This is a genomic window from Actinopolyspora mzabensis (assembly GCF_900101095.1).
Classification (GTDB): Bacteria; Actinomycetota; Actinomycetes; order Mycobacteriales; family Pseudonocardiaceae; genus Actinopolyspora; species Actinopolyspora mzabensis.
Genome location: NZ_FNFM01000004.1, coordinates 57,672 through 173,014, shown reverse-complemented (window position 1 = coordinate 173,014; position 115,343 = coordinate 57,672). Strand labels below are relative to the sequence as shown.

Here is a 115,343-nt window from a genome sequence, read left to right as displayed (position 1 = left end):
GCAGTCCTTCGGCACCGTTGCACACCTCGATCCACCCACCGTGACGTCGCACGCTTCGCCCCACCAGCGCGAGTCCGATTCCTCTCCGCTCGTCCTTGCCGGAGTGCCCGTGGCGGAACAGGTTCCGCGTCTCCTCGACATCGACGCCCGAACCGTTGTCGGCCACGCGCAGCAACAACGAGTCCCGGTCGGCGCGAACGGTCACCGCCACCACGGGTGCCCGGTTCTCGGCCAGGAGCACCGCCTCCACCGCGTTGTCGATCAGATTGCCCAGAATGGTGACCAGATCGCGGGAACCCACACACGGCGCCGAGTCGACGCGGGTGTCCTCGGTGATCCTGACCTCCACCCCGCGCTCGCGCGCCTGGGCCGACTTGCCCAGCAACAGGGCGGTGAGCACCGGCTCGTCGACCGTGCCGACCACTCGATCCGTGAGCTGCTGTGCGGTGCGCAGTTCCGAGGTCGCGAACTCCACCGCCTGTTCGGTACGCCCGAGTTCGACCAGCGAAACTATGGTGTGCAGCCGGTTCGCCGACTCGTGTGCCCGCGAGCGCAGGGATTCCGAGAATCCGCGCAGGGTCTCCAATTCGCGGTTCAGCGTGCGCAGCTCGGTATGGTCCCGCAGGGTGGCGACGTTGCCCAGCGCCCGGTCCGAGTGGGCGGCCTCGACGGTCACCAGCAGAACCCGGTCCTCCACGAGATGCGGTTCGTCCCGCACCGGCGCACCGTTCGACAGCACTCCGATCAACGCTCCGGGCAGCCCGAGGGACTCGACACGGCGTCCCGCCACGTGTTCGGTTCCGAGCCCCAGCAGCGTCGCCGCACCGTCGTTGCACAAGGTCACGACCCCGTCAGGCGAGATCAGCAGCAGTCCTTCGCCGACCGTGTGCAGGACGGCTTCGTGGTATTCGTACATACCGCTCAACTCCGCGGGAGTGAGCCCGTGGGTGTGGCCGCGCATGCGCACGCTGACCGCGTAGGTCGCCAGCCCACCGAACAGCAGGGCGCCGCAGGCCACCAGCAGCAGGGCACGCAGCTGGTCCCGCAGCCTGCGGCTCAGTGCGCGAACCCTGATCCCCACGCTGACCAGCGCCCGCACCTCACCCTTCCTCCCCATCACGGGAGCCACCGCCCGCACCGAGGGGCCCAGCGTGCCGGTGTAGGTCTCGGTGAACGTGTTCCCACGCAGTGCCGGCCCGATGTGTCCCCAGAACCGCTCCCCGATCCGCTCCGGCTCGGGATGGGTGTAGCGGATGCCGCGGGTGTTCATGATCGTCACGAAGTCCACACCGGCACGGGAGGTGACTCGGCGCGCCACCGGCTGTAATCGGGCGCTGGGATCGGCGGAGTCCAACGCCGAACCGACCAGAGGGGTGGTCGCCAACGTCTCGGCCACGGCCCGCACCTCGTCCCTCGCGGCCTGCTGGTTCCTCGCCCGCGCGCTGTACCAGGCCAGGCAGGCTCCGGACAGCACCACGACGAGCACGATCACGATCTGCAACACGAACAGTCGACGAGCCAGACTCCAGCGCGTACCGCGATCGGCACGGTCACGAACACGCTTCCGGGGGTCGGCGATCACTGCGGCTCTCCTGTCGGGACTGCGGTTGTCGTGGCCGCCGAAGCCCCGGTTCGGCGGCTGCGGCGTGGGTGCTTCGGCCACGGCCGTCCGAGCTTGCGGCCCGTCCGAATCGCGAGCGGCCCGCTGAACGAAATGAACACAACGCTGACACCGCGTGGACATCGACCGATGGTTCCGAAACGACATTGCCAACCGCAACACGGTGTTAACCGTCGCGACCATGGAAGGCTGGACAGTTGAACGAATCGCTGATTCTGTTGCACACCGGGGTGGCGATCGCGGGCACGATTCTGCTGATCCTCGCGCTTCGGCTCGAACCGCTGATCGCGCTGCTGTGCGGCTCGCTCTATCTCGGGCTCGCCACCGGGCTGGGGTTCGGTGGCACCACCGAGGCGATCACCGGCGGATTCGGCGGGATCATGACCGACATCGGCCTGTTGATCACCTTTGGCGTCCTACTCGGCTCGTTGCTTTCGGTCACCGGCGCGTTACGCCGGCTGACCGAGGGACTACTGCGGATATTCGGCGCCGAACGGTCCCCGTACGTGTTCGGCACCGCGATGAGCAGCATTTTTCCGGCCATCTACACCGACGTGCTGCTCGTGCTGACGGCACCGCTGGGACGTTCCATCGCGCCACGGATCAGCCGGGACGGCAGGGCCGCCATGGGGGCCGCGCTGATCCTGGGCTCGGAGCTGGGGCTGGTGCTGGTGGTCCCCGGCGCGGGGGCGTTGGCCGTGGCCGGTCTGCTGCACGTCTCACTGGGCAGGATGCTGCTGTTCGGTCTGCTGGTGACGGTGCCCACGGCGCTCGTGACGATCTACCTCTACCGGCTGCTGCTGCGCGGCGGGCTGTGGAACGGTGACAAGGACGAACTGATCGACGAGGAGCCCGCCGAGACATCGGTCGAGGAGTCCGCCGGCACCACGGAAGAGGCCGCCACGAGCCCGGCCGGGCAGGAACGGCGGCTACCCGGACTGGGGGTGTCGCTGGCACCACTGTTCATCGCGATCCTGCTCATCGCGGGGGGCGGTATCGCGAAGGTGGCGGGTGTCACCTCCGGACCGCTTGCCTTCCTCGGTAGTCCACTGGTGGCGCTGTTCCTCGGAGTCGTCCTCGCGTACTCGTTGGCCTGGGGCAGCGTTTCCCGGCAGGTCGCGAGTTCGGCTGTGGGGAACGGCCTGCGAGAGTGTGGCCCCATTCTGATCATCACCGGTATCGGCGGTTCACTGGGCGGAGTGATCTCGGCCACCGGGCTGGAGGACATCCTGGCGGGCTACTTCTCCTCGAACGCCCTGTCGCCACTGCTGCTGGCCTGGTTCATAGCGGTGGTACTGCACGTGACGATCGGATCCACCTCGGTAGCGGCGATCACGGCGGGCAGCGTGCTGGCACCGGCGCTCGGCAGTACCGACATCGCGCCGCTGCTGATCGCCCTGGCAGCCGGTTCCGGAGCACTGTTCGCGGTGCACGTCAACAGCAACTTCTTCTGGATGTTCCAGCGGCTGTTCGGGCTGACCACCCGGGGAACGCTGAAGACCTGCACCCTGGTGACGACGCTGGCCTCCGTGGTCTCGCTGGGATTCGTCCTGCTGCTGAGCACGGTGATCTGATCACGAGCCACCTCGGTCGCCCCGGTCGCCCGAGACGTGCTCCTGCCACGTCGCGGGCCCGGGGTCACCACGACATCCAGAGGATCCCGCCCGCGAGCGCCAGCACCGCTCCCGCCGCGAGTACCACCGCGGGCCCCCGGGCGGTCTTCCACATCGAATAGGCACCGCCGGCCAGGAAGCCCGCGACCGCGAGCAGAATGATCGGCAGAAAGTCACGCACGGCGGGGCACACCTCTCGTGGCGGTCTCGGCGGGCAGTCGTGGGCACGGAAGTGCCGACCACCCGCGGCAGGAGCCTAGCAGTGGTGCTTCACTAGTTCCGCGCACGAGGGCCGGGCCATCACACCACCGTTCGGGCGGGTTCCAATCGAACCACCACGGCCTTGGAGACCGGTGTGTTGGAGTACTCCGCCACCGAGTCCAGCGGAACCAGCGGATTGGCCTCCGGATAGTAGGCCGCCACGCAGCCACGCGGGGTCGCGTAGCCGACCACCCGGAACGACTCGGCCCTGCGTTCCTCGATGCCGCCGGAACCGTCCGCCCATTCCGAGACGAGGTCCACGATCTGCCCGTCGGCGAGGTCGAGTTCGGCGATGTCGACGGGATTGACCAGCACGACGCGTCGCGCGTTCTCCACACCCCGGTAACGGTCCGAGAGCCCGTAGATCGTGGTGTTGTACTGATCGTGACTGCGCAGGCTCTGCAGCAGCAGCCTGCCCTCCGGGACGTGGATCATGTCCGGCACGTTGTCCGTGAAATTGGCCTTCCCGGTGGCGGTCGGAAACGTCCTGCTGTCTCGCGGGGGGTGCGGCAGCACGAATCCGTCGGGTTCGCGTACCCGGTCGTTGTAGTCGGCGCAGCCGGGAACCACTCGGGCGATGCTCTCGCGGACGCGGTCGTAGTCGTTCTCGAACTCCCGCCACGGAACCGGATGGTCCTCACCGAGCAACGTCCGTGCCAGTTCGGCCACGATGGCGACCTCGGAGAGCAGATCGGGCGAAGCGGGCTCCAGCCGCCCACGGGAACCGTGCACCACCGACATCGAGTCCTCGACGGTGACGAACTGCTCCCCACCGACCTGGCGATCGCGTTCGGTGCGACCGAGCGTGGGCAGGATGAGCGCGGTGCGTCCCGGAACCACGTGCGAACGGTTGAGCTTGGTGGAGACCTGCACGGTGAGTTCGCAGGCGCGCAGCGCCGCCTCGGTGGCGGCGCTGTCCGGCGTGGCCGCGGCGAAGTTACCGCCGAGCCCGAAGAACGCGGTACAGCTGCCGTCGTGCATGGCACGCAGCGTCTCCACCGTGTCCCGACCGGGCGCGCGGGGAACCGAGAGCCCGAACTCCTCGTCCAGCGCGGCCAGGAAGGAGTCCGGCATGCGTTCCCAGATTCCCATGGTGCGGTCGCCCTGCACATTGGAGTGCCCCCGCACGGGGCACAGCCCCGCCCCGGGTTTGCCGATCATGCCCCGCAGCAGCTGTACGTTGACGATCTCGCGGATGGTGGGGACGGCCTGCCGGTGTTGGGTGAGCCCCATCGCCCAACAGACCACGGTCGAGCGGGAGTCGGCGAGCATCCGGGCGATCCGCTCGATCTGCTGCTGCTCCAGGCCGGTCAGCCGCTCGACCTCCTGCCAGTCGATGTCCCGCCCGCGCGCGGCGAACTCGGTGAACCCGTACGTGTGCTCCTCGATGAACCCGCGGTCCAGCACGGTACCGGGTGACTCGTCCTCGAACCGCAGCAGCAGGGCACCGAGTGCCTTGAACAGCGCCAGGTCACCGCCGATGCGGATCTGGGCGAACTCGTCGGCGAGCGGGGTCCCGGAGCCGGCCACTCCCCGAATGTTCTGGGGGTTGCTGAATCGCATCAGTCCGGTTTCCGGTAGCGGATTGATCGCCAGGATCCGGCCACCGTTGTGCTTGGTGCGCTCCAGCGAGCTCAGCATGCGCGGATGGTTGGTTCCCGGATTCTGCCCCATGACCACGACGAGGTCGGCGTGTTCGATGTCGGAGAGGGTGACCGAGCCCTTGCCCACGCCGATGGTCTCGCTCAGGGCGGCGCCGGAGGACTCGTGGCACATGTTCGAGCAGTCGGGCAGGTTGTTGGTCCCGAACGAGCGCGCCAGCAGTTGGTAGCAGAAGGCCGCCTCGTTGCTCGCCCGCCCCGAGGTGTAGAACGAGGTGCGCTCCGGCCCGATCTCGCGGAGCTTGTCCGCTATGACCTCGAAGGCTCGCTGCCAGTCGATCGGCCGGTAGTGGGTGTCCCCTTCGCGCCGGATCACCGGCTGGGTCAGGCGCCCCTGTTGCCCCAGCCAGTAGTCGGTTCGTTCGGCGAGGTCGTCGATCGAGTGGTTGTCGAAGAACTCGGGACCGACGGTGCGGGTGGTGGCCTCCTCTGCAACTGCCTTGGCGCCGTTCTCGCAGAATTCCGCCCATTTGCGGGAATCGCCGTCGGCCTCCCTCGGTTCGGGCCACGCGCAGCCGGGACAGTCGAATCCACTGCGTTGATTCAGCAACGGCAGGGTCTTGGCGGTACGTACCGGCCCCATCTGCTGCAGGCTCCGGGCGAGTGAAACCACCACTCCCCGTACCCCGGCAGCGGATCGCTCGCGGCCGTGCACTTCGAGTTCCGATTCGTCGATGTCCTTCTCGGGGCCACGCCGAGTCACGTGATCCACCCCGCCTTTCGCCGCGAATTCACTGGTCGAACAGCTACATCATCGCGCTGTCACGCCGTAAACGCCAGCACGACCCGTGTGGAGCACCCGAAGCGGGGCGTCCCACAAACCATGCTCAAAAACGGCACCCTCTACCGACCCAGAACCCACGCATCGCTCGAAAACCGTAGCGGCGCCCCGGTAACAGGGGCTCCCCGGTGCGTGAGTCGGATGCATCGCGAGGCCGGGCCGCTCGCCGCGTAGGTCGCTACTCGAGAGCGGCCCAACATCCCAAGGCGCCGACTCACGTGCCTGCTAGCCGACCACGCGGGCAACGGGTGTTGTGATTCTCAGGTGAAATGTTCGGTGAGGTACTTTTCCCCCTCGTCGGCGAGGAAGGTCACGATCTCCCCCAACTCCGGTCTGGTGTGCCGCAGCCGTTTGGCTGCGAGCAGATGCGCCCCCGAGGAGGGTCCCACGAACAAGCCGTATCGTCTTCCGAGTTCGCGGGACTGCTCGATGGCCTCGGCGCTGTCCACGGCCATGATCTCGTCCACCTCGTGGCGATGCCTGTCGAAGACTCCCGGCACGAAACCGTCCGAGATCCCCTCGATCAGATGCTTGTCGATCTCACCGCACGCCAGGGTGCACGATTCGTTGGGTTCCACGGCCACGACCCGACATCCCGGGTTGACAGCGCGGAACGCCTGCCCCACCCCGACGATCGTTCCGCCGGTACCGACACCGCCGACCACCGCGTCGGGCAGGACTCCGGGAGGCAGCTGCCGCAGGATCTCCGGACCGAGCCAGCTGCGGTTCTCGTCGACGTTCCACTCGCTGTCGAACTGCTGCGGTGCGAAATAGCCGGGTTGCGCGCCGAGCTCGCGTGCGGTGCGCAGCGCGTCGTTGACGTGGAAGTCGCCGGTGGTACGGACCTCGGCACCGAAAGCACGTGAGATGGCAGCACGTTCGGTGCTGACGTTGCGCGGCATCACCACCAACATCGGATATCCCTTGACCGCGGCCACCATGCTCATGGCGTTGCCGGTGTTACCGCTGCTGGCTTCCACGATGGTGTCGCCGGGACGCAGCAGTTCCTCCCGTTCGGCTCGCTCGATCATGTAGGTGGCGATACGCGCCTTGATCGAACCCGACGGGTTGAGGAACTCGAGCTTGACCCGGATGCCCTCGATACGCAGCAACGGAGTATCGCCGACCGCTTCCAGCACGGAACCGACGTCGACGGGGGTCTCGGGAACGGCCGGTGGCCTCGCCCCGGCCAGCGGTGATCCGGTCATGCGGTCTCCCTTGACACCATTGTCAAAGCGGCAACACTGCTGTTGCGTAATGCACACAATGTTGCTTAATAAGCGACAATGCGGCCGTATTGCGCCGTTGTCAAGTGAGTCACCCAGCGATTCCACCCGCTCGTGTGACGCCTGGGCACTGGGAAACCGGGGCGCGAGGGAACCGACACTCGGTCGGGGCGAAGCCGGTGCGGTTCGAAGCCGGCTACAGCGTCCCCTTGGTGGAGGGAACCGTGGCGGCGAACCGGGGATCCGGCTCGACAGCGGCGCGCAGTGCGCGGGCGATCGCCTTGTACTGCGCCTCGGTGATGTGATGCGGATCCCTGCCGTGAATCACCCGAGCGTGCAAGTTGATCCCGGCGTGGAAGGCCAACGACTCGAAGACGTGCCGGTTGAGCACGAAGGGATAGTTGTTTCCCACGCTGAACGTGTTGTACTGCTCGGGTTCCCCCGTCAGCACGCAGTAGGGCCGCCCGGAAACATCCACGGCCGCGTGCGCCAGCGTCTCGTCCATCGGTATCCAGGCATCCCCGAAGCGGCGGATCCCCGTCTTGTCCCCGAGAGCCTGGCGCAGCGCCTGTCCCAGCACGATCGCGGTGTCCTCGACGGTGTGGTGCGCGTCGATGTGGATGTCCCCACTGGCGCGCACGGTCATGTCGAACGCGGCGTGCGTGCCGAGCGAGTGCAGCATGTGATCGTAGAACGGCACGGTGGTGTCGACCTCGACCCGACCGCTGCCGTCGAGATCCAGCTCGACCGAGACCGTTGATTCCTTGGTGGTACGTTCCACCCGTCCGGTACGGGATACCGTGTCGTTCACCGGGAGAGCTCCTCACGGACTCGCTCACTGGCCGCGAGGAAGGCATCGTTGTCCCGCGGCGATCCTATGGTGACCCTGAGATGGCCATCGATACCCACGTCCCGGATCAGCACCCCGGAGTCGAGGTAGCGCTGCCAGGCGCGGTGGGCGTCGTCGAACATGCCGAACAGCACGAAGTTGGCGTCGCTGTCGACCGGGGTGAATCCGAGTTCGCGCAACCCTCCGGTCACCCTGGCACGCTCGTCCACCAGCTGCTTGACCCCGCCGAGTGTGGCATCGGCGTGGCGCAACGCCGCCCGCGCGGCCGCCTGGGTGACGGTGGACAGGTGGTACGGCAATCGCACCAGCAGCAACGCCTCGATGACGGCGGGAGAAGCGGCAAGGTAGCCGAGACGTCCGCCCGCGAACGCGAAAGCCTTGCTCATGGTCCGGCTGACGACGAGCTTGCCGGGGAACTCGGCCAGCAGCGAGATCGCGCTGTGCCGCGGTGAGAACTCCACGTACGCCTCGTCCACGACGACGAGGCCGGGGGCCGCACGCAGCAGGGCACGCAGGTCCTCGGGATCGATCGACTGCCCGGTGGGGTTGTTCGGGCTGGTCACGAAAACCACGTCCGGCCGGCGTTCGGTCACCGCCCGCGCCGCCTCGGCACCGTCCAGTGTGAAGTCGGAACGACGGGGTTCGGGCAGCCAGTCCGTGCGAGTGCCCGCGGCGAGTACGGGATGCATCGAATAGGACGGCTCGAAGCCCAGCGCGGTGCGTCCGGGCCCTCCGAACGCCTGCAGGAGCTGTTGCAGGATCTCGTTGGATCCGTTGGCCGCCCACACGTTGTCGGACGAGACCGACACTCCGGTGGCACCGGCCAGGTAGGCCGCCAGGTCCTCGCGCAGGGACACCGCGTCGCGGTCGGGATAGCGATTCAGACCGGCCGCGGTCTCGCCGACGGTGGCGACAATGTCGTCGACCAACTGTTCGGGAGGCGGGAACGGATTCTCGTTGGTGTTCAGCAACACCGGAACGTCCAGCTGCGGCGCCCCGTACGGGCTGCGGCCGCGCAGGTCCTCCCGCAGGGGCAAATCGGCCAGCGTCGTCTCGCCGCCGATCACGTCGCTCATCGATTCCACCAATTCGTCGTTGTTCGCGGGGCGTCCGGACCCCGGGGCGTCCACCGGTTCATTCGAACCGTGCCGTCACGGCTTCACCGTGCGCGGGAAGGTCCTCGGCATCGGCCAGCGCCACCACCTGCTCTGTGACCTCGCGCAGCGCCCGCTCGCTGTAGTCGACCACGTGGATGCCGCGCAGGAAGCTCTGCACGCTCAGCCCGGAGGAGTGCCTGGCGCACCCGCCCGTGGGAAGCACGTGGTTCGAGCCCGCGCAGTAGTCGCCGAGCGATACCGGCGCGTACGGACCGACGAAGATCGCACCCGCGTTGCGCACCTCGGCAGCCACCCGGGCGGCCTCGGCGGTCTGGATCTCCAGGTGCTCGGCGGCGTAGGCGTCGACGACCCGGATACCGTCGGCGATCGAGGAGGTCAGCACACAACCGGACTGCTCCCCGGTCAACGCGGTGCGGATCCGCTCGGTGTGTTTGGTGGCGGGAACGCGTTCCGCCAACCGTCGGTCGACCGCGTCGGCGAGTTCTTCGGAGGTGGTCACCAACACGCTGGCGGCCAGCGTGTCGTGCTCTGCCTGACTGATCAGATCGGTGGCGACGTGTACCGGATCGGCCGTTTCGTCGGCCAGTACGGCGATCTCGGTCGGCCCGGCCTCGGCATCGATGCCGATGATGTTCCGCAGCTGCCGCTTCGCCGCCGTGACGTAGACGTTACCCGGTCCGGTGACCATGTCCACCGGAAGCAGTTCTCGCCCGTCGGTGTCGGAACCGCCGTAGGCGAGCAGCCCCACCGCCTGGGCACCACCGACGGCCCACACCTCGTCGACGTCGAGCAACGCCGCGGCGGCGAGGATGGTCGGATGCGGCCTGCCGCCGAACTCCGGCTGGGGCGGTGAGCACACCACCAGCGACTCCACCCCCGCTGCCTGGGCAGGAACCACGTTCATCACGACGCTGGAGGGATACACCGCCAGGCCACCCGGGGCGTAGAGCCCGACCCTGGAGACCGGCACCCAGCGTTCGGTCACCGTGCCGCCGTCGGCGACCTCGGTGGTGACGTCGGCCCGCCGCTGCTCGGCGTGCACCTTCCTGGCTCGCCGCACGGATTCCTCGAGCGCGTCGCGGACGGAGGAATCCAGTCCCTCCAGAGCCGCACGCAGCTCCGTGTCGGGGATCCGTACTCGCTCGGGCCGCACGGAGTCGAACCGCTCGGTGTGGTCCAGGGCGGCGGCGGCACCGCGCTCGGCGATGTCGTCGAGCAGCGGCCGCACGGCGGGCAGCGCGTGTTCCACGTCCATACCGGCACGTGGCAGTCGACTGCGTAGCTCACCGACGGACGGTTCCCGACCGCGCAGGTCGATACGGCTGAGCATGGGACTTCCCTCCGCGAAACGTTGCTGGGAACCAGGGTATCCGTAGTCCCGACCGGTTCCGTCGGCAGCTCCGCCCGGCTCGACACACCGTACTGCCCACTCCCGAACGAGCGTGCTTATCGCATCCCCCGCGAAATCATTTCGCGACCGTGCCCCGGTTCGGGTGTTCGGCCCGCGCGGGCGAGCAAGCCGTACCGGCGAGGTCTCCTAATACGAAAAACGGTTCCACCCTCATACGTGGGCATGTTGTGACGAAGGGTAATCACGGCGAATCTCGGTGGGGCACCGCATCCGTGATCGATCGGAGGAACATGCGCACGCTACGACGACGGACAACCGTGGCGTTGTCGGTCACCGCTCTCCTGCTCTCGCTGCCTGCCACCCAGTCGGCGTTCGCGAGAGGAAGCGATCACGCCGGCGAAGACACCACCAGGGCCGTCTACCGGGTCCCGAACACGGACACCGCTTCTCGTACCGCTGTCAATCGGACCGGTGCGCTGGTGCTTTCGGTAACCGGGAAGACCGCCTTCGTCGAGGCCACTCCGGCACAGGCCGAGCGACTGCGCGCTCGGGGGCTGAGCCCGCGACGTCTCCCCACCACTAGCGACGCCCCCACGCGCGCAGAGGCCTTGCCCGCCGATTTCCCGCCGGAGGACAGCGACTACCACACCTACTCCGAAACGATCTCGGAGATCGAGGAAGCGGCGGCCCAACACTCGGAAATCGTCGACAGCACGAGCGCGGGCCGTTCGGCGCAGGGCAGGGACATCCCGGTGGTCAAGATCAGTGACAACGCGGGGACGGACGAGAACGAGCCGGAAGTGCTGTTCACGTGCAACCAGCACGCCAGGGAACACCTCACCACCGAGATGTGCCTGCACATCCTGCGGCGTTACACCGACAACCACGGCTCCGACCCCGAAATCACGAACGCGGTCGACAACCGGGAGATCTGGATCATTCCGATGGTCAACCCGGACGGCGCGACCTACGACGTGTCGGGCGACGGCTATCGCGGCTGGCGCCGCAACCGGGAGAGCGAACCGGTGGATCTGAACCGCAACTGGGGCTACAAGTGGGGCTGCTGCGGCGGATCCAGCGGAGACCCGAGTCAACCGACCTACCGTGGCCCGGCCCCCTTCTCCGCACCGGAAACCGCTTCGATAAAAGATTTCGTCGAATCACGGGAGCTGGGAGGACAGCAGCGGATAACCGCGCACATCGATTTCCACAGCTTCTCGGAGCTGGTGCTCTGGCCGTACGGCTACACCACCGCGGAGACGGCACCGGGCATGACGCGAGAGCAGTACCGCAGGTTCGCCGAACTGGGCAACGCGATGGCGGGCAGCAACGGATACACACCGATGCAGTCGAGTGACCTCTACGTCACCGACGGCAGTGTGAACGACTGGATGTGGGCCGAACACGGCATCCTCTCGTTCACGTTCGAGATGTATCCGAGCAGCGGAGGAATCGACGGCTTCTATCCACCGGACGAAGTCATCCAGCGGGAAACCGCTCGCAACGACGAAGCGGTGGCGATGCTGCTGAACGAAGCGGGCGCCTGACCGAGTTCGCGGGTGGGGCGTCGCGCGCGACGCCCCACCTCGAACGCTCAGAGGAGCAGCAGCACAGCGGCCCCCAGCACGATCCCGAGCACCACGACCACTCCGGCTGTGATCAGCAGCCAGCGCAGCTGCGGGTGTTCGTCACGGATCTCGGTTTTGGCTCGTTCACGCCATTGCATGAACGTGGTCTGTTCACTCATCAGTGCTCTCCACAACCAATCGAGCGCCTACGGCCACCACGACACGTGGCGACCGTGCACCGGACAACCACCTCACCCTGCCACACTCCCCCGCCCTACCACCGGATGACGTCGTTACCGGCCCAGGCACGCAACAGCGACTCGTCGTGACTGATGGCCAGCACACCCAGGCCCTCCTCCGTCACCCGGTCGATCACGACGCGGACGAGCGCGGCAGTGGTGGAGGCGTCCAGCATCCCGGTCATCTCGTCGCAGATCAGGTAACGAGGACGCGGGGCGAGCGCACGTGCCAGGCAGGCCCGCTGCAACTGGCCGTCGCTGACCTCGTGCGGCATCCTGCCGAGCAGCTCCGCGTCGAGACCGGTCACCTCGGCCAACTCTTCCACGCCGCTCCGGAGTTGCCGAACACCACGGACACGCAGCGGCTCCGAGACGATTTCGCACAGCGTCATACGCGGGTCCACGGCGGGGCGGGGCTGCTGGAAAACGATCCCCACCGAGGTGCGCGCCTCACGGGGAACCGAGTAGCGGGCGCCCCGGATCTCGCGGCCGTCCAGCTCGACAGTGCCCGACCACGGACGCTGCAGCAGCGCCAGCACCCTGGCCAGCGTGGATTTGCCGCAACCGCTCGGTCCGGCGAGCCCGCGCACCGAACCCCGGGGAACGCTCACGTCCACTCCGTCGAGTACGGCGGGGCCGCGGGCGTATCCCGCGACCACTCCCCTGGCGCTCAGCACGGCGGGTGCGCCGCGACGGACCTGCGACCGTGCTCGACGAGCTCCGGCTCACCGTTGCAAGGCGCCACACCGGGTGTTTCGGGGCAACGCAGGCAGAACACGCAGCCCCATTCGCGTTCGAGCTCGGTCAACTCCGTCAGTGCCGGCGGATGACCGGGGACGGGCTGAAACCCCCCTTCCGGCAGAGCCGCCAGCAACCGTTTCGTGTAGGGGTGCCAGGGCTCGCCGAACACTTCGGCCGCGGGCCCGCTCTCCACCACCCGACTGGCGTACATCACCGCCACGTGGGTGGCCACCCGCGCGGCGGCGTCCAGGTCATGAGTGATCAACAGCACTCCTCTTTCGCGATCGGCGAGTTCGCCGAGCAGATCCGTGACACGCTCGACCAACGGTCGGTCCAGCCCCGTGGTGGGCTCGTCCGCGATGACCACCGGGGGGTCGGCCACCAGCGCCGAGGCGACGGCGACGCGTTGCGCCATCCCGCCGGACAGCTCGTGCGGATAGTGATCGAGGTCGTGCGGATCCAACCCGACCCGTCGGGCCAGCGCGTCCACCTCGGCACGGTCGACACGACCACGCAGCTCACGGAACGCCTCGGAGAGTTGGGCACGTGCGGTACGCACCGGGGTGAGGTGGGTCGCGGCGGACTGGGGGACGAGACCGACTCGCCTCCCCCGGACGCCACGCGCGAGCACGCTCTCGGGGGCCGCGAGCAACTCGACGTCCTCGTCCGTTCCGGAACTCAGCAGGGCGCGCCCACGTGACCACGCGTTGGCGGGCAGCAGCCCGAGCAGTGCGGAGGCGAGTACGGACTTGCCGCAGCCGGACTCACCCACCAGCGCCAGCACCTGACCGGGAAACAGTCGTAGCCTGGCGTCGGTGACGGCGTACACGGGCTCGGAACCACGGCTTTGCCCCAGTTCGAAACGCACCGACATGTCGTCCAACCAGAGCAGTGGCGACTGCTGCACCGATGATCACTCCGTCCGGCTCGGTTCGCGGGGCGTTCAAAGCGTCAGTTCGGAACGCCGAGTGGGAATCGTCCGGTCCCGCCAGGCGGCGGCGATCCCGGACACCGAAAGCGTGGTGGCCACGAGCAGCCCGGCCGGGAACGCCACGATCCACCAGGCACCGAGCAGCACCCCCTCCCTGCCGTCGGAGAGGATGTTTCCGATGCTGGCCAGATGCGGGGGCAGTCCCAGCCCGAGGAAGCTCAGCGCGGTCTCGTGGAACACCGCGTGCGGCACGAGCAGCACCGCGGACAGTGCGGCTTGAGGCACGATCGCAGGCAGCAGATGGTTGCGCAGCACCCACCACCGACCGGCACCGGCCGAAACGGCCGCGTCCACGTAGGGCCGGTTACGCAGCCCGAGCACTTCGGAACGCACCACACGCGCGACCGTGGCCCAGTGGGTCAGGCCGATGGACAGCACCACCGCGAGCACCGTTCCCTGGTAGAGCGCGACGATCACGATGCCCAGCAACAGGTGCGGTACGGCGTTGACCGCGTCCACCAAGCGCATCAGCAGACGGTCCACCCATCCGCCGGACGCGCCGGAGAGCGCCCCCACCACGGTGCCGAGCACTGTGGACACCACCGTGCTGACCACCGCCACGAGCAGTGACACCCGCAGGCCCGCCAGCGAGCGCACGAACAGGTCGCGTCCCGAGGTGTCCGTGCCGAACGGATGTCCCGGCCCCGGGGGAAGTCGTATGGCCTGGTAGTCCACGGTGCCGGGCGCCGCGGACAGGACGGGAACCGACAACGCGGCCAGGGTGAGCACGCACAGCACGGTTACCGCCGTCACGAGCCGGAGCCGTGCGCGCACTGCTCCGGCCGCACCCCGGCCGGAGCCGGCACGGGCACGAGTGGCGCTTCGCCAGGGGCGGGGTCGAGCCACGGTGGCACTGTCGGGTTCGAGCTCAACCATCAGCGGAGACTCTCGGATCGAGTAGTACGGCTGCCACGTCGGCCAGGAGGGAGCCGAGCAGCACGGCGGCCGTGGCGAGCAGGGTCAGGATCGCCAGCAGCGGATAGTCCGCCGCTTTCGCCGCGGTGACCACGGCGGAGGCCACACCCGGCCAGGAGAAGACCTCCTCCACCAGCACGGCGCCGGTCACGAGCTCGGGGATACGGGCACCGATCAGTGTCACGAACGGCAGCAGCGCGGTGGGCAACGCGTGTCGCGCGACCACGACACGTTCGCGGAGGCCTCGGGCTCGAGCACCGGTGACGTGATCCTCGGTGAACGCTGCCAGCAGCGACTGTCGTACGTGCAGTACCAGCCAGGGGGCCTGCGAGAGCCCCAGTACCGCGGCGGGGAGCACCAGGTGCTCGAGGACCTGCCCGGGGCCGAGCGAACTGCCCGCGTCCGTGAGACCGGCGACCGGCAGCCACCCGAGGCCGAGCGAGAACAGGGCGATGGCCAACAACGCCACCACGAAGGGCGGAATTCCCTCCAGGGCGTGGCCGAGGGCCGTGATCAGCCGGTCCGTCCAGCCACCCTGCCGCCAAGCGGCAACGGTTCCGATCACCAGTGAGAAGACCACGGCGAGAGCCAGGCCGCAGCACGTGAGCAGCAGCGTCCACGGCAGACGCCTCGCCAGCACGTCCGCGACCGGTGCGCGCATCGAGCGGGACGTGCCGAGGTCACCGGACAGGATTCCGCTCAACCAGTCCCAGAACCGCACGAGCACCGGGCGGTCGAGATCGAGCTGTTGTCGTACCCGGGCCACGTCCGCGGCCGAGGCGTCGAAGATCTGCACCCCGTAGTACTGGTGGATCGGGTCGAACGGCGAGGCCGCGGCGAGCAGGAACACCGCGAACGAGACGAGCAGCAGCACCGGCACGGCGAGTACGAGCCTGCGGACGACGAGTCCGGCGACCGCGCGGGTTCGCGCCCGGCCCGCGGGCGCTCTCGAGCGTGTTCTCACTTCTGCGGCGTCCAGTCCTCGACGTTCCACCACGGCCCCCATGTGGTGCCGTGCGTGTGCGGTTCCACGACGGGTTCGTAACCCTCCCAGACCCCGGTGCGGACGACGTAGCTGTGCTGGATGAACGCCAGATAGACCAGGCCGGGGTCCGCGACGTAGGCACGCTGCGCCGCCTTGTAGTGCCTGGCCCGCTCGGCCGGTTCGACGGTGCGCCTCCCGGCGTCCAGCGCCGAGTCCACTCGCTCGTTGCGGTACTTGGCCGGGTTCCGGTACGTACCGGTGCCGATCATCGAGGAGTGCAGACCGGAATACATCTGCAGGTCCGGATCCAGCGGGCTGCCGCCACCGAGCACTATCGCGTCGGTACCGATTCGTTCGGCGGCTTCGGCGCGGTCCACTCCTGCCAGTTCGACCCGTACTCCCACCTTCCCGGCGTCCGAGGCGAACGCCTGGGCGAACTTCTTGCGGAGGGTGTCATCGGCGAAGTACATCACGGTGAAACTCGCCCGCGTGCCCTCCTTGGTGCGAATCCCGTCCGAACCAGCACGCCAGCCCGCCTCGTCGAGGATCCGACGGGCGCGCCGCTGGTCGAACTCCAACTTCGCGTCGGGCTCGTGGAAGCGCCCCATGGACTCCGGGATGGGAGTGTAGGCGGGTTCGCCGTGCCCGCCGAGCAGGCTGTCCACCATCTCGGAACGATTCGCCGCCAGGTTGAGCGCCATCCGCACGGCGAGGTCACCCGTGACGGGTTGGTCGGCAGGCAGCGTGATGGCCCGGTAGTCGGCGGTGTCGTGGTGCACGGTGCGGTAGGAACCGTTGCCCACCCGCTCGGCCAGCAGCGGGGGAAGTACGGTGCCGTCGAACTCTCCGGCCTGCACGCGCTGCGCCCTGGTGTTGTCGTCGGTGGCGAAAACGACGGTGATCTCGGAAATCCGCGGCGTACCGCCCCAGTAGTTCTCGTTGGCACGCCAGAGCATTCGCTCGCCGCGCCGCCACTCGGCGAGTCGGTAGGGGCCGGTGCCCACCGGCTGCGTGTTGATCGGGGACTCACTCTGTGGCACGGCTTCGGCCAGCGCGGACTCGGGCAGGATTCCCATGACCATACGGGCGGGCCAGGCCGCGTAGGGGATGTTGAGCCGGAAGCGCACGGTGTGCTCGTCCACGGCTTCCACGTCCTCGAGCATCGACAGCCCGGAACTGATCGTGGCCGCGTACGCGGGATCGATGGCGGCGCGGTAGGTGGCCACCACGTCACGTGCGCGGAAAGGACTGCCGTCGTGGAACCGGACGTCGCGGCGCAGTCGCACGGTCCAGGTACGCGCGCCGTCCGCGGGGCTGGGCTGTTCCGCCGCCAGTGCCGGATGCAGTTGCCCGTTGCCGTCGAAGGCGAGCAAACCGTCGTAGAACTTGGCCGCCCCGGAACGCGCATAGCCCAGCAGTGGGTTGAGGCTGCTCGGTTCGTACCCGTCGGCCAGCAGCATGGCCCGGGGATCGCCGCCGCTTCCCTCCGGAGCCGCGCAGGAGGTCCCCGCCACGGCGAAGGCGGCCAAGGAGGAAGTGATCAGTGTACGCCGGTTCAGCACGGAACAACCCTAGAAACTACTGCAAGAGAATGGCAACAGGATGAGACGTTGCCTACCCGGACGCACGCTCGTCGACGGCAGTGAGCGCATGGGAGAATGTCGAGTGTAGCCCGGCCACAACGGGAGGAGCCCAAGTGCGCGTCGCGCTGTGCCAGATCGCGTCCACACCGGACCCGGACGCCAACCTGGAGCTCGTGGCGGGAGGAGTGCGTCGTGCCGCCGAGGCCGGTGCGGAACTCGCGGTCTTTCCGGAAGCCACCATGGCCTGCTTCGGAATCCCGCTGGCACCGCTGGCGGAACCGCTGGACGGCCCGTGGGCCGGTGAGGTCGGCAGGCTGGCCGCTGACGCGGGCATCACCGTGACCGCGGGAATGTTCACCCCCACCGAGGACGGCCGAGTGACCAACACACTGCTGGTGACCGGACCGGGCATGCGGGCACGCTACGACAAGATCCACCTCTACGACGCGTTCGGCTTCACCGAGTCGCGCAACGTGGCCGAGGGGGAGCAACCGCTGACAGTGCGGCTGCCCGGCGCCACCGTGGGTTTCACGACCTGCTACGACATTCGTTTCCCCGGGCTTTTCACCACACTGGCGGAACTTGGCGCCTCGGTGACGGTCACGGCGGCTTCCTGGGGCGCGGGAACGGGCAAGCGAGAGCAGTGGGAACTGTTGGCACGGGCCAGGGCGCTGGACTCCACCTCCTGGATACTGGCCTGCGGACAGGCGGATCCACGCAGCATCGGCCGCGAACCGGCGGCCAAGGCCCCCACCGGAATCGGCTACAGCACCGTGGTCACCCCCTATGGGGTGATACACGACCAGCTCGAGGCCGAACCCGACGTGCTGATCACCGACATCGCTCCGGAGCGCGCCGAGCAGGCGCGGGAGGAGATTCCGGTACTCGCCAACCGGAAGTTCTGATCACCGGGGCGGTTCCTTCTCGGGCCGGGGCTCCCGTGCCGGAACTCCGGTGCGGGGACGCCGTGCCCCGGAGGTGTACGTTCGCGGCGGTTCCTACCGCGTTCGATGTGGGGTGTCGTCCCTAGGCGGAGAATCTGGGACGCCTGTGTTTCCTCGTTCGAACAGGAGTGACCGATGTCCATCCGCCGCGCCATGCCCGACATCCGATCGGAAGCCATGGAGGAGAGCCGAGAGTTCTACGGTCTGATGGGGTTCGAGGAGGTCATGAACCTCGGTTGGGTGATGACACTCGCCTCGCCCAGCAATCCCACGGCCCAGGTCACCTTCATGACCCACGACGAGACGGCCCCGGTCGTACCGGACATGAGCGTCGAGGTGGAAGATGTCGACGCCGTCCACGCGCGGATGGTGGAGAACGGTGCGGAGATCGTGCACCCGCTGCGGAACGAGGAGTGGGGAGTGCGCCGGTTCTTCGTCCGCGACCCCAACGGCCGGGTGGTCAACGTGGTCAGCCACAAGTAAGGGTGGGTCGCACTTTCGTCGCGGCTCGAGTTGCACCGCTCGGGGATCACGGTACACAAGAATGCCCCGAGCAAGACGGCTTGAGCGGAAGGCTACGGCGGGACCGGGTTCGATAGGAGCACCGACCGAACCCGGTGTCGGAGCCGGTTCACATGTCCAATCCGATGTCCAGCACGCCCGCCGAATGGGTCAACGCTCCGACCGCCAGGTAGTGCACTCCGGTGGCGGCGTAGGTCGGTGCGAGGTCGAGGGTGAGCCCCCCGGAAGCCTCCAGCCCGGTTCGGGGGGAAAGTTCCGCGGCACGTCGGACCGCTTCGGCGCAGTCCCGCGGCGTGAAGTTGTCCAGCAGCACCAACGCCGGGTTCTCGGGCAGCACCTCGTCGAGTTCGTCGAGACCGGACACCTCGACCTCGAGCTCCAGTTCGGGCGCGTACTCCCGGCACGCCCGCAGTGCGGCGGTCACGGAACCGGCGGCTGCCACGTGGTTGTCCTTGACGAGCATGGCGTCGCCGAGCCCGAGCCGATGGTTGCTGCCACCGCCGCAACGCACCGCGTACTTCTGCGGCAGTCTGATTCCGGGCACGGTCTTGCGACTGTCCCGGATCACGCAGTCCGAGTCGCGCACCGCCGCGACCCAGGCCGCCGTAGCCGTCGCCACACCGGAGAGGTGGCACAGCAGGTTCAACGCCGTCCGTTCGGCGGTGAGCAGACCGCCCACCGGCGCGCGAACCGCGAGCACGCACTCGTCCGCGGCGACTTCCCCGCCGTCGGAGACCGCCGAGAGCACCTGGTAGCCGTCCGGCCCGATCGTCTCGTCCAGCACGGCCAGTACGAACGGCAGCCCGGCCACCACACCGGCTTCTCGGGTGTTGAACGCGGCCGAGGCCACTGCCTCCGCGGGCACGGTGGCCCCCGTGGTGAGGTCGGGGCCGTAGCGTAGATCCTCGGCCAGCGCCGCACGCACCAGAGCTGAGCTCTCCGCGGGATCCAGTCCGGCGGTACGCAGGTTTCGGACGGTGTCCTCGGAGAGATTCAAGCCACTTTCCTCGATTCCTCCGGAGTGGAACGGATCAACCAGCCGGACACGTCCAGCCGCAACGGATTGGGGCGCCCCCACCGCAGATCATCGGTTTCGGGGTGATCGTAGCGCCGGTGGCAGCCACGGGACTCGGTCCGGTCCGCCGCCGCGGCGAGCAGCGCGTGGGCCGTGAGCCCGAGAGCGGCGTCCTCGACTTCCGCACGAGTCCGCAACGGTCGCACCACGGCCGCGGCGTCCAGCCCGGACTCGGCCTGTCGCAGCCCGTCGGCGTGCCGTCCGATACCGGCGTATCCGCTCATGAGCTGTTGCAGCCGGGAGCGCTCGACCACGGCGGCGGCGGGCGGGCGTTCGGTGAGCACCGAACCCCGGCGCAGCGAACCCGACCGGAGATCGCGCAGCGCGGCGTCGGCGGAACGGGTACCGAGTACCAGTCCTTCCAACAGGCTGTTGGAGGCTAGCCTGTTGGCACCGTGCAGCCCGGTACGGGCGACCTCACCCGCGACGTACAGGCCCGTCACCCCGGTTCTGCCGTCGACATCACACATGATCCCGCCGCAGGAGTAGTGCGCGGCCGTGGTGACCGGAATGGGGTCGACCAACGGATCGATCCCGGCGTCCCGACACGCCGCGTACACGGTCGGGAAACGCGCGACGAATCCGTCGCCGAGCCCGGTCGCGTCGAGGTAGACCGATTCCGAGCCGGTCTCGGCGAGTTTCTCGTTGATCGCGGCGGAAACGACGTCGCGGGGAGCCAGATCCCCCATCGGGTGCCTGCCCGCCATCACCGGTTCACCTCGGGAATCCAGTAGCACGGCTCCCTCGCCCCGAACCGCCTCGGTGATCAACGGTCGGCTCCCACGCTCGGGGGCGGAGGTGTGCAGCACGGTCGGGTGGAACTGGACGAACTCCAGGTCCGAGACCGCGGCCCCGGCGCGCAGCCCGAGCGCCACACCGTCCCCGGTCGCGACCTCCGGATTGGTCGTCGCCCGGTACAGCTGACCGAGCCCACCGGTGGCCAGCAACACGGCGGGCGCCTGTACGAGACCGGGTCTGCCCGCGTGGTCGAGTACGAGCGCGCCACCGACCGCTCCCCACTCGGTGTGCGAGAGCTCGACCACGCAGTGGTTCTCCAGAATCGGGATTCCCGCCTCGGTGCCTGCCTCGACCAGGGCACGCTGCACCTCGGCACCGGTCGCGTCACCACCGGCGTGAATCACGCGGAACGCGCTGTGTCCGCCCTCGCGCGTACGCGAGAGCGCCCCGGATGCCGCACCGTCGAACCGCGCGCCCGCGGCGCACAGCCGACGCACCGCGTCCGCTCCGTCCCCGAGTATCGTGCGCACCGCCGAGGTGGAACAGAGCCCGGCACCTGCCTCGAGGGTGTCCCGCACGTGCTGTCGAACGCTGTCGGAGGGATCGCACTCCTCCGACCTGACCACGGCGATACCGCCCTGTGCCCATTCGGTGTTCCCGACACCGGCGGCTTCCTTGGACACCACCAGCACGCGCAGACCGCACTCCCGGGCGCGCAGCGCGGCGGTCAACCCGGCGACACCGGTTCCGACGATCAGCAGGTCCGCACCCGCGTGCCAGGTCATTCGCCACCACCGGGCCGGCCGATGCTGATCATCCGCTCCACGGCCGAGCGAGCACGCCGCGCCGTTTCGGTATCGACGTTGACCTCGTCGGCCTGCTCGGTCAGGCAGCGCAACAGCGCGGCAGGAGTGATCATCTTCATGTACTTGCAGGAGGCCCGGTCGTTCACCGGGCGGAAGTCCACCTCCGGAGCAGCCGTGCGCAGCTGGTGCAGCATCCCGACCTCGGTGGCGACCAGCACCGAGGACGCACCGGTTCGGTGCGCCGCGTCGAGCATCCCACCGGTCGACAGGATCCTGACCCGCTCGGAGTCCACGGTCCCGTCCCCGGCCAGGTAAAGCGCCGAGGTGGCACAACCGCACTCCGGGTGGATGAACAACTCGGACTCCGGCTCGGCGGCGGCACGCTCGGCGAGTTCGGCACCGTTGATTCCGGCGTGCACGTGGCACTCGCCCGCCCAGACGTGCAGGTTCGGCCTACCGGTCTCCCGCTGCACGTGCGCGCCGAGGAACTGATCCGGACAGAACAGCACCGGACGTTCCTCCGGAATCGAGCGCACTACCTCGACCGCGTTCGAGGAGGTGCAGCATACATCGGTTTCGGCCTTGACCTCGGCCGTGGTGTTGACGTATGAGACCACCACCGGCTCGGGCTCACCCGCTCGCACGAAGTCGGCCTTCCAGGCACGAAGATCGTCGGCGGTGATCGAGTCCGCCAGTGAGCACCCCGCCCGCTCGTCGGGAATCAGCACTGTCTTGTCCGGGCTGAGGATCTTGGCGGTCTCGGCCATGAAGTGCACGCCGCAGAAGACGATCGTGCTCGCCGCGCTCTCGGCGGCGATCCTGCTGAGCGCCAACGAATCGCCGGTGTGGTCGGCGACGTCCTGGATCTCGGGCAGCTGGTAGTTGTGCGCGAGCAGTACGGCGTCCAGCTGCTCGGCCAGCCGACGGACCTCGGCCGCCCACGCCGCGTTACCGGGAACACCCGTGTAACCGTCTTCGGTGCGCCGCAGCTCTGCGGTGTCGAGTTCGGCCGGGTTGCCGTAACCACCGGCGGTGGCTGCTGTCGCGGCCATGTCCTCCTCCTCACCGACACGAGTGGTCGAACCACCGCGCCGATTCCCCGCGGGCCCGGTTGATCACCGGGTTGTCGAACTCCTGATTTCGCCACCAGGGTTTTCGTCTTAGGATCGAAAACGTGTCCAATACTAACACGCCGCCGGGGCATCGGAAGCGCGATACGAGCCAAATCACGGGCCACGAGGTACTGGCGGGAGTCGTGCAGGTACGGCAGGGCTCCCTGAAGGCACTGTTGTGGCAACGCGCCCGACCACCCCATCCGAACCGTTGGGCACTTCCGGGCGGCAGGCTCGGCCCCGACGAAACGGTGGAATCCTCCATCCGCAGACAGCTCGCCGAAAAGGTCGACGTGCGCGAGCTCACACACGTGGAGCAGCTGGCGGTGTTCAGTTCCCCCGGCAGAGTCCCGGACAAGCGCATCGTGGTCACCGCGTTCCTCGGGTTGATCCCCTGCGACACGGATCCGGAGCTGCCGGACGACACCGCCTGGCACCCCGTCGAAGCACTACCGGAAACGGCGTTCGACCACGAGGAGATCCTGCTGGCGGGGCGGGAACGCCTGCGCTCCAAACTGTCCTACACCAACATCGGCTTCGCGCTGGCTCCGCCGAAATTCACCGTCTCCGAACTGCGTGACCTCTACTCGGCCGCCCTGGGATACCGGGTATCGGCCACTAACCTGCAACGTGTGCTGTCCCGACGGGGCGCGTTGGAGACGACGGGGGAGACCGTGGCAGCGGGCCCGTCGGGGGGTCGACCACCGGCGCTTTTCCGGTTCACCTCGCGCGACCTGCAGATCACGGACAGGTTCGCGGTGCTGCGCCCGCCCGGATGACCCCGGAGTGCCGCTGGAGCGGCTCTGCTGGTCAGCGCGACGACAGTACAAGTAGGTTGGTGGTGTGACTGAAACGCTTCCGTTGTTTCCGCTGGGTAACGTGCTGTTGCCGGGCGGTTCCCTACCGCTGCACATCTTCGAGGCACGCTACCGGCAACTCGTGATGGATCTGGTCAACGAAGTCGTACCCGGCCGCAGGTTCGGTGTGATCGGCATCCGCCAGGGCTGGGAGGTCGGCGAGGACAACGTCGACGCGATGTACGAGGTCGGGTGCTCCGCGCACCTCGACGAGGTGCAGCAGCTCCCCGAGGGGCGCTACGACATCACCACCACCGGTCGGGACCGCTTCCGACTGTTGCAACTGGACACCGAGGCGGCCCCCTATCTGATGGCCCGCGTGGAGTGGTTGCCGGACAGCACTCCGCAGCAGGACTCCGAACAGCTCAGGGAGAGGCTGTCGGCCTCGGCCCGAGCCGCCCAGGAGCGCTACCTGGCGACCGGACTCCGGGTGGAGGGCACCACCACCCCCGACGAGAGCACCGAGTTCGCGGCACTCTCCTACGCGCTGGCGGAGAACTGCGTTCTCGCACCGGACGACCGCCAGGACCTGCTCGCCGAGACCGACCCGGTGGCACGGATGCGCGAGATCCGCTCGCTGATCAACCGGGAGACCGAGTTCGTGCGGAGGCTGCGCGCCGTTCCCGCCCAGCTGTCCGAATTCGCCGAACACGCGGGAACCAACTGATTCCCGACGCGATCACGCGAGGACCCGACACGCGATGCGCGGTACTCGCTAGGATCACGAACCATGTCGTTACCTGGCGGGTCCAACAGTTGGACGGGACCGGACGGCGGCGCGCAGCGCTACTACGATCCGCTGACCGGGCAACCCGTCCCCAGGGACGGGTCCCCCGCCGCCGAACAACCCCCGTACGGTCACTCCCGGCACGGCGCCTCGTCCGCAGCGCCGCAGGCGGCGTCGAACCGGTACGGCACGCCGTCATGGCCTCTGCCCCGGGGGGAATCGGCGGCTCCGCCCGAACGGAGCCGTGGCCCGACCATCGCCGTGGTCTCGACCGCGATAGCCAGCGTGGTCATCATCATCACCACACTGGTACTGGTCAACCTCGATGACGAGGGTGACGGAAACGGATCCGTCGCGGCTGGCTCCACGAGCACCACCGCCGACTCGCGGCGGTCCGTCCCCGCGGCGATTCCCGGTTGGCAGTCCGTCCCGGTTCGGGAGACCGGTGTGGCATACGACGTTCCCAGCGACTGGACGCCGCACCCCGACGCGGTCAACCGGCTGGGAAACTCCTCGGCCGAGACGGTCACCCTGAGCGGATACTCGCTGTACATGGAGGGCTTCTGCGACCGGGCACCGCAATCGTTCCGCGCCCTGATCGGTCTGACCTCCTCGACGATGGCCGACAACGCCAAAGCAGGCAGAAAGACCATCGACAAGCTCGGGAACATGCTCTGGACCACCAGTGACGGGACGCCGCCACGGCTGAAACAGCAAGAACCACGGCAGGTGACACTCGACGACGGAAAGCTGACAGCCACCTTCGTCAGTGCGGAGATCGTTCCGGCAACCACGGAAACGTGCATCACCGAGTCCGCCTACATCGGCGCGATGGCCCTGCCGTACCAGCAGGGCACCGCGATTCTGGTGGGCATGGCGGACCAGGAGTTCGACGGGGCCGAGACACCGGACACGATGGAACGCGCACTGCGTTCGCTGCGACTGCTACCGGGCTGACGGAGCGCCTGCTACCGGGCCGACGTGGCGAGGTCTCCGCTCCGGAATCACCTGCTTCGCCCGGGCAAGGACCTCGGGAACAGAGGTGCTGTCAACCCGATCAACCTCGTCTCCTGCCGAGATCGTCCAGGCCGTTCCACGAAACGAGGAGCCCGTAGGTCAGCGCGCCGGTCAGGGGTTGCCCCAACAAGGCGACCCACGTGCCCAACCGGGGCGCCACAGTCACCAGATCCCCGGGACGCAGCGTGTCCGGCACCGGGTACATACCGGCGGCGAACGAAGTGCCGAGCCGCATTCCCAGCCAGGCCGACAACAACGAACCCAGCGCCGTCGCCACGAGCAGCACGGGCCCCCTGCGACCACGCAGCTGCCAGACCGCCGCGGCGACGAGCACGCCACAGGCAGAACTCAGCAGCAGGAAAACCGCCAGCCCGTCGAATCCGTGGTAGCTCTCGACAAGCACCGGAACCAGCTCACCATCTCGGGTCATGGTGCTTTCCTGTGGCGGTGCCAGGCGGGCCCAGATCCAGCCGAGCGGAAATCCCAGCAAGGTCACCAGCGACAACACGCTCAGGGCGGGCAACAGATCCGCACCGAACACCACCCCGGGGCGCGGCAGCCGTGTTCGTAGCTGTCGCCGCGCGACCGCATCACGTTCGGCCGCGTACCCCTCCTCCGGTCCCTCGACCGGTTGTTCCGACACCGAGCCTCCTCCGAACGAACCGGTGAATCGGCCACGGACAACTACTGTCCGGGGTCACGAGAGCACAGACGTTCAACTGTCGTTATTGTGCGTGACATCCATCATCGAATTCTCAGGACCGGGAGTGGCACCTTGCCGAGTTCCAGCTCGATCGGAACGGACAACACGGAGCGGAGCTTCCCGGACTCGATGCCGAGACTTTCCGGCGGTCGCACGGTCCTCGAACTTTTGCTGGGCACGGGAATCACGGTCGTGCTCAGTGTATTGCTGCAGTTCGTCATCGTTCAGCCGGGAATCTCCGAACCCGGTAACGCCCCCGAAGCCCTTGCCGTTCTCGGTTCCACCGTACTTCTGCTGCTGCTCCTGGTGCCGCCGGCTCTCGGGAGAAGGATCGGAAACGGGAGGTTGCGCCTCCTCGGGCTCTGGACCGCCCTCACCGCGCTGACCACGCTGCTGCTTGCCACGCCGCTGCAACGCACCCGGCTCTACTACGGGGGCTCCTCGGTGGACAACGGGTTCCGGTTGCAGTACTTGAACCGGATGGCGGAGAACCTGGTGCCCGCGGACATGAACTACGCGGACATCGTCCCCTACTACCCCTGGGGCTGGTTCTGGCTCGGTGGACGATTCGCGAACCTGATCGGCTGGGAGGGCTGGGCCGCGTACAAACCCTACGCGCTGACGTGGCTGGCCGTGGTCGTGGTGGTGGCCTTCACGCTGTGGAGCCTGGTACTACCTCGTGAGCAGGCGCTGCTGGCCGCGCTGGTGACGATGCTGGCCGGTATGCGGCACGGCGTGATGGAACCGTACGCTTGGCCCTCAGCCGCCTTGCTGGCTCCGATGGCTGTGCTGGCCTGGTACGCCCTCTCCGAACGAGAACGCGCGCCCCGAGGTGTGTTGCTCGGTGTGGGGATCTTCGTCGGTTTCGCGGCGATGACCTACACGCTGAACTTCGGATTCGCGGTACTGGTGACCGTGGTTATGGCCCTCGTCCTCGGGGCGACACGAGTCGCGGGCGGCGCTCCACCCGGGCGCACGGCGTGGGAACTGTTCCTACGGCTGCTTCCCATCGGAGTGGTCAGCGGCCTGTTGGCTCTGGTGGTGTGGGCTCCGTTCCTGCTCGCGGGCGGACTCTCCGAGAGCGGCGCGGCCCAGCACTACTTACCGGCGGGAAGCGCCTACCTGCCGTTGCCGTTCGCCGAGTTCTCCCCGTTCGGGGTGCTGTGCCTGTGCGGTCTCGTGTGGTTGATACTTCGCGCGACGAGCAGTCGGCTCGCGGCGGCGTTGCTGACGGTGACGGTCACCGTTTACGTGTGGTTCGGGTTGTCCACACTGGCGCTGGTCGCCGAGACCACGCTGCTGGCGTTCCGTCTCCGCGTAACCCTGGAGTGCGTCCTGGTCGTGGCCGGCGTGCTCGGACTGGTCGAGCTGCTCCACTGGCTGCGGGGAAGACTTCCGGGGAGGTATCTACCGCAGCTGACTGCGCTGTCGGTGGTGCTGGCCATGACCGGCTCGCTCTCGGTGGCGCAGTACCAGCTCAACACCGGGTTGGAGTCCCGCGTCCAGGAGGCGTACGAGGACTACTACCCCACCGGCCACAATGCCCTCGGCGCGCGGAACCCGAACGAACCCAACTCCTGGCTGGACGAACTCATCTCGACCATATCCGGGATGACCGGCCGAAATCCGCAGCAGAACGTCGTGCTGAGCACGAACTACAAGCTGGGCTCGTTCGAACCGTACTGGATGTTCCAGCAGGAAACGCCACACTACGCCAATCCGCTGGGTGAGTACGAAAAGCGCGCCGCGGAAATAGCACGCTGGGCCGACGCCACGGACAGCGCCGAGCTGGCACAGTTGCTACGCGACAGTCCGTTCCGCTCTCCGGACGTGTTCGTACTCCGGCATCGCTCGGAGTCCGGGGTGCCCCGCGAGGGCGAGGACACGGCAGTGGATTCGAACCCACCGGTGGGGCAGCTCTCGCTGACGCTGAAACGCGACGTTTTCCCCGCCCAGCCGAACGTGCTTAACCACCGGGTGCTGTTCGACGCGGCGCTGTTCCGAGGTCCGGAGTTCACCACCAGGGAAGTTGGACCGTACACCGTGATCGTCGTGCGGTGACGAACCGGATTACCCGTTCGGGCCGAAGGGCCGCGGTCGGTCTACCGGCCCGAACGGGTTTCGGCCCGCCACCGGAAACGACAACGGAGGACGGCCGGTCGGTCGAGCGAGCCGAGAACCCGAGCGAAAAACTTCGATCAGGAAAGCCGGACGGGCAACCGTTCCAGTCCACGCATCAACGTGCTGGGGCGGTAAGCCAGCTGTTCCTCCGGCACGGCCAGCTCCATGGTGGGAAAGCGCTCCGTGAGCCGTCGCAGCGCTATCTGCCCTTCCAGGCGTGCCAACGGGGCTCCGACACAGAAATGAATACCGTGCCCGAAAGCCAGGTGGCCGCTGGTGGCTCGGTCCTGGTCGAACCGATCGGGCGTTTCGAACTTGTCCGAGTCCCGGTTGGCAGACCCCAGCGCTACCAGCACCAGCTCTTCCGCGGGGATCTCCACGTCTCCGACCATCACCGGTTCCGTGGTGTACCGGAAGGTCGCCAGATTCACGGGGCCGTCGAACCGCAACGTCTCCTCGACCACCGAAGCGGCCCGTTCCGGTTCGTCACGCAGCAGCCGGTACTGCTCCGGATCGCGCAGCAATGCCAGTACCCCGTTGCCGATGAGGTTGACCGTGGTCTCGTGTCCGGCGATCAGCAGCAGGAACACCATGGCGATCAGCTCCTCGCCGCTGAGCCGATCCGCGTCGTCACTGGCTTCGATCAGCGCCGTGAGCAGATCGTCCATCGGGTTCCGCCGTTTCTCCTCGACCAGCTCGAGCAGGTAGTCCGCCATGGCCGCGGCAGCCTGTTCCGCGGCCTGCGGCTCCTGTCCGGAAACCACCGTGTTGGACCACTCGCGGAACTCGTCCCTGCGGTCCTCGGGGATGCCCAGCAGTTCGCAGATCACACGGATGGGAAGGGGGAAGGCGAACTCGTCCAGCAGATCGATACCGAAGTCACCGGCATGCTCGTTCGCCGCCATCTCGTCGAGCAGTTCGCCCGTTATCTGCTCGATCCTGGGGCGCAACGCCTCGACACGACGGGCGGTGAACGCCTTGACCACCAACTTGCGCAGTCGTGTGTGATCGGGCGGATCCATGTTGAGCATGTGAGCCTGGACGGATTCCGAGATGTCGGCCCGCTGGGCGCCCCGTTCGACCTCGCGCTCCGTTATCCGCCCCATCCCGCGGTAGTCCTTGCTGAGCCTGGGGTCGGTCAGTGCTGCTTTGGCATCGGCGTAGCGAGTCACCAGCCATACCGGCATCCCGGTCACGGTGACCACTCTCCTGGTGGGATCGGATTCCCGCAGCCACGCGTAATGCACGTGTGGATCCTGCAGGAACTCGTTGTCGAGCACCGAGACGGAGTCACGTGGACACTGCTGGGACGAAGTCATGACAGCCCTTCGCGGTAGACACCGGTCCACCCACAGTTAACACCGTTAATAATTGATCTGTCACTACCACGCCCGGCAGGTCCGAACGATTTTCACCGACAAGAGGTAATCCGCTCGACGGGTCCCCACGGGTGATCCCTCCGAGCGGACCACCCGATCAGCTCAGGCACCCGATCAGCTCAGGGACTCGAAACACCCGGCGCCCAACAACCCCTTGAGCTCACCCTGCAAGCCGTTGTCGGTGTTGACGAAGAACTCACTGGAAAGCGCCAGTCGCATCTCGCCCCGACTGCCCTGCAACTTGACCTGGACCGGCACCTCACCGGAATGGGCGCGCAACGTGCGCTTGAGCTCGTGGACCATGCCTCGATCCACCCTGGAGGCGTTGAGCCGCAACACGAACGGAGGGCTGCTGCCGGGGTCGGTCTCGGCCGCGGAGATGTCCACCGGAACAGCGTCCGAGGCGAACACGCTGATGGCACCCTCCCGCTCGTTGATACGCCCCTTGACCGCTATCGCGGTGTCCTCGACGAGGGTATCGGCGAACATCTCGTACGCCTTGGGGAAGAACAGCACCTCCACGCTGGCGTCCATGTCCTCCATCGTCACGATGGCCCACGGTTGACCGTTCTTGTTGAGCCTGCGCTGGATGCCGGAGATCATCCCCGCGATCCGCACCTGATCCTTGCCGTCCCTCCCCCCGGACGAGGAACGTTCCCCACCGATCAGCTCGGCTATGCCGGTGTCCTGGTAGGGAGCGAGGAGTTTCTCGGCACCGTCCAGCGGATGCGCCGAGACGTACAGCCCCAGCATCTCGCGTTCGTAGGCCAGCAGCTGTTTGCGGGGCCATTCCTCGGAGGAGAACGTCAGATGGGCCAGCGGGGAGCTCTCCGAGGCCGCGTCATCGCTCGAAGCGGGACCGAACAGGTCGAACTGTCCGGCAGCCTGCTGCCGTTTCAACCCGACGACCGCGTCGACAGCGGATTCGTGCTGTTCGGTCAGCCCCATTCGCGTGTGCCCCAGCGAATCGAAGGCGCCGGCCTTGATCAGCGACTCCACGACACGTTTGTTGCAGGCCACCGTCTCGGACTTGTCCAAGAAGTCCCGGAAGGAGACGTATCTTCCCTGTTCGTCACGAACCCGACATATCGAGCCGACCACGTTGCCACCGACGTTGCGGACCGCGCTGAGCCCGAACCGGACGTCGGAGCCGACGGCGGTGAACGTGTCCCTGGAGTCGTTGACGTCCGGGGAGAGCACCCGGACCTGCATCCGACGGCACTCCGAGAGATAGACCGCCATCTTGTCCTTGTTGTCGCCGTTGGCGGTCAGCAGTGCCGCCATGTACTCGGCCGGGTAGTTCGCCTTCAGATAGGCGGTCCAGTAGGCCACCAGGGCGTACCCGGCGGCGTGGGACTTGTTGAACGCGTAACCGGCGAAGGGCAGCACCGTGGTCCACAGGGCGTTGATCGCCTCCTCGCTGTAGCCGTTCTCGGACATGCCGGCGTGGAAGCGAACGAACTCCTCGTCGAGGACCTCCTTCTTCTTCTTGCCCATGGCCCGCCGCAGGATGTCGGCTTGTCCGAGGGTGTAGTTGGCCACCCGCTGCGCGATCGCCATGATCTGCTCCTGGTAGACGATCAGGCCGTAGGTCTCGGCCAGCACGTCGCGCAGCGGTTCCTCCAGCTCGGGGTGGATGGGCTCGATCGGTTTGCGGCCGTTCTTGCGATCGGCGTAGTCCAGGTGAGCGTTGACTTCCATGGGGCCGGGCCGGTAAAGGGCGTTGGCCGCCACGATGTCGGTGAACTCCGTGGGACGCAGCCGCTTGAGCAGCTCGCGCATCCCACCGCCTTCGAGCTGGAAGACCCCCAGGCTCTCGCCGCGAGCGAGCAGCTCGTAGGTGTTGGCATCGTCGAGCGCCAGGGTGGACAGATCGATGTCCAACCCGTGGTTGTCGCGCACCGCCTGCAGGGCGTCACCGAGGATGGTCAGGTTGGACAGCCCCAGAAAGTCCATCTTGAGCAGGCCGATGGCCTCACAGCTGGGATAGTCCCACCCGGTGATGATGGAACCGTCGTCGCGCATCCACAGCGGAACCGTGCCCATCAGCGGTTGCGAGGACAGGATCACCGCGCAGGCGTGCACTCCCGCGTTGCGGATCAGCCCTTCCAGACCACGTGCGGTGGAGAAGATCTGCGAGACGGACTGGTCGTTCTCGATGAGCCCGCGTACCTCGGCGGCCTCGGCGTAGCGTTCGTGCTCCGGATCGACGATGCCTTCCAGCGGGATGTCCTTGGCGGCTATGGGAGCGGGAAGCGCCTTGGAGATCTTGTCCGCTATGGCGAAGCCGGGCTGACCGTGGTGCACCCGCGCGGCGTCCTTGATGGCGGCCTTGGTCTTGATCTTGCCGAAGGTGATGACCTGGGCGACCTTGTCCCGACCGTACTTGTCGATCGCGTACTGCAACACCTCGTCGCGCCTGCGGTCGTCGAAGTCGAGGTCGATGTCCGGTGGGGAGTCCCGTTCCGGGTTCAGGAAGCGCTCGAAAATCAGGCCGTGGGCTATCGGGTCGAGATCGGTGATGTGCAGGATGTAGGCCAGCAACGATCCGGCTGCCGAGCCACGGCCGGGGCCGACGTGGATGTTCTCCGACTTCGCCCAACGGGTGACGTCACCGACCACTAGGAAGTACGCGCAGTACCCCTTGGTGTCCAGCACGTCGATCTCGCGTTCGATCCGCTCCCGGTACTCCTCGCCGATGCCGTCCGGAAAACGCGTGGGCAGGTAGTACTCCACCTCGGCGGCCAGCGCGTCCCGTTCCGTTCGCCCCGCCTCCACGGTGACACGCGGCATCCGGTCCTCATAGGTCCAGACCTGCTCGTAGGACTCCACCAGGTCGCTGACCACGAGCGTGTTGTCGGCGGCACCGGGCACCTCGGAGTCCCAGTACTCGCGCATCTCCTCGGCGGACTTGAGGTAGTAACCGTCGCCGTTGAACTGGAATCGGTTCTCGTCGTTGAGGGTCTTGCCCGACTGCACGCACAGCAACGCCCCGTGCGACTCGGCCTGGTCGACTGTGACGTAGTGGCTGTCGTTGGTGGCCAGCGGACGGAGCCCCAGTTCCTTGGAGATCTTGAGCAGGTTCTCGCGGACGGAACGTTCGATGACCAGCCCGTGGTCCATCAGCTCGAGGAAGTAGTTCTCGGCGCCGAAGATGTCGCGGTAGTCCGAGGCCGCCTGCAGGGCTTCACGGTACTGCCCCAGCCGCAGCCGGGTCTGCACCTCGCCGGAGGGACAGCCGGTCGTGGCGATGATCCCCTCCGCGTGCTCCGCGATCAACTCGCGGTCCATGCGGGGTTTGCGGTACTGCCCTTCGAAGGAGGCACGGCTGGACAGGGTGAACAGGTTGCGCAGTCCGGTCGAGTTCCGCGCGAGCATGGTCATGTGGGTGTAGGCCCCGGCACCCGACACGTCACCACCTTCACCGAACTCGTCGGTGCTGCGCTGCTTGGCTTCCCCCCAGAAGACCGGTTTCTTGTGGTAACGGCTCTGCGGCGCGACATAGGCCTCGATACCGATGATCGGTTTGATGCCCGCCTTCTTGGCCTGCTGATAGAACTCGTCGGCACCGTACATGTTGCCGTGGTCGGTCATCGCGACCGCGGGCATCCCGAGTCGTTTCGCCTCGGAGAACAGGGCCCCCATCTTCGCCGCGCCGTCCAACATCGAATACTCGGTGTGCACGTGCAGATGAACGAACGAATCGGTAGGCACGGCGGCTTTCCCTCCCGTGGAGCAACACGGCGCAATTCAATACTGTGACCAGCAGCGACGTTTCGCATGGTCGATTCTGAGTCCGGTGCGGTCGACGTCCTTCGCGTTACGACGAAAGGGGGACCAGGCCCGGCTCCCCAACCCTAATCCAGTCCGTTCCGCAGTCGTCGGACCATCCCCGGCGTGCTCGTGGACGGCCCAGCGGCACGGGGGAAACCAGGGATCCGGCCGAACGACACCCCGGAAGTGGATCGACACCACGAAACACGACGCTCACCGGAGCGGGTAGCGTGACAAGACGTGGCTGCCCCAGATCCCGTGGACGTCCGTCTGCTCAACGCCGTCGCCGAGACAGGTCGCGCCGCAGTTCACGAACTCGCCGCCTACCTGAACATGGACGTGCGTGAGGTGGCCGCGAGGCTGGCCACGCTGTCCACCACCGGCTTGCCACTGGTGGTCGGTGTGGAGTGCGACCCGAACGGGATCCGCAACGCGCTCGCCTCAGTCGGAGTCCAACCGAGCCACCCCGGCGGCGGCCACCAGGCGCCTCCCTCCGGAACCGGTGCGCCACCGCCTCCGCAGCACTCGGGACCGCACAGTGGGGGCTATGCGGTCCCCGGTGGCATGAGCGGCCCCTACCAACCGCACGGGCCGTACCCGCCGATGGCTCCGCACTCGCCCCCCTCCCCCGGCCAGGGACCACCGCCGCCGCAACAACAGCCGGGGCAGGGGCCACCGCAGCCCTCCCCCACGCCACCGGCACCACAACCCGCCTCGGCGCCCAACACGTGGGGCCCTCCCGGTTCCGGTGCATGGCCCCGGAGCGAGCAGAGCGCTACGGGCGGTCCGACACCACGCCCACCCGCTGTTCCCAGAGCGGGCAAGGTCGGCAGCAAGCTGGACACCGTCGGCCCCAACGGCGAACCGGTCGGCGTGCTGCTGGTCGAAGTGGTCGATCCCGCCGATTTCCTGTTCAGCGCCGCAGGGCACACCCTGGAGGAAGGACAGCGGGCGATCGTGGTGCACGTCGAGCTGACCAACCGCGGCACCACCGTGTTCGACTCGCCACCGGACCAGCACTTGCTGCTGGTGGCCAGGGACGGCTCGACCGTGTCCAAGTCCTCGGTGACGCTTTCCTCCCGGCCGCCGCACAGCTCCGGCGTCTCGCCCGGGGAAACGGGGGGTGGGCACAGCGTGTTCGTGCTGCCGGAGGAAACCGAACTGCGAAGCGTCGAGTGGTCACCGCACGCTGATCCGGGACCCCACTCGCTGGTCTGGGACATCAGCGACCTCTGAGCGGCGGAGGGCGCCCCCGCCCCACCGCCTCGGTCTGTACCGGACGGGAACGCGTGGCTACCGCCCGGGTTGAGCTCAGTGGTCCTGTTCCCGCAGTTGCTCCAACGCTTCACTCAGGTCCGCCGGGTAGTCACTGTCGAAAGTCACCCGATCGCCGTAACCGGGGTGCTCGAAGGACAGCGAGTACGCGTGCAACCACTGTCTGGTGAGGCCGAGCCGCCGTGCGAGCGTCGGATCGGCACCGTAGGTCAGATCACCGACGCAGGGATGGCGCACTGCCGAGAAGTGCACCCTTATCTGATGGGTGCGGCCGGTCTCGAGCTTCACGTCCACCAGCGAAGCGGCCCGGAACGCCTCCACCGTCTCGTAGTGGGTGACGCTGGGCTTGCCGTCGGTGACCACGGCGAACTTGTGATCGACCCTGGGATGGCGGTCTATGGGCGCGTCGATCGTCCCCCGACTCGGATCGGGGTGGCCCTGCACCAGAGCGTGGTAGTGCTTGTCCACCGTGCGTTCCTTGAACGCACGCTTCAACGCGGAGTAGGCACGCTCCGACTTCGCCAGCACCATGACCCCCGTGGTGCCCGCATCGAGGCGGTGCACCACTCCCTGGCGTTCCGGGGGGCCGGAAACGGCGAGGTTGATGCCCGCCGCGGCCAGCCCGCCCAGCACCGTCGGCCCCTCCCAGCCGGGGCTGGGGTGAACCGCCACACCTATGGGCTTGTTGACCACCACGATGTCGTCGTCCTCGTGCACGATCGTCAGGCCTGCCACGGGCACCGCGACGACCTCGGGGGACGTCTCCTCGCCGGGAAGCCGCACCTCGAGCCACGAGCCGGCCAGCAACCGATCCGACTTACCGGCGGGCGCGCCGTCCAATTCGACGTCTCCGGAGGTGGTCAGCGCCGCGACGGTGTTGCGCGAGACGCCCAGCAGCTTGGCCAACCCGGAGTCCACCCGCATCCCGTCGAGCCCGTCGGGCACGGGCAGTGTGCGCAACTCACTCACGAGCTTTCCTCACCGTCCTCGCGTCGCTGTTCCTCGACCGAACCCGACGAAGTCGTCCCCCCTTCGGAAGGATTACCGTCCGCGGCCTCACGTCGCCCGCCTCCGGCGGTGGGACCGTCGCGGTGGCCGCTGCCAGTGCCCTGTTCCGCTCCTCGCCGATGCACGGTTCCGTCGTAGTCGTAGCCCAGCAGTGCCAGCAGCACGATCAGCACACCACCACACACGATCCCGGAATCGGCCAGGTTGAACACCGGCCAGACACTTCCGTCCGGTGCGAGCACGGACAGGAAGTCGATCACGTGACCGCGCAGCGGAGCGGGTTCCCGGAATATCCGGTCGACGAGATTGCCGCAGGCACCCCCCAGCACCAGGCCGATCCCCACCGCCCAACCGGTGGAACGGAGCTTCGGGGCGAACCAGATTATGACACCGATCACCACGATCGCCAGTAGCGCCAGCAGCCAGGTCAACCCGGTTCCGATGTTGAACGCGGCTCCCGGGTTGCGGAAGAGCACCAGGTACAGGGCCCCACCGAACAGCTTGACCGGCTCTCGGTCATCCAGCTCGGCCACCGCCAACGACTTGGTGATCGTGTCCGCACCGATCAGGACCACGGCGATCCCGAACAGCAGCACCAACAATCGGGGGCGCGGCGGACCGCGACGTTCGGTGGCCGATCCGGGCGCCGGGCGGGCGGGGCCGGAGGGGTCGCTCGGGTGGTGCTCATCGCTCACTCCCCCATTGTCCCCGACCGGACGGGAAGGGGTTCAGCCAGGCCGGGACAGCGGTGGGCTCCGTCCCCGCCCCGAAGCGACGGTGCGTCGAACACCGCGCTGCGAAAACCACGGCGGTGCGCTAGGCATGCCGTTGGAACACGGGGACAACTGATGATGTTGCCCGAGCGGACACCCCGGTTCGCGTCGCGGATCGGGACATCGGATCGGAGCACAGATGAGCGACAAGGCGAACATCGGGGTTACGGGCCTGGCCGTCATGGGTAGGAACCTGGCCCGCAATCTCGCCCGCAACGGGCAGCGGGTGGCCGTGCACAATCGGCATCGGGAACGCACCGACGAGCTGATCAACAGGTTCGGGAATGAGGGAAATTTCCTGGCCACCGGGTCGCTGCGGGAACTCGTGGACACGTTGGAACGCCCCCGACGCCTGGTGATCATGGTCAAGGCCGGAGACCCCACCGACGCGGTGATCGACGAACTCTTGCCGATGCTGGACACGGGAGACATCCTCGTCGACGCCGGGAACGCCAACTTCGCCGACACCCGACGTCGGGAAGCGGCACTGGCCGACCGGGGAGTGCATTTCGTCGGGGCCGGAGTTTCCGGGGGTGAGGAGGGGGCGCTGCACGGTCCCAGCATCATGCCGGGAGGCTCGCCCGAGGCCTACCGTGAACTGGAGCCCATTCTGCGCTCGATCGCCGCGAACGTGGACGGCACACCGTGCGTCACCCATGTGGGGACGGACGGGGCCGGTCACTTCGTCAAGATGGTGCACAACGGCATCGAGTACGCCGACATGCAGCTCATCGCGGAGACCTACGACCTGCTGCGCAGGGTTCTGGGGCTAGGACCCGGCGAGATCGCCGAAACCTTCCGCCGGTTCAACACCGGCCGGTTGAACTCCTATCTGATCGAGATCACCGCCGAGGTGCTCGGTCACGTGGACAGCCGTACCTCCCTGCCGTTCGTCGACGTGGTGCTGGACCAGGCCGAGCAGAAGGGCACCGGCCGCTGGACCGTCCAGAACGCCCTGGAACTGGCCAGCCCGGTGACCGGGATCGCCGAAGCGGTGTTCGCGCGCTCGATCTCGGGACAACCACGCCTGCGCGAGGAGGCGTCCGGGCTTCCCGGTCCTTCGACGGAGCCCGTGGTCGACGATCCCGAACGGTTCGTCGACGACGTGGAACGCGCCCTTTACGCCTCCAAGATCATCGCTTACGCCCAGGGTTTCGATCAGATCCAGGCGGGCAGCGAGACCTACGAGTGGGACATCGACCTCGGTGCGATCGCCACGATCTGGCGGGGCGGCTGCATCATCAGGGCGGAGTTCTTGGATCGCATCCGAGCTGCCTACGACCAGACCTCCGGCCGGGCCGGCCTGCTGGCCGACGACGACTTCCGCGAGGCGCTCGGCGAGGCCCAGGACTCGTGGCGACGTGTGGTCGCCATCGCCACTGCGGCCGGAGTACCGGTACCCGGGATCTCGACGTCGTTGGCCTACTACGACACCGTTCGCGCCCAGCGGTTGCCCGCCGCCCTGATCCAGGGGCAGCGGGACTACTTCGGAGCGCACACCTACCGCCGAACCGATCTCGACGGGGTTTTCCACACCGAGTGGTCGGTCGATCGCTCCGAGCACGAGGCCTGATCGATGAACCCACCGAGTGGCGGGGCCTTCGGGAGGTCCCGCCACTCCGCTCCGAACCACCGGCCGCCGGGAGCGCGATCTCCGGATCGACGAGCGGAACGGCCTGTCCGCTCAGGACTTGACCACCGAAACCGCGATCTCGGTATCGGCGTCGCCGACCGTGCCGACCAGCGCCCCGTCACCCGCCGTATCGGCGGACTCGATCTCGTCGGCCAACGTCTCACCCGCGACGAACGAGTGGTGTTCCGCCACGGCCGCACGGACCGGCTCCGGGGCGGCGATCGTTGCCACGATCCGGTCCGAGACGACCAAACCGGCCTCACGCCTGGCCTGCTGAACCACCCTGACGACGTCACGGGCCAATCCCTCGGTGGCGAGCTGGGTCGTCACCTCGGTGTCCAGTACCACCAGTCCGTCACCGCTCGGCAACGCGGTGGCCGCACCGGGGTCGGTCGACACCAGGTGTTCGGAGAACTCCTCCGGGCGGAGTTCGATCCCCGCTGCCAGCACGCCACCCTGCGAGGTGCGAGTCCACTCACCCGATTTGACCGCCTTGATCGCCTTCTGCACATCGCCCCCGAGTCGTGGACCCGCCACCCGAGCGTTGACCGAGACCTCGAAGTGCCCATGCGCGGCGACATCCGAGGTCAACTCGACATTCTTGACGTTGACCTCGTCCCGCACGAGCTCGAGGAAGGGGAGCAGCGACTCCGAGCGCGGCAACGCCACGACCAACCGGCGCAACGGCAGCCGGACGCGAAGTTTGTTCGACTTGCGCAGCCCGAGCGCGGCCGAGCACACCTGCCGGACGCTGTCCATGGCGGAGACCAACTCGGTGTCGGCGGGCAGTTCCTCGGCCTCCGGCCAGTCCGCCAGGTGCACCGAACGCCCGCCGGTCAGGCCGCGCCAGACCGCCTCGGCGGTCAACGGCAACAGCGGTGCGACCACTCGGCAGGTGATCTCGAGAACGGTGTGCAACGTGTCGATGGCGTCCTGATCACCCGCCCAGAAACGATCACGTGACCGCCGGACGTACCAGTTGGTCAGCACCTCCAGGAAGTCCCGCACGGCCGCGCACGCTCCGGAGAGGTCGAAGGCGTCCATCGCCTCCCTGGTGTCGTCGACGAGCTCGCGCGTCTTGGCGAGTACGTAGCGGTCGAGCACGTGCCCGCTGTCGGTGCGCCGGGTTCCCGCCACGTTCTCCGCGTTGGCGTAGAGCGCGAGGAAGTACCAGGAGTTCCACAGCGGCAGCACAGCCTGTCGGACCGCGTCCCGGATCCCCTTCTCGGTGACGACGAGATCCCCGCCACGCAGGATCGGGCTGGACATCAGGAACCATCGCATCGCGTCGGATCCGTCACGCTCGAAGACCTCGCGCACGTCCGGGTAGTTGCGCTTGGACTTGGACATCTTGAGCCCGTCGTGGCCGAGCACGATCCCGTGCGCGAGCACGTGTGCGAACGCGGGCCTGTCGAACAACGCGGTGGCGAGCACGTGCAGGGTGTAGAACCACCCGCGGGTCTGCCCGCTGTACTCCACGATGAAATCGCCCGGGTAGTGGTGTTCGAACCATTCGGCGTTCTCGAACGGATAGTGCACCTGCGCGAAGGGCATGGCCCCCGACTCGAACCAGCAGTCCAGCACGTCCGGTACCCGGCGCATGGTGGCCCTGCCGGTGGGGTCGTCCGGGTTCGGACGGGTCAACAGGTCGATGTTCGGGCGGTGGAGATCGGTGGGACGCACGCCGAAGTCGGCCGCCAGCTCGTCGAGCGAGCCGTACACGTCCGTACGGGGGTACTCCGGGTCGTCGGAGACCCACACGGGGATCGGGGAGCCCCAGTAGCGGTTACGGGAGATGTTCCAGTCCCGCGCGTTCTCCAACCACTTGCCGAACTGGCCGTCCCTGATGTGCTCGGGCACCCAGTCGATTTGCCGGTTGAGCTCCACCATCCGGTCGCGGAACCGGCTTACTTCGACGAACCAGGAGGACACCGCACGCTGGATCAGCGCGTTGTCACAGCGCCAGCAGTGCGGATAGGGGTGGTCGTAGGTCTCGTGGCGCAGCAACGAGCCCGCTGCCTTGAGATCCCTGATGATCGCCTTGTTCGCCTCGAATACCTGCTGCCCCTCGTAGGGAGCGACCTCCGAGGTGAACCTGCCGTGCTCGTCCACCGGCACGACGGGTTCGATCCCGGCGGCATCGGTGACCGCCTTGTCCTCCTCACCGAATGCGGGGGCGATGTGCACCAGCCCGGTACCGTCATCGGTGGTGACGTAGTCGGCGGCCAGGACGCGGTGCGCGTTCTGCCTGCCCGTGAAGAAGTCGAACGGCGGGTCGTACCGGCTTCCCAGCAGCTCACTACCGCTGAACCGGGCGACGACATGCTCGGCGGCGTCCTCACCGAGCTCCCTGGTGTAGGCATCCAGCCGGTCGGCGGCCAGAACATAGGAGCGCTCGCCGTCGGCGGGCCGCACCAGGACGTACTCGATCTCGGGATGCACCGCGGCGGCGAGGTTGGAGGGCAGCGTCCAGGGGGTCGTGGTCCAGACCAGAGCCAACGCCCCGTCAAAGACGGCACCCGGGGCGTCCAGCCGCATTCCGACGGTGACCGCGGGGTCCTGCCGCTGCCGGTAGACGTCGTCCATCCGCGTCTCGGTGTTGGACAGCGGCGTCTCGCAGCGCCAGCAGTACCAGAGCACCCGGAAACCGCTGTAGACCAACCCCTTGTCCCAGAGGGTCCGGAAGGCCCACATGACGCTTTCCATGTAGTCGAGATCCAGCGTCTTGTAGTCGTTGGCGAAGTCCACCCAACGCGCCTGCCGAGTGACGTAGTCCTGCCACTCGTCGGTGTAGTTCAGTACCGAACTACGACAGGCTTCGTTGAACTCGGCGACACCCATCGACTCGATCTCGGACTTGGCGCTGATGCCGAGCTGCTTCTCGGCCTCGACCTCGGCGGGCAGACCGTGGCAGTCCCAGCCGAATCTGCGTTCGACGCGGTAGCCCCGCATGGTCTTGTACCGAGGCACCACGTCCTTGGCATAACCGGTGAGCAGGTGCCCGTAGTGCGGCAGACCGTTCGCGAACGGCGGCCCGTCGTAGAAGACGAACTCGTTCGAACCGTTGTGCCCGGACGGACGGTTGGCGACGCTGGCGCGGAAGGTGTCGTCCCGTTTCCAGAAGTCCAGGACCTCGTGCTCGATCGTGGGAAAGGACGGCTGCGCGGCCACCGCGTCGGTGGAGCGCGCGGCTTCGGAACTCTCGGAACCCGCGCCGTTGAACGGTACCTTCGGATAAGCCATCGCGGATGCGCTCCTCGCGAGTGTGTCGTGTGGTTACGCCGCACGAGCATCGGACGGAGATGCTCGGGCAGGGACGACACTGCGAGCTCGCTGCGGGACAACGCACACTCGCGTACCGCGGTACCACCCCGCTTGCCACGTGACCGGAAAACGACACGTGACCTCTCGTTCACGGCTGTGACGGGCCTACCCGTCCGGTTCTACTGGGAAACGAACACCACGGGCTCGCATCCGTTCTTCCGGAGGCTCCCCGGTGATGGCCGGATCAACGCCGTTGGGTTCAGCATAGCGGTTCGACGCCACCCGATCAGCGCAGGGCGCGGTGCGCACTCGGTTACCGGTTCCCGGAAGCGTTTCGGCGGGAGCGCGGCGCGGTACCGGCCTCCGGCTGCCTCCCGAGCACGGTGCGGGCCGCGAGGAGCCATCGGTTCAGGCGCTCGACCGTTCCAGTCGGGCCACCGCCGTGTCAGGGCAGCACACCGCGCAGGGGGTGAAGCCGAGCTCACGCGCCTCCCCCGCGGGCAGCGGCAGAGTGGCTCGCTGACCGACCCACGAGCAGTCGTCGAGGTGGTAGCGAGGTCGCTCGTCGATCACGAACACCTCGGCGCCCGACTCGCAGACCAGCAGTACGTCAGCGGCGTCGGTTCGCTGCTCGGACGGCTCGGTGTCGGGATCCGGCTCGACGGCTTCCGCGGGTGGGCCGGTCGTGTCGCCCCCGAGCGTGGTGCCGGACTCGTCCGGCTCGGGTTCGGACTCGACCACCGGACCGGATGCGGTGTCGTCCGCGACGGCGTGTGCCGAGTGGCGGGGCACGGCGGGGCCCCGTTTCCGGTCGCGAGCACGGGACCAGAACAACAGGACGGCCGCCACGGCGCACAGCAGCACCGAAAGCCAGGCCCACTGGGCCGAACCCGCGGCCACCGCGAACACCAGGACACCGGCTGCCGCCAGAAGGAGAAGCAGCACTGTCAACAGCACGAGTACTCACGCTTTCAGCTGGATCCGAGGACCGTACGTCCTGGATCAACGAGCCGGGTGACACGTCGAAACGCGCCACCCGCTCCGAAAAACCTCAGCCCGCTTCCGCGGCACGTGCTCCGAAGTTGTAACTGCCACTCTGCTGCCCCGAGGAGTTCGACCTGCTGTTGCCGGAGCTCTCCGCCGGAGCGGCCGAACCACGATCCTGCAGCTCACGTAGCTGCGACTCCAGATAGGTCTGCAACCGGGAGCGGTACTCCCGTTCGAAGGTGCGTAGCGTTTCGATCTTCTTCTCGAGTGCGTTCTTCTCCTGCGTGATGTTGCCCATCACTTCGGCGTGCTTGTGCTGCGCGTCCCGTTCCAGACCCGCTGCCTTCTCACGCGCCTGGCGTTCCAGGGTCTCGGCTCGGCTGCGCGCATCGTTGAGCATCGTTTCGGCTCGGCTGCGCGCGTCGTTGACCATGCTGTCGGCCTTGGTCCGTGCGTCCGAGAGCAACTGTTCGGACTTGGTACGCGCCTCGGAGAGCATCCCGTCGGACTCGGTCTTGGCCTCACCGGTCAGCCGGTCGGCCATCTCCTGCGCCAGGCCGAGCACCTTGGCAGCCTGCACGTGCTGGTCGCCGCCCGGCGAGGTCTGCTCGGAAGCGGCAGTGGGCGGGGGAACGGGTTGCAGTCTACGGGGCTCCTCGGAAGCAGCCGCGGAGCTCGACGGACCAGCGGCACCCGAATCGGCCGAGGCGGGCTGACTCCGCGCCTCGTCGAGATCGGACTGGGCCGACTGCAGCTGGGACTCCAACTGCTCGACCTGGTTCCGCAAGTCCCCGTTTTCCTCCACGAGCCGAGCGAGCTCGGCCTCGACGAGATCGAGGAAGGCATCCACCTCGTCCTCGTTGTAGCCCCGTTTTCCGATGGGAGGTTTGCTGAACGCCACGTTATGGACGTCGGCGGGGGTCAAACCCACAAGATCACCTCACGCACTCCTCGGCTGCGAGTCACCGGGTTCCCCGTTACCCGGGTTGAACCAGTCGCATCAAGATGTACACGACCAGCAGCAGCACCATAATGGACAAGTCCAGCCCGACGTTGCCGATTCGGACCGTCGGGATCACCCGACGCAGCAAGCGTACGGGTGGATCGGTCACTGTGTAGATGGTCTCCAGTGCGATCGCAACCCCGCCACCGGGTCTCCAGTCGCGGGCGAACGCACGAACGAGCTCCACCACGATACGCGCTATGAGCAGCAGCCAGAAGAAGAACAGCAGATAGTAAAGAACGATCAGGGCCGGTTCCACAACTCAACTCTGCCACCACTCACCCGTAATTGAAAAAGGCCCCCTCGGCGAGGCGGCGTTTGTCCTCTGCCGCCACGTCGACGTTGGGGGGCGAGAGCAGGAACACACGACTGGTGACCTTCTCGATGGAGCCACGCATCGCGAAGGCCAGACCAGCGGCGAAGTCGACCAGCCGCTTGGCGTCGGCCTCGTCCATCTCGGTCAGGTTCATGATCACCGGCGTGCCGTCGCGGTACTGCTCCCCGATGGTCCGCGCCTCACTGTAGCTACGCGGATGCAAGGTTGTGATCTTGCTCAAATTGTAGTGGCTGCCCGTGTCGGTCACCGCCCGCAACCGTGGAGTCTGTTCCAGGTTGGGATCCACTGCCAGCGAACCGCGCACCGGACTCTCGACCCCCCACTGCCTCCGAGTACGCGCGATGCGCGAGCGTGGCTCACTGGCATGGTCATCCTCTTGATCGTCCTCCTGGCCGCCACCGCGCGTGCCGAGGTGTCGGCGCGAAGCGAGCGCCCTGTCCTCCGACGAGTCGTACTCGTCGTAGTCCGGGGCGTATCCGTCGGGCACTTCGTCGTACTCGTCGACTTCTTCGGCCGGGACCATGCCGAAGTACGCCTTAAGCTTGTGTAGCTTACTCATCGGCAAGCCCCTTCCTCCGCGAAAAGTACAGCGACGGCAGGCCTTCGATCCGCTTGGCGGCTCACGGCGAGACTAACGGGCGCCCCCCGAGCAACGCCGTTCCGACACGCACTCGGGTCGAACCGTGGGCTATCGCACTCTCCAGATCACCACTCATTCCTGCCGACACCTCCCGAGCTTCGGAGTAATCCCGTCGAAGCCGCTCGGAAATTTCCGAAAGGGTGGCAAACGCCACATCCGGATCCTCGTTCAGCGGGGCGACAGCCATAACACCGCAGAGTCGAATCTCACACATCCGTGTAATCATCTCCGCCAGCTCAGGGACCTCCTCCGGTGAACAACCACCCCGATCCGCACGCTGCTCCAGGTCGACCTGAAGCAGTGCGTCCAACGGCTCGGAACGCTCACCCGATTCGAGAGCACCGCCCACGGCCCGTTGCAACGCCTCGACCAGACGACGACTGTCCACCGACTCGACCACGTCGGCCCAACGCACCACCGATCGCGCCTTGTTGCGTTGCAACTGACCGACCATATGCCAACGCACGGGAGCTCGGGGGCGCAACCGGCGGAACTCGCGGACCTTCGGCGCGGCCTCCTGGTCCCGATTCTCCGCGAGATCGGTCACGCCGAGATCGGCCAACAGTGCCGCGTCGGAGGCCGGAAACGTCTTGGTGACCGCGGACAGCCCGACTTCCCCGGCGGACCTTCCCGCGTTCCCGCAGGCCCGCTCGATGCGTTCCCCGACCCTGGCCAGCGAGTCCGCTATTTCGGCCTTACGGGCGGGGGCGGTCGTCTCGTCGTTCACTGCTGCTCCTCCGGCTCGGACCAGACCACCGCGGCGATCCTTCCAGTGCTTCCCGAATCACGCCGGTGGCTGAACAGCTCCGGACTCTCCAGTGTGCAACGCGGGTCCTGTCCGATCCGCGCGATGCCCGCGGCGGCGAGTTGCTCCCAGAGGCCGGCTCGCAGGTCCAGTGCGGGAGTGCCGCCCCGGGTCTTGGTGGCACTGCCGGGCAATTGCCGTTCCACCTCGTCACGCATCTCGGCGGGAACCTCGTAGCACCCACCGCACGCGGCGGGGCCGAGCAGCGCCTCGACCCGGTCGATCCGTGCTCCGGTCTCGACCATCCGCCGCAGCGCGCTGACGAGCACACCGACCCGTGCTCCCACACGCCCGGCGTGTACCGCGGCCACGACACCGCTGACCGGATCACCGAGCAGCACGGGGACGCAGTCGGCGGTCAGCACGACCAACGGCAGCCGCGGAACGGCGGTGATCAACGCGTCGGCCCCCTCCACGGGTTCCGCGCGTGGGGCGTCCACCACGACCGCGGTCCTGCCGTGGATCTGTTCCATCCAGACGAAACGTTGTTCGGCTATCCCGATGCCGGCGGCGAGCTTTCCCCGGTTCGCGGCCAGGTGCTCCGGATCGTCGCCGACACGTCCCCCCAGGTTGAACGAGTCGAACGGCGGTTTCGAGTAACCACCTTCACGAGTCGTGACAACACGACGGATCCGCACGATGCGCCCTCCCGCGAGTGCTTGCGAACATGCCACGGCGCGTCCCGTTCGACAACGCCGACACCGTGCATTGTCCCGCACTCCCCGAACGGGCGAACGGGTCGTGTCACCTACGCATGAACGGCGGAATATCCACCTCGTCGTCGTTGTCGTCGTCGTTCTGGTTCCTGGAACGTCCCAGCAGCGAACCGCCGAACCCGCTCCCGGAACCGGGATAGCCACCAGCGGGCCTGGCGGGCACAGTGCCGGAGTGCTGCTCACCTCCGATGGTCGAACCGTCCGTACCGACGGCACCGCCAGCACCCTGCTGTGGCTGACGCTGTTCCCCGGCTTCGTGGCTGGGATTCCTACCCGGCTCGGAGGAGCCCGCTTCCGGGGACGAGGCCGCGGCGGGGGCGTTCGAGCTCTCCGGATCGGGCTGTTGGGAGGACGACTCGTTTCTGATCGGTGTGGTGCCAGCGTTCCCCTCGGGCGGGCCGGTCGAGTAGGGCGCCGAGGCGCTGGGCGCGCTCTCGGCGGCGACCGGTGTTTCACGGCTGGCGGGTTCGGCCTGCCCCTCGACCACCTGGCCGGCCGTCACGGGCGCCTCGGGGTCGCCCTCATCGGTGGAACCCACCTTGTCGGGATCCAGCTTCTTGTGGGTCGGTGCCCCGGCGTCGAAACCGGCCGCGATCACGGTGACCCGCACCTCGTCGCCCAGGGAATCGTCGATGACCGTACCGAAGATGATGTTGGCCTCGGGGTGGGCGGACTCCTGCACCAGCGAAGCCGATTCGTTGATCTCGAACAGTCCGAGATCCGAACCACCGGCTATGGCGAGCAGTACCCCGTGCGCGCCTTCCATGCTGGCTTCCAGCAACGGTGAGTTGATCGCCTTCTGTGCCGCTTCCACCGCTCTGCCCTCACCGCGTGCGGAGCCGATGCCCATCAGCGCACTTCCCGCCCCGGACATGACGCTTTTGACGTCTGCGAAGTCGAGGTTGATCAGCCCCGGGGTGGTGATCAGATCGGTGATTCCCTGCACACCGGAGAGCAGCACCTCGTCAGCCGAGCGGAAGGCGTCCATCAGGCTCACGCCGATGTCGCCGAGCTGCAACAACCGATCGTTCGGAATGACGATCAGGGTGTCGCACTCGTCGCGCAGATCCTTTATACCCTGTTCGGCCTGACTGGCCCTGCGCTTGCCCTCGAACGAGAAGGGCCTGGTGACGACACCGATGGTCAACGCCCCCAGCTTGCGGGCCACCGAAGCGATCACCGGTGCGCCGCCGGTACCGGTGCCCCCTCCCTCGCCCGCGGTGACGAAGACCATGTCGGCGCCCTTGAGCACCTCCTCGATCTCGTCCTTGTGGTCGTCGGCCGCCTGATACCCGACATCGGGAGCGGCTCCCGCTCCCAAACCGCGCGTCAGCTCACGGCCGATGTCGAGCTTGACGTCGGCATCCGACATCAGGAGGGCCTGCGCGTCGGTGTTCACCGCGATGAACTCGACACCCTTGAGCCCGACCTCGATCATCCGATTCACGGCGTTTACACCGCCGCCACCGATGCCGACGACTTTAATCACCGCTAGGTAGTTGTGCGGGGGCGTCATCGTCATCCGCCTTCCTGGTCGTGGCTGAAGCGCTCGCTGTGGGTGGACCGTGACAGGTCTCGGGTCGTGGACGCCGTCGGGCGTCCGGTGTGGTGTGCGACTACGTGGCCGACTCGTCGTCAACCCGCAGTGATCGGACGTTATGCACCGTGGACGGCAGGAGTCCAGCAGCCACGCCGATTACCGCCGCACGTGTGTCATCGACTCACCGGCCGTGACCACGGACGCCCGCACGACGCCCGGAAAGCTCCGCGCCCCACACCACGAAACCTCGAGTACACCCGACCCGTCGGCTTGTCACGATCACAGTCCACACCGTACCGCGAACGCATCCGCGAGTCGTGGTGTCCATGGCGGCTGATCCGGGATGCACACGGACCTTCGAACGGTGGACCTCGTCAACGATATTGTGTGCTGCCGGATGAGGAAAAGCGGGGCGGGGCAACAGATGCCGACACCCGCACGGTCGCCGAGCCGCGCCGAGCGCCGAAACAGCGCGGAGTCGACGCACCCGACGAAAGGTGTGGGACAGGTGTCGGTCGAACGAGTGGCCACGGTGGATTCGCCCCGGGGCGAGGTGGTGTTGCTGCGGCGCGCGGACGGCACGCTCGAGCTACGGGTCAACGGGGTGTTCGTGATGGACACCGCCCACACCGAGAGCGAGCGCTTGCTGGCACGCACGGCGCTGGACTCGTTGCCCGTCCCGGAGGCCGAGGGGAATCGGCACGGGGCGCGGGTGCTGATCGGCGGGCTCGGACTCGGGTACACCCTGCACGAGGTACTGGCCGAACCGCTCGTGCGCGAGGTTGCCGTCGCGGAACTGGAACCGGCGGTCATCGAATGGTATCGGAGCGGTCTGGTTCCCGAACTGGCCGACGACCGTTCGGATGAACGGGTGTACCTGTTCGCCTCGGATATCACCGCGGTCCTGGCCGAACGCACGAGCGGTTCCCTGGAACTGATACTGCTCGATGTGGACAACGGACCCGGTTATCTCGTGCACGAGGCCAACGAGACGGTGTACGAACCGGCCTTCCTGACCGACTGCCGCAGCAGACTCGCGGCGGGCGGGGTGGTGGCGATCTGGTCCGCGGCGCACTCCCTCGAGCTGGAAACGACCATGCGGGAGGTCTTCGGCACGGTACGGCGGCACACGATTCCGGTCACGCTGGGCTCGTTGCGCACGGAGTACCACCTCTACTTGGGAACCCGTTGAGAAGCACCCGGTGCGCGGGAACGAGTCCGGTGGTCTCGTCACTGCTCCGCCTCCCGGGGTGATCACCACCCGAACGGGGGATACCACCCGGGAGACGGCTGCCACCGCATCACCGGCCGTGACGGTTCTCGGTTCAAGAAACGGTGGGCAACTCCGGACTGGTTACGTCGTAGACCTCACCAGCGCGGGTGAGCAGCACGGGCAGAATCGCCGCCTTTCGTTCGGACTCGCCCGGTCCGCCCCATTCGACGGCGCGTCCCCGCGGCAGCGACATACGCACCCGCGGGGCTCCCGTTCCGGTCTCGACACGTACGACTCTCACCTGGTCCAGTGTCTTTCCGTCCAGAGCGGTCACGGCGGTCACAGCCGCCATCCGCACGCGCTTCGTCCGCTGTTCCGAGCCCAGCCGGAGCTCGGGCAGTTCGCTCGGCCGCTCGGTGACCGTGGCGAAACCGACCCCCTCGTCATCGACCAGCCGGAACCCCTTCGAGGTCCCGGTGTACATCACCGCCCGACGTTCCTCGACGCCGATGACCACCGTGGCGGGCAGTGACAACCGGACGGTGGCCGAATCGATCCTGGAAATACCGTTCAGCCGCCGCCGCACCCCGGAACGGTCCACCCGCACCATCGGGGTACCGCGCTCGATCGCCGCCACCTGCCGCACGCGGGAGGAGTCGAGCACCCTGGTTCCCTCGATCCGCACGGAGCGCACTCCCAGCACCGGCGTGAAAAAGAGCACCACCGCACCGATGGTCAACAGGGCGAGCGAACCCAGCGTTATCCATCCTCGAACCCCTACACCGGAGGACTCGGTACCGGCTGCACGCCCTCGCCGAGCTCTCGAGGCTGCGCGACCGCGCTGACGTGTCCGTGTCGTTCCGGAATCCGCCATGACGACTCCACGATCTTCGTCCGATGGTGCTTCGTTCGGAATCCACAGCGGAACTCGCCCGCGTACTCGGGTACCGTCCCGCGCACGCCGATCGACCGGGCGAGGTGGGGTCGCCGGGGATTCGGTGGAACTCTGTTGACGCGGTTCTCCTGTCCCCCGCTCGGCGGAACCTCTCGCCGGTTCCCGGCAGGCAGCGGGCTGTGTTCGTTCGGGGAGACGCGCCTACCGTGAACGCGCGAACCGCCGGTTCCCGGGCTCGCCCGGCCCGGGAACCGGGTGTGCCGGTCAGCGGTCTCGGGTCTCCGCCGCGGCAGGCTCGGCGGCACCGCCCCGACTGTCGATCTCGGTCAGAATCTCCGCTCCCAGCATGGTGACGTCACCCGCACCCATGGTCAGCACGATGTCACCGGGACGTGCCAACTCCGCCGTTCGCGGCGCGACCTCGGTGATCGAAGGCTCGTAGTGCACCCTTTCGGGGGGCAACGGCACCACATCCGCGATCAGTCGGCCGGACACCCCCGGCTGCGGTTGCTCACGCGCGCCGTAGACGTCGAGCACCACCACTTCGTCGGCCTCGGCCAGCGCCGCACCGAACTCCTCGGCGAACGCGGCGGTGCGGGAGAACAGGTGCGGCTGGAAGGCGACGACGATCCTGCCGGAATCCACTTCGGTACGAGCGGCGCGCAGCTGAGCCCGCACCTCGGTGGGGTGGTGCGCGTAGTCGTCGTAAACACGCACCCCGTCGGCTCTTCCCTTGAACTCGAAACGACGCCGAACACCGCCGAACGCGGCCAGGCCCTCCAGCAACTCGCCGGTCTCGGCCCCGAGCTCGATCCCCGCCAGCAGCGCGGCGACCGCGTTCGCCGCCATGTGCTCACCGGGGACCGACACGTAGAGTTCCACGGAACCACTGCCGCCCACGATCAGCTGCGTCGTCCCCCCACCGTGCCGTGGCGCGTAGGAGACGATGCGAGCGTCGTCCGGCCCCTCCACGGCAGTGCCGTAGCGGCGTACCCGTATCCCCGCGCGCTCGGCCCGGTCGGCCAGCGCGGCGGCGCCGGAATCGTCGGTTCCGGCGATGAGCACTCCACCCGGCTCGATCCGCTCCACGAACTTCTCGAACACCTCGACGTAGGCCTCGGTAGTGCCGTGGTGGTCGAGATGGTCCGGCTCCACGTTGGTGACCACCGCCACCGAGGGAGAGAACACCAGGAAGGAACCGTCGCTCTCGTCCGCCTCGGCGACGAACAGCCCGCCCTCCCCGTGATGCGCGTTCGCCCCGGAATCGTTGAGATCACCGCCGATGGCGAAGGACGGATCGAGTCTGCAGTGCTGCAGCGCCACCGTGAGCATGGAGGTGGTGGAGGTCTTGCCGTGCGTGCCGGTGACACATGCCACCCGGTGGTCCCGCATCAGCGCGGCCAGCGCCTCGGCACGGCCGAGTACCGGAACGCCCCGGCGACGTGCCTCGGCCAGCTCCGGGTTCTCGGCCTCGATGGCCGTGGAGATCACCACGGCGCTCGGCCCCGATTCGAGTTGGTCCAGGTTCGGCCCGTCGTGTCCGATCGCGACGGCGGCCCCCTGGGTACGCAAGGCGAGCACGGTTCTCGAATCACGGGCGTCCGACCCCGACACCCTCCTCCCCCGGGCCAGCAGGATGCGGGCGATACCACTCATCCCCGCCCCACCGATGCCGATCAGATGCACCCGGGACAGCAGATCGTCGGTGATGGCGGGAGAACCCTCCGAAAGTGTCTCCCGCGACTGCCTGCCATCCTGATCGTCGTTCACGCCCCGGCCACCTCCAGCGTGGTCTCTGCCAGCACCCGATCCGCCTCGCGATGCCCGGTTCCCAGCGTCGCGCGGTTCATTCGTGCCAGCACGTCGGAATCACCTGCCAACGGCAGTATCTCATCGATGACGCGCTGCGGTGTCAGTTCCGCGTCGGAAATCAGTTTCGCACCTCCCGCGGTGACCACGGGTTGCGCGTTGAGGGCCTGTTCACCGTTGCCGTGCGGCAGCGGCACGAACACCGCGGGGAGTCCCACCGCGGACACCTCGGCCACCGTCATCGCACCCGAGCGGCAAACCACCAGATCGGCCGCCGCGTATGCCAGATCCATCCGCTCCAGGTAGGGCACCGGCACGTAGGGCGGAGCTCCGGGAAGCTCCCGCACCGCCACCGTGTTCTTGGGCCCGTGTGCGTGCAGCACGCCGATACCGGCCCTGCCCAACTCGTCGGAGGCTCCCGAGAACGCGGTGTTCAGTGTCTGCGCACCCTGCGAACCGCCGAAGACCAGGACGGTCGGCGCGTCGGGACGCAGCCCGTAGTGCGCGCGAGCCTGCGCACGCAGCGAGGCACGGTCCAACGTGGTTATCGACTCGCGCAGCGGTATTCCGATGGTACGTGCCCCGGGTAACCCGCTGTCCGGCACGGCCGCCAGTACTTCCCGCGCGAACCGGGCTCCCACCTTGTTGGACAGCCCGGCTCGCGCGTTCGCCTCGTGCACGACGATCGGAACTCGACCACGGGCCCCCAGATACGCGGAGAGGGAGACATAGCCGCCGAAGCCGACGACCACGTCGGCCCCCACCCGTTCCAGCACCTCACGGGTACGGCGTACCGAATCGCGGACCTTCGAGGGCATCCTGAGCAGCTCGGGGCTGGCCTTGCGCGGCATCGGCACCGGGGGGACCAGTTCCAGCGGGTAGCCGCGTGCGGGCACGATGTCGGTCTCCAGTCCCCGTTCCGTCCCGAGAGCCACCACACTTGCGTCCGGACGCAGCCTGCGGACGGCATCGGCCAACGCCATCGCGGGTTCGATGTGGCCTGCTGTGCCACCACCCGCCACGACGACCGTGGGTCCCCGACGTCGCGGCGAACCGGCGCCAGCCTCCCCCGCGGGGGACGGTGCTCCAACTCGACCGCTCGGGTCACCCGGTTGCTGCGTGTTCAACGAAGTCCTCCTTGGTTTTTCGATCGCGCACCGCTGGACCGGGTGGCGATTCGGGATGATCGGTGGCGGCGGTCCGGTGACTCACAGCACCGGATCCGTTTCACGCGAGCTTGTCATGCCCGTCGAACGGGATCCCGGCTCCCGTCGGTGGAAACCGCTCGTTCCGACGGTTTCCGGCTCATCGTGGGGCACCGGAACGTCGTTGTCCGCTCGGCGCCCGCCGTTTTGCGGAATTCGACCCCTCGGAACGGTTCTTCTTGCCGGACGGCTTGGCGGCCTGGGGTCTGCGCGGGTTGGCCGCCCCGGCGGGACGACGCGAGGCGGGAGGCCGGTAGGGCGAGGGAGTGGGCAACCGGAGCAACCTGCCGATCCTGCCCGGGCCGAGGGAGCGCAGCGCCGCGATGGCCTCGGGTTCGTGCCTGGCGAAGTTGGCCAGCAGCCCGAAAACGACCATGGTGATCACCACCGAACTTCCCCCCGAGGAGATCAGCGGTAGCGGCAGTCCGGTGACCGGCAGCAGTCCCACCACGTAACCGATGTTGATCGCGGCCTGTCCCACCAGCCACATGGTGAGCGTGGCCGAGACCAGCTTGATCCACGGATCGGTGTTGCGAGCGGCGATCCGCATCCCCACGTAGGCGACGGTACCGAACAACAGCAGCACCGAGGCGCACCCCACGAATCCCAGTTCCTCACCCAGCACGGCGAAGATGAAGTCGTTGTCCGCTTCGGGCAGGTACTGCCACTTGGACCACCCGCGCCCGATTCCCTCACCGAACATGCCGCCGTCGGCGAGCGCCAACCGCGCCTGGGTCGCCTGGAAACTCTTGTCTTCGTTGCCGCTTCCGGAACCGAAGAACGAGGTCACCCGGCTTATCTGGTAGCGGAAGAGGAAAATCAGGGCGAGCATACCGGTGACGGCACCGAGCACCAGCGCGCTGAACAACCGCAACGGTGCACCCGCGAACCACAGCAGCGCCAGCAGCACGATGCCGAGAGTCACCGTGGAGCCGAAATCGGGCTGCATCATCACCAGGGCGAACATCAACAGCGCCGCGGGAAGTACCGGTACCAGCAGATGCCGGTACTGGCCGAGCAGGGCCCGCTTGGTGACGAGTACGTGAGCGCCCCAGAGCGCGAGCGCGATCTTGGCGGGCTCCACCGGTTGGAACGAGACCGGCCCCAGCCGGAACCAGCTCTGCGCACCGTTGTTGGCGAAGCCCAACCTGGTCAGCACCAAGGACAGCAGCACCAGGCACACCAACAGGAACACGTGGCTGAACCGGCGCAGCATCCACACCGGCATTCGCATGGCCACGTAACAGCAAACCGCCCCGACGAGGCAGTGCAGCAGGTGCTTCAGGAAGACGCTGTAGGAGGAGCCCTGGCGGCTGAAGGACTCCACGCTGGAGGCCGACAGCACCATCACCAGCCCGAAAGCCGTCAGCAGCCCGAACACCACGAGTAACAGGTGGAACGAGGCCAGTGGTCTGGTCAACCAGGAAGTCAGCGCGGAACTGAGCCCGCGCAGACCGTCCGCGACCCCCTGTGTGCCTCGTCCACGAGTCCCACTCGTGTTCCGGGCTGCCACAGCTGCCTCACCCCCTGGGATATTCGGCCGGTTCCGCCTGGACGGCACGTACCGCGGCCGCGAATTCCCGCCCACGATGGGCGTAGTCGGTGTACATGTCCATGGACGCCGCGGCCGGTGCCAGCACGACCGCGGTTCCCGACGTCGCGTGGTCGTTGGCCAACCGCACCGCCTCGGACATGGCAGCTTCCCGTCGCGGAGGTATACCGACGACCGGCACATCCGGGGCGTGACGGCGTAGCGCCTCGGCTATCGGCTCCTGATCAGTACCGATCAGCACCGCAGCACGCAACCGGTGGGCGTGCTGCCGGACCAGCTCGTCGACCTCGGCACCCTTCAGGAGTCCACCCGCGATCCATACCACGTCCCGGTGCGCACCGAGCGCGGCCGAGGCGGCGTGTGGGTTCGTCGCCTTGGAATCGTCGACGTAGACAATTCCCCCCGATCGGGCGACCACGACGGAACGATGCTCTCCGGGAGCGAAGTCGCGGAGCCCTTCGGCACAGGCGGTCGCGGCCACCCCGCAAGACCTGGCCAACGCGCAGGCGGCGAGTGCGTTGGCGAGATTGTGCTCACCCACCTGCCGGACATCGGCCACCGTGGCCAGCGACACCGGTGCGGCTTCGGCCGATGCGGGAACCCCGTCCGGCCCGAACGCGCGGTCGAGCAGTTCCTCGTCCCGCACTCCCAGTTGACCGGCTTCGGGCTCACGCAGCGTGATCCCGACCCGTCGCGCCACGGAGTGCTCGTTGACGAGTTCACGGGAGGCGGGGTCGTCCCCGTTGTAGACCGAAACCGAGTTCCCGCCGTACACCTTGCCCTTGGCAGCGCCGTAGGCTTGCAGCGAGCCGTGCCAGTCCAGGTGATCCTCGGCGAGGTTGAGGATGACCCCGGTCTCGGGTGCGAAGGTGTTCGACCAGTGCAGTTGAAAACTCGACAGCTCCACGGCCAGCACCCGATGACCCGCTCGGACGGCATCCACGGCGGGCAACCCGACGTTGCCGCAGGCCACAGCATCCATGCCCGCCGCACGCAGCACCGACTCCAGCATTCCGACGGTGGTGGTCTTGCCGTTGGTCCCCGTAACGGCAAGCCAGCGGGCGGGTCGGCCGGAGGCCCGGTCGAGACGCCAGGCGAGCTCGATCTCGCTGATCACCTCGATTCCGGCGGCCGCAGCTGCCGTCAGCAGCGGTGAATCGGGGCGCCAGCCGGGACTGGTGACCACGAGGTCGGTATCGCTCGGGGGCTCGGTGAGTCCGGGGAGGAGTTCGGCGCCCCGCATCCGTGGTCCGGCCAGCTCGGCAAGCCGCTCCTCCGAGGCGTCCGTCACGATGACAGTCGCCCCCTCGGCCAGCAGCGCCTCGGCGGCCGAGCTGCCGGAAACCCCCGCTCCGGCGACCAGAACCCGCGTCCCCACCTTGCTCATGACCTCACCAAAGCTCTTCGTGGACTGCCGTGTCGTTCATCGGCCCGCCGGGACGTACCCCGGAGCACGGCGGTTGCTCGCTCCGGAGGAACGTCTCTCGGCGGGCACATCGGGCATCAGCTCGGTACCAGTGCCAACCAGTCGGCGTAGAACAGCCCGACACCGAACAGGCAGCTGATCGCTGCCAGTATCCAGAACCGAATGATAACCGTGGTCTCCGCCCACCCGGCGAGTTCGAAGTGGTGATGGAAGGGGGCCATCCGGAACAGTCTGCGCCGCGAGGTGCGGAAGACCACGATCTGCAGCACGACGGAGAGCGCCTCCACCACGAACAGACCGCCGATGACGATCATCAGCAGTTCCGTTCGGGTCGTCATGGAGAGCCCGGCCACGAGTCCACCGATCGCGAGCGAGCCGGTGTCTCCCATGAAGATCTTGGCAGGAGCGGCGTTCCACCAGAGGAACCCCACACAGGCTCCCATCGCGGCGGCGGCCACCACCGCGACGTCGAGCGGGTCACGCACCTGGTAGCAGGCCGGACCCGGGTCGTCCAACAGCGCACAGGAGTTGCGGAACTGCCAGAACCCGATCAGCACGTAGCTGGCCAGCACCATCGCCGCGGTACCACCCGCGAGTCCGTCCATACCGTCGGTGAAGTTCACCGCGTTGGACCAACCGCTGATCGCGACGTAGGCGAAGATGACGAAGCCGATGACACCGAACGAGACCACGCTGATGTCGCGGATGAACGACAGGTGCGCGGAGGCGGGTGTGATGCCGCTCTGGTCCCTGAACTGCAGGGCCAGGATCGCGAACAGCACCGAGGCGACCATCTGCCCCACGAGCTTGGCCGTTTTGTTGAGTCCGAGATTGCGGCGCTTGCGGATCTTGATGAAGTCGTCCAGGAAACCGACGAAACCCAGCACGGTTGTCAGGCCGAGCACCAGCAGGGCCGTGACGCTGGGAAGCGCTTCGGAGACGGTGAGATGCGTGGCCAGATAGCCCGCCCACATGGCGACGAGGATCGCCATCCCACCCATGGTGGGTGTTCCCCGCTTCGCCGAGTGGGACTTCTGCACCTCCTCGCGGATCTCCTGACCGAACCCCTGCTTGGAAAAGACCCGGATTAGGTACGGGGTGAACAGAATCGAGACGACCAGCCCGACGGCGGCCGCGATCAGAATGTGCTTCACGCCGTACCACCGTCCCGTCCGGTGGAGCCCTCCTGCGAACCGGGCACCGCGGGAGCCAGCTCCTCGGCGACCCGCCACAGCGCCGCGGCGTTCGAGGCCTTGACCAGCACGACGTCATCGGGCCGCAGCTGCTCGCGCAGCAACGCGAGGGCAGCGTCCACATCGGGCACCAGAACCGATTCCTCTCCCCAGGAGCCTTCCAGCGCGGCTCCCTGATGCATGGCGCGTGCCTGGTCACCCACCACCACCAGGCGATCGATGTTCAGCCGCACGGCCAGGCGTCCTATCTCGTCGTGTTCCTCGGGGCTCGTATCGCCCAGTTCACCGAGCGCGCCGAGTACCGCCCATCCCCTGCCGGGACGGTCGTGCGTCATGGCCGCCAGTGCTTTCAACGCGGCCCGTACGGACTCGGGATTGGCGTTGTAGGCGTCGTTGATCACGGTCACCCCCTCGGGGGTGGTGGTGACCTCCATCCGCTTTCCGGACAGCTGTTCGGTCCCGTTCAGCCACTCGGCGATGTCCTCGGTCGTGGCTCCGAGCTCGAACGCCACGGCAGCCGCGGCCAGCGCGTTGCCGACGTGGTGCTCCCCGTGCAGCGGCAATCGTACGGGGGCGTGGCCTTCGGGAGTGATCAAAGTGAAACGCGGCCGCGCGAGCTCGTCCACCTCCACGTGCTCGGCTCGTACCGAGGCGTGGGGGTGCTGCCCGAAACGCAGCACCCGCGCCCGAGTGCGCTCGGCCATGGCCGAAACGACCGGGTCGTCGGCGTTGAGTACCGCCACTCCGCCTTCGGCAGCGCTCGGCAGGGCCTCGACGAGCTCGCCCTTGGCCTGCGCCACGGCCTCCCTGGAGCCGAACTCGCCGAGGTGAGCACTGCCGACGTTGAGCACCGCCCCGATCCGGGGCGGCGCGGACTCGCAGAGTTCCGCGATGTGCCCCATGCCGCGGGCGGAGAGCTCCAGCGCCAGGTATTCGGTTCGTTCGTCGGCGCGCAGCACCGTCCACGGATGCCCGAGCTCGTTGTTGAACGAACCGGGGGGAGCCACGGTGGGGCCCATCCGCTCGAGCAGTTGCGCGATCAGGTCCTTGGTCGAGGTCTTGCCGGACGAACCGGTCACTCCCACGACCGTGAGTTGCTTCGCGAGTTTGTCCACGACCAAACGGGCGAGCCGGGCCATGGCCACCAGAACCGCGGCTCCGGAGCCGTCCTCGTCGGCCGCGAGCGCCATCGCACGGGACCGCTCGGCCGAACCGACGGCGGGAACGATCACGGCGGGAGCCGCGACCTCCCTGGCGGCCAGTACCGCGACGGCACCGTCGGAGATCGCCTGCTCCGCGAACCGGTGACCATCGACCTGCTCGCCCGGCATCGCCACGAACAGCCCGCCGGGCCGAATCTTCCTGGAATCGAATTCGACGGCCGCGGTGACGACCTCGCTGCCATCGGCGCGGTGCAGCCTGCCACCGACCGCCCCAGCTACCTCGTCGAGGCTGAGCCGGATCACCTTGCCTCCTCGTCACTTCCCCGCTGGTTGTCGGGGATTCGACCAGCGGGGACGGTTTCCGTCCCTTGCAGACTCCCGAGTCGTTCGCCCAGCGCCGCGGCGAGTTCGTCGCGATCGGAGAACGGGTGAACCACACCCGCTACTTCCTGGCCGGTTTCGTGCCCCTTACCGGCGACCACGACGACGTCACCGCCCGCTGCGCGCCGTACCGCTTCCGCGATGGCCGCACGCCGATCACCGATCTCGTGGGATTCGGCACGTTCGGATTTCGCGACCCGAGTGGTTCCCTCGAGCACGGCGGCACGGATCAGCGCGGGATCCTCACTACGGGGGTTGTCATCGGTCACTATCACAACGTCGGCCCGCCGGGCTGCCGTGGCTCCCATGACCGGACGTTTGTCCGTGTCCCTGTCGCCACCACAACCGAGCACGACGATCACCTTCCCCGCCGCCTGGGAGCGTGCGGCCTCCAGAACCGCGCCGACGGCTCCCGGCTTGTGGGAGTAGTCGACCACCGCCGCGAAGTCCTGTCCCAGCGCGACACGCTCCATGCGTCCCGGAACATCCACCTCACCGAGTCCGTTCGCGATGTCGGCGTACTCGACGCCGACGGCTCGCGTCATCGCGGTGGCCAACAGGGCGTTGGCGATGTTGAACGAGCCCGGCAGTCGCAGCTCGGCCCGGGTGCGGGTTCCGTCGGGAGCGTTGAGGGTGAACCGCTGCGCACCGGTGTTGCTGGTGACCACATCGGTGGCCGTCCAGTCCGCGGTGCCCTGTGCGGCCACCGTGACGGTCTCCGAGCCGACCAGCCTCCGGCCCCACTCGGTGTCGGTGCACACCACCTCCCGAGCGCAACGACCGTCGAACAGCATCGCCTTGGCCGCGAAGTAGTCCTCCATGTCGCGGTGGAAGTCCAGGTGTTCGCTGGAAAGGTTGGTGAAGCCGCCCACGGCGAACCCGAGCCCGGCAACCCTGCCCAGCACGAGGGCGTGACTGGACACCTCCATGACCACGTGGGTGACTCCCCCTTCGAGCATCACCGCCAGCAGTGCCTGCAGGTCGGGGGCCTCCGGGGTGGTGAACGCGCTTTCCACCCGGGAGCCGGCCAGCCTGGTCTCCACGGTCCCGATCAGGCCGGTTACCAGCCCGGCCGAGCGCAGCGCCGACTCGATCAGATAACTCGTGGTCGTCTTACCCGAGGTCCCCGTCACGCCGATAACCGACAACCTGTCGGCGGGACGACCGTAGACCTCGGCGGAGAGCTCACCGAGCACACCGCGCGGATCCGGATGAACCAGCAGCACGACCTCACCGCGCGACACAGCAGGGTGCCGCAGCAGCTCGGGGTGAGCGGCACCCTCCTCATCAGTGAGGACCGCCCGGGCGCCCGCGTCCAGCGCGGTGGCCGCGTGCTCGGCACCGTGCGTTCTGGCACCTCGCAACGCGGCGAAGACGTCACCCGGCCGTACGTGCTGGGCACGCAGCGTCACTCCGGTCACCTCGACGGGCGCGGCGGCCCCTGATTCCGGGGTTTCGGCAGGACGAACTACACGGGCACCGATCGAGTCGGCTAACTCCTCGACACGTACCGGCTCGACACGCGAGGGACGTGGCGGAGAACTCGCAACCGGGGAAGGCACGGGAAAAAGGTTACCGGTACCGCTCCACGGAGCAGCTTTACGGTAGGCAGGTGCGTCGCGAGGCGGTCTCGCCTGCTCGAACGGTTTTCACTCGTTCGAGTGAAACGCTGCCCATTCCTCGCGAAGGAGCCCGGCAATCCTCCACCCGGCTCGCGCGCTCCTCCGGTCCGAGCGGCCCGATACGGGACACCGGCGTGGCTATCTCACCCGCAGTGTCATCTCCGGAGCCGGTTCGGCGGACAGCGGGATGTCGTACCGGCGGGTCAGATCAGCCGCGACGTCGTGGAACAGCGGAGCGGCGGTGAGCTGCCCCCTGTCGGGATCGTCGATCATGATTCCGATCACGTACCTCGGATTGTCGGCAGGCAGCATACCCGCGAAGGTCGCCCAGTGCTGCGAGTTGCTGTAACAGTCGCACTCGGGATCGGGCTGCTGCGCCGTCCCCGTCTTACCGGAGACCTGGTAGCCGGCCAGCGCGGCCTGCGGCGCGGTGCCGCGCTGGCCCTGCTCGTCCTGCACGACCGCGCGCAGCATGTTCTTGACCGTGTCCGCGGTTCGCTCGCTGACGACCCGAACCCCCTCCGGATCGGCCCGCTGATGCTCTTGGCCGTTCGCCCCGATGGTCGAGTCGACCACTCGCGGCGGGATACGTACCCCGTCGTTGGCGATGGCCTGGTACATCCCGGCCATCTGCAACACGGTCATGGACAGTCCCTGACCGATCGGCAGATTGGCGAACCGGGTGTCCGACCACTGCTTGCTCGGCGGAACGACCCCGGAACTCTCCCCGGGAAGGGCTATGCCGGTCTCGGCGCCCAGCCCGAACTTCTTCACCAACTCACCGAAACGCTCCTTGCCCAGTTGCTTCGCCGTCATCAGGGTTCCCACGTTGGACGACTTGGCGAGCACTCCGGTGAACGTGAGCGGGATGGTGCCGTGTTGCCAGGCGTCCCTGACCGTGGCACCACCCATCTCGATCTTCGACGGCACGCGCAGTACGCTCTCGGGGCGCATGATCCCGTGTTCGATGGCCCCGGCTGCGGTGATGACCTTGTTCACCGAACCGGGTTCGTAGGGAGTGGTGACCGCCGGATTGCTCAGGTGGCGGGAGGCACGGCTCCCCTGCGAGGGATCGACCGAGGGGTCGGAGTTCGCCAGGGCGCGCACCTCACCGGTACGTGAGTCCAGCACGACCGCACTTCCACCTTCCGCGCTGACCTCCCGAACGTAGGAGTCGAGTTTCCGGTCGAGCACGAACTGCAGGTCGGAGTCGATGGTCAGCCGCACGTCGGAGCCCGGCTCCGCCGGTCGGATGGTGCGTTTGGTGCCGGGAATGACGAGTCCGGTGCTTCCGTGGGCGGTGTGGGAGATCCGGAGACCGTCCTCCCCGGAGAGCGCTCCGTCCAGCGAGCTCTCGAGACCCACGTTTCCCAGGATCTTGTTCTTGCCCTTGCGCCAGGAAGCGGAACCGACGATACCGGCACCCACCGATCCGGCCGGATACTGCCGGACCGCTCTGTACTCGGTACCGATCTGCTGGTACTCGTCGTGGATCTTGCGAGCGACCGCGGGGTCGATCAACGAGCCGAAGTAGAGGAACTGCTCGTCCGAGAACAACGCTCGCAGGGTTTCCCGTTCACTCACCCTGCCGTTGGTCACCTTGCCGATGTAGGCGGCGATCTCCCGCTTCTTCTGCGGCCCGGTCAGCGCTTCGGGATTGTCCGCACGAGCCGCACGCTGCTGCTGATCCAGCAGTTTCGGATTGGCGTAGAGCTTGCGGGACGCGCTGCTGAAGGCGAGCACCCTGCCATCGGAGTCCAGGATGGAACCGCGTTGTGCCGGGATCGTGGTCTTGGTGAGCAACTGGTCGTCGGCCCGTTCGGACAGCGCGCTCGCCTCGAATCCCTGTATCACCACCAGTTTCACCCCGGCGGACACCAGAGCCAGAACCAGCAGCATCCGGCCGATACCGAACCGCCGCCTGTTGGAGGCCACTCCGAGGCGGGATTTGCGCGGACCACGTCGCTTGCCAGCGGAACCACCGCCACGAGCGAGCTTGGCGCCCCCGCTCGCGGCCGTCCCACGCCGCGGCGCCCGCCTCGAACGATTGCCGCCCTGGCGGGGCTTGCCGCCCTGCCGATCACGAGAAGCCATGCCTGTCACCCCACCGACGCTTCGTTCGACGACGACTGCTCGGAACCGCCCGGAGACTCTCCCCGCCGCTGCGGTGGGCTTTGGCCGGAGGAGTCACCGTCACCGGCGCGTTCCCCGCCCCCATTCGACTCGCCACTCTCCCCCTGCTGGGCGGATTCGGGTGCCTCGGCCGGGCGCGGCTCACCGACGACTTCGATCGATCCGTCAGGCCTGCGCACCAGATGCGCGACCTCGGACACCGGAACCATGTTCATCCGCTCGGCGCGGCGTCTGATCTCGGAGATCGAACTCATCCTGCTCACCGACCGCAGCAGATCCTCCTTGCGTTCGGACAGGGCCTGGACCCGCTGCTTGGACTCCTGCATGTGGTACGAGTTGCCCACCGCGGCGATGGAAAGCCACAGCGTTGCCACGATTCCCGTCACGAGCACGACCACCACCGTGCCCACGAACGGAACCCGGGAGGTGGCGATCCGCTCGGTCAAGGACACCAGGGTGTTCCTGCCGGAGCGCAAAAGCCCGGAACCGAGCAGCACCTCTCGTGCGGAGGGCTCGTGCGATTCGGTGGCACCACCGCTCACCGTCGAACGTCGCTGCTTTCCGGCGGAAGGGGTTCGTTCCGAGGAACGGCGGCCACGTTCCTGCTTGCGTTCGTAGGCACGCTCGCCCGAGGAGGACCGGACGTGCGTCCGCCGGTTCGCACGAGTGGTTCCCCTTGAATCGGTACGGTTGTCGGCGCGTTGCCGCCTTCCGCGGTCGTTGCCGCCGGACTGGCCACCGCCCCGTGTGGCTGCCGTCATGGCGTCTCCTCGATCCGCTCGGCCGCGCGCAGCCGCACCGAGCTCGCTCTGGGGTTGTTCGCCGCCTCCGTCTCGTCGGCGAACTCGGCACCACGCGTGAGCAGCCGCAGCTGTGGTCCGTGCCCGGGCAGTTCGACCGGCAGGTCGACCGGGGTACGCGATTTGGCCCGTTCGGCGAAGACCCGTTTGACGGCCCGGTCCTCAAGCGAGTGGTAGGACAGCACCACGATGCGGCCACCGCCGCTGAGCGCGTCGACGGCCTGGGGAAGAGCCCGTCGCAGCACCTCGAGCTCGCCGTTGACCTCGATACGAAGCGCCTGGAACGTCCGTTTGGCGGGGTGGCCGCCGGTTCGCCTGGCCGCGGCGGGAACACAGTCGTAGATCAACCGGACAAACCGCGCGCTGTTGCCGAACGGCTCGACCTCACGAGCCCGCACGACTTCGGACGCGATGCGGGCGGCGAACTTCTCCTCGCCGTACTCCCGAAGTATCCGGATGAGTTCGGCACGCGAAGCGGTGTTCAGCACGTCGGCGGCTGTCCGACCGGTGGTGGTGTCCATGCGCATGTCCAACGGCGCATCCCTGGCGTAGGAGAAACCGCGCTCGGACTCGTCGAGCTGCAACGAGGAGACCCCGAGGTCGAACAGGACTCCGTCGAGTTCGGACACCCCCTGTTCGGTAAGGATTTCCTCCAGTTGATCGTCCACCCCGTGCACCAGCCGAACACGCTCTCCGTAGTCCGCCAAACGCTGCCGAGCCAGCCGGAGGGCCTCGGGGTCACGATCCACGCCGATCACGGTCACCCCGGGAAACGCGCGCAACAGCGCCTCGGTGTGGCCCCCCATCCCGAGCGTGGCATCCAAGACCGTGGTACGGCGCTCCCGCAACGCGGGTTCGAACAACTCCACGGTTCGTTCCAACAGGACGGGAAGATGCCGCTGCTGTGCCGTTTCCGGATCGGGCTTCCCCGCGGCGAATTCCCGCTCGGGCTCGGCAGCGGGTTCGGGGCTGTCTGGCACGCTGGCCTTTCCTTCCTGTTCCGATCGGATCATGCCGGGCGGGGCGGCGAGCTACGATGAACTTTCATGACCCCGGGCGAAGCGATCGCGTCCTCCCCGCCGTCCCCGAGCCGTCCGACTCGATCACCGGAGCAACACACCGGAGACCGCCCGAGGACAGGAACTCACGAGGCGGAACGCGGTGCGGCACCACCGCCGAGTACCGTTCTCCGACGTCTCCGAACCCGTGATCACGACCGACGAGACTCATCGGAAACCACCCCCTGCGGACCGGAACCGGGCCGATTCGCCCGGGAATCCCGGAAGCCACCCCGCACGGAACCACCGGCGCGCATCCCGCACGGCTCGATCGCCCCGCCTGTCCGATTCCGCCGGAACGGCGAAATCGGACTCCCCACTCGGGGCCACATTACCCCACCCCTTTTCGCCGTCAACCGGAAACGCCGGGCCACCCGGCGCTCCGTGCGAGGAGCGGATCGGGGTTCGCCGCTGCCGCGCGGCTCGCCGGCGAGAGCCCTCCGTCGTCACGCGGGCTTCGGGACACGGCGCGGACCTCGTTGGTGCGAGTTGTACGCACACTCACCACTTACATCGGGTCTGAGAGACTTCCGGCAAGGTGCGTGGCAGCACCACCGCGCACGTCCGCAGCCGCCCCGACCGCAGTGGCACAGGTTCACCCGTGGCAGCACGTCCGGCTGTGACGATCCGGGCGCAACGGTATCTGGAGGTTTGTTGACGTCGGAGAGGAACACAGCGAGCGGCGCCGCGCCCACCACGGTCGGCAGCGGGACGACGCGGGGAACGATGGGCGGAAACACGACGGACGTCCCGCACGACCTCCCCATCGAGTGGATGCACGACACGCTGCGGCGCATCACCACCAACGTGGAAAGCGTGCTGGTCGGGAAGCCCGAGGTGGTCCGGCTCGCCATGGTGACAATGCTGGCGCGCGGACATCTGCTCGTGGAGGACGTGCCCGGGGTCGGCAAAACATCGTTGGCCAAGGCACTCGCACGTTCCGTGAACTGCACCGCCAGCAGGATCCAGTTCACCCCGGACCTGCTGCCGAGCGACGTAACCGGGGTCTCGATCTACAACCGAGGCACCGAGAAGTTCGAGTTCCGGGAAGGACCGGTCTTCGCGAACATCGTGGTCGGCGACGAGATCAACCGGGCCTCGCCGAAAACCCAGTCGGCGCTGCTGGAATGCATGGAGGAGAACCAGGTAACCGTGGACGGGCACAGCTACGAGCTGGCGATCCCGTTCATGGTCATAGCCACCCAGAACCCGGTCGAGCTGGAGGGCACCTACACCCTCCCCGAAGCACAGCGTGATCGGTTCACCTGCAAGATCTCCATCGGCTACCCGGATCCCACGGCGGAGTTGGCGATGGTCGACGAACGTGCCTCCTCCGATCCGCTGCACAAGCTGGAGCCCGTCACCGACGCCGCCGAAGTGGCCGAGCTGCTGGCGGCGGTGAGCGAAATCCACGTCGCGGTCGAGGTGCGCCGTTACGCGATCGAGTTGGTGGCGGCCACTCGTGATCTGGCGGAACTGCGGCTGGGAGCCTCCCCCCGAGCCACGCTGCAGCTGATCCACGCCGCGCGGGCCCAGGCCGCCATCGAAGGGCGGGAGTTCGTCGTTCCCGACGACATCCAGGCGGTGGCCGTGCCGGTACTCGCACACCGCCTGGTACTCAGCGGCGAGGCCCGGGCGGCGCGGCAGAGCGGAGCCGATCTGATCGGCCAACTGCTGGATCGAGTACCGGTACCGCACGGCACCGAACAACTCCGGCGACGGTGACCCCGTGTTGTCCGGCTTGACCATCCGCGGCCGGTGCCTATTGGCCGCGGCCGTCGCATCCGCGATCTGTTCGTTGGTTCTCGACGAACGCGACCTGCTCCGAGTGGCGGTGTTTCTCGCAGCCCTGCCGTTGCTCGCCGCTGCCCTCGCGGCACGCGGCGGAACGGGACTCACGGCACGACGTGAGCTGGAACCGTGGCGGACCGAGGTCGACACCCCCACCACCGTGCGGCTGTGGTTGAGCTCCCGCTCCAGCATGCCGGTAGGTGCGACGGAGCTGACCGACGGCGTTCCGAACACCCTGGGCGGTGATGCGTACCGGGTGCTCGACCGTTCTCCGGGACGGAGCGGAACGGTGGTGGAGTACGCGATCCACGCCGAGCTCCGGGGAGTGCACCGTATCGGGCCGTTGCGCTGCCGCTCGGGAGATCCGTTCGGCTTCTCGGCCTTCGACAGGGAACTCCTGACCACGACCCGGTTGACCGTCGTGCCGCGCGTATTCGAACTGACCGGGCTACCTGCCGGATTCGGCACCGGAAGCGGCGATTCCGGTTCCGGCAGCACCCGCACCGGTGGGGAACCCGATGACAGCACCGTGCGGGAGTACCGGCAGGGTGACGACATCCGCAGGGTGCACTGGAAGACGACGGCACGACGCGACGAGCTGATGGTCCGTACCGAGGAGCGCCCGGAACGAGGTGGGACGACCGTGCTGCTCGACCAGCGGGCCGCCGCGCATCGTGGGGTGAACAAACACTCCAGTTTGGAATGGGCGATTTCCGCCGCGGCGAGCATATGCTCCCACCTGTACGACAACAACCGGCGACTACGACTGGTGGGGGCGGGCGGGGAACCGATCCCGGGCGAGGATCGTCGGAGCGGCCGGCTCGAGATCGAAACGGACGAGGCCCTCCTGCTGGAGGCACTTGCGGCGCTGCAACCCTCCGGTAGGCGGGACCTCACCGGTGGTGCGGATCCGGCGCGGGGGCAGGACCTGGTGGCGGTCCTGGGACGCACGAGCCTAACGGGCGCCGATGAGCTGGCCTCACTTCGTCCCGCAGGTGCACGCAGTCTGGCGCTGCTGCTGAACGTGGCGGGTTGGAACACCGACGGGCGGGGGGATGGCCAGTCGGCTGTGGCACGACGACTGCGTGGCGCGGGATGGACGGTCACCACGGTCGACGGACCGACGACTCGGATACCACACGTGTGGGAGAGCCTTTGCGAACAGACCGCTTCCCCGGACATCGCACGGATGGACCGATGAACCGGAGCGAGACCGCCCGTCGCACCACCACCGGTGTACTCGCCCTGCTCGCCGTACTGCTGACCTCGACCTCCTTCGCGGTGGTGCTCGCCGACTGGCGGTGGTTCCCACCCGCCGTGATGACGGCCACGGCCGTGGCCGGAACCGGAATCGCGCTACGTATGAGACGTGAGTCGTGGTGGGGTGTGCCGGTGCAGTTCGCCACGCTGGTCGTGATGCTCACGGCGCTGTTCGGCGAGCACGGTGTTCTCGGGCTGGTTCCCACCGCCACGACCTTCGAGGAGTTCTCGCACCTGCTCGGCGAAGCGGTCGGAGTGGTCCGTACCGGGATACCGCCCGTTCCGGCGGAGAGCGCCATAGTGGCTCTGATCTGTTCGGGGATCGGAGCGGTCACGATCCTGGTTGATCGGATCGCCGTCACCTGCCGCGCGCCGGCCGTGGCCGGACTGGTGCTGCTGTGCATGTTCGCGATACCCGCGTCACTGGCCGACCGGATGTTGCCCTGGTGGGTTTTCGTACTCAGTGCCCTGGGGTTCACCGCCCTGCTCCCGCTCGGGGTGGGACTCCCGCGGGCGGGAACGAAGGACGGGGTTTCCGCTCGGCGGATCTCCGAAGCCGTCACCGTCACGGCCACGGCGTGCGTGGGTGGTTTGCTGGCGGGCGCGGTCTTCACTGGGGTGGGGACGCAGGGCAGGATCCCGGGCGCCGACCGGAACCCGACGGCCCCGGACACCGGCGAGATCGGACTGCGCCCGTTCACCTCGTTGCGCGGGCAACTGACACGCGACGAGGAAGTGGAGCTGTTCCGGGTAGAGGGGTTACCGAGGGAAACCTACCTGCGTGCGATGACGCTGAGTCGCTTCGACCCGGAGCGGGGCTGGCGGCTCGGCAGGCTCCCCGAGGGCGTTCCGGTCCAGGGCCGGCTGCCCATGCCCCCCGGGCCCGAACGGTCGACGGCGACCCCGAAGCCGATCGAGATCGAGCCGGTGGGCTACCGCGATGCCTGGTTACCGGTGTTCGGAGTACCCCGCCGGGTCTCCGGTATAGGCGACGGCTGGCGTTACGATCCCGATTCCGGAATGGTTTTCACTCGGGAAACCGACGATACGGAAAGCTACACCGAGCTGGCCGTCCTCCCCGACCCGAGCAGGGCGGAACTACGGGCCTCGTCGGGAAGCTCCTCGGTCGATCGGGCCTATCTCGCCACCAGTGGTGCCGGGAAGCGGGTGCGCGAGCTGGCACGACGCATAACGGCGAACGCCGACAACCGGTTCGACAAAGCCCTCGCGTTGAACAACTATTTCACCGATCCGACGAACGGTTTCAGCTACGAACTGCGGACCGCGCCCGCTTCCTCGCACAGCGCGCTGGAGGACTTCCTGTTCCGGGGCAAACGGGGGTACTGCGAGCAGTTCGCCTCCGCCATGGCCGTACTGCTGCGGGAGATCGGCGTTCCTTCCCGTGTCGCGGTCGGATTCACCTCGGGGCGGACCAGGGGCGACGAACGCGTGATCACCACCGAGGACGCGCACGCGTGGGTGGAGGCGCACTTTCCCGGCCACGGCTGGGTGACCTTCGATCCGACTCCGCTGTCGGACGGCCGTGGCTCCACACCCTCGTACCTCGATTCCACTGCGCCCCGACAGGAGGACGAAGGGGAGACCACCGCCACGAGTGAGCGAACGACGAACCCGAGTCAGCGGAACGAGGGCACACCACGCCAGGAAGATCCGCGGGCGGATTCGGGTGCTGCGACGGGTTCTGGCATACCGATCGGTATACTGCTGCTCTGCGGCACGACACTGGTGGTACTGGTGGGAAGCACCGGTACGCCCGCCGCGCTACGGGCACTGCGGAGCGGAAGACGAGCGAGCCTGATAGCCGCGGGAGGTATCGGGGCTGCCGAGAATGCCTGGCGGGAATTGCTCGACGAAGCCACGGACCGGGGGGAACTCACCCCACCGGGTGAAACCCCGCGGCGTACCGCCGACCGGATCAGCGGGAAGCACGATATGCCCCCCGAACAGCGGGGAGCCTGGCACGAGCTGGCGAGCGCCGTGGAACGGGAAAGGTACGGCCCGCCGGGACGGCGCGAGACCACATCATCGCTCGAGATCCTGCACCGGGCGAAGGAGGGCCTGCGGGCGGCCAGACCCCTCGGGTTCCGGGAGCGCCTGTTGCCGAAGTCGGTGCTGCGGCTGCCCACACGTCGAAAGCCCAGGGGTCGGGACTGAAAATCGTTCGAACGACGACCGGACACGGAAACGCCCGGATCACGCGGTGATCCGGGCGTACCCAGCTTTGCTCGGGTGAGGCGAACGCCGTCCCCGAATCTCACGTGAGCACTATCTCTCGAAGCGCTTCCGGAAACGGTCCTCCATTCGCTGTGTCAGGGAGTTCCGTTCCCCCGCCTTGCGTTTCGCACCGGAAGAACCGTCACCGCCGTCACCCGACTGCGACTCCGGATCCTCCGCACTACCGCGCATGGCGAACAGAATGATCACTGCTCCGCCGAACATCACGAGGAAGCCGACCACGCTCACAATGGGTATCCCGGCTGCCGTGACCGGAATAACCACGCCGAGCACCAGTAGGATCAACCCCAGCACGAACACGGCGGCGCCCTGTAGGCGGCGCCGTCTGGAGGGTCGATGCAACCGCCCTCCACGCACGTTGGAGGCGAACTTGGGATCCTCGGCGTAGAGCGCGCGCTCGATCTGATCGAGCATTCGCTGCTCGTGCTCGGAGAGTGGCATGGCTCCTCCTCCGGCACACTAGTTCGTGTCACCGGAGCCCCACTCACTTCGTTTCACGAAGCTCCGGTGAACGCTTTTTGGGGGCGTCACACTCGAGGATACGGCCCCAGCGACGAGACGACTACCCGGTCCCGTCCCCGAGGCCATAATAATCACCCAACATCATCCTGTAGGGGTATTCCTCACTGCGCCGCGTGACCGCCGGGAACACGGGCCAACGCGTGCAGCCTGGTGGCTATGTCCCGCAGCGGCGGTTGCGCCGCGGCTGCCATCTCCAGTTCCCGCAGCGCATCGCCGTTCGAATGGGATCCCTCCAGCAGCGAGCCGGGGACGAGGTCGGAAATCACATTCTGGCCCTGCACCAGCTCGACCTCGAGACCGACGGAGACGAGCACGTCCCGTAGCGACTCGGTGTCGAAACGGCGCCGCACCGTCTCACTCACCGGATGGTCGAGACGACCGTTCGGATCGTTGAACAACCGCAGCGCTTCGGGAACCCGCCCGGTCAGAGCTCGCGCGAGCACGGCCGCGTACCTGTTGGCGGCCAGCACGGAGACGGCGGCGCCGGGAGAAACGGTGGCGGCGAGCGCGCGCAGCGACTCGCCGACGTCGTCCACGTACTCCAGCAGGCCGTGCCCCAGGACCAGATCGGCTCCTCCGTCGGGGACGGCTCCGCGCAGTGCGTCGGTGTCCCCCTGGACCGCGGCCACACGCTCACTCACGCCCGCCTCGCCCGCCCTGCGACGCAACGTGGCGAGTGCGTCGGGGCTGGGATCCACCACGGTGACCGAACATCCCGACACCGCCAGTGGTACCGCCCAGACACCGCTACCGCCCCCGATATCCAGCACCTCGGGCACACCGCCACGACGGCGACGTGCGTCGACCAACTCGGCTTCCAGCACCCGGTACACGGCGTCGGACTTCATAGGGGAAGCGTAATCTCGCCGTTCGGCACTACTGCACCGGACCGGTCCGCGACGGATCAGTTCACCCGGACGACTCGCGCGATACGTAGGCTACGGGCGTGCACACGGTGGCGGTACTGAGCCTCAAAGGCGGCGTGGGTAAGACGACAGTGGTGCTGGGGCTGGCTTCGGCGGCCATGCGCAAGGGCGCGCGCACCCTCGTGGTGGATCTCGATCCACAGTGCAACGCGACGGCTTCGCTGGAGCCGGGGCAGACCGAGCGCGGATTGAGCGACGTGTTGGCCGACCCGAGCCCCGAGACGGTGGCTCGCGCGGTGGCACCGAGCGCTTGGGGCGAGGAGGTCGACGTGCTCGTCGGCTCCGAGGACGCCGAGATCCACAACGGTTGGGACGGCAACGAACAACACCTCACTCGACTGACCGAAGCACTCTCGGAGCTGACCGAAGCGGCGGCCGACGGAGAGCTGCCGTACCGACTGATCCTGTTGGACTGTCCACCCTCGCTGGGACGATTGACACGTTCGGCGCTGATAGCCGCGGACCGGGCGCTGCTGGTCACCGAGCCGACCATATTCGCTGTTTCCGGCGTACAACGAGCATTCGAAGCGGTGCAGTCGGAACGAACGGCCAGCAATCCCGACCTGCAACCACTCGGGGTGGTGGTGAATCGGGTTCGTGCCCGCTCGCACGAGCACCAGTTCAGGATCGACGAGTTACGCGAGATATTCGGGCCACTGGTGATGCCGGTAGCACTACCGGACAGACTGGCGGTACAGCAGGCCCAGGGAGCCTGTGTGCCCGTGCACCAATGGGGCACACCGGGGGCCCGGGAGGTGGCCCTGGCGTTCAACCTGCTGCTGGCGCGCACCCTCCGCGCGGGTAGACCGCAACGCGATCCGGAACCGTACGAGGCGGAGGACGACGAGCTCGACGCCGCGGAGGACTGAAGGGCCCCGTTCGCCGCTGCCCGTTCCCGCGGGAACGGGCAACCGTGAGCCGGCGGTCGCTTCCGGGAAGCCGTCCTCCGAACGAGTGCTCGAGGATTCCCGGAACGGGAGGACTCAGGCACGCGGCAGCCCCCGGATCGCGTCGACCAGGGCACGCAGCAAGGGATGGACCAGCACGAGCAGCAATGATCCCCAGACCACGCCACTCAGCCGGAAACCGCCGAGCGAGAGCGTGGGGTTGCTCGCACCGATGAACAGGGTGGCAACCACGATCACCAGGTTGGCCGGATCGGCGAACCGGATGCGAGCACGCAGCCAGATCCGACCACCTATCAGTGTGACCATCCCCAACAACACCATAGTCGCCGCTCCGACGACACCGATCGGCACGGTGTCCAGCAGCGCCACGACCTTCGGCGAGAAGGCCAGCATCACGGCAGCCACAGCCGCGGTCACGCAGGCCGCGGTGGAGAACACCCTGCTGGCGACCATCACTCCGGTGTTCTCGGCGTAGCCGATCAACCCGCTTCCGCCCACGGCCCCGGAAAGCGTCGTGGCCAGACCACCACCGATCAGCGCATCCCCCACGTTGCCGTCGAGATCGCGATCGGTGGAGGCCGCCACGGCCTTGACCACTCCCACCTGCTGCGCGGCGAGGACAACTACCAGGGGTAACACCACCGGGATCACCGAGATGTGCAACCGCGGGGTGATCAGCTCGGGAAGCCCGAACCACGGGGCACTGCGCAGCGCCTCGAGTCGAATCTGGTAGATCCCGCCGACGGCGAACGCGTAGAACCATCCGGCGGCGATCCCGAACAGCACACAACCACGGTTCAACAGTCCACGGCCGAAGACCGCCAACAGCACGATGACCAACGCGGTAACCACGGCAGCCATCGGAACCGGCCGGAAGGACGGGACGCTTCGCGCGGCTTCCCGGAACAACGCCACCGAGTGGGTGGCCATACCGAGTCCCACCAGCACGACGACTCCCCCGGTGACGACGGCGGGCATAACCGTCTCGAGCAGTCGCACTCCCAACGCTTTGACGGAGATCCCGACAGCGGTCACCAACAGCCCCACCACCAGGATGGCCCCCACCATGCCGCCCGGTCCCGCCCCGGAACGCTCAGCAGCTATCCCCAGCGGCATCACGAAGGTCACCGAGGCCCCCAGATAGGCGGGCACGCGGTTCCGGGTCAGCAGCAGGAACAGCAGAGTTCCCACTCCGGAGGCCAGTAACGTCGTCGCCACCGGGAGTCCGGTCAGCCGGGGCACCAGCACAGTCGCGCCGAACATGGCGAACAAGTGCTGCAGCCCGAGCCCCATGGTCCGTGGCCAGCTGAGCCGCTCCTCGGTTGCCACGTCCTCGCCGGCGGGCGGCTGGCGACCGTTGCCGCGCACGGCCCACAAAGCCACATCCTCCTCCAGTTCGGGAATCGTGGGAAACGTGTCCCGAGCCGTGTTGTTCCAACGCGGTGTTCTCCCGGCCGACAGCCCAGTGGGCGGATCGCGACATCACGACGCGGCGCACGAGATCACCTCAACAGCCAACGGTGAAGATTACTATTCGACAACAGTTCGGAAAACCAACTCGGGAGGGCTTCGGGCCACCTGCTTCGGCAGCGGGAGCGGGCCGGCTGTTAGCAGGAATCGGGCAACCGGATTTCACTGCGGGGAATCGCCCCGGGAACGCCGCCCGGGGGGCTGTTCCGGCGGGCCGGAGTCACCGGTGTCCGGGGACTCGTAACCGGAGAGTTCACGCAGGGCCGAGGCCAGCCCCGCGAGTCGGTCCGTGGCATCGCGCAACTGATGCCCGTGCTGCTCGCCCCCACTTGCGGCCACAGCGCGTCCGGCCGCGGCCACCAGAGCCCCGTACCGTTCCACGCCGTCGTCGAGTTCGGCGCGCATCCGACGAACGTCCGCGCGCAGCTGGGTGCGTTCCGCTTCCGGAGCGTGTTCGACCGTGGCCTCCACAGCCACGAGACGCTCGGCCACCGAACGCAACGTCGCCGCCACCCCGGTGGCGGTACCACGCGCCTCGGCCACCGGCTCATCGAGCTGCCCGACGTGATCGGAGAGCCGACTCAACGAGAGATACAGGCTCTGCTCCGCATCGCGTAGTCGCCGCATGGGCTCGTGGGCGGCGGATTCAGGCGCAGGCAGACTGACCGGTTCCGGCGGCGGTTCCGGTAGCGGCGTCCGGTTGAGCCTACGGTAGCGACGTATCGCCCCCACGGTCCCCACCCCGGCGGCCAGCGCCATTCCACCGAGTCCGAGCGAGGTCAGGTCGAGCAGCACGTCCCCGGCGGAGTCGGCCGGAAGCCCGATGGTTTCCGGCGCGTAGGCGAGGTAGGACCCACCTCCGAAGACGCCGGTCGTCACTCCGCTGCCGACAGCGGTTCGCTTCGCCCTGCTCCGTCTCCGGAGCAAGCGTGCCCGCGGATCGCGCCAAGCCGCGATCCTGCGGCGAACACCGGTGAGCACCGGTCCACGCAGCTGCCGGAGCGCGTAGTCGCTCCACTCCCCGAGTCCGTCACCCCTCCCGCGCACGGTGGGTCACGCTTGGCCGGACTGTGGGTTCTGCTGCTGCGACTGCGGCTGCTGCTGCGGGGCGGGGGTCGACTCGCTCCGAGTCGTCCCACCAGTGACCTGCTGCTGATCGCCGGTCCCCATGGACGCCCTGATCTGGGCGAGCCGATTGACGCCCGCCGCGTCCGTGGCCGCCTGCTGAACCTCCATCATCCGCCCCTGCACACTGTTCTGCGCCAGGTCGGCCTCGCCGAGCGCGGTGGTGTAGCGCTGCTCGATCTTGTCCCGCACTTCGTCGAGCGATGGCGTGTTGCCGGGTGCGGCCATGTCGTTCATCTGCCGCAACGAGCCCGCGACCTGCTCCTGCATCTTGGCCTGCTCGAGCTGGCTGAGCAGCTTGGTCCGCTCGGCGATCTTCTGCTGCAGCACCTGGGCGTTACGCTCGACGGCCTGCTTGGCCTGGTCCGCAGCCTGCAGGGACTGATCGTGCAGGCTCTTGAGGTCCTCCACCCCTTGTTCGGCCGTGACGAGTTGGCCCGCCAGCTGCTGGGCGGTCTCCTCGTACTGCTGTGCCTTGGTCTCGTCTCCCTCGGCGCGAGCCTGATCGGCCATGGTCACGGCCTGGCGCGCCGATCCCTGCAGCTTCTCGACCTCGTTCAGCTGCCGGTTGAGCTTCATCTCCAGCTGTCGCTGGTTGCCGATGACCGAGGCGGCCTGCTGCGACAGCGCCTGATGCTGCCGCTGAGCTTCCTCGATGGCCTGCTGGATCTGCACCTTGGGATCGGCGTGCTCGTCGACCTTGGACGAGAACGACGCCATGAGGTACTTCCAGAACTTCACGAAAGGGTTGGCCATCTCCTCCGCCTGCTTTCTGTCCTACCGGTTGCGCCCTGATCGGGCATTCACGCCGATGGGACGCCGCTGCCGGTTGCTCCGCGGAGTCGCTTCACCGCACCGGGGGACCCCACGCACAACAGACCGGAAACGCTTACCGACCTCAGCGTCTACCCCCATAGTGTCAGCTCGGCCGAACGGCTTCCACCAAGACCCGTGGATCTCCGGCAAAAATTCGGAGATCCACGGGTGTTTCGGTCGGTCACGGAGCCTCAAGCGGCCACTACCACCCCGTTGGAAGTGCGTCCCGGTGGGCTGATGCGCTGGCTGAGCACCGGCTGCAGCCGCCAGTCCTGCGACTCGGAGTCCTCGTCCGCGTCGAACGAATCCGAAACACTTTCGGCACCGGCCGGTACGGGTTCGGCCTCCCCGTCGGCCATCTCCGCCTCGGCCAGTTCGGAGTCGATCAGGCTGGAGACCAACCGGTCCCCCTCGATCTCGGCAGGCGTGGCCTGCTCCACGACCGAAGGCGCTACCACGGTCTCCGAGGAGCCCAAGTCACCCGCCACGGTCACGAGCAACTCGGGCAATGGGAGATCGAGCGCGTCGCAGATAGAGCCGAGCAGCTCACTCGACGCTTCCTTGCGACCGCGTTCCACCTCGGACAAATAACCAAGACTCACCCGGGCTGCGCGCGAAACCTCCCGCAGGGTGCGGGACTGAGCAGCCCGCGCGCGGCGCAGTCGCTCTCCGACCGCCTCCCGCAACAACACGGTCATCGCGCGCCTCCATTCCGTCGCCTACATCCTGCGCGACGCGTCAACGCCCCACACTACTCAACGCGACGCCAACGCACGGCTCGCTTACCACGAGTCCGCCGAGGGCGAACGAGTCTCATCCACAAGACGGAGCCAACGACCCCAATGTCCCATGAAGCGAGACAGCGCGCGTGACTGCCGGCGGCAACGTCGAGTTCTCTTCCGATTCAACGCAACAACCCCTCCAAGTGTTCCAGGGCTCGCAGCGCGGCACCGCACCGGATCGAACCACGGTCCCCACTCAACCGCTCCGTCCGGATCACGGACCCTTGTGGCCCGGCGAATCCCAGGTGAACCGTGCCCGGCGGCACCCCGTCCTGCCAGTCGGGCCCCGCCACACCGGTGAGACCGACGCCCCAGTCCGACACGCAGCGTCGCCGAGCTCCACGGGCGAGCTGTTCGGCCACCTCGGGCTGCACCGCGCCGCCATCGGCCAACAGCTCGGAGCTGACGCCCGCGAGCGAACTCTTCAGATCGGTGGCATACACCACGAGGCCGCCCCGCACCACCGAACTGGCACCGCTGACGTCGGTCAGCAGCATGCTCAGCATCCCCGCCGTCAGGGACTCGGCGGTGGCGATCGTGAGATCACGAGCCCGCAGCGATTCCAGAATGCCGCCGACCAGCTCCTCGTGTGCCACCCGCCGCTCCTCCGGGCGGAAAGTCATGCGCGCACTCCACGCGACCGCGGACTCAACGAGCGCAACCGGAACGCGCGCACCGCGTAGTCGGCGCCCGTGATCACCGTGGCCAGCACGGCCGCCCCCATGACCACCCATTTCAGCGGATCGGCGGCGTCACCGAGCGGCAGCAGGTAAAGGCCGATCGCCAGGGCCTGCAAAATCGTCTTGAGCTTGCCACCCGGGCTGGCGGGGATGACACCGTGCCGGATGACCCAGAATCGCAGCAGGGTGACCGAAGCCTCTCGGAAAATGATGATCCCGGTAACCCACCATCCGAGATCACCGAGCACGCTCAGTCCGATCAGCGCGGCTCCGGTCAGCGCCTTGTCCGCGAGCGGATCGGCGATCTTGCCGAAGTCGGTGATGAGCCCGCGGCGGCGAGCCAGGTCGCCGTCGATCCGATCGGTGATCGAGGCGATGGCGAACACCGCCGTGGCCACCCAGCGCCACAGCGAGTCGTGCCCACCCGCCCAGAACAGGACGATCAGGAAGACGGGAACGAGCAGCAACCGGGAAGTGGTCAGCGCGTTGGCGATGTTGATCACCGGAACCGTTCGCTCGGTATCGGCGTCGCCCTGGCCGGACACAGGCCGGTCCGACGCCGCACTGTCCGCTGTCATGGCAACTCCTCGAACCGATCCTGTCCGCTACGGACCTCGTGCGCCGTGCCACCCCCAGGATCTGCGACAACGGTCGCACCGTCCACCGCAGGGGCGGTCGACCGGACGAACTCGCACCGACGGCGGGTGCGGCGCGACGGCCGTGGCTTCAGAGCGGCGGACGAACCGACCGCCACTGGTGGACCAAGCATAGCGTTCGGCCACGAGCCGACGAGTGGGGAAACCCGCCTCCCCGGAGAGTACGGCAACCGGTCGAGATCCCGACGGGCCTCAACCCCGGCTGTCCACCGGAGCGGAAAATCGCAGTAGAATACCTTCATGCATGATTATGCGGAAAATAGGATAACGATTCGCCGTGCTCGTATCGGCGACGTTCGGGAAATCAAACGGCTCGTGGACACGTATGCCGGCCGGGTACTCCTCGAAAAGGATCTGGTCACCCTCTACGAGAGCGTGCAGGAGTTCTGGGTGGCCGAACGCGCGGATCGGGACCCGAAGGACATCGTCGCCTGCGGCGCACTACACGTACTCTGGGAGGATCTGGGAGAGGTGCGCACCGTGGCGGTGGATCCACGTGTTAGGGGCCAGGGAGTGGGACATCGGCTGGTGCACGGTCTCGTCGAACTCGCGGCGGAACTGGGACTGCCGAAGCTGTTCGTGCTCACCTTCGAGACCGAGTTCTTCGCCAAACACGGATTCGAACCGATCACCGGGACACCGGTCAGTCCCGCCGTCTACGCGGAGATGCGCCGTTCCGCGGACAAGGGTGTCGCCGAGTTCCTGGACCTGCCCTACGTCAAGCCGAACACGCTGGGCAATACGCGCATGTTGCTGCGACTGGACGAGCGGAACCAACCGCGACACGCGGAAGGGGCCGACCGGGTCATTCGATAACGCCCGATCGCACGAAGCGCTGGCCCGCCCGAAACGATAGGACTGATTCGACTACAGATCATCCGTCGCTAGGGGACGATCCGTGTTCGAACGGAATACTCGAAACGGGCCGCGAGTACTGGTAATGCTGCTGGCAGCCTGTTTCGCGACACTGCTGACCGGTACCAGCGCGTACGCGGCGATCGGCGACTCGCAACTTCGCCGAACCACCGACCACTATCTCTTCGAAGTCACACTGGGCGATTTCGGACAAATTCGCGCCGAACGCCCCTACCCCGACCAACTCGACTGGTCCTCGGACTCCTGCTCGTACTCACCGGACGCTCCACTCGGCTACGACTTCACCCCGAGCTGCCAACGGCACGACTTCGGGTACCGCAACTACAAGCTCCAGGACCGGTTCACCGAACGGAACAGGGCGATCATCGACGACAACTTCCGCGCGGACATGTACTCCAGCTGCGCGGGTGACGCGCTGTGCGAACGCACGGCCGATGTGTACTACCACGCCGTACGGCAGTTCGGCGCCAGTAGCGCCAACACCGCTGAGGCACTGCGGAAGGCACAGCTCGCGCCACAGTGAGCTCGTTCCGGAACGGAACTCGGAAGCCGGCCGCTCGGCGGCGGAAGGACTCCCGCACCCCACACGGCCGAAGGCCGCAGCGGAAAGCCCCCGGCCGAACGGACCGAGCGGTGGGAGCACACCGTCGGATCCGTTCGACCGGGCCTTCCAAGCACGGGCCCCTCGGCTCCCGGGAACCGCCGGCTTCCTCCGGCGAGTCCCGGAGGGACGGATCGCTAAGGCACCGGTAACGGGGTTGCCACGGCGTATCGGAGCACCGCGGACGGCTCATTCCGTTTCCTCCGGGGGCGGACCACCCCGGATGGAATTCAGCGCACTGTCCAGGTCCTCCGGTTTGACCAACACCTCACGCGCCTTGGAGCCCTCCGAGGGGGCGACGACGCTTCTGGACTCCAGCAGATCCATCAGTCTGCCCGCCTTGGCGAAACCGACCCGCAGCTTCCGTTGCAGCATCGAGGTCGACCCGAACTGGCTGGTGACCACCAGCTCCGCCGCCTGCAGCAATACGTCCAGATCGTCGCCGATATCGGAGTCCACCTCCTTCTGCTGCCCCGCCTTGGCAACCGTGACCCCGTCCGCGTAGTCGGGTTCCGCCTGTTCCTTGGTGTAGCCCACGACGCGGTGTATCTCCTCGTCACTGACGAAGGAGCCCTGCACTCGGCCCGGGCGTGCGCCTCCCATCGGCAGATAGAGACCGTCACCCATACCGATCAGCTTTTCCGCTCCCGGTTGATCGAGGATCACCCGTGAATCGGTGAGCGAGGAGGTGGCGAAAGCCAATCGGGACGGAACATTGGTCTTGATCAGACCGGTGACCACGTCCACAGAGGGACGCTGGGTGGCCAGCACCAGATGGATGCCCGCCGCACGCGCCTTCTGCGTGATCCGAACCACCGCGTCCTCCACGTCGCGGGGTGCGGTCATCATCAGGTCGGCCAGCTCGTCCACGATCGCCAGGATGTACGGGTAGGGACGGTACTCGCGTTCGCTTCCCGGAGGAGTGGTGATCTCACCGGAACGCACCTTGGCGTTGAAGTCGTCGATGTGACGGACCCTGTTGGCCTGCATGTCCTGATACCGCTGCTCCATCTCCTCGACGAGCCACCCGAGGGCGGACGCCGCCTTCTTGGGCTCGGTGATGATGGGGGTGATCAGATGCGGAATCCCCTCGTAGGGAGTCAGCTCCACCATCTTCGGATCGATCAGGATCATCCGGACCTCGTCCGGGGTGGACCTCGCCAACAGCGAGACCAGCATCGAGTTGACGAAGCTCGACTTGCCGGAGCCGGTCGAACCGGCACAGAGCAGATGGGGCATCTTGGACAGATTGGCGGTGACCATCTGCCCCTCGATGTCCTTGCCCAGCCCTATCACCAGTGGATGCGTGTCGTTGGCCGCAGTCGGTGAACGCAGCACGTCGCCGAGCCGCACCATCTCGCGGTCACTGTTGGGGACCTCGATCCCAACCGCGGACTTGCCGGGTATGGGGGCCAACAACCGTACGTTGTCGTTGGCCACCGCGTAGGCGATGTTCCTGGTCAATGCCGTGATCTTCTCGACCTTGACCCCGGGACCCAACTCGACCTCGTAGCGGGTGACCGTGGGACCGCGGACGAATCCGGTCACCTCAGCGTCGATCTTGAACTGACGCAGCACCCCGTTGATCGCCTCGATCATCGCGTCGTTGGCGGTACTGTGCCGTTTCGCTGGATCACCTTCCTGCAGGACGTCGAGCGGCGGAAGGTGGTAATCCCCCTCCACGGTCCGGCTGATGGTGAGTTGCTGCGGCTCCTCCGGAGTCGCCCCGGTCGCCTGGACCGATGCGGCTCCGCCGCCCTCGGCCGCCTTCGACGAGGTGTCGGTGCGCGATTCGGCCCGCGGCTGCTCCGGCGTCGCGGCGGATTGGGCCGTACCGGCCCGCTCGACGGCGTCCTCGGAGTCCTCCCGTGAGGGTGATCCGGTCATGGCGGCCTGCCTGCGCCTGGCCGGTCGACGGAGCTCGGCACTGCCCGCATCGGACGGAGTAAGCTCCTCCTCGGCCGGTTCGGCGGCACCGTGTTCGGGATGGGCGAGCTGACGAAGTCGTTCGGGAACGTCGCGTACCGCGGTTCCGGTCAGCAACAGCACGGCGAACAGCGAGACCAACACGAGAACCGGCACCGCGACGACGCCGGTCATCCCATTGGCCAACGGGCCACCCGCGGCGTATCCGAGCAGCCCACCAGCCTCCGGCCATTCCTCGGCCCGACGGGGCGCCCCGGTCACGATGTGCAGCACACCGAGTCCCGCGAACAGCAGCAGCGCCGTTCCGACCACCATTCGCGGCCGCGCGTCGGGATTGGTCTCGGTACGCATGAGCAGTACCGCCACCGCGAACAGCACGAGGGGAAGCGCGAGTGCCGCCGAACCCACCACCGAACGCAGCAGCCAGTCGAGCCAGTGCCCGACCGGACCGCCCGCCTGCCACCACACGCCCGCCGCGGTGACCACCGCCACGGCCAGCAGGATCAGAGCCACTCCGTCACGCCGGTGCGCGGGTTCGAGCTCCCTGGTGCGCCCCAACGTACGCAACAGGGTTCCGGTCGTCCGGGCAAGACTGCGGCCCAGTTCGGAGCCCCCGCCCCCGCCCCGCGAGTTGCGGGAGTTGGCGCCCTTGGATCCGTTCCCCCGGTTGGTGGTGGAACGCCGTGAGCCGTTCTTGGCGGTGCGCTTGGCGGTGGCGGCATTTCCGGCGGAGGATCGACCGGATCGCGTCCCCCCGCTCCTGGTGCTCTTGGAGCCGGAACCGTTCGATGTGGACTTCCCGGAGCCGTTGGAGGTGGACTTCTTCGTGTTCGCCCCGGAGGAACCACGACGCTCCCCGCCGCCACGCGCGTTCGACCGCCCCTTACCCGTCGTGCCGCTGGCCATACCGAACACGGTATCGGTGCTCCGTCTCTCGTTCGACTTCCTCCCCGGCCTGCGGAGCGGAATTCCTCTCGGGCTCGGGGCCGATGGTTCCTGGTGCGCGGCCGATTGCCTTAGGCAGGATTCTTGCGAACCGACACCGGCTCCACAAGTGTCGCCGGGGACATCCCCCGCAGGCGCTCGAGCAGCGGGCGGGATGTTCCGCACGACGGTGAACCGCTTCCCGCCGAAATCACCCCCTGCCAAAGCCGGTCCCTGCCACGGAAAAACGCTCGGCGCCGCACACGATGTGCGACGCCGAGCGCTCCCCCTCCCCTGGTGTGACTTCGACCCGTACCGGTTCCCGTTCGATCGCTTTCCCGAGCGCGCCCACCCCGACAGCGCCCGTTGGGAAACGTCGCCGGTCCTACTCGTTCGGCTCGGTGTGCCCGACGGCTCCCACTTCACTCGCGCACCCGAAGACCGACTCGCCGGCTACGGGAATCCCGCCACACGTTTCCGCGGCGTGGGCCGGTCCTCGGACACCTCGCCGGGACCGGCCAACCGCTCAGCGAGCCGTGGGGTGGTCCACGATGGGTGCGTTGACGCACTTGCTGTTCTGCGAGGAGCCGATGTTGCCCGCGATGCCGAGCACACCGACGTTGTTCCCGCAGAGCTGGATCGGCAGGACGCTGACGTTGTTGTCGTTGAGGATGTTGATGCCGTCATTGTCTTTGCTGTCGGCCATGGCGGGCGACCCCACGGCCATGAGACCGGCGGCAGCTGCCGACACCGTCAGAAGGCGAAGCGACTTACGCACGATCGGACCCCAATCTGCGATCTACTTTTACTGCGGAGCGAACCGGGCGGACGAAAACACGAAAGTTTCCTCGCAAGCTTTCTGCCGACCGGCTGTTTTCCACATTGGCATCGCAGCCGGGAACGAGCGCGCGCAGTCACACCATCGAGGCAACATGACCACACGAAAGTGATGTTGCAAACAAAATGTGTCCACGATAGCCGGAGACACACCCGGGATTGTCCACCCGAAAGTGTCATCTCAGCAGTCCTGGGCCCACGGTTGTGGAAGGGAACGAAGCCCCCTCCCACGTATCGTCCGGTGGTGTGCTCCCGATCGAGGTGTGGGTTTCCACCGCAACAACCGTCGGGAGGTTCCGCCGAACGAGCAAACCTTGGACCCGAGTGGAAAGCGCGGTTCAGGAACCGACCGGGAGCACGTTGGGCACGATCATCGGACGACGCCGGTAGGTGTCGGCGACCCACTTGCCGACCGTACGCCGCACGGTCTGCGCGATGCGGTGCGTGTCGGTGATGCCCTCGGCCTCGGTTCGGGAGAGTTCCATCTCCACCAGCGGAACCACCTCGTCGAGAGCCTTGGGGTCGTCCGAGAAGCCCCGACCGGAGACCGTAGGAGGCGATACCGCGCGTCCCGTACCTGCTTCCACCGCCACCGTGATGGAGATGAAGCCGCCCTCACCGAGTACCAGACGATCGGACAACGTGGACTCGCCGACGTCTCCGACCGAGAGCCCGTCCACATAGACGTGTCCGACCTCGACGCGCCCCGCGATGCTCGCGACACCGTCGATCAGATCCACCACGACGCCGTCCTCGGCGATGACCACCCGGTCGGCCTGGACCCCGGTGAGTGTGGCCAGCTCGGCATTGGCCCGCAGGTGACGCCACTCCCCGTGCACCGGCATCACGTTGGCAGGCCGCACCGCGTTGTACAGATAGAGCAGTTCGCCCGCCGAGGCATGTCCGGAGACGTGCACCTTGGCGCTCCCCTGATGGACCACCTCGGCCCCCAGCCGGACCAGGCCGTTGACCACGCCGAAGACCGCGGTCTCGTTGCCCGGAATCATCGAGCTCGCAAGGATGACCGTGTCGCCGTGCTGGATGCTGATCTGCTTGTGCTCGCCACGGGCCATCCGTGACAGCGCCGACAGCGGCTCCCCCTGCGACCCGGTGGAGACGAAGACCACGGAGTCGGACGACATCTGCAGCGCCTCGTCCAGATCGACCAGGGCACCCTCCGGAACCCGCAGGATGCCGTGTTCGGCGGCGATCCCCATGTTGCGCACCATGGAACGCCCGACCAGACAGACCTTGCGTCCGTAGGAGGCCGCTACGTCGAGCACCTGCTGCACCCGATGTACGTGACTGGCGAAGCAGGCCACGATCACGCGTTGCGTGGCACGTCCTATCACCGAGTCCAGCACGGGACCGATCTCACGTTCCGGGGTGACGAACCCGGGCACCTCGGCGTTGGTGGAGTCCACCAGGAAGAGGTCGATCCCCTCACTGCCCATCCGGGCGAATCCGGCGAGGTCGGTCAACCGACCGTCCAGCGGCAGCTGGTCCAACTTGATGTCACCGGTGTGCAGCACGGTACCGGCGGGGGTACGGATCGCCACCGCCAGCGCGTCCGGAATCGAGTGGTTGACGGCGAAGAACTCGAGGTCGAACTCGCCGTGCCTGCTGCGCTGCCCCTCCTCGACCTCGACGAGCCGTGGCGTCAACCGGTGCTCCTGGCACTTGGCGGACAGCAGCGCGAGCGTGAAGCCGGAACCGATCACGGGCAGTTCCGGACGTTGCCGCAACAGGAAGGGCAGAGCGCCGATGTGGTCCTCGTGCCCGTGCGTGAGCACGATCGCCTCGATCTCGTCGAGACGGTTCTCGATCGGGCCGAAATCGGGCAGGATCAGATCCACTCCGGGGGAATCGTCCTCCGGGAACAGCACACCGCAATCGACCACCAGCAACCGACCGTCGTACTCGAACACGGTCATGTTCCTGCCGACCTCACCGATACCGCCGAGGGCGACCACCCGTAGCGCCCCCTGCTCCAGCGGAGGCGGGGCCGGGGTCGCCGACGTCGGTGCCAGGGGATGTTTCTCGGTCGACGTTGCGCGTGCTGTCAACGCGATGTCACCTCGGTTGCCGCATCGGGATTGACCAGGACCAGACCAGCATCCCACAGATCGCTGGCGATGATGCGCACCTGTTCGTCCGTGGCCGACGGCAACGGGAGCCGGGGCTGACCCGTCTCGTAGCCACACAGGCGCAGCGCCGTCTTGGAGAAGATCACACCGCCGACGAAGTTCATCGACCGATAAACCGGGAGCAAACCGTAATGGATCTCACGGGCGGTGGCGACATCACCGGACTCGTGCGCGTCCAACATCTGGCGCAGCCGGTCACCGACCACGTGACCAACCACGCTGACGAAACCGACCGCCCCGGTGGACAGCCAGGGCAGGTTCAGCGGATCCTCACCGGAATAGTACACGAGGTCGGAATTGGCGATCACATCGCTGCCCGCGAACAGATCGTGCTTGGAGTCCTTGACCGCCTTGATGCGGGGGTGCTCGGCGAGCCGCTTGAGCGTCTCGGTCTGGATCGGAACCACCGAGCGCGGTGGGATGTCGTAGAGCATCACGGGGAGCTCGGTGGCATCGGCGACCGTGGTGAAGTGCGAGTACAGCCCCTCCTGCGGCGGCTTGGAGTAGTAGGGGGTGACCACGAGCAGCCCGTGGGCCCCGGCCTTCTCGGCCGCGCGTGCCAGTTCCACGGAGTGCGCGGTGTCGTTCGTTCCCGCGCCCGCGACCACGGTGGCACGATCGCCGACGGCCTCGGAGACGGCGCGCAGCAGCCGTTCCTTCTCCTCGTCGGTGGTGGTGGGGCTCTCGCCGGTGGTTCCGTTGACGACCAGGCCGTCGTTACCCAGCCGGTCCACCAGATAACAGGCCAGCTGTTGCGCGAGAGCCGTGTCGAGATTCCCGTCCGTGTCGAACGGGGTAACCATGGCGGTGAGAACGCGCCCGAAAGGACGACCTTCGGTAGCTGTGGGACTGACGGTCATAACTGCTGACGCTACCCTCCGAGGACATCATCGGACGTGCCCGTCTCGGAACTGTGTCCCGGCAACGTCCGGGCGACGGAAACATCACGACGATTCGAACCGCAGCGAGGCGTTGTTCCGCGCCCGGCGCGAACAACACCCGGATTCTTTCACAACCCCGAAAAGTGAGACACGTCACTTCACTGGGTCGTCTCCCGGCCACGGCGGGCCCGACGGGCCCACCGGAGCCACTCGCTCAAACACTGCGGCGAAGATCCTCCACCGCCAACACGTCGGCCTCGTTCCCCTCGAAGGTGACCTGTGCGGGTTTCCTGCCGAAGGCGTGCAGCAGGAGCTCCTCGGACGAACCGAGGATGCGCACCGTCCGCGGCCCGTTCTTCGCGGAAATCTCGTGACCGTCCGGACGACGAAGCACCACGCCCACGGGGCTGCGGCCGTAGAAGTACCTGGCGGTGCGGGAGAGCGCCTTCCAGAGGGCCTCCGCACGCTCCGGGTCCTCCGGTCGCGGCTGCCAACCCGGTTGCGCCCGCCGGACGTCCTCGTGATGCACGTAGTACTCGGCGCTGTTCACGCCCTCGTTGACAGCCCCGATACCGAGCGGGTTCCACTTGGGCGGTCCCTGACGTACCCGGTCGACCAGCTCCTCCCACTGAAGTTGAGCCAGCTCACCCCGAACACGTTCCCCGCGATCGGCCAGCGCCTTCAACAGCTTCCCGCCCGCCGCGTCCGGGCGGTGTTCCCGCACCACCAGGTGAACGGCCAGATCACGCGTCGACCAACCGTGACACAGTGTCGGCGCCTCCGGACCCAGCCGCTCGAACAGATCACACAATTGCTGACGTTCGTCGTTAGCCACACCCATGCCCGCACTCTAGCCTGGACATCCGGGTGAGGTCCGCGCGAGGAGGTGATCCACGGCCCCCAGTGGATCGTCGAAGGCCACGAGGCGTATCAGCCCTCGGTCACGTACGGACTCGAAGCCACCTCGGTCCCATCCCGCAGTTCGGTGATGTCGAAGTCGCCGAAGACGTTGGGGGCCACTCCCCGCAACTGCCTGAGGCACTCCACCGCCAATCCGCGGATCTCCACATCGGCGTGCTCACTGGCGCGCATCGCGACGAAGTGCCGCCAGGCGCGGTAGTTGCCGGTGACGACGATGCGCGTCTCGGTGGCGTTGGGCAGCACGGCGCGGGCCGCCTGCCTGGCCTGCTTGCGGCGCAGCGTCGCCTTGGGCTCGTCGGCGAACTTGTCCTGCAGCGCCTGTTGCAGATCCGCGTAGGCCTCCAGGCCCGCCTTGGTCGCGGCCAGGAACTTCTCGTGCAGCTCGGGGTCCTCGGCGATTATGTCGGGCTCGACCATGCCCGCGTCCCGTTCCGGGACGTAACGCTGCGACAGCTGGGAGTAGGAGAAATGCCGGTGGCGGATCAACTCGTGGGTCAACGAGCGGGAGACGCCGCTGATGTAGAAGGTCACGGTTCCGTGCTCGAGCACGGAGAGATGCCCGACCTCCATGATGTGGTCCAGGTAGCCGGCGTTGGTCGCGGTGGCGGGATTCGGTTTGCTCCAGGACTGGTAGCAGGCACGACCCGCGAACTCCGCCAATGCCTGCCCCCCGTCGGCATCGGTCGACCAGTCCACGTCTTCGGGCGGGAAGAACTCGGTCTTGCCGATCAGCCGTACCTTCGGTGGAACGATCTCGGTCACGGCGGGCGAACCCCTTTCCTGCGTAATACGGCCGGCGCGATGCCACCGGCGATGACTCCCCCGGGAGGCCCGCACCGGCGATCGGCGTGGCCACTTCCCTCGTCGAACACCCTAACGACCCGGGTTCGCCGGTTCGAGGCGCGGTACACGGTGGTGTTCGGGGCCCTCGTGCTCCGCCGCCGACACCCGAACGCCCCACGGAACCGGGATGGCGACACCACGAACCTCTTGCTGTGACATCAAAATGACGTCATGGTGATGTCATGGATCTGAGCTCACACATCAACCAGCTCCGTGAGGACCTGAGCGCGGCAGCCTCGGTGGGTGACGAGAACACCCGGCACGCCGCGACACTGCTGTCCGGGGCGCTGGAGCCCGCGATGCGGCTGACCCTGATGAACGCACTGTCGGATCTGGCCGCGGAGGTGACCACGCAACTGGACGGTCCCGTGGTCGACGTACGCCTAGAGGGCAGGGACGTACGCGCGGTGGTTAGTGGAGCCGGGGAACAGCGGCGGGAACCTCCGGAGGAGGAACCGCCGCAACCACCACCCGGCGCCGACAGCGGTGACATCAGCAGAATCACGCTGCGCCTGCTGGACGAGATCAAGGGCCAGGCCGAGCATGCGGCCTCCACGCAGGGAGTCTCCCTGAACACCTGGGTCGCCAGGGCGGTACAGGGGGCGTTGCACGGAACCCGTCCCCCCGGCACCTGGAGTGGCAGCGGGAGCGAGCAGCCCGGAGACTCCGGGGAATCCCGGCAGGACGAGCCCGCATCCTCCCGACTGAGGGGGTGGGTCAACGGTTAATCCGTCCACCGCGTCCTCCCGTAGGGGCTCACCGAAGGAGAACAACACCTTGAGCGAACATTCGGCACCACCACCCCGGGAACTGCTGCGCACCCACGATTTCCGGGTCACGGGACCGGTAGAACTGGACCTGAGCAACGGAGTCGGACCGGTCGAGATCGTGCTGGAGGAGTCCGAATCGGTGCACGTCGAAGTGAGGCACGAACCGGAGCACGGCTACCCGGACTGGCGTGGCGGACTCAGCGGACTGCTGAACTGGGTCAGCGAGCAGTTCAACGAAACCGGGATCAAACCGGGCAACGGGCGGGGCAACAGCGGTGGCCGCGAGGGCGATCGCGAGCTGAACGCGGCCGCGGAGGCGGTGAATCAGACCCGCGTCGACATGACCAACAGCAGAGTGGCCGTTCATCCGCCGACCACGGTGCCGCTGCGTTCGGTCCCTCTCTCGTTGCTGGTGCACGCACCGAGCGGCTCGCGGATCAACACCCGAACCGGCCCCGGGTCGATCCGGGTCACCGGCGGTGCGGGCCGCATGAGTCTGCAGAGCGGTTCCGGATCGGTGGTCACCGAGGAAGCGAACGGCACCGCCACGGTCCGGACGGGCTCCGGGCTGCTCCGGCTGGGAAACATGCGCGGGGGTGTACAGGCGCGCAGCGGCAGCGGGCGGATCGAGATCTCCTCGACAGCGGCGGCCTCATCAGTGGTGACCGGTAGCGGCAGCGTGTGGCTGGGCAGGGTCGCCGACGACCTGCTGGTGCGTTCCGGCAGCGGCAACATCACGGTGGCCGAGGGCGCGGCGGGGCAAGTGGAACTGATCACCGGCTCCGGCGAGCTGCAGTTCGCCGTGGGGCACGGGGTCACCGCGGAAGTGGATCTCACCTCCTCCACCGGCAGCATCTCCAGCGAGCTGGAAGTGGCCACGGAACCACCGGCGACGCCGCCCCAGCTGAAGCTGTTCGGCCGCACCGGCAGTGGACAAGCGCTGTTGACCTCGGCTGTTTGAGCACCGGTGGGGTTCGTCGACCGCGCTCCGTCGAACTCGCCTCGTACGAGCACCTCCGGTCTCGCCGCGGTGGCCCGACCACGGGCAGCAGTGGGCCACCGACTCCTGCCGGCGTAGCGGCAACGGGCACGGAGCGGACCGTCCGAGGGTCACGCCACGAGGCGCAATCCGGCGGCGAGATCACCACGCTCTCCGACGAGCACCTCGTCCAACCCGAGCCAGTCGGCCATCTCCCGCAGGGCGACGCCCAACTCCGAGGCCACGCGGTCCCTGTCCACCTCCGGTTCGGCGAACGCCCCCGGAACGCGCAACACACCAGCCCGCCGATCCGCCTTGAGATCCACCCGCGCCACGATCCGATCGTCCAGCAGGAACGGAAACACGTAGTACCCGTACTCCCGCTGCTGCCGGGGCACGTAGATCTCGATGCGGTACCGGAAGCCGAACAGTCGCTCGGCCCTGGGACGGAACCAGATCAGCGGATCGAACGGGCAGAGCAGTGCCCGAGCTCCGACCGAACGGGGCGTACGAGCACCGCGATGCAGGTAGGCCGGCTCCGACCACCCCTCGACGGCGACGGGGCGAAGCTCGCCCTGCTCGACGAGTTCGCTCACCGCCGCGCGGGAACGCTCCGGAGACAGCCGGTAGTAGTCCCGCAGATCCGGTTCGGTGGCGATGCCGAACGCACGGGCGGCACGCGAGACCAGCGCGCGCACGGCCTCGTCCTCCGGCGGGTCCTGGGCCAGGATCTCCGGGGGCAGCACGCGCTCGACCAGATCGTAGTGGCGTTGGAAACCGCGTCGGGTGGCCGTGGTCAACTCCCCGGCGGCGAACAGGAGTTCACAGGCGTGTTTGGTGTCCGAACGGTTCCACCAAGTGCCGGTTCCCACCTTGGCTCCGCCGATCTCACGTTCCAACTCCGCCGCGCTGACCGGACCGCTCTCCTTCACGGCGGTACGCACCTCGTCGGTCAGCCCGGGGGCGCGCTGCGACAGCTGACGGTAACGGCGCCGGGAGGTGTCGGCGTACTCCCGCATCCGCCAGCGCAGCAACGGCCAATCGGCCAACGGGAGCAACGAGGCCTCGTGCGCCCAGTACTCCACGAGCATGCGAGGACGCCGGGAGTTCGGATGCCAGGCCGCGGCGTCGAGCACCGACCTGTCGTAACCGCCGATCCTGCTGAACAGGGGCATGTAGTGGGCACGCACCGCCACGTTGACCGAGTCGAGCTGCAGCAGGTTCGTGCGTTTCAGAACGCGACGCAGCAACCCGCGGTCCGAGGTGCCGGTTGCCGGAGGGTCGGAGAATCCCTGGGCCGCCAGCACTGTCCGTCGAGCCTCCGCGATACCGATCGTGCGCATACCGGGCAATCCTGCCAGCGGGCACCGACGCGCCGGGTATCCGTGCGCCGATCGGGTTTCGGCCACCACCACTGACCCCGTCGGGGTGGACACGTTAGGTTTTCGGCATGGCCGACGCCGAGGTACGGACCGCCACAGTCGCGGACGCGGCAGAGATCGCCCGGATTCAGCTCGGCACCTGGCGCAGCGCCTACTCGGAGCTACTGCCGCCCGGTGTGTTGGAGGAGCTCACCCAGGACACCACCGAACAGCAGTGGTCGGAGGCCGTAGCGGAGAACGCGACGACGGTGCTGCTGGCCACGGAGGGAAGCTGGACGGTCGGCTTCTGCGTGGGCGGTACCGCTCCCGCAGCGGAAACGGCCGCGGCGGACGGCTCCGTACCGGAGGACGCGAACCACACCGTGCTCGTGAGCAGCCTGCTCGTGGAGCCGCGTTGGGGACGTCGGGGGCACGGTGGCAGACTGCTCGGCACGCTGGCCCAACGGCTGCGAGAAGCGGGCAACACCCGAGGCATCGCATGGATCCCGGAGGCCGACGAAGCGTCCATGGCCTTCTACCGCGGGGTCGGTTGGGAACCGGACGGAACGGTCCGGACCCTGGACGCGGGGGGCAGACCACTGCGCGAACTTCGCGTCACCGGAACTCTGGAGCTGCGTTTCGAGTGATTCAACGGGGTGCGGTTCACGCGGAATCCCGCCGTTCCAGCTCGATGGCTCTGCGCATCGAACGACGGCCGCGGTTCCGGTCACCCGCCAGATCATAGGCCTGCGCCAGGGCGTACCACGCCCGCCAGTCGTTCGGGGTCCGCTCCAGTTCCGCGCGCTTGGTCTCGAACCACTCGTCGGCGGCCTCGCGCCGCACTCGGCCCGAGGGACGAAGCGGCAGATGCGACACGTCCGGCAGCGTCCCCTCGTCACTCATCCGCTCCGCGAGGTGCTGCGTACGCATCCCGAACCGGATCTGGTCGATAACCAGGAGGGCACCGAGGACCGGCAGCACGAAAACCGCCACGCCGAGCACCGCGAACGCCGGAACACCGCTGAGCAGCATTGTCACCGCCCGCCGTCCCAGCAGCACCAGGTACACCGCGAGCACGAGCGCGAGCAGCAACGCGGCTCCGCGCGCGCCCGGCGACCACGAACGGCGTTTCGCGTCCTCGGACATCACAGCCCCAGCAGGGGATCCAGGCCCACGGTGACTCCCTCGCGGCGGCCGACCTCGCGCACCGCGAGCAACAGCCCCGGCATGAAGGAACGCCGGTCGTAGGAGTCGTGCCGCACCGTCAGCGTCTCCCCCTCGGTGCCGAACAGCACTTCCTGATGCGCGACCAGGCCGGTCATGCGCACCGCGTGCACGTGGACGTCGTCGATCTCCGCACCCCGGGCGCCCCCCGGGTCCCTGGTGGTCGCGTCGGGCATGGGCCCCAGTTCCGCCTCGGCCCTGGCCTGCGAGATCATCCGCGCGGTCCGGGCCGCGGTCCCGGAGGGGGCATCGGCCTTGCGGGGGTGGTGCGATTCGACGATCTCGGCCGAGTCGAAGTACCTCGCCGCGATCTCGGAGAACTTCATGGCCAGCACCGCCCCGATGGCGAAGTTCGGGACCACGAGCACGCCGATCCGCGGCTGTTCACCCAGCCACCCCTGAATTCTGCTCAGCTCCTCGGTACCGACACCGCTCGTGCCGACCACGGCGTGGATACCGTGCTCCACGCAGAACGCCAGGTTGTCCATGACCGAATCCGGATGGGTCAGATCCACCGCCACCTGGACCCCGGCCTCGGACAATCCACGCAGCGAATCCTCCCGATTGATCTCGGTGACCAGTTCGGTGTCGGCTGCCTCCCCGAGGGCCCGAACGGCCTCGGACCCCATTTTCCCGCGCGCACCGAGTACCCCGACCCTGATCGGCTCCACCGGCTCGACTCCTTTCGAAAGCTGCACGATCCCCTGCGGGCACGATATTGCTCGCATCCCCCCGGCCGGCGCACCGTCCCCCGCGAGCGACGAGGAGCGGACGGGGCGTGCAGTGGCCACCGACGAGTGCGGCCCGCCCGGAGAGTTCCGGGCGGGCCGGGTCACGTCGCACGGACCGTCATCATCGACTCGGAACTTTTGACCGAGGTTCGGCCTGTCGGCGTTCCCTGCCGGGAACGCCGGTTCCGAAGGATCTTCACTCCGCCTCTGACGGCTGCTGCACCGAGGCCTCGTCGACGTTGACCGACTCGGACTCCTCGTCGACCGGAACCAGGCTGATCTTGCCCCTGCTGTCGATGTCGGCGATCTCCACCCGGAGCTTGTCGCCGACGTTGACCACGTCCTCGACCTTGCCGATGCGCTTGCCGTTGCCGAGCTTCGAGATGTGGACGAGACCGTCCTTGCCCGGCATCAGGGAGACGAAAGCACCGAACGCGGCGGTCTTCACCACCGTTCCGAGGAAACGCTCACCGATCTTGGGCAGCTGTGGGTTGGCGATCGAGTTGATTCGATCGATGGCCGCCTCCGCGGAGGGGCCGTCCGAAGCGCCGACGTAGATCGTGCCGTCGTCCTCGATGGTGATCTCGGCACCGGTCTCCTCGGTGATCGTATTGATCATCTTGCCCTTCGGGCCGATGACCTCACCGATCTTGTCCACCGGAACGTTGATCGAGGTCACCCGCGGTGCGTGCGGGCTCATCTCGTCCGGAGACCCGATCGCCTCGGCCATGACGCCGAGGATGGCCAACCGGGCGTCCCTGGCCTGTCCCAGCGCCTGCCCGAGCACCTCGGAGGGGATGCCGTCGAGCTTGGTGTCCAGTTGCAGGGCCGTGATGAAGTCCTTGGTGCCCGCGACCTTGAAGTCCATGTCGCCGTAGGCGTCCTCGGCACCGAGGATGTCGGTCAGCGCCACGTAGTGGGTCTGCCCGTCCACCTCGTCGGAGACCAGCCCCATGGCGATGCCCGCCACCGGGGCCTTGAGCGGAACACCGGCGTTCAGCAGCGACAGTGTGGAGGCACAGACCGAACCCATGGAGGTGGAACCGTTGGAGCCCAGCGCCTCGGAAACCTGCCGCAGCGCGTAGGGGAACTCTTCCCTGCCCGGCAGTACCGGGACCAGTGCGCGTTCGGCGAGCGCACCGTGCCCGATCTCACGCCGCTTCGGCGTACCCACTCGACCGGTCTCGCCCGTGGAGTAGGGCGGGAAGTTGTAGTGGTGCATGTAACGCTTGCTGGTGTCCGGTCCGAGGCTGTCGATGGTCTGCTCCAGCCGGAGCATGTTCAGCGTCGACACCCCGAGAATCTGTGTCTCGCCGCGTTCGAACAGCGCCGAGCCGTGTGCCCGGGGAACCACACCCACCTCGGCCGAGAGACCGCGGATGTCGGTCAGGCCACGGCCGTCGATGCGGACCTTGTCCCGAAGGATGCGCTGGCGGACCAGTTTCTTGGTCAACGCCTTCAGCGCGGCACCGAGCTCCTTCTCCCTGCCCGCGAAGGCCTCGCCCTCCTCGACGCCGACCCGCTGCAGCGTGATTTCCTTCAGCTCGTCGAGCCGCTGCTCCCGCTCCTGCTTGCCGCCGATGGCCAGCGCCTCGGCCAGCTCCCCGGAAACGGCCTGCTCCACGGCGGTGTAGGCGTCCTCGGCGTAGGCCGGGTAGACGGGGTACTCCTCGGTGGCATCGCCGGCGGCCTCGGCCAACCGCTGCTGCGCCTCGCAGAGCACCCGGATGAAGGGCTTGGCCGCCTCCAGACCACCCGCGACCACTTCCTCGGTGGGCGCCTGAGCACCTTCGGCGAGCAGCTCGTCGGTCCCCTCGGTGGCCTCGGCCTCGACCATCATGATCGCCACGTCGTCACCGACGATGCGTCCGGCCACGACCATGTTGAACACGGACCGCTTGAGCTGTTCGTGGGTCGGGAAGGCGACCCACTGGCCGTCGATCAGCGACATCCTGGTGCCGCCGACCGGGCCGGAGAAGGGGAGTCCGGACAGCTGGGTGGAGGCCGAGGCCCCGTTGATCGCCAGCACGTCGTAGGAGTCCTCGGGGTTCAGGCTCATGACCGTGACCACGACCTGCACCTCGTTGCGCAGCCCCTCGACGAAGCTCGGGCGAAGTGGGCGGTCGATCAGCCTGCAGGTCAGGACCGCGTCGGTGGAGGGCCTGCCCTCCCTGCGGAAGAAGGAGCCCGGGATACGGCCCGCCGCGTACATCCGCTCCTCGACGTCGACCGTCAACGGGAAGAAGTCGAGGCTGTCCTTGGGTTGTTTGGAGGCGGTGGTGGCGGACAACAGCATGGTGCCGTCGTCCAGGTAAGCGGTGACGCTGCCCGCCGCCAACTTGGCCAACCTGCCGGTCTCGAAACGGACGGTGCGTTGGCCGAATTCACCGTTGTCCAGGACGGCGGTGCTTTCGTACACCCCGTCGTCGTATGACTGCGAGTCTGTCAACTCATGCTCCTAGAAATTGCGGGCTCCTCCGAACGCAGAGACCACAACGACCGCACGCAGCGTGGTCCGACGGGGCCGGTCATCGATCGAAGCCCAGGGGATGTTCATTCCGGCACCCCCTGTGGCCACTACCGAGGACCGGCGAAGGCCTCTGCTTGGCAGCGGTGTGGACTCTGTGTTGGAAACCCTGTGTCGCTTGCCGGTCGTGATCCGGACGTCGCTCGTGGAGTTCCACTCCATACACCAAGGGGAGTGGCAACGCGGCCACTCCCCCGGGCGAACTGTCAGCGGCGCAGTCCCAGTCGCTGAATCAGCGAGCGGTAGCGCGTGATGTCGACCCGCGTCAGATAGTTGAGCATCCGACGGCGACGGCCGACCATCAGCAGCAAGCCACGACGCGAGTGGTGGTCGTGCTTGTGTTCCTTGAGGTGCTCGGTCAGCCCCGAGATCCGGTGGGTCAGCAGGGCGACCTGTGCCTCGGCCGATCCGGTGTCGGATTCGTGCAGGCCGTACTCGGACAGAATCTGCCGCTTGTCGGTAGTGGACAGCGCCACGAGTGAGTCTCCTTGTTTTTCGTGTCCCGTGCCGCCGATACCGTGCTGGGCACGACATCGGATTACGTATCGTCACCGTTCGGTTGAAGCCAAACACTCGAAGCTGGCAATCACCCGTCTGGCTGATCTCCGGCCGCCACGGACCGCAGCCGGAGGCTGCCACCGAGCATAACAGGGAGACCGGCGAAAAGCGGTATACCCGCTGCGAGGCGTGTCACCGAGGATTCAGCGGAACCCGGTACACCGTCCGATAGGTCAGCATTCCCGAGTGCCGCTCACTGGCGACCACGTCGAGCGAGCCCGCCGACCAGGCCGGTCCCACATAGCTGTTCAACCGATCGGTGAGCCGATCGGGCTCCACTCTACCGCCCGACCAGCGAGCGACCGTAACGTGTGGGCGGAAACGCCGCACGTCCGCTCCTGCCAGCAGGGCCACCCTGCGCAGCACGGGTGCGACCCCACCGCTGTCGACCTCGTTCTCCGGCGCGACCCCCACCCAGAGCGCGCCGCGAAACGTGCCGGCCCCGGCCAGGCACAACGGCGGCACGGCGAACTCCGGTTCGCTCTCGTGGAGTTCGGCCACCCCGGCCCGTAAACGGGCGGCCACGGTGTCCGGATCGGCGTCGTCACCGTGAAAGCACAGGGTCATGTGCCACCGGCGGGGCGGGATCGGACGGAACCCGCGCGTCCGCTCCGCTCCACCCGACCACTTACCGCGCCGGTTTTCGTGCAACACGGCGGCAAGGTGGGCGACGGCGGCTTCGGAGGGCCAGAACGCGGTGAACAAACGCATCAGGAATCCTCCCGAGGTCCACCAGCGGGGGTGTCGCGTTCCGCACCGGGACGCGTCCCACGTTCGCCGTCACGGCGTCTCCACGGCGAGTCCCGGGCCGAACCTCGGGCAGTGCCCCACTCGCGGCCACCACTCATGCGGGTCTGCTGTCCTCGGACCTGGTCTCGCCGGAAGCGGCTCTTCGCAACAGCCCGGCCAGGGCGGGATGGTAGCCGTCCAGCAGGTCGGCAGCCCATTCCAGCTCGTGCGGCTGGGCGATCTGCCGCAGGGCGGGCCGCACCGCTTCCTCACCGTTTCCCACCTGCCGAACGGGCATGCTGTCCCTTCCGAGCGCGGGCCGGGAGTCCTTGACGTCCTCGAGTGCCTGTTGCATCGCTTCGGACTCCCCGGCTGCCACCCCCGGGGTGAACACCTTGCGTTCCAGCATGACGAGCCTGGCCAGCACGGAGGGATTACCGATCTTGGCACGCCTGCCGCTCATCACCTGGCTGAGCATCGGTGCGCTGATCCCCAGTACTTCCGCCAACTGAGCCTGTGAAGTGCGGTAGGCGACCACCAGTCGCCGTACCCGATCGCCCAGCGGTTCGCCGTACCACTGACGTTGCAACGCCAGATTCCGCTGGACGACCTCGCGTTCCTGCACGTTGGCTCCCCCCGGCTGCCGTTCGGATCGATGAACCCTCTCGAGTTCCGAATATTGCCAGGCCGACGACATGCACGGGGCCGGAATCCGAAAAATGTTTCATAATGCCTGGTTAGTCAACCGTACGGCGGACCGGATCACCGCGGCATGAGGAGAGCACGTGTCTCGGCCACGTCCTGCGCCATCCGAGCGACCAGTTCTTCGGCCGAGTCGAAGCGAACCATTCCGCGCAACCGCTCCACGAAGTCCAACTCGGCGTACTCGCCGTAGAAATCGCGATCGACATCCAGTACGAACGCCTCCACGGTGCGCTCGGTGCCGGAGAAGGTGGGATTGCTCCCGACCGAGACCGCGGCGGGCAGGGTCTGTTCCGGCTCCGTCGCGCCACGCTGCCGATGTGTGAACCAACAGGCGTAGACCCCGTCGGCAGGTATGGCCGCGAACTCGGGGGTGGACAGATTGGCGGTCGGGTATCCGAGTTCCCTCCCCCCTCGGCCGGTGCCGCGAACGACGATCCCCTCCAGCCGGTGATAGCGCCCCAGCGCGGCGGCAGCGGCGGCCACGTCACCCGCGTCGACACAGGAACGCACGAAGGTCGAGGAGAACGTGACCGGCGGTTCGTGCTGTTCCACCCCGTCGGTGTGGCCGCCCAGCAGTTCGGCGGACTCGGCCTCGAAACCGAACCGCTGCCCGAGCGTGTGCAGCAGGTTTATGTCCCCCGCTGCCTTGTGGCCGAAGGTGAAGTTCTTGCCCACCACGACGACCGCGGCGTGCAGCCGCTCCACGATGATCTCGTGAACGAATTCGTCGGCGGGCATTCGCGACATTTCCGCGGTGAACGGGAGCACGCAGAAAACGTCGACTCCCTGTTTCTCTGCCAGTTCGGCCCTGCGCTGCAGGGTGGTCAGCTGGGCGGGATGACTGCCCGGGCGGACCACCTCCGCCGGATGTGGGTCGAAGGTGACCAGTACGCACGGCAGACCGCGCTGGCGCGCCCGCCGCACCGCCTGCCCGATCAGTTGCTGATGCCCCCGGTGCATCCCGTCGAAAACTCCGATGGTGACCACACACCGGCCCCACCCACTGGGAAGCTGCTCCAAGCCACGCCAACGCTGCACGGCTTTCCACCCTATCTAGCCGTGCGTGCCACACGGGCGGGACCTGGGCGTGTCGCCGCGAAGAGCCTCGTGACGAGCCCGAGCGGGAGCAGCAACACACCGGCGGCCTCCGAGGCGGCGGTTCATCGCCGGAAACGACGAGCTCTCCCGGGACGACGAGGCGTCGCCGCTCGTCACCCGGCCGGACGCAGCACCAACACCGGTTTGGCCGTCGTCCCCTGATTCCGCAACAGCGCGAGGGCGTGCCCCTCGGGGTCGAACGCCGCGTAGGTGCCGGCAATGTCCGCGCCGGCGACGGATTTGCCGTGCGATAGTGCCCGTGCGGTTGCCGCGTCGATCTGATGCCGCGGGAAAGCTGCGGCGACGGCCTGATCGAGGTCCATGGACAGCTCGGGGTGCTGTTCCAGGTACTCGAGACCGTGGGCGGTTACCAGCCCGAACGGACCGACCCGGGTACGGCGAAGTCTGGTCAGATGCCCCCCGACACCCAACCGCTCCCCCAGATCGCGTGCCAGCGCGCGAACGTAGGTCCCGGAGGAGCACTCCACCATCACGTCGAGGTCGAGAGCCTCACCGGCGGAGTGGGTGGCGAGCAGGTCGAACCGCGAGACGGTGACCGGCCGGGCGCTCAGCTCGACCTCCTCGCCGCTGCGGGCGAGCTCGTAGGCACGGCGCCCGTTGATCTTCACCGCACTGACCTTGCTGGGAACCTGCTCGATGTCACCGGTCAACTCGGCCATCGCGGCCGCCGCGGCGGACTCGGTGACCCCGGAAGCGTCGGCGGTGGAGACCTCTTCCCCGTCCGCGTCCTCGGTATCGGTCGCCGAACCGAGTCGGACAGTGGCCAGATAGGCCTTGGTGTCGAGCGCGAGGTGGCCGAGCAGCTTGGTGGCGCGCTCCAAACCGAGCACCAACACACCGGTGGCCATCGGATCGAGCGTTCCGGCGTGCCCGACCTTGCGGGTACCCATGATGCGACGAACGCGGGAAACGACGTCATGCGAGGTCATCCCCGCCGGTTTGTCCACGACCAACAAACCGGCGGGAACTGTCTGCTGCGAAGAGGTACGGGTCTGACGCGGCACGACACCCCATCCTGCCTGATATCGACGACCGGACCGAAACGGGTCTCCCCCGCCGGACACACGCCCCGAGGTGCACCTCTGAAACACGGCTCGCTAACGTGGTGCGCGCGCAGGAGCAGGAGGTTGAGGGTGACGATCAAGCCGATCCGACGGTTCGGCGACCCGGTGCTACGCACGGTGGCGGAACCGGTCACTGTCTTCGACGACAGAATAACTTCACTGGTCACGGACTTGCTGGACACCGTGACCGAACCGGGGCGCGCCGGTGTGGCCGCGCCACAGATCGGGGTGAGCCTGCGGGCGTTCAGCTACAACGTCGACGGTGAGAAGGGCTACGTCCTCAACCCGGAGCTGGTGTCGACCTCGGGGGAGCAGGACGGGGAGGAGGGCTGCTTGTCCGTCCCCGGTCTGAGCTACCCCACGCATCGGGCCTCCCACGCGGTGGTTCGTGGGGTGAACCTGCGCAACGAACCGGTCACCGTCGAGGGGGCCGACCTGATGGCGCGCTGTCTGCAGCACGAGACCGACCACCTGGACGGGATCGTCTACCTGCAGCGGCTGGACGCCGAGAAGCGTCGCTCGGCCATGAAGGACGTGCGCGGCACGGACTGGTTCTGGAACGGCAACTGAGCAGCTCCCGGCACTACCTACCGAAACCGGCTACTGCTGGCGGGCCGTGGCCTCGCCTGGAACCCGCCTGGCTCCCACGACAGCCCACCGATCCGAGCGCGCCCGGGAGAGCAGCGTCAACAACCTACCGAACATGAACAGGCTCAGTCCGGTCCAGATGCCCGCCAGCCCCCAGCCGAAGACCAGCGAGAGCCAGATCAGTGGGAGATAGCCGATCGCGGCACTGAGCATCGTCGCTGTTCGCAGGTAGGCGGCGTCACCCGCGCCGAGCAGCACCCCGTCCAACGCGAAGACGATCCCGGCGACCGGCTGCAGGGCCACGAAGAACCACCAGGCGTAGGGGATCTCGGCCAGCACCGAGGAATCGCTGGTGAAGGCGGACGGCAGCACGGGGAACAGCACGGCGAACAACACGCCGAGCAGCACACCGAAGCCGAGTCCGTACCAGCTCACCTGCTTTCCGATGCTCTTGGCCGCGCGCGCCGCCTCTCGTCCCAGCGCCGCTCCCACAAGTGACTGGGCGGCGATAGCCAACGAGTCGAGTACCAGCGCCAGAAAGCTCCAGAGCTGCCAGACGACCTGGTGGGCAGCCGCGGTGTCCGCGCCGGTCCGTGCCGCCACCGAAGTGGCGGACAGGAAGCACGCCTGGAAGGCCAGGGTGCGCAGGATCAGATCCCGGCCCAGCGAGAGCTGGGCGCGCATCATCGCGGTGTCCGGACGGAGAGTGGTGCCCCGTTCCGTCAGCAGCGCACGGACGAACAGGCTCGCCGCGATGGTCTGGCCGACCACGTTGGCCACCGCGGAGCCCTCCACTCCCCAGCCAACCGGGTAGACCAGCACGGGGCAGAGTACGAGCGAGACAGCGTTGCCCGCCAACACGTAACGCAACGGCCGAACCGTGTCCTGCACCCCACGCATCCACCCGTGCCCGGCGAGGCTGATCAGCACCATCGGAGCCCCGAGCAACGCGATGCGCAGCCAACCTGTCGCGACCTCCGCGATGGCCCCGCCACCGGTCATCAACCGCACGACCGGACCGGCGAACAACTGCGCCAGCAGCAGGATGCCCAAACCGACCCCGGCACCGAGCCAGGTCGCCTGCACACCCTCCGAGACGGCATCGGCACGTCGTCCTGCCCCGTGCAGTCGCGCGGCTCGAGCCGTGGTGCCGTACGAGAGAAAAGTCAGCTGACTGGAGACAACCGTGAACAGCGTCCCGCCCAGCGCCAACCCTGCCAGCGGAATCGCGCCAAGGTGCCCGACCACGGCTGTGTCGACGAGTACGTACAGCGGTTCCGCGGCCAGCACGGCCAACGCCGGGAGAGCCAGCGCGAGCACCCGCCGCACCGGAACCCGTTCATCGGTCTCGGACACCACACCTCCAGTAAGCTGTAAACACGGGAACCGACCCTTACACAGAGGCTACGGTAAGGATCAGTCATGGACAATGCCGATTACACGGCGGGTGCGGTTCGTCTCGCCAACGCGGATCTGACGAGCCCGGAGACGCTGCGCGAAGCACTGCGGCACGAACCCTGGTGGGCACAACGAGTCACCGAGTCCGACCTGCGCGTGCTGCGAGAGGTCGCTGCGGGAATCCGACGAGCGCTGGCGGCGGCCAGTAACGGCGACGCGTCGACGCTGCTCGCGGAGGCGAACGAACTACTTACGGCCCATCCACCACGCCCGAGGCTGTCCGACCACGGCGCGGGATGGCACATCCACGTCGCGGACGTCGACGCCGAGCCGGCAGTGGAGATGGCAGCGGTCGCCGCGTGGGGACTCGCGCAAGGAGTGGTGCGGCACGGCAGCGACCGATGGGGACGGTGCGCGGCCCCGGACTGCGAGAACTACTTTTTGGACACTACGGCCAACCGGACCAAACAGTTCTGTTCGACCCGCTGTGCGAATCGGGTGAACGTGGCAGCTTTCCGCGCCCGTAACCGCGAGTGAGAGGGGTTCCCCCTAGGGGGAACGCTCCCATTCGACGGGCACTCCTCGCTGGGCTCCAGCACCGGTGAGTCGACGTCCGCGACAAGAAGCACGGCAGCGCCCCCGGGAACTACCCCCGGCCCACGAGAAGCGCCCCGTACGAGATCTCCGGTTCAGTCCCGTCGACCACCGAAGTCCTGCTCGTCCTCGCCGCCGGCCGTAGCGGGGCCGACGTCCTCGACGGTCTCCGCTTCGGACGAGCGATACGGGTCCGGCTCCCCCGCCGGAGTGGCGGACGAAGCGAGTCGCGCCACCTCGGCGTCGGCCTCCTTGGCCTGGGTGAGGACCTCGTCCAACCTACGCGCGTTACCCGGGACGGAATCGGGGACGAAAGTCAGCGTCGGTGTGAACCGGACCCCGGTCTGCTGTCCCACCCGGGAACGCAGCACGCCGGCGGCACTGTGCAGCGCCGCCGCTGTGGCGCTCTCGTCGGTGTCGTCACCGAAGACCGTGTAGTAAACAGTCGCGTCCCGCAGGTCGGCGGTGAGTCGCGCGTCGGTGATGGTCACCATGGCCAGCCTGGGGTCCTTGACCTCGTGCTCCAGCCCGGAAGCCACGATCTGCGCGATACGTTTGGCCAGTCTGCGGGCGCGCGCCGAATCAGCCACGGCGCACCTCCTCTGTCGGTCGATCCCCCACGGGACGACCCCATAGTCGTGTTCGTCCGACAACTCGCGAGGGCACTCCCCGTGCCCACGAGGGGGAACCCGTCACCCCTGACGGGCAGCAGAGCACATGTCGGCTCGCGGGAACAAGCTCAATCCTGTGGGCCGAGCATGCGCTGCCGGGTAGAAAGCAGTTCCAGTTCCGGATGTCCGGCGACCGCGCGCTCGCACGCTTCCAGAACCTCTCGAACCTGCCCCGCCTCTCCGGAGACGGCCGAGACCCCTATGACCGCGCGGCGGTAGAGATCGTTGCCACCAACCTCGGCGACCGCGACGTCGAAGCGCCGCCGCAGTTCCGAGACCAGCGGCCGGACCACCGCACGTTTCTGCTTCAACGACTGAACGTCACCGAGCAGCACATCCAGTTCGAGCGCACCTACGTACATCGGCATTCCACGCCGGCACGAGACCCACGGCACGGTGGGGACCGAACGCTCGGTCCCCACCCACCGAAGAGGTCTCAGATGCGCGGCTTCTCCTGCATCTCGTAGGCCTCGATGATGTCGCTCTCCTTGATGTCCGAGTACGATCCCAGGGTCATACCGCACTCGAAGCCCTCGCGGACCTCGGTGGAGTCGTCCTTGAACCGCTTGAGCGAGCTGATCGTGAGGTTCTCCGCCACGACCACGCTGTCCCGCAACAGCCGGGCCTTGGAGTTACGCCGCACGATGCCGTTGAGCACCATGGAACCGGCGATGGTACCGACCTTGGAGGACTTGAACACCTCGCGCACCTCGGCCCTGCCGAGCTGCACCTCTTCGTACTCGGGCTTGAGCATGCCCTTGAGGGCCTGCTCGATGTCCTCGATGGCGCGGTAGATGACCGAGTAGTACCGGATCTCCACACCTTCGCGGTTGGCGACCTCGGCCGCCTTGCCCTCTGCTCGGACGTTGAACCCGAGAACGATGGTGTTCTCCGCCGTGGCGAGGTTGATGTCGCTCTCGTTGATGCCGCCGACACCACGGTGAATCACCCGCAGCTCGACCTCGTCCCCGACCTCGATCTTGTTCAGGGACTCCTCCAGCGCCTCGACGGTACCGGAGTTGTCGCCCTTGATGATCAGGTTGAGCTGGTTGGTCTCCTGCAGGACCTTGTCCAGGTCCTCGAGGCTCACACGCTTGCGCTTGGCTGCGTTCTGCGCCTCGCGGATCCTGGCGGCACGGCGATCCGCGATCTGCCTCGCCACCCGGTCCTCGTTGACCATGAGGAAGGTGTCACCGGCGCCGGGAACCGAGGTGAACCCTACGACCTGGACCGGTTGCGACGGCTTGGCCTCGGTGACGTCCTGATCGTGTTCGTTGATCATCCGACGTACCCGGCCGTGCGCCCCACCGGCCACGATCGAGTCCCCGATCCGCAGCGTGCCGCGCTGCACCAGCACGGAAGCCACCGGGCCGCGACCGCGGTCGAGATGCGCCTCGATCGCCACGCCCTGGGCCTGCATGCTCGGATTGGCCCGCAGGTCGAGGGTGGCGTCCGCGGTGAGCAGGATCGACTCGAGCAGCCCCTCGATGTTCTGGCCGTGCTTCGCGGAGATCTCCACGAACATGGTCTCGCCGCCGTACTCCTCGGCGACCAGGCTGTACTCGGTGAGCTGCTGCTTGATGCGGTCCGGATCGGCACCCGGAACATCGACCTTGTTGATCGCCACCACGATCGGCACGCTCGCCGCCTGGGCGTGGTTGATCGCCTCGACGGTCTGCGGCATCACGCCGTCGTCGGCGGCCACGACCAGCACAGCGATGTCGGTGGACTTCGCACCCCGGGCACGCATGGCGGTGAACGCCTCGTGACCGGGTGTGTCGATGAAGGTGACCGGACGGTCCTGGCCAGCCAGCTCGGTCTGCACCTGATAAGCACCGATGTGCTGGGTGATTCCGCCTGCCTCGCCCTCCTGGACGTTCGACTTGCGGATGGTGTCCAGCAACCTCGTCTTACCGTGATCGACGTGCCCCATCACGGTCACGACCGGCGGACGCGACATCAGCTCGTCGCTGCTGCTGCCCGGATCACCGAAACTGAGGTCGAAGGACTCGAGCAGTTCCCGGTCCTCGTCCTCGGGGCTGACCATCTCGACCTTGTAGTTCATCTCCTGGCCGAGCAGTTCGAGGACCTCGTCGGAGACGGACTGCGTGGCGGTGACCATCTCACCGAGATGGAACATCGCCTGCACCAGCGAAGCCGGGTTGGCGTTGATCTTCTCGGCGAAGTCGGTCAACGAGGCACCTCGGCGCAGCCGCAACGGCTCGCCGTTACCCCGCGGCAGCCGCACCCCGCCGACCGAGGGCGCCTGCATGTTGTCCATGTACTCCTGGCGCTTCTGGCGCTTGGACTTGCGCCCGCGCCGGGACGGACCGCCCGGCTTGCCGAAGGCACCGGCCGTGCCACCACGGCCGCCTCCCGGACCGCCCCCGGGGCGTCCCCGGAAACCGCCGCCGCTGCCGCTACGGCCCCCACCGGGACCGCCGCCGGGGGCGCCGCCGCTCGGCGGACCACCACGGCCACCACCGGGGCCACTGGGGCCACTGGGGCCACCGGCCGGAGCGTTGCCACCGCGACCGCGACCACGGCCACCACCGGGACCGCCACGACCGCCGCCACCGGAACCGCTGCCGGCGCCACCACCGGGCTTGGGTGCCCGGGAGGGCATCATGCCCGGGTTCGGGCGAGGCGGCATCATGCCGGGGTTCGGCTTTGCAGCACCTTCACTGCGCTGGTTGCTCTTGGCCGCGGGGGTCTGCTGCTGGCCCTGTCCCGAGCCCTGCTGCTGACCGCCCTGCTTGTCCGGGCGCTGGCCGCCGCCCTGCTTCTCGGAACGCTGGCCGCCGCCCTGCTTCTCCGGACGCTGACCGCCCTGTCCCTGACCGCCTCGACCGGACTGACGCTGGCCGCCGGAACCACCCTGGCCACCCTGCTTTCCGCCGGAGCCGCCGCGCTGTCCCGGGGAACCGCTGCCGACACCGAACGGGTTGTTGCCGACCCGCGGCGAGCGCGGTCCCGGCTTGGGAGCCTGCGGCTTGGGCGGCACTACGCTGCCGTCGCTGCTTTCGCCGCCGGCCTGCTGCTGTTGTTGGTCGTCCGAAGACCGCGGTCCGGGCTTGGGCACATTGCGCGGTCCGGGCTTGGGCACCTGGCGCTCGCTCTTCGCCGGTCCGTCCTGGCCGGAGGCCGCCCGGGCCTGCTTGTTCGATTTGTCGGCCGGAGCCTGCTGCGATCCGTTGCCCTGGCCACTCGAGTCGGCTCCCTTGGCCTGTTCCTCCCGGGAGCCGGTCTCGTCCTGGAACTCGGCAGCGGGCGGCCGGGAACGTTGGGAGTCGGCATCGCCGCCGGACTGCTCCGAGTCGGCCTGGGCCGCGGGTTTCGTCTCGGGTGGGCCAGGTTTCGGTCCGGGCTTGGGCCTCGGTCCGGGCTTGGGAACCCGGGAGGCCGTCTTCTCGGAACCGGAGCGCGCCGTGCTCTGCTCGGACTGGGCCTTGGTGTCCTGCCCGTTCGTCTTGTTCTCCGACTTCGACTGCGTAGCGGTACTACCGTTGTCCGCTGCGGCCGCGGTGGACTTGTCCGCCTTGGTGAACGCGTCGCGCAACCTGCGTGCCACAGGTGCTTCCACCGTCGACGACGCGGACTTCACATACTCGCCCTGGTCGGCGAGTTTGTTGAGTACGTCCTTGCTTGTAACGCCGAGCTCCTTGGCGAGCTCGTGCACGCGGGCCTTACCTGCCACTGCTCTCCTCATCTGGTGAGGTCGGGCGGCAGACCCGCTCGACCTCGTCCTACTGCCGGTGCGCGTTCATGGCTTCAGCTTCACGGCTGATTCATGACGGGTCGACCTGCTTCCTTTAACTGACCGGTACGGGAAAAACCCGTGTTGGCTTGCTCGTGAGCAACCTGCTCCACATAGGCCTGCACTGTTGTGCCGTCGAGTTGTCCTCGCACGCGCAATGCGCGTGAAAAGGCCCGACGCCGTTCGGCCGAACGTAGACACGCGGGATCGGGGTGCAACCACGCACCCCGTCCCGAAATCCTGCGCCCGGGATCGGGAACGGCCCCACGGCCATCCTCGGCCACCACCCGCAGCAGATCGGAAGCCCACGTCCGGGTGCGACAACCGATACACGTCCGGATCGGCTCGTGAGTTCCACGGTTACCGGTCGATCGTGTACGAATTCTCGCTCCCCTCGCGCTGAGCCACCTGTGATTCTAACCCGTAGTTCTCACTCCGCCGAACCCACGGTCGGCAGATCATTCACCTGGGAGACGACCCCCTCCACACCCGGGGGTTCGGCATCCGGATGCCCAGCGGTCGTGGCGGGCGAACTCGGATCGGCATCACTGCGAATGTCGATGCGCCATCCCGTGAGCCGAGCCGCCAACCTGGCGTTCTGCCCCTCTTTGCCGATCGCCAACGAGAGCTGGAAATCCGGCACGATCACCCGTGCCGTCTTCGCTCGTTCGTCGACGACCTCCACCGAGACTACCTTAGCGGGCGAAAGCGAGTTACCCACGAAAGTCGCCGGATCGTCGGAGTAATCGATGATGTCGATCTTCTCCTGGCCGAGCTCGTTCATCACGTTGCGCACCCGGGCGCCCATCGGACCGATACAGGCCCCCTTGGCATTGACCCCCTCGACCGTCGACCGTACGGCGATCTTGGAGCGATGCCCGGCCTCCCTGGCCACCGAGGGGATCTCCACGGTCCCGTCGGCGATCTCGGGAACCTCCAGGGCGAACAGCCTGCGGACCAGGTTCGGATGGGTACGCGAGAGAGTGATCTGCGTACCATGCACCGTGCGTGAAACGCCGACCACGTAGGACTTGATCCGGCTGCCGTGCTCGTAGCGTTCTCCCGGCACCTGCTCCGCCGCCGGGATGACGCCCTCGCTGTCACCGACCTCCACAACGATCATGCCGCGGGAATTGGCCCTGGCGTCGCGCTGGATGACTCCGCCCAGCACCTCCCCCTCCTTGGTGGAGAACTCACCGAAGGTCTTCTCGTGCTCGGCGTCCCGCAGCCGCTGCAGGATCACCTGGCGCGCTGTGGTGGCAGCGATCCTGCCGAACCCTTCCGGCGTGTCGTCCCATTCCTCGGCGACCTCCCCCTCGGGAGTGAGACTGTGAGCAATCACACGCACCACGCCGGTCTTGCGGTCCACCTCGACCCTGGCGTGCGGTTGATGCCCCTCCGTGTGGCGATAGGCCGTCAGCAGGGCCGACTCGATAGCCTGCAGGACCGTCTCGAATGGGATGTCCTTGTCGCGTTCGATCGCCCGCAGCGCGGCGATGTCGACGTTCACCTCGACTCCTCCGTGTCATTTCCGTCGCCGCCGTCGTCCGCGGCAACGTCCGCAGCCCGATCGAGCTTGACCAATTCCTCCGCCGGTGGCTGCTGGAACTCAACCTCGACCACCGCGCGCTCGATGTCACCGTAAATCAACCGACGAACACGACCATCGGCCAGAACCAGCACACCGTGCTCTGCCGCGGGGCCGACCCTGCCGAGCAGCTCCTCACCGCCGACCGTTCTGATCCTGGCGAGCCTGTTGCGAGCACGATGCCAGTGCCGCTGTTTGGTCAGTGGACGATCGACACCGGGTGAGGTGACCTCGAGATTGTATGGCCCCGCCAGCACGTGGTCGTGCTCGTCGAGCACCTTGGACAGGGCTCTGCTGACATCGGCGATGTCATCGAGCGCCACCCCGTCGTCGGCATCTATGATCACTTTGACCAGCCGCCGGCGACCGGCTTGCTGCACGTCGAGTTCCTCGAGGTCGTATCCCACCTCCGCTACGGCCTGCGAAACGGTGGGCGTCAGGCGCGCGACTATCTCGTCCCGCGGCGGGCTGGACACGTTTGCACTCCAAAAAGTTCGCGGCGGCTGAAATTGTCCGGTGCTGGCGACGCCGGATGATTTTCCTTCGTGCCGACGTCAACCGCTTCGCGGGGCAGCGAAGCCCCACGGTCGGGACGCACCGACGGTGACCGTGGTATTCCAGGGTATCGCGTCCAACCGCTGCCGAGCGCGGCGTACGGCGAAGCGATAACGACACGATCACGGGACCACTGGCGACCGATCCCCGCCACCGACTGGCAATATGTGTGACCGTGGATTTTCCTCCCCGGATCGGCCGCGACGCCCCCGCCGGAAACGTGGACCGACGCACCCTGCTGCGCCTTTCGGCGCTGGCCACGCTCTCACCGGCACTGCTGAGCTGTTCCGGTTCCGCGGAACCGGACCCGGACCCGCTGCTCGAGCTCGCCGAGACGGCGCGAGCCGACGCGGAGCTGGCACGAGCCACGGCCGAGAGCCACCCCGAGATCGCCGGGAGCGCGCGGGTCATCGCCGACGCACGCGAGGAACACGCCGGGAAGCTACGGCGCGAGATCGACCGGTTGGCGGGTGGTGAATCCACCAGGACGAGCACTGCCCCCAGCGAACGGCAGGGCAACGCCGCGGGGGCCGAGCAGGCCGCGGAGCGCCTGCGGACGGCGTTGCAAGAGGCACAGCGCCAGGCGGCCCGAACCGTTCCCGAGCTGTCCGGCTATCGAGCGGGGCTCGCGGGGTGCGTCTCGGCTGGCTGCGCGGGCCTGCGGGAGGTCGTGGCATGAGTACGACGGAACTCTCCGAATCGAGCGAACAGGCGGCGCGGAAAGCGCTGGAGGCAGAGCACGCCGCGGTGTGGCTCTACGGACTGGCAACGGCCTTCACCGAGGAACCGAAGGTGAGATCGGAGGTCGACGAGGCCGCTGCGACACATCGCGAGCATCGCGATCGCGCACGACGATTGCTGCGCGCCGCGGGTGCGGCGCCACCCTCGGCCGAACCGGCGTACCGTCCGCCGAAAGCCGTCACCGACCAGAACTCGGCACTGCGCGCGTTGCTCGCGGCGGAACAGGACTGCTCCGTCGGATGGCTGGCGGTGCTGGAGCGCTCGGAGAGCCGGCAGCTGAGCGAGCTGGCGCTGACCTGCCTGACCGAGGCCGCCACCAGGGCGACGCGGTGGCGGTTGCGGTTGGGAATCGAACCGAGCGCGCCCGCGTTCCCGGGACGGGAGTAGGGCGAACGATCCGGGCAAGCGGGGTGGCCGGCGCCGGCTGCCGGGGCGGCACGCGGTGATCCCCGGCGATCGACCACGGGCTCCGCCCCGATCATGGCGTGGCTCGATCTCACGCGAAATCGACGCCCCGCGCCTCGGTCTCGCGAGCTCGGTACGGCAGCTGGGTGAGGAACCCGTCAATCGGGGTTTTTGTCCTGGTACGCGCCGAGTTTGAGGGCTTCGGTGGTGACGTTTTTGAGCCTGCCGTCATCACTGTCACTGCGCCCGAAATAGGAGGACTCGCCGATGACCACCAAGCGCTGCCGCTGCTTCGAGTCGTATCCGTAGTCGTGTGACAGGCTCGGGTACTTCTCCGGCAGGTCGCGCCCCGCCGTGACGAGATCCTCGATGTTGCCGGTGGCGTTTCGGGTGGCCATGCGCTCCAGCTGCTCGGCGCTCTCGGCGTCGGGCATGCGCACGGTAACCACCGAGGTCAGCACCTTCTCCCCGTTCTCCAACTGCGTGGTGTACAGCGCACGGGTGAGGTGTTCGCAGGGGTGGTCGGCGAAGAAGTCCGAGATCTTGCCGGTCGAATGCTCCGCGCAGTTGGCGGGTTCGTCGCTGAGCCCGGGGGCGAAATCGTAGGCGGTCCGGGGTTTTCCGGGATCCGTGGTGGAGTCGTCGGAGGGGGCCGGGGGCGCACTCGGTTTGATCACCACCCACAGCAGTCCGGAGACCACCGAAACCGCGCAGAGCAGCAGCGCGCGTTTCGCCCACCCCAGCGGAGTGATCCCGCCTCCGGAAGCGGATGAACCGCCTCCGGGAGCGCCGTTCGGCACTTCTGCGCCGAAGGCGCCGTACCCGGCATTTCCCCGTGTCGGATCGGACGGCGGGGAAACCTGACCGGCTCCCGGTATCGGCCCGGACGGCGCCGGGCCCGGAGGCTGGGCCCCCTGGGAGTGCTGCGGGTGCGAAGGCTGGGATCGGGGGTGCTGGGGCTGCCCGTGATTGGCCCGCTCGGGCGGGGGAAACGTCGGTCGGGTGCGCTCCTCGCCGGCCCCTTCCGAACGAGCATCCCCGTTCCACGCCGGCGTTGCTCGTTCGGGTGACCCCCCGTGGCCGCCGCGGACAGCGTTGAGTGGCGCGGTGTCCCCGCGCTCGAAGTTTTGCTGCGACCCCGTCATCTGTTCGGGTGCACCGTGGTGATCCGACACGGGCACCTACCGTAGCGGGTAACGCTCGGGCAGAGAACAGCACATCAACTACGCCGGGAAGGCGGGGTCGGACCGGAGCGCGTCCAGGAGCATTCGAACGTCCTCCGCCGTGTTGTAGACGTGGAAAGCCACCCGGATCCTGCCGTCCCGTTCGGAGAACCGAACACCGACATCACGTAACCGGGACAGCGCTTCGGGCGCCTCGAAGGAGACTATGGGCGAATCGGGTTCGGCCAGGCCCAGCTCCGAGCACAACGCCCCGGCCAGCGCGAGGCAGTGCTCGCGGATCGCGGCCCTGTCGAGTCCGACCAACCAGCGCAGCGAGCTCGCCGCTCCCAGCTGTGCGAACCAGTCCGGTGAGGAGTCCAGCGCACGCGCGTCGCTCGCCAGCCGCAGCGGCAGACCGTAGATGCTCTGCCACGGGTCCTCCCCCGCGTACCAGTTCGCGCCGTGCGGACGCGGCCACGGTGCACTCGGACCGACCGCCAGCCAGGCCGCACCGCGCGGCGTGAGCAACCACTTGTAGCCGCATCCCACGACCCAGTCCGCCCAGTGCAGTTCCAACGGCATCCAGCCCGCCGCGTGACTCACGTCGAGCAGCACCCGGACACCGTGTCGCTCGGCGAACGCGCGCAGTCGGTCGGGATCCACCATCGCGCCGTCGGCGGACTGCACCACGCTGACGGCGACCACGTCGTGCTCTGGCAGGGAGTCGAACAACCGGTCCGGGGCGACCTCGGTAACCCGCACGCCACGGTCGTGCTGTGCGGCGAACGGAAACACCACGCTCGTGAACTCCCGCCGGACCACCAGCACGCTGCTGTTGTCGGGCACGCCAGCCGCCACCGATCCGACCAGTTGTCCCACCGAACTTCCAGTGGCCACCCGTTCCGGGGAAACGCCCACCAGTCGAGCGAAGTCCCGCCGCGCCGAAACCACGAACTCGTCGAACTCGGTGGCGGCGAGTCGACCGGTACGCCACCTGTCGATCACCGCCGACACGGAGTCGGCCGCGAAAACGGGCGGAATCCCGATGCTCGCGGTGTCGAGATAACCGGTCGGGACCTCGAAGCTCGCACCGAACGACTCGCGCACGTCGAGACGATACCGCGACGAGGACCGGTGACGATCACATCGAGAATCTTCCGGCCTTCCGGACACGGCACGTCAGCGGCCCACCCGGGACGACTCCACCCGACCGGATGTCGTCGGAGGGCCTAGCCGGACACGGCACGTCAGCGGCCCACCCGGGACGACTCCACCCGACCGGATGTCGTCGGAGGGCCTAGCCGGACACGGCACGTCAGCGGCCCACCCGGGACGACTCCACCCGACCGGATGTCGTCGGAGGGCCTAGACTGCCGGGCATGCACAGCGAAGAGGTCGAGATACGCACCGGTGGTCGCGAAGTGGTGCGCGATCTCAACACCGAGTGCGAGAAGTTCCTGCGCGGGGCCGAAGGGGACGAGGGTCTGCTGCACCTGTGGGTCCCCCACGCCACGGCGGGAATCGCCGTCATCGAAACCGGGGCGGGCAGCGACGACGACCTGCTAGCCGCGCTGCGCGAGCTGCTCCCGGCGGACGACCGCTGGCGACATCGGCACGGCTCCTACGGCCACGGACGTGACCACGTGCTACCCGCTTTCGTGGCGCCGTTCGTCTCCGTACCGGTGCTCGGGGGGCGCATGGCGCTGGGAACGTGGCAGTCGGTGTGTCTGGTGGACACCAACACCGACAACCCGACCCGGCGGATCCGGATGAGTTTCCTCCGCGGCTGAACCGGACGGTCCCCTCCACGGTGGCGGACCTCCCCAGGGCCCGGGACCGGTAATCTTTCCGGTGTGACGCAACCACCCCGTGGGCCGTACGACAACACGTCCGGCCAATCAGGATTCGGCCCGCGAGGCGGTCAGCAGTATCCACAGTGGCCGCCCCATTCCGGTGGTTCCGCAGGGAGTTGGTCGACGGACTCCCGGTCCAGTCCGTACGGCTGGCAGTCCGATTCCAGCCACTCGGGGATGCCCCGGGAATCCATCTACCGCGGCTTCGGCACGTTCGACGAACCCGTCAGTGGCGGGAACCGTCGGGGAACCCGATGGATGGTGGTTACGGGGCTCACGCTCGCCGTCCTGTTGTTGGCGAGTGCGATCACCATCAGCATCTACTACGGAACCACCTCCTCGCCGTCCGGCGGCAACGTCGCCGCGGACGAGGAGCGGTCCTCGACGAGCACCTGGACCGCGCCTCCGGCACCGGAGCCGGTGATCGAGGGCTGGCAGGTGGGCTACAACGAGCGGAGCCAGTTCGCCTACGACGTACCGCAGAGCTGGAACGTCCTACCGGCCGAGCAGAGCTACACGATCTCCGGTGTTCGGAACGTAACCTTCCACGGCCTCGTGGACGGCCCCTCTTACCGGTGCGACAACCGCACACTGGTAGCCGGTCGTGTGGTGAGCGCGTGGGTGGACGCCGAAACGACGATGTCGAATGCCGCCAAGAGTTTCTACGAGAAAGCCCGAACCGACTTCTACGCCACCAACGGAGTCGCTCCGGAGATCTCGTTCGAAACGGCGGAACCACGTGAGACCACAGTGGATGGCTTCGACGCGGTCCGGCTGTCGGGCACGGTGACGCTGGGGGACGAGCGGAACTCGTCGAACGAAGCGGCCGGGTGCCTTCCCACGAAGGTCACGATGGCGACACTGGTGGTGAAGGCCGAGGAACACTACGTCGTGCTGGTGGCGAGCGCGGACAGCGAACGCCCCGCCGCCTCACCGAGCGCCCCGGGCGAGGACGTGGTGCCCCGCATCGTCGACTCGGCACGCACGGTGCGCTGAACGGCGGAGGCTCGATCGGGCAACGTCGAGAATCGGGCCCCCGCCCATTACACGCTCTCCCCACTACCCCCACTACGCGCTGCCCACTGCACGGGGGCTCCCGCGCCATGGGGAACGGGCGGGGTCCGCCCCGACGAGCTCTCGCCAGAGCGAACCCCATCGCCCTGATCAGCCGTGCAGCAGACCGACCAGATGCCCCACGATCCGGTCGGTGGAGATCTCGGTGCGCTCCCCGCTGGCCCGGTCCTTGACCTCGACCACACCGTTGGCCAACCCCTTGCCGACCACGAGGATCGTCGGAACACCGACCAACTCGGCATCGGCGAACTTGACCCCCGGTGAGACGTTCCGGTCGTCGAGAATCACGCGGACACCGGCACCGTCCAGCTCGGTGGAGATCCGCTCGGCCTCGGTGGCCAGGCTCTCGTCCTTGCCCGCGATCACCACGTGCACGTCGGCGGGTGCGACCTCCCTCGGCCACACCAGGCCGAGCTCGTCGTTGTGCTGCTCGGCGATGGCCGCGACCAGTCGGGAGACCCCCACACCGTAGGAGCCCATGGTGACCCGCTTCGGCTTGCCGTCCTGCCCGAGCGCGTCCAGCGAGACGGCGTCGGTGTACTTGCGCCCCAGCTGGAAGATGTGCCCGATCTCGATCCCGCGGGCGGAGCGAAGTACGCCGCGGCCGTCCGGCGAGGGATCCCCCTCCCGAACCTCGGCCGCCTCGATCGTCCCGTCCGGGGTGAAGTCGCGGCCGCAGACCAGATCGACCACGTGGTGGTCGGGTTTGTCGGCGCCGGTCGCCCAGGCGGTGCCCCGGACCACCCGGGGATCGACGAGGTAGCGCACCCCGTTGTCACGCAGTGCCAGCGGACCGACGTATCCCTTGACCAGGAACGGGTTCGCCTCGAAGTCGGCCTCGTCGAGCAGGGCCACCTCCAGGGGCTCCAGGGCGGCCTCGAGCCGCTTCATGTCGACCTCGCGGTCGCCGGGAACTCCCACCGCGAGCAGTTCCCACTCCTCGGTTCCGGGAGCACGGGTCTTCACCAGCACGTTCTTGAGCGTGTCCGCGGCGGTGAAGGTGCGTTGCTCGCTCTCGGAGTCGAGGAACTCCACCAGGGTCTCGATGGTCGGGGTGTCCGGGGTGTGGTGAATCTCGGCGGGAGGATGATCCTCGATCCGCCCCTCGGCGGGCGCCGGTGTCGTGACGGCTTCGACGTTGGCCGCGTAGTCGGATTCACTGCTGCGCACGAAGGTGTCCTCGCCCGTGGCGCACTCCGCCAGGAACTCCTCGGAGGCCGACCCTCCCATGGCACCGGAAGTCGCCGACACCACGGTGTAGTCGAGCTCGAGCCGGTCGAACAGCCGCACGTAGGCCTGCCGGTGAAGCTGGTAGGAACGCAGGAGTTGTTCGTCGTCGAGATCGAAGGAGTAGGAGTCCTTCATCACGAACTCTCTGCCGCGAAGAATCCCGGCGCGGGGGCGTTCCTCGTCGCGGTACTTCGTCTGGATCTGGTAGAGGATGACGGGGAAGTCGCGGTAGGAGTTGTACTCTCCCTTGACCGTCTGCGCGAACAGTTCCTCGTGGGTGGGCCCGAGCAGGTAGTCGCCGTTCTTCCGGTCCTTGAGCCGAAACATGTTCGGCCCGTACTCCGTCCAGCGACCGGTGGCCTCGTAGGGTTCCTTCGGCAGCAGTGCGGGCAGGTGGATCTCCTGGGCACCGATGGCGTCCATTTCCTCCCGTACCGCCCGCTCGATGTTGCGCAGCACCCGCAACCCCAACGGCAGCCAGGAATAGATGCCCGGCGCCACCCGACGTACGTATCCGGCGCGCACGAGCAGACGGTGGCTCGGCACCTCCGCCTCGGCCGGATCCTCCCGCAGGGTACGCAGGAACAACGTGGACATCCTCGTGATCACGGCTGCGCGCTCCTTTACGCCCGGCGTTCTCCTCGCGTGTTACGGGGCAGCGTAGCTGCCGGGACCACGGTCAGTGGCGAGTCCCCTCCCGCAAGGGAGCTCCCGCGCGGAAAGTTCCGAAGCGCGGGACACGGGTCCCACGATCGGAGCACAGCGGCGGCTCTCCGCACGCTCACCACGCGTGGGTGTGGCTCAATTGTTCCGCACTTCGAGCGAACCGAGCACACTATGGGAGCTGTGATGAGCGCGGAAGACGGCGACGGACCGCTGTTCTGGCATCCGGCCCGGCAGCTGGACGGGAGGCGCCACGCGATCCGGAACGACCGTCCGCCGTGGGCGTGGGGCTGGTCGGAGGTCCGGACGCTGTGCGGCTCGTTGCTGGATCCCGCTCCGGTCAGTTCCACGGAGTGGTTGCTGTATCCGACCTGTCGAGCGTGCTGGGACAGCCTGGTTCGTCGGCGGGTGCCGGACTTTCCCTGCGCGGCCCCGGAG

100 protein-coding genes (2 of these 100 cut by a window edge) are annotated in these 115,343 nt (G+C 67.6%); 27 read left to right on the top strand and 73 right to left on the bottom strand.

All coding sequences use genetic code 11. From position 1 onward, the window contains the following. Positions 1 to 1,579, bottom strand: the 5' portion of a protein-coding gene (locus BLR41_RS07960) for a sensor histidine kinase (protein WP_425426898.1). Its footprint begins 68 nt before the window's first position; the window shows 1,579 of its 1,647 coding nt (coding positions 1-1,579); it begins with the start codon at positions 1,577 to 1,579; its stop codon lies beyond the left edge, outside the window. 239 nt (positions 1,580 to 1,818) lie between these two features. On the opposite strand from BLR41_RS07960, the gene BLR41_RS07955 reads away from it, so the two are divergent. Then, positions 1,819 to 3,195, top strand: a complete 1,377-nt coding sequence (locus tag BLR41_RS07955) for a GntP family permease (protein ID WP_092627360.1) — start codon at positions 1,819 to 1,821, stop codon at positions 3,193 to 3,195. 64 nt (positions 3,196 to 3,259) lie between these two features. Here BLR41_RS07955 and BLR41_RS22810 read toward each other — a convergent pair whose 3' ends face one another. The 6 genes from BLR41_RS22810 to hisD form a co-directional block, all read right to left on the bottom strand. After that, a complete protein-coding gene (locus BLR41_RS22810) occupies positions 3,260 to 3,415 on the bottom strand; it encodes a hypothetical protein (RefSeq protein WP_176797877.1) in 156 nt (51 codons plus the stop codon). Positions 3,416 to 3,534: 119 nt separating this feature from the next. Beyond that, entirely contained in the window at positions 3,535 to 5,859 is a 2,325-nt protein-coding gene (locus BLR41_RS07950) for an FdhF/YdeP family oxidoreductase (RefSeq protein ID WP_092627564.1), read from the bottom strand. Between the two features lie 338 nt (positions 5,860 to 6,197). Continuing rightward, positions 6,198 to 7,145, bottom strand: a complete 948-nt coding sequence (locus BLR41_RS07945) for a PLP-dependent cysteine synthase family protein (RefSeq protein WP_092627359.1) — start codon at positions 7,143 to 7,145, stop codon at positions 6,198 to 6,200. Between the two features lie 214 nt (positions 7,146 to 7,359). Beyond that, positions 7,360 to 7,974: an imidazoleglycerol-phosphate dehydratase HisB gene (hisB, locus tag BLR41_RS07940; protein ID WP_092627358.1), complete on the bottom strand. Its 615-nt coding sequence runs from the start codon at positions 7,972 to 7,974 to the stop codon at positions 7,360 to 7,362. Next, positions 7,971 to 9,089 carry a histidinol-phosphate transaminase gene (locus BLR41_RS07935; protein WP_092627563.1) on the bottom strand — a complete coding sequence of 373 codons (1,119 nt, stop codon included), beginning with the start codon at positions 9,087 to 9,089 and terminating at the stop codon, positions 7,971 to 7,973. Before BLR41_RS07935 ends, hisB begins: the two co-directional genes overlap by 4 nt. A gap of 58 nt (positions 9,090 to 9,147) precedes the next feature. Next, positions 9,148 to 10,461, bottom strand: coding sequence for a histidinol dehydrogenase (hisD, locus tag BLR41_RS07930; protein WP_092627357.1), 1,314 nt, complete (start codon positions 10,459 to 10,461; stop codon positions 9,148 to 9,150). A gap of 311 nt (positions 10,462 to 10,772) precedes the next feature. On the opposite strand from hisD, the gene BLR41_RS07925 reads away from it, so the two are divergent. Next, positions 10,773 to 12,029, top strand: a complete 1,257-nt coding sequence (locus BLR41_RS07925; protein WP_092627562.1) for a M14 family metallopeptidase — start codon at positions 10,773 to 10,775, stop codon at positions 12,027 to 12,029. Between the two features lie 47 nt (positions 12,030 to 12,076). Here BLR41_RS07925 and BLR41_RS22805 read toward each other — a convergent pair whose 3' ends face one another. The 6 genes from BLR41_RS22805 to BLR41_RS07900 form a co-directional block, all read right to left on the bottom strand. Next, positions 12,077 to 12,229, bottom strand: coding sequence for a hypothetical protein (locus tag BLR41_RS22805; protein WP_165400588.1), 153 nt, complete (start codon positions 12,227 to 12,229; stop codon positions 12,077 to 12,079). A gap of 95 nt (positions 12,230 to 12,324) precedes the next feature. Further along, the gene (locus tag BLR41_RS07920) at positions 12,325 to 12,966 is read right to left on the bottom strand and encodes an ABC transporter ATP-binding protein (RefSeq protein ID WP_092627356.1); all 642 of its coding nucleotides are present in this window, start codon (positions 12,964 to 12,966) and stop codon (positions 12,325 to 12,327) included. Further along, entirely contained in the window at positions 12,960 to 13,904 is a 945-nt protein-coding gene (locus tag BLR41_RS07915; RefSeq protein WP_092627561.1) for an oligopeptide/dipeptide ABC transporter ATP-binding protein, read from the bottom strand. The genes BLR41_RS07920 and BLR41_RS07915 overlap by 7 nt, the downstream gene beginning before the upstream one ends. 69 nt (positions 13,905 to 13,973) lie before the next feature. After that, positions 13,974 to 14,897 (bottom strand): ABC transporter permease, encoded by a 924-nt coding sequence (locus tag BLR41_RS07910; protein WP_092627355.1) that lies wholly within the window; start codon positions 14,895 to 14,897, stop codon positions 13,974 to 13,976. Then, positions 14,890 to 15,942: an ABC transporter permease gene (locus BLR41_RS07905; RefSeq protein ID WP_092627354.1), complete on the bottom strand. Its 1,053-nt coding sequence runs from the start codon at positions 15,940 to 15,942 to the stop codon at positions 14,890 to 14,892. The genes BLR41_RS07910 and BLR41_RS07905 overlap by 8 nt, the downstream gene beginning before the upstream one ends. Beyond that, positions 15,897 to 17,483: an ABC transporter substrate-binding protein gene (locus tag BLR41_RS07900; protein ID WP_245693988.1), complete on the bottom strand. Its 1,587-nt coding sequence runs from the start codon at positions 17,481 to 17,483 to the stop codon at positions 15,897 to 15,899. Before BLR41_RS07900 ends, BLR41_RS07905 begins: the two co-directional genes overlap by 46 nt. Before the next feature lie 134 nt (positions 17,484 to 17,617). On the opposite strand from BLR41_RS07900, the gene BLR41_RS07895 reads away from it, so the two are divergent. Both BLR41_RS07895 and BLR41_RS07890 read left to right on the top strand, forming a co-directional pair. Next, complete coding sequence (locus BLR41_RS07895) at positions 17,618 to 18,409, top strand: carbon-nitrogen hydrolase family protein (RefSeq protein WP_092627353.1); 792 nt, start codon at positions 17,618 to 17,620, stop codon at positions 18,407 to 18,409. A gap of 174 nt (positions 18,410 to 18,583) precedes the next feature. Next, a complete protein-coding gene (locus BLR41_RS07890) occupies positions 18,584 to 18,931 on the top strand; it encodes a VOC family protein (protein ID WP_092627352.1) in 348 nt (115 codons plus the stop codon). 148 nt (positions 18,932 to 19,079) lie between these two features. On the opposite strand, the gene nadC is transcribed toward BLR41_RS07890, so the two are convergent. The 3 genes from nadC to nadA are packed head-to-tail and all read right to left on the bottom strand — an operon-like array spanning position 19,080 to position 22,641. Continuing rightward, a complete protein-coding gene (gene nadC / locus BLR41_RS07885; RefSeq protein ID WP_092627351.1) occupies positions 19,080 to 19,967 on the bottom strand; it encodes a carboxylating nicotinate-nucleotide diphosphorylase in 888 nt (295 codons plus the stop codon). After that, on the bottom strand, positions 19,964 to 21,568 hold the full coding sequence (locus tag BLR41_RS07880) for an L-aspartate oxidase (protein WP_092627350.1): 1,605 nt from the start codon (positions 21,566 to 21,568) through the stop codon (positions 19,964 to 19,966). The genes nadC and BLR41_RS07880 overlap by 4 nt, the downstream gene beginning before the upstream one ends. After that, complete coding sequence (gene nadA, locus BLR41_RS07875) at positions 21,565 to 22,641, bottom strand: quinolinate synthase NadA (protein WP_092627349.1); 1,077 nt, start codon at positions 22,639 to 22,641, stop codon at positions 21,565 to 21,567. The genes BLR41_RS07880 and nadA overlap by 4 nt, the downstream gene beginning before the upstream one ends. A gap of 173 nt (positions 22,642 to 22,814) precedes the next feature. Between nadA and BLR41_RS07870 the strand changes: the two genes are divergently transcribed. The 3 genes from BLR41_RS07870 to BLR41_RS07860 all read left to right on the top strand — a co-directional run bounded on the left by BLR41_RS07870 (position 22,815) and on the right by BLR41_RS07860 (position 25,242). Continuing rightward, entirely contained in the window at positions 22,815 to 23,480 is a 666-nt protein-coding gene (locus BLR41_RS07870) for an NUDIX domain-containing protein (protein ID WP_176797894.1), read from the top strand. 64 nt (positions 23,481 to 23,544) lie between these two features. Continuing rightward, positions 23,545 to 24,225, top strand: coding sequence for an LON peptidase substrate-binding domain-containing protein (locus BLR41_RS07865; RefSeq protein WP_176797876.1), 681 nt, complete (start codon positions 23,545 to 23,547; stop codon positions 24,223 to 24,225). Positions 24,226 to 24,288: 63 nt separating this feature from the next. Beyond that, complete coding sequence (locus BLR41_RS07860; protein ID WP_143013023.1) at positions 24,289 to 25,242, top strand: DUF8017 domain-containing protein; 954 nt, start codon at positions 24,289 to 24,291, stop codon at positions 25,240 to 25,242. 100 nt (positions 25,243 to 25,342) lie between these two features. On the opposite strand, the gene BLR41_RS07855 is transcribed toward BLR41_RS07860, so the two are convergent. Continuing rightward, positions 25,343 to 25,945 (bottom strand): DUF2567 domain-containing protein, encoded by a 603-nt coding sequence (locus BLR41_RS07855; RefSeq protein ID WP_245693987.1) that lies wholly within the window; start codon positions 25,943 to 25,945, stop codon positions 25,343 to 25,345. A gap of 132 nt (positions 25,946 to 26,077) precedes the next feature. On the opposite strand from BLR41_RS07855, the gene BLR41_RS07850 reads away from it, so the two are divergent. Next, positions 26,078 to 28,066, top strand: a complete 1,989-nt coding sequence (locus BLR41_RS07850) for an arabinofuranosyltransferase (protein WP_245693986.1) — start codon at positions 26,078 to 26,080, stop codon at positions 28,064 to 28,066. Between the two features lie 137 nt (positions 28,067 to 28,203). Here the strand turns inward: BLR41_RS07850 and BLR41_RS07845 are convergent, their stop codons facing one another. After that, a complete protein-coding gene (locus tag BLR41_RS07845; RefSeq protein WP_092627345.1) occupies positions 28,204 to 29,445 on the bottom strand; it encodes a cytochrome P450 family protein in 1,242 nt (413 codons plus the stop codon). Between the two features lie 174 nt (positions 29,446 to 29,619). Next, positions 29,620 to 33,219: a DNA polymerase III subunit alpha gene (gene dnaE, locus BLR41_RS07840; protein WP_092627344.1), complete on the bottom strand. Its 3,600-nt coding sequence runs from the start codon at positions 33,217 to 33,219 to the stop codon at positions 29,620 to 29,622. A 300-nt stretch (positions 33,220 to 33,519) separates the two neighbouring features. On the opposite strand from dnaE, the gene BLR41_RS07835 reads away from it, so the two are divergent. After that, positions 33,520 to 34,515 (top strand): AsnC family protein, encoded by a 996-nt coding sequence (locus BLR41_RS07835; RefSeq protein ID WP_092627343.1) that lies wholly within the window; start codon positions 33,520 to 33,522, stop codon positions 34,513 to 34,515. Positions 34,516 to 34,590: 75 nt separating this feature from the next. On the opposite strand, the gene BLR41_RS07830 is transcribed toward BLR41_RS07835, so the two are convergent. Together BLR41_RS07830 and lspA are read right to left on the bottom strand one after the other, a co-directional pair. After that, positions 34,591 to 35,523, bottom strand: coding sequence for an RluA family pseudouridine synthase (locus BLR41_RS07830; RefSeq protein ID WP_176797875.1), 933 nt, complete (start codon positions 35,521 to 35,523; stop codon positions 34,591 to 34,593). Then, positions 35,520 to 36,257 carry a signal peptidase II gene (gene lspA, locus BLR41_RS07825; RefSeq protein WP_092627342.1) on the bottom strand — a complete coding sequence of 246 codons (738 nt, stop codon included), beginning with the start codon at positions 36,255 to 36,257 and terminating at the stop codon, positions 35,520 to 35,522. The genes BLR41_RS07830 and lspA overlap by 4 nt, the downstream gene beginning before the upstream one ends. Before the next feature lie 217 nt (positions 36,258 to 36,474). Between lspA and gndA the strand changes: the two genes are divergently transcribed. Further along, on the top strand, positions 36,475 to 37,908 hold the full coding sequence (gene gndA / locus BLR41_RS07820; RefSeq protein ID WP_092627341.1) for an NADP-dependent phosphogluconate dehydrogenase: 1,434 nt from the start codon (positions 36,475 to 36,477) through the stop codon (positions 37,906 to 37,908). Positions 37,909 to 38,019: 111 nt separating this feature from the next. Here gndA and ileS read toward each other — a convergent pair whose 3' ends face one another. The 8 genes from ileS to ftsZ all read right to left on the bottom strand — a co-directional run bounded on the left by ileS (position 38,020) and on the right by ftsZ (position 47,236). Then, entirely contained in the window at positions 38,020 to 41,211 is a 3,192-nt protein-coding gene (gene ileS / locus BLR41_RS07815; protein ID WP_092627340.1) for an isoleucine--tRNA ligase, read from the bottom strand. 429 nt (positions 41,212 to 41,640) lie between these two features. Then, complete coding sequence (locus BLR41_RS07810) at positions 41,641 to 42,177, bottom strand: hypothetical protein (protein WP_245693985.1); 537 nt, start codon at positions 42,175 to 42,177, stop codon at positions 41,641 to 41,643. A gap of 106 nt (positions 42,178 to 42,283) precedes the next feature. Beyond that, positions 42,284 to 43,150, bottom strand: coding sequence for a DivIVA-like cell division protein Wag31 (gene wag31 / locus BLR41_RS07805; protein WP_092627338.1), 867 nt, complete (start codon positions 43,148 to 43,150; stop codon positions 42,284 to 42,286). A gap of 46 nt (positions 43,151 to 43,196) precedes the next feature. Continuing rightward, on the bottom strand, positions 43,197 to 43,481 hold the full coding sequence (locus BLR41_RS07800; protein ID WP_175496697.1) for a YggT family protein: 285 nt from the start codon (positions 43,479 to 43,481) through the stop codon (positions 43,197 to 43,199). A gap of 19 nt (positions 43,482 to 43,500) precedes the next feature. After that, positions 43,501 to 44,118 carry a cell division protein SepF gene (locus tag BLR41_RS07795; protein WP_092627337.1) on the bottom strand — a complete coding sequence of 206 codons (618 nt, stop codon included), beginning with the start codon at positions 44,116 to 44,118 and terminating at the stop codon, positions 43,501 to 43,503. Positions 44,119 to 44,179: 61 nt separating this feature from the next. Next, positions 44,180 to 44,926 carry a YggS family pyridoxal phosphate-dependent enzyme gene (locus BLR41_RS07790; RefSeq protein WP_092627336.1) on the bottom strand — a complete coding sequence of 249 codons (747 nt, stop codon included), beginning with the start codon at positions 44,924 to 44,926 and terminating at the stop codon, positions 44,180 to 44,182. Then, complete coding sequence (gene pgeF, locus BLR41_RS07785; protein WP_092627335.1) at positions 44,923 to 45,642, bottom strand: peptidoglycan editing factor PgeF; 720 nt, start codon at positions 45,640 to 45,642, stop codon at positions 44,923 to 44,925. The genes BLR41_RS07790 and pgeF overlap by 4 nt, the downstream gene beginning before the upstream one ends. A gap of 106 nt (positions 45,643 to 45,748) precedes the next feature. Continuing rightward, positions 45,749 to 47,236 carry a cell division protein FtsZ gene (ftsZ, locus tag BLR41_RS07780; protein ID WP_092627555.1) on the bottom strand — a complete coding sequence of 496 codons (1,488 nt, stop codon included), beginning with the start codon at positions 47,234 to 47,236 and terminating at the stop codon, positions 45,749 to 45,751. A 532-nt stretch (positions 47,237 to 47,768) separates the two neighbouring features. On the opposite strand from ftsZ, the gene BLR41_RS07775 reads away from it, so the two are divergent. Then, positions 47,769 to 48,452, top strand: coding sequence for a spermidine synthase (locus tag BLR41_RS07775; RefSeq protein WP_092627554.1), 684 nt, complete (start codon positions 47,769 to 47,771; stop codon positions 48,450 to 48,452). A gap of 133 nt (positions 48,453 to 48,585) precedes the next feature. Here the strand turns inward: BLR41_RS07775 and BLR41_RS07770 are convergent, their stop codons facing one another. From BLR41_RS07770 to rsmH, 11 genes are all read right to left on the bottom strand, one after another. Beyond that, the gene (locus BLR41_RS07770; protein ID WP_245693984.1) at positions 48,586 to 49,212 is read right to left on the bottom strand and encodes a cell division protein FtsQ/DivIB; all 627 of its coding nucleotides are present in this window, start codon (positions 49,210 to 49,212) and stop codon (positions 48,586 to 48,588) included. A 420-nt stretch (positions 49,213 to 49,632) separates the two neighbouring features. Then, entirely contained in the window at positions 49,633 to 51,024 is a 1,392-nt protein-coding gene (gene murC, locus BLR41_RS07765; protein ID WP_425426897.1) for a UDP-N-acetylmuramate--L-alanine ligase, read from the bottom strand. A gap of 110 nt (positions 51,025 to 51,134) precedes the next feature. Next, positions 51,135 to 52,304, bottom strand: a complete 1,170-nt coding sequence (gene murG, locus BLR41_RS07760; RefSeq protein WP_092627332.1) for an undecaprenyldiphospho-muramoylpentapeptide beta-N-acetylglucosaminyltransferase — start codon at positions 52,302 to 52,304, stop codon at positions 51,135 to 51,137. 178 nt (positions 52,305 to 52,482) lie between these two features. Next, on the bottom strand, positions 52,483 to 53,895 hold the full coding sequence (gene ftsW, locus BLR41_RS07755) for a putative lipid II flippase FtsW (RefSeq protein WP_092627331.1): 1,413 nt from the start codon (positions 53,893 to 53,895) through the stop codon (positions 52,483 to 52,485). Positions 53,896 to 53,902: 7 nt separating this feature from the next. Beyond that, positions 53,903 to 55,321, bottom strand: a complete 1,419-nt coding sequence (murD, locus tag BLR41_RS07750) for a UDP-N-acetylmuramoyl-L-alanine--D-glutamate ligase (RefSeq protein ID WP_092627330.1) — start codon at positions 55,319 to 55,321, stop codon at positions 53,903 to 53,905. 116 nt (positions 55,322 to 55,437) lie between these two features. After that, positions 55,438 to 56,514 carry a phospho-N-acetylmuramoyl-pentapeptide-transferase gene (gene mraY / locus BLR41_RS07745; RefSeq protein ID WP_092627329.1) on the bottom strand — a complete coding sequence of 359 codons (1,077 nt, stop codon included), beginning with the start codon at positions 56,512 to 56,514 and terminating at the stop codon, positions 55,438 to 55,440. Further along, positions 56,511 to 58,019, bottom strand: coding sequence for a UDP-N-acetylmuramoyl-tripeptide--D-alanyl-D-alanine ligase (locus tag BLR41_RS07740; RefSeq protein WP_092627328.1), 1,509 nt, complete (start codon positions 58,017 to 58,019; stop codon positions 56,511 to 56,513). Before BLR41_RS07740 ends, mraY begins: the two co-directional genes overlap by 4 nt. Beyond that, a complete protein-coding gene (locus BLR41_RS07735; RefSeq protein WP_176797874.1) occupies positions 58,016 to 59,659 on the bottom strand; it encodes a UDP-N-acetylmuramoyl-L-alanyl-D-glutamate--2,6-diaminopimelate ligase in 1,644 nt (547 codons plus the stop codon). The genes BLR41_RS07740 and BLR41_RS07735 overlap by 4 nt, the downstream gene beginning before the upstream one ends. 198 nt (positions 59,660 to 59,857) lie before the next feature. Continuing rightward, positions 59,858 to 61,813 carry a peptidoglycan D,D-transpeptidase FtsI family protein gene (locus BLR41_RS07730; protein ID WP_176797873.1) on the bottom strand — a complete coding sequence of 652 codons (1,956 nt, stop codon included), beginning with the start codon at positions 61,811 to 61,813 and terminating at the stop codon, positions 59,858 to 59,860. A gap of 5 nt (positions 61,814 to 61,818) precedes the next feature. Continuing rightward, complete coding sequence (ftsL, locus tag BLR41_RS07725) at positions 61,819 to 62,613, bottom strand: cell division protein FtsL (RefSeq protein ID WP_092627327.1); 795 nt, start codon at positions 62,611 to 62,613, stop codon at positions 61,819 to 61,821. Beyond that, a complete protein-coding gene (rsmH, locus tag BLR41_RS07720) occupies positions 62,610 to 63,665 on the bottom strand; it encodes a 16S rRNA (cytosine(1402)-N(4))-methyltransferase RsmH (protein WP_092627326.1) in 1,056 nt (351 codons plus the stop codon). Before rsmH ends, ftsL begins: the two co-directional genes overlap by 4 nt. Positions 63,666 to 64,436: 771 nt before the next feature. On the opposite strand from rsmH, the gene BLR41_RS07715 reads away from it, so the two are divergent. From BLR41_RS07715 to BLR41_RS07705, 3 genes are all read left to right on the top strand, one after another. Continuing rightward, positions 64,437 to 65,435 carry an AAA family ATPase gene (locus tag BLR41_RS07715; RefSeq protein WP_092627325.1) on the top strand — a complete coding sequence of 333 codons (999 nt, stop codon included), beginning with the start codon at positions 64,437 to 64,439 and terminating at the stop codon, positions 65,433 to 65,435. A gap of 73 nt (positions 65,436 to 65,508) precedes the next feature. Beyond that, on the top strand, positions 65,509 to 66,702 hold the full coding sequence (locus BLR41_RS07710) for a DUF58 domain-containing protein (RefSeq protein ID WP_245693980.1): 1,194 nt from the start codon (positions 65,509 to 65,511) through the stop codon (positions 66,700 to 66,702). Next, positions 66,699 to 68,936, top strand: coding sequence for a transglutaminase TgpA family protein (locus BLR41_RS07705; RefSeq protein ID WP_092627323.1), 2,238 nt, complete (start codon positions 66,699 to 66,701; stop codon positions 68,934 to 68,936). Before BLR41_RS07710 ends, BLR41_RS07705 begins: the two co-directional genes overlap by 4 nt. A 111-nt stretch (positions 68,937 to 69,047) precedes the next feature. Here the strand turns inward: BLR41_RS07705 and BLR41_RS07700 are convergent, their stop codons facing one another. Both BLR41_RS07700 and BLR41_RS07695 read right to left on the bottom strand, forming a co-directional pair. After that, complete coding sequence (locus BLR41_RS07700; protein WP_092627322.1) at positions 69,048 to 69,458, bottom strand: DUF3040 domain-containing protein; 411 nt, start codon at positions 69,456 to 69,458, stop codon at positions 69,048 to 69,050. Between the two features lie 182 nt (positions 69,459 to 69,640). Continuing rightward, positions 69,641 to 70,387, bottom strand: a complete 747-nt coding sequence (locus tag BLR41_RS07695) for a class I SAM-dependent methyltransferase (RefSeq protein WP_092627321.1) — start codon at positions 70,385 to 70,387, stop codon at positions 69,641 to 69,643. A gap of 98 nt (positions 70,388 to 70,485) precedes the next feature. On the opposite strand from BLR41_RS07695, the gene BLR41_RS07690 reads away from it, so the two are divergent. After that, positions 70,486 to 71,334, top strand: a complete 849-nt coding sequence (locus BLR41_RS07690; protein ID WP_092627320.1) for a ParA family protein — start codon at positions 70,486 to 70,488, stop codon at positions 71,332 to 71,334. A 114-nt stretch (positions 71,335 to 71,448) separates the two neighbouring features. Here the strand turns inward: BLR41_RS07690 and BLR41_RS07685 are convergent, their stop codons facing one another. From BLR41_RS07685 to pgsA, 6 genes are all read right to left on the bottom strand, one after another. Next, positions 71,449 to 72,756 carry a uracil-xanthine permease family protein gene (locus BLR41_RS07685; protein ID WP_092627319.1) on the bottom strand — a complete coding sequence of 436 codons (1,308 nt, stop codon included), beginning with the start codon at positions 72,754 to 72,756 and terminating at the stop codon, positions 71,449 to 71,451. A gap of 249 nt (positions 72,757 to 73,005) precedes the next feature. Then, positions 73,006 to 73,890, bottom strand: a complete 885-nt coding sequence (gene pspM, locus BLR41_RS07680; RefSeq protein WP_218120000.1) for a phage shock envelope stress response protein PspM — start codon at positions 73,888 to 73,890, stop codon at positions 73,006 to 73,008. A 6-nt stretch (positions 73,891 to 73,896) separates the two neighbouring features. Further along, complete coding sequence (locus tag BLR41_RS07675; RefSeq protein WP_092627318.1) at positions 73,897 to 74,724, bottom strand: PspA/IM30 family protein; 828 nt, start codon at positions 74,722 to 74,724, stop codon at positions 73,897 to 73,899. Positions 74,725 to 74,975: 251 nt separating this feature from the next. Beyond that, entirely contained in the window at positions 74,976 to 75,482 is a 507-nt protein-coding gene (locus BLR41_RS23665; RefSeq protein ID WP_092627317.1) for a helix-turn-helix domain-containing protein, read from the bottom strand. Between the two features lie 206 nt (positions 75,483 to 75,688). Further along, positions 75,689 to 76,189, bottom strand: a complete 501-nt coding sequence (locus BLR41_RS07665; protein ID WP_092627316.1) for a CinA family protein — start codon at positions 76,187 to 76,189, stop codon at positions 75,689 to 75,691. Then, positions 76,186 to 76,824 carry a CDP-diacylglycerol--glycerol-3-phosphate 3-phosphatidyltransferase gene (pgsA, locus tag BLR41_RS07660; RefSeq protein ID WP_092627315.1) on the bottom strand — a complete coding sequence of 213 codons (639 nt, stop codon included), beginning with the start codon at positions 76,822 to 76,824 and terminating at the stop codon, positions 76,186 to 76,188. Before pgsA ends, BLR41_RS07665 begins: the two co-directional genes overlap by 4 nt. A gap of 318 nt (positions 76,825 to 77,142) precedes the next feature. On the opposite strand from pgsA, the gene BLR41_RS07655 reads away from it, so the two are divergent. Then, entirely contained in the window at positions 77,143 to 77,718 is a 576-nt protein-coding gene (locus BLR41_RS07655; protein WP_092627314.1) for an amino-acid N-acetyltransferase, read from the top strand. A 124-nt stretch (positions 77,719 to 77,842) separates the two neighbouring features. Next, positions 77,843 to 78,301 (top strand): phospholipase, encoded by a 459-nt coding sequence (locus BLR41_RS07650; RefSeq protein WP_092627313.1) that lies wholly within the window; start codon positions 77,843 to 77,845, stop codon positions 78,299 to 78,301. Between the two features lie 267 nt (positions 78,302 to 78,568). Here the strand turns inward: BLR41_RS07650 and BLR41_RS07645 are convergent, their stop codons facing one another. From BLR41_RS07645 to thyX, 6 genes are all read right to left on the bottom strand, one after another. Further along, positions 78,569 to 81,211 carry an FtsK/SpoIIIE family DNA translocase gene (locus BLR41_RS07645; RefSeq protein WP_176797872.1) on the bottom strand — a complete coding sequence of 881 codons (2,643 nt, stop codon included), beginning with the start codon at positions 81,209 to 81,211 and terminating at the stop codon, positions 78,569 to 78,571. 544 nt (positions 81,212 to 81,755) lie between these two features. Then, positions 81,756 to 81,935: a hypothetical protein gene (locus BLR41_RS07640; protein WP_245693977.1), complete on the bottom strand. Its 180-nt coding sequence runs from the start codon at positions 81,933 to 81,935 to the stop codon at positions 81,756 to 81,758. Positions 81,936 to 82,404: 469 nt separating this feature from the next. Next, on the bottom strand, positions 82,405 to 84,096 hold the full coding sequence (locus BLR41_RS07635; protein ID WP_176797893.1) for an RNase J family beta-CASP ribonuclease: 1,692 nt from the start codon (positions 84,094 to 84,096) through the stop codon (positions 82,405 to 82,407). A gap of 32 nt (positions 84,097 to 84,128) precedes the next feature. Next, positions 84,129 to 85,073, bottom strand: a complete 945-nt coding sequence (gene dapA / locus BLR41_RS07630; protein ID WP_092627311.1) for a 4-hydroxy-tetrahydrodipicolinate synthase — start codon at positions 85,071 to 85,073, stop codon at positions 84,129 to 84,131. 235 nt (positions 85,074 to 85,308) lie between these two features. Continuing rightward, positions 85,309 to 85,935 carry a TIGR03085 family metal-binding protein gene (locus BLR41_RS07625; RefSeq protein ID WP_092627310.1) on the bottom strand — a complete coding sequence of 209 codons (627 nt, stop codon included), beginning with the start codon at positions 85,933 to 85,935 and terminating at the stop codon, positions 85,309 to 85,311. An 89-nt stretch (positions 85,936 to 86,024) separates the two neighbouring features. Then, positions 86,025 to 86,777: an FAD-dependent thymidylate synthase gene (gene thyX / locus BLR41_RS07620; RefSeq protein WP_092627309.1), complete on the bottom strand. Its 753-nt coding sequence runs from the start codon at positions 86,775 to 86,777 to the stop codon at positions 86,025 to 86,027. A 263-nt stretch (positions 86,778 to 87,040) separates the two neighbouring features. On the opposite strand from thyX, the gene BLR41_RS07615 reads away from it, so the two are divergent. After that, a complete protein-coding gene (locus tag BLR41_RS07615) occupies positions 87,041 to 87,586 on the top strand; it encodes a toxin-antitoxin system HicB family antitoxin (RefSeq protein WP_092627308.1) in 546 nt (181 codons plus the stop codon). A gap of 49 nt (positions 87,587 to 87,635) precedes the next feature. Then, positions 87,636 to 88,589, top strand: coding sequence for a DUF4097 family beta strand repeat-containing protein (locus tag BLR41_RS07610; RefSeq protein WP_092627307.1), 954 nt, complete (start codon positions 87,636 to 87,638; stop codon positions 88,587 to 88,589). 149 nt (positions 88,590 to 88,738) lie between these two features. On the opposite strand, the gene BLR41_RS07605 is transcribed toward BLR41_RS07610, so the two are convergent. Next, complete coding sequence (locus tag BLR41_RS07605) at positions 88,739 to 89,950, bottom strand: winged helix-turn-helix domain-containing protein (RefSeq protein WP_092627549.1); 1,212 nt, start codon at positions 89,948 to 89,950, stop codon at positions 88,739 to 88,741. A gap of 107 nt (positions 89,951 to 90,057) precedes the next feature. Between BLR41_RS07605 and BLR41_RS07600 the strand changes: the two genes are divergently transcribed. Next, positions 90,058 to 90,615: a GNAT family N-acetyltransferase gene (locus BLR41_RS07600; protein WP_092627306.1), complete on the top strand. Its 558-nt coding sequence runs from the start codon at positions 90,058 to 90,060 to the stop codon at positions 90,613 to 90,615. Between the two features lie 16 nt (positions 90,616 to 90,631). Here the strand turns inward: BLR41_RS07600 and BLR41_RS07595 are convergent, their stop codons facing one another. The 8 genes from BLR41_RS07595 to truB form a co-directional block, all read right to left on the bottom strand. After that, positions 90,632 to 91,114, bottom strand: a complete 483-nt coding sequence (locus BLR41_RS07595) for a tetratricopeptide repeat protein (protein ID WP_092627305.1) — start codon at positions 91,112 to 91,114, stop codon at positions 90,632 to 90,634. Then, complete coding sequence (gene dapB, locus BLR41_RS07590; RefSeq protein ID WP_092627304.1) at positions 91,114 to 91,920, bottom strand: 4-hydroxy-tetrahydrodipicolinate reductase; 807 nt, start codon at positions 91,918 to 91,920, stop codon at positions 91,114 to 91,116. Before dapB ends, BLR41_RS07595 begins: the two co-directional genes overlap by 1 nt. Positions 91,921 to 92,119: 199 nt before the next feature. Next, entirely contained in the window at positions 92,120 to 94,372 is a 2,253-nt protein-coding gene (locus BLR41_RS07585) for a polyribonucleotide nucleotidyltransferase (RefSeq protein WP_092627303.1), read from the bottom strand. 284 nt (positions 94,373 to 94,656) lie between these two features. Next, the gene (rpsO, locus tag BLR41_RS07580) at positions 94,657 to 94,926 is read right to left on the bottom strand and encodes a 30S ribosomal protein S15 (RefSeq protein WP_092627302.1); all 270 of its coding nucleotides are present in this window, start codon (positions 94,924 to 94,926) and stop codon (positions 94,657 to 94,659) included. A 214-nt stretch (positions 94,927 to 95,140) separates the two neighbouring features. Then, on the bottom strand, positions 95,141 to 95,719 hold the full coding sequence (locus BLR41_RS07575; RefSeq protein WP_092627301.1) for a 2'-5' RNA ligase family protein: 579 nt from the start codon (positions 95,717 to 95,719) through the stop codon (positions 95,141 to 95,143). 133 nt (positions 95,720 to 95,852) lie between these two features. Beyond that, on the bottom strand, positions 95,853 to 96,362 hold the full coding sequence (locus BLR41_RS07570) for a helix-turn-helix domain-containing protein (RefSeq protein WP_092627548.1): 510 nt from the start codon (positions 96,360 to 96,362) through the stop codon (positions 95,853 to 95,855). Between the two features lie 137 nt (positions 96,363 to 96,499). Continuing rightward, positions 96,500 to 97,480 (bottom strand): bifunctional riboflavin kinase/FAD synthetase, encoded by a 981-nt coding sequence (locus BLR41_RS07565; protein WP_092627300.1) that lies wholly within the window; start codon positions 97,478 to 97,480, stop codon positions 96,500 to 96,502. Between the two features lie 173 nt (positions 97,481 to 97,653). Further along, the gene (gene truB / locus BLR41_RS07560) at positions 97,654 to 98,565 is read right to left on the bottom strand and encodes a tRNA pseudouridine(55) synthase TruB (protein ID WP_092627299.1); all 912 of its coding nucleotides are present in this window, start codon (positions 98,563 to 98,565) and stop codon (positions 97,654 to 97,656) included. A 129-nt stretch (positions 98,566 to 98,694) separates the two neighbouring features. On the opposite strand from truB, the gene def reads away from it, so the two are divergent. After that, a complete protein-coding gene (def, locus tag BLR41_RS07555; protein WP_092627298.1) occupies positions 98,695 to 99,195 on the top strand; it encodes a peptide deformylase in 501 nt (166 codons plus the stop codon). Between the two features lie 30 nt (positions 99,196 to 99,225). On the opposite strand, the gene BLR41_RS07550 is transcribed toward def, so the two are convergent. Continuing rightward, the gene (locus BLR41_RS07550; protein ID WP_092627297.1) at positions 99,226 to 100,569 is read right to left on the bottom strand and encodes an MATE family efflux transporter; all 1,344 of its coding nucleotides are present in this window, start codon (positions 100,567 to 100,569) and stop codon (positions 99,226 to 99,228) included. A 66-nt stretch (positions 100,570 to 100,635) separates the two neighbouring features. On the opposite strand from BLR41_RS07550, the gene BLR41_RS07545 reads away from it, so the two are divergent. Then, positions 100,636 to 101,148, top strand: a complete 513-nt coding sequence (locus BLR41_RS07545; protein ID WP_092627296.1) for a CGNR zinc finger domain-containing protein — start codon at positions 100,636 to 100,638, stop codon at positions 101,146 to 101,148. Positions 101,149 to 101,300: 152 nt separating this feature from the next. Here BLR41_RS07545 and rbfA read toward each other — a convergent pair whose 3' ends face one another. From rbfA to rimP, 6 genes are all read right to left on the bottom strand, one after another. Next, on the bottom strand, positions 101,301 to 101,795 hold the full coding sequence (gene rbfA, locus BLR41_RS07540; RefSeq protein ID WP_092627295.1) for a 30S ribosome-binding factor RbfA: 495 nt from the start codon (positions 101,793 to 101,795) through the stop codon (positions 101,301 to 101,303). A 149-nt stretch (positions 101,796 to 101,944) separates the two neighbouring features. Next, positions 101,945 to 102,238: a DUF503 domain-containing protein gene (locus tag BLR41_RS07535; protein WP_092627547.1), complete on the bottom strand. Its 294-nt coding sequence runs from the start codon at positions 102,236 to 102,238 to the stop codon at positions 101,945 to 101,947. Between the two features lie 74 nt (positions 102,239 to 102,312). Further along, positions 102,313 to 105,573 carry a translation initiation factor IF-2 gene (gene infB / locus BLR41_RS07530; RefSeq protein WP_176797871.1) on the bottom strand — a complete coding sequence of 1,087 codons (3,261 nt, stop codon included), beginning with the start codon at positions 105,571 to 105,573 and terminating at the stop codon, positions 102,313 to 102,315. 80 nt (positions 105,574 to 105,653) lie between these two features. Further along, complete coding sequence (locus BLR41_RS07525) at positions 105,654 to 106,016, bottom strand: YlxR family protein (protein WP_218120021.1); 363 nt, start codon at positions 106,014 to 106,016, stop codon at positions 105,654 to 105,656. Between the two features lie 47 nt (positions 106,017 to 106,063). Further along, a complete protein-coding gene (nusA, locus tag BLR41_RS07520) occupies positions 106,064 to 107,143 on the bottom strand; it encodes a transcription termination factor NusA (RefSeq protein ID WP_092627292.1) in 1,080 nt (359 codons plus the stop codon). Then, a complete protein-coding gene (rimP, locus tag BLR41_RS07515) occupies positions 107,140 to 107,697 on the bottom strand; it encodes a ribosome maturation factor RimP (protein ID WP_092627291.1) in 558 nt (185 codons plus the stop codon). The genes nusA and rimP overlap by 4 nt, the downstream gene beginning before the upstream one ends. 299 nt (positions 107,698 to 107,996) lie before the next feature. On the opposite strand from rimP, the gene BLR41_RS07510 reads away from it, so the two are divergent. Both BLR41_RS07510 and BLR41_RS07505 read left to right on the top strand, forming a co-directional pair. Next, positions 107,997 to 108,455: a hypothetical protein gene (locus BLR41_RS07510; protein ID WP_218119998.1), complete on the top strand. Its 459-nt coding sequence runs from the start codon at positions 107,997 to 107,999 to the stop codon at positions 108,453 to 108,455. Further along, positions 108,452 to 108,904 carry a ferritin-like domain-containing protein gene (locus tag BLR41_RS07505; RefSeq protein WP_092627290.1) on the top strand — a complete coding sequence of 151 codons (453 nt, stop codon included), beginning with the start codon at positions 108,452 to 108,454 and terminating at the stop codon, positions 108,902 to 108,904. Before BLR41_RS07510 ends, BLR41_RS07505 begins: the two co-directional genes overlap by 4 nt. A gap of 176 nt (positions 108,905 to 109,080) precedes the next feature. Here the strand turns inward: BLR41_RS07505 and BLR41_RS23450 are convergent, their stop codons facing one another. After that, positions 109,081 to 109,722 carry a hypothetical protein gene (locus tag BLR41_RS23450; protein ID WP_245693974.1) on the bottom strand — a complete coding sequence of 214 codons (642 nt, stop codon included), beginning with the start codon at positions 109,720 to 109,722 and terminating at the stop codon, positions 109,081 to 109,083. Positions 109,723 to 110,145: 423 nt separating this feature from the next. Further along, a complete protein-coding gene (locus BLR41_RS07495) occupies positions 110,146 to 111,192 on the bottom strand; it encodes an aminotransferase class V-fold PLP-dependent enzyme (RefSeq protein WP_092627288.1) in 1,047 nt (348 codons plus the stop codon). Positions 111,193 to 111,464: 272 nt separating this feature from the next. On the opposite strand from BLR41_RS07495, the gene BLR41_RS07490 reads away from it, so the two are divergent. Then, a complete protein-coding gene (locus tag BLR41_RS07490) occupies positions 111,465 to 111,875 on the top strand; it encodes a YjbQ family protein (RefSeq protein WP_092627287.1) in 411 nt (136 codons plus the stop codon). A 321-nt stretch (positions 111,876 to 112,196) separates the two neighbouring features. Further along, complete coding sequence (locus tag BLR41_RS07485) at positions 112,197 to 112,934, top strand: DUF8017 domain-containing protein (RefSeq protein WP_092627545.1); 738 nt, start codon at positions 112,197 to 112,199, stop codon at positions 112,932 to 112,934. Positions 112,935 to 113,102: 168 nt separating this feature from the next. Here the strand turns inward: BLR41_RS07485 and BLR41_RS07480 are convergent, their stop codons facing one another. After that, positions 113,103 to 114,851 (bottom strand): proline--tRNA ligase, encoded by a 1,749-nt coding sequence (locus BLR41_RS07480; protein WP_092627286.1) that lies wholly within the window; start codon positions 114,849 to 114,851, stop codon positions 113,103 to 113,105. A 240-nt stretch (positions 114,852 to 115,091) separates the two neighbouring features. On the opposite strand from BLR41_RS07480, the gene BLR41_RS07475 reads away from it, so the two are divergent. Further along, positions 115,092 to 115,343: the 5' portion of an HC3 family zinc finger protein gene (locus BLR41_RS07475; protein WP_092627544.1), read on the top strand. The gene runs 27 nt beyond the window's last position; only the first 252 of its 279 coding nucleotides appear in the window; its start codon is at positions 115,092 to 115,094; the stop codon falls past the right edge of the window.

Excerpts from the sequence above, each read along its gene's own strand:
- BLR41_RS07915 (WP_092627561.1), bottom strand. The coding sequence starts at position 13,904 with ATGTCGGTGCGTTTCGAACTGGGGCAAAGCCGTGGTTCCGAGCCCGTG.
- BLR41_RS07845 (WP_092627345.1), bottom strand. The coding sequence starts at position 29,445 with ATGACTTCGTCCCAGCAGTGTCCACGTGACTCCGTCTCGGTGCTCGAC.
- murC (WP_425426897.1), bottom strand. The coding sequence starts at position 51,024 with ATGAGTGGTATCGCCCGCATCCTGCTGGCCCGGGGGAGGAGGGTGTCG.
- BLR41_RS07575 (WP_092627301.1), bottom strand. The coding sequence starts at position 95,719 with ATGCGTTTGTTCACCGCGTTCTGGCCCTCCGAAGCCGCCGTCGCCCAC.
- rsmH (WP_092627326.1), bottom strand. The coding sequence starts at position 63,665 with ATGATCCGATCGGAACAGGAAGGAAAGGCCAGCGTGCCAGACAGCCCC.
- BLR41_RS07505 (WP_092627290.1), top strand. The coding sequence starts at position 108,452 with ATGAGTACGACGGAACTCTCCGAATCGAGCGAACAGGCGGCGCGGAAA.
- BLR41_RS07925 (WP_092627562.1), top strand. The coding sequence starts at position 10,773 with ATGCGCACGCTACGACGACGGACAACCGTGGCGTTGTCGGTCACCGCT.
- BLR41_RS07600 (WP_092627306.1), top strand. The coding sequence starts at position 90,058 with ATGGCCGACGCCGAGGTACGGACCGCCACAGTCGCGGACGCGGCAGAG.
- BLR41_RS07545 (WP_092627296.1), top strand. The coding sequence starts at position 100,636 with ATGGACAATGCCGATTACACGGCGGGTGCGGTTCGTCTCGCCAACGCG.
- BLR41_RS07730 (WP_176797873.1), bottom strand. The coding sequence starts at position 61,813 with ATGGCTTCTCGTGATCGGCAGGGCGGCAAGCCCCGCCAGGGCGGCAAT.
- dapA (WP_092627311.1), bottom strand. The coding sequence starts at position 85,073 with ATGACCGTCAGTCCCACAGCTACCGAAGGTCGTCCTTTCGGGCGCGTT.
- ftsZ (WP_092627555.1), bottom strand. The coding sequence starts at position 47,236 with ATGACGCCCCCGCACAACTACCTAGCGGTGATTAAAGTCGTCGGCATC.
- BLR41_RS07715 (WP_092627325.1), top strand. The coding sequence starts at position 64,437 with ATGGGCGGAAACACGACGGACGTCCCGCACGACCTCCCCATCGAGTGG.
- BLR41_RS07905 (WP_092627354.1), bottom strand. The coding sequence starts at position 15,942 with ATGGGGGCCGTGGTGGAACGTCGAGGACTGGACGCCGCAGAAGTGAGA.
- BLR41_RS07695 (WP_092627321.1), bottom strand. The coding sequence starts at position 70,387 with ATGAAGTCCGACGCCGTGTACCGGGTGCTGGAAGCCGAGTTGGTCGAC.
- BLR41_RS07655 (WP_092627314.1), top strand. The coding sequence starts at position 77,143 with ATGCATGATTATGCGGAAAATAGGATAACGATTCGCCGTGCTCGTATC.
- BLR41_RS07625 (WP_092627310.1), bottom strand. The coding sequence starts at position 85,935 with ATGGGTGTGGCTAACGACGAACGTCAGCAATTGTGTGATCTGTTCGAG.
- BLR41_RS07935 (WP_092627563.1), bottom strand. The coding sequence starts at position 9,089 with ATGAGCGACGTGATCGGCGGCGAGACGACGCTGGCCGATTTGCCCCTG.
- BLR41_RS07675 (WP_092627318.1), bottom strand. The coding sequence starts at position 74,724 with ATGGCCAACCCTTTCGTGAAGTTCTGGAAGTACCTCATGGCGTCGTTC.
- ileS (WP_092627340.1), bottom strand. The coding sequence starts at position 41,211 with ATGGCTTATCCGAAGGTACCGTTCAACGGCGCGGGTTCCGAGAGTTCC.
- BLR41_RS07665 (WP_092627316.1), bottom strand. The coding sequence starts at position 76,189 with ATGACTTTCCGCCCGGAGGAGCGGCGGGTGGCACACGAGGAGCTGGTC.
- BLR41_RS07795 (WP_092627337.1), bottom strand. The coding sequence starts at position 44,118 with ATGAGTAAGCTACACAAGCTTAAGGCGTACTTCGGCATGGTCCCGGCC.
- BLR41_RS07650 (WP_092627313.1), top strand. The coding sequence starts at position 77,843 with ATGCTGCTGGCAGCCTGTTTCGCGACACTGCTGACCGGTACCAGCGCG.
- nadA (WP_092627349.1), bottom strand. The coding sequence starts at position 22,641 with ATGGCCGCGACAGCAGCCACCGCCGGTGGTTACGGCAACCCGGCCGAA.
- BLR41_RS22805 (WP_165400588.1), bottom strand. The coding sequence starts at position 12,229 with ATGAGTGAACAGACCACGTTCATGCAATGGCGTGAACGAGCCAAAACC.
- BLR41_RS07595 (WP_092627305.1), bottom strand. The coding sequence starts at position 91,114 with ATGTCCGAGGACGCGAAACGCCGTTCGTGGTCGCCGGGCGCGCGCGGA.
- BLR41_RS07485 (WP_092627545.1), top strand. The coding sequence starts at position 112,197 with ATGGTGGTTACGGGGCTCACGCTCGCCGTCCTGTTGTTGGCGAGTGCG.
- BLR41_RS07880 (WP_092627350.1), bottom strand. The coding sequence starts at position 21,568 with ATGACCTGGCACGCGGGTGCGGACCTGCTGATCGTCGGAACCGGTGTC.
- BLR41_RS07645 (WP_176797872.1), bottom strand. The coding sequence starts at position 81,211 with ATGGCCAGCGGCACGACGGGTAAGGGGCGGTCGAACGCGCGTGGCGGC.
- BLR41_RS07945 (WP_092627359.1), bottom strand. The coding sequence starts at position 7,145 with ATGACCGGATCACCGCTGGCCGGGGCGAGGCCACCGGCCGTTCCCGAG.
- BLR41_RS07605 (WP_092627549.1), bottom strand. The coding sequence starts at position 89,950 with ATGCGCACGATCGGTATCGCGGAGGCTCGACGGACAGTGCTGGCGGCC.
- BLR41_RS07640 (WP_245693977.1), bottom strand. The coding sequence starts at position 81,935 with ATGGCCGACAGCAAAGACAATGACGGCATCAACATCCTCAACGACAAC.
- gndA (WP_092627341.1), top strand. The coding sequence starts at position 36,475 with ATGAGCGACAAGGCGAACATCGGGGTTACGGGCCTGGCCGTCATGGGT.
- BLR41_RS07535 (WP_092627547.1), bottom strand. The coding sequence starts at position 102,238 with ATGTACGTAGGTGCGCTCGAACTGGATGTGCTGCTCGGTGACGTTCAG.
- BLR41_RS07615 (WP_092627308.1), top strand. The coding sequence starts at position 87,041 with ATGGATCTGAGCTCACACATCAACCAGCTCCGTGAGGACCTGAGCGCG.
- murD (WP_092627330.1), bottom strand. The coding sequence starts at position 55,321 with ATGAGCAAGGTGGGGACGCGGGTTCTGGTCGCCGGAGCGGGGGTTTCC.
- BLR41_RS07705 (WP_092627323.1), top strand. The coding sequence starts at position 66,699 with ATGAACCGGAGCGAGACCGCCCGTCGCACCACCACCGGTGTACTCGCC.
- BLR41_RS07700 (WP_092627322.1), bottom strand. The coding sequence starts at position 69,458 with ATGCCACTCTCCGAGCACGAGCAGCGAATGCTCGATCAGATCGAGCGC.
- hisD (WP_092627357.1), bottom strand. The coding sequence starts at position 10,461 with ATGCTCAGCCGTATCGACCTGCGCGGTCGGGAACCGTCCGTCGGTGAG.
- BLR41_RS07890 (WP_092627352.1), top strand. The coding sequence starts at position 18,584 with ATGTCCATCCGCCGCGCCATGCCCGACATCCGATCGGAAGCCATGGAG.
- dapB (WP_092627304.1), bottom strand. The coding sequence starts at position 91,920 with ATGCGAGCAATATCGTGCCCGCAGGGGATCGTGCAGCTTTCGAAAGGA.
- pgsA (WP_092627315.1), bottom strand. The coding sequence starts at position 76,824 with ATGACAGCGGACAGTGCGGCGTCGGACCGGCCTGTGTCCGGCCAGGGC.
- BLR41_RS07910 (WP_092627355.1), bottom strand. The coding sequence starts at position 14,897 with ATGGTTGAGCTCGAACCCGACAGTGCCACCGTGGCTCGACCCCGCCCC.
- BLR41_RS07490 (WP_092627287.1), top strand. The coding sequence starts at position 111,465 with ATGCACAGCGAAGAGGTCGAGATACGCACCGGTGGTCGCGAAGTGGTG.
- BLR41_RS23665 (WP_092627317.1), bottom strand. The coding sequence starts at position 75,482 with ATGACCGTGTTGTTGCGGGAGGCGGTCGGAGAGCGACTGCGCCGCGCG.
- BLR41_RS07860 (WP_143013023.1), top strand. The coding sequence starts at position 24,289 with ATGTCGTTACCTGGCGGGTCCAACAGTTGGACGGGACCGGACGGCGGC.
- ftsL (WP_092627327.1), bottom strand. The coding sequence starts at position 62,613 with ATGACGGCAGCCACACGGGGCGGTGGCCAGTCCGGCGGCAACGACCGC.